A 115,343-nucleotide genomic window follows, 5' to 3' on the forward strand; every position below is an offset into this window, starting at 1 on the left:
CCAAAGAGATGCTGTTCGGCCACAGTATTTACGGCCCGATCGGCATTGCGATCGGCCTGGTATTATGGACCTTCCCTCATGCTCTGATGATCATCAGTACCTCGCTGAAGACATCCGATGCCAGACTCTACGAAGCCGCGAAAGCCCTCAATACATCCAGCGTACGCACCTTCTTTCTGGTCACTTTGCCGGGGGCAAAATACGGCCTGATCAGCGCCTTAATCGTGGTGTTTACTCTGGTTGTCTGCGATTTTGGTGTCCCGAAAGTCATTGGCGGCCAATATAATGTGTTGGCGACCGACATTTTCAAACAAGTGGTCGGCCAGCAAAACTTCGCCATGGGTGCGGTCACGTCCGTCATGCTGTTACTGCCCGCTCTGCTGGCGTTTGCCGGCGACCGCTGGGTACAGAAAAAACAACAGAACCTGTTCGATGCCCGCTCTGTGGCTTATCAGCCAGAACCCAACCGTATTCGTGACGGCATCTGCTTGCTGTTCTGTTCCCTGATTTCACTGGCGATTCTGAGTGTCATCGCCATGGCGGTGTACGGCTCTCTGGTCACATTCTGGCCATGGAACACCGCATTGAGTCTGAATAACTACAACTTTGCCGAATTCAGCACTTATGGCTGGGCTCCCTATTTCAATTCACTGAAACTGGCCGGGATGGTCGCGCTGGCAGGGACTTTGGTGATCTTTACCTGTGCCTACTGCATTGAAAAAGGACAAAGTTTCGCTCCTCTGCGTCACCTGCTGCAAATGCTGGCGATTCTGCCGATGGCTGTCCCGGGTATGGTATTAGGACTGGGCTACATCTTTTTCTTCAACCACAGTGACAATCCGCTGTCATGGATGTACGGCACACTGACCATACTGGTGGTCAATACGGTGACTCACTACTACACAGTCGGCCATATGACGGCAGTGACAGCCCTGAAGCAGTTGCCGGGCGAAATCGAAGCGATCTCTGCCTCGCTCAACATTCCTCAGTTCAAGACGTTCTTTAAAGTCACTGTTCCTGTGTGCACTCCTGCTATTCTGGAAATTGCGACCTATCTGTTTGTGAATGCGATGACCACTACATCGGCCATTGTTTTCCTGTACGCCTCAGACACCATGCCTGCATCCGTGTCTGTCCTGAATATGGATGATGCCGGTCAGACCGGACCTGCCGCCGCGATGGCGGTCATGATCCTGCTGACAGCTGCAGCCGTCAAACTCATGCATCTGGGTGCCAACCGTCTGAGTGATCAATACACCCAAGCCTGGCGTCACCGCTGATGACTCTGTGAAAACAGACTTTATAATAACGAACTCAGTGAACCCTGGTCGGTAACAGGAAGGATGAACGTGCAATATTTAAGAATCATGGAAGCCATCAATGAACAGATTGATGCCGGACTTCTGGCGGGCGGCCACAAACTGCCTGCTGAACGTAAATTGGCGGAGTCTTTCAACACCACACGCGTCACGCTGCGTGAGTCGCTGGCCTTGCTCGAAGCCGAAGGGAAATTGTACCGAGAAGATCGCCGCGGCTGGTTTGTCTCGCCAGTACCGCTCTTGTACGATCCGACCTACACCACGGATTTTCCGGCTATGGCCAAAGCGCAGGGCCGCGAAGCACGCTCAGAATTGCTGTCGGCCAAGCGGGTTCCTGCCGGTCGTCGGGCCGCTTCCTTACTGAAAGTCAAACCGCTGACCGAAGTGTACCGGATCGACCGGCTGCGATTTCTCGACAATCGTCCGGTGGTCGTTGTCACCAACTTTATCTCGCCTGCGCATTTCCCTGATTTGTTTGAGCACAATATTATCGACTCGCTCACGACGACGTACCGGGAGCAATACGGGGTGATTTATTCCAAGACCCGGTTCCGGGTTCGCTCTACCTCCCTGATGGCAGAAACCGCCCATCATCTCAGAGCAACATCCGGCACACCCGCCATGTTTGTCGAACGGGTAAACTACGACCAGAGCGGCAACCTGATTGACTGCGATTTGGAATACTGGCGTCACGATGCGATCTTAATTGAATCAACGGCGACGATTTAGCACTCGGTCCACCTGCACGATTCAGCTCAGAGTCTTTCATTGAAAAAACCGGCGCCTGAAAAGGCGCCGGTTTGTTTTTGCAGACAATCGTGAGAACAACAGATTAATGAATAATTTGCTGCAGGAAATTTTGCGTGCGATCAAACTGCGGATTACTGAAGAACGCCTCCGGGGCATTCTGCTCAATAATTTCACCGGCATCCATGAAAATCACCCGATCCGCCACTTCACGGGCAAAGCCCATTTCATGCGTCACACACAGCATGGTCATGCCGTCTTCGGCCAGCTCAACCATCACATCCAGCACCTCTCGTACCATCTCCGGATCCAGTGCTGACGTCGGCTCATCAAACAGCATGATTTGCGGCTCCATACACAGGGAGCGGGCAATCGCCACACGCTGCTGCTGACCACCGGACAGCTGGCCCGGGAACTTGTGTGCCTGCTCTGCAATCCGGACCCGCTCCAGGTACTTCATTGCCAGAGCATCAGCTTCTTTCTGCGATTTTTTCTTTACCCACATCTGTGCCAGCGTACAGTTTTCCAGCACGCTCAGGTGGGGAAATAAATTGAAGTGCTGAAAACACATGCCCACTTCGCGACGCACCAACTCGATATTTTTCAGATCGTCCTTCAGCTCGGTGCCGGCAACAACGATGTCACCGCGCTGGTGTTCTTCCAAATGGTTAATACAGCGAATCATGGTCGATTTACCCGAGCCGGAAGGCCCGCAGATCACAATTTTTTCGCCCTTTTTCACTTCCAGATTAATGTTTTTCAACACATGGAATTCACCATACCATTTGTTGACATTTTTCAGACGGATGACAGGTTCTTTATCCGAACGCTGGTTCACTTTTTCAATCATAGACATCCTAACTTCCTTGTAATTGATCAATGCCCGGTATGGAGTTTGTTTTCCAGATAAAGGCTGTAGCGCGACATTCCGAAGCACATCACCCAGAAAATGAAGGCCGCAAATAAATAACTTTCCGTTGAGAATCCGAGCCAGGCCGGATCACTGTTCGCCGACTGAGCAATCCCCAGCACATCAAACATACCGATAATCAGCACCAGACTGGTATCTTTGAGCAAAGCAATGAAGGTATTGACGATCGACGGAATGCTGACTTTCAGCGCCTGTGGCAGAATGACCAAACGCATCATTTTCCAGTAGCCTAAACCCAGCGCTTCCGCCGCTTCATACTGACCTTTCGAAATCGACTGTAGACCGCCCCTGATCGCTTCGGCCATGTACGCCGAGTTAAAGAGCACCACGCCAATCAGTGCACGCAGTAATTTGTCAATTTCCGTTCCGCCAGAGAGGAACAACGGCAACATGACAGACGCCATGAAAAGCACGGTAATTAAGGGTACACCACGCCAGAACTCGATATACACAGTGCTGATACTGCGGATAACCGGCATGTTTGAGCGGCGCCCGAGCGCGAGCAGAACACCGAAAGGCAGGGAAGCGAGGATGCCTGTCAGCGCGATGATCAGGGTGACCATCAACCCGCCCCACTGGTGCGTTTCCACAGTTTCCAAACCGAAAGTGCCGCCGTGTAACAGCATGGCTGACAAAACTGGGAATGGGATCAGGGTGATCAGTAATGCCCATTTTTTATAAGGAATACGATCCACCAACAACCACAGCACTAACCCTGCCGTCGCAGCGAAAAATACCATGGGACGCCAGATTTCCGACTCCGGATAAAAGCCAAACATGAACTGTTCGAACCGCGCCTGAATAAAGACCCAGCATGCGCCTTCCCGGGAACAGGCGTCACGGGTTGAGCCAATGAAATCTGCATCCAGTACAGCCCACTGGAAAATCTGCTCAGTCCAGGTCACCACCAGCCAGAGCAACACCAGTGTGACCACTGTATTAACCGGACCGGCAAACAGGTTTTTGCGTAACCAGCCACTCACACCCGTTAATTTTGCCGGCGGGGCTTCTGAGGGCGTAAAATTAAATGTTTTCATCATGCTACCTCTGACTACCTTTCCACCAGCGCAATTTTGCGGTTATAGAGATTCATCAACAGCGACGTCAGCAAACTCAGCGCCAGATACACTGCCATTGTCATTGCAATAATCTCAATGGCCTGTCCTGTCTGATTCAGGGTCGTACCGGCAAACACGGACACCAGATCCGGATAGCCGATTGCCATCGCCAGTGAAGAGTTTTTGACCAGGTTCAGGTACTGGCTGGTCAGAGGCGGTACGATGACGCGCAATGCCTGCGGAATCACAATCAATCTGAGCGTATGTGAATTTTTCAGCCCCAGTGAGTGTGCGGCTTCCGTCTGCCCATGACTGACAGCCATGATCCCCGAACGCACAATTTCAGCGATAAACGAAGCGGTATAAATGCTCAGTGCCACCAGTAAAGCAAACAGTTCAGGCATGACGGAAATACCGCCCCGAAAGTTAAACCCTTTCAGTTCGGGATAGTCCAGTGACACTGGCTGGCCGGACACAAAATACGTCAGCACAGGCAAGACCAACAGCATACCGAGTGAATAACGCCAGGTCGGGCGCTGCTCCCCCGTAGCCTTTTGATGCCGGCTGGCCCGGATATGAACCGCAACACCGGCGATCACACTGATCACAACAGCAGCCAGCACCATCCAGGCACCTTGCTCATAAACGGGTGCAGGCACATACAGACCACGCACATTCAGGAACGCGGCTTCACCCAATGACAATGATTGTCTTGGCGAAGGTAAAGCGCGCAGAACCACGAAATACCAGAAAAGAATTTGCAGCAATAGCGGCACATTCCGGAATACTTCGATATACACGGCAGCCAGGCGGCTTAATAACCAGTTTTTTGATAAGCGGGCGATGCCAACAACAAAACCCAGCGCAGTCGCCAGCACAATACCAAGCACACCGACCAATGCGGTGTTCAGTAACCCAACAATAAAAGTCCGGCCGTAGCTATAGGTCTCGTCATAATCAATGAGCGACATGCCAATGCCAAAGCCAGCCGTTTGATCGAGAAAATCAAAACCGGTTGCGATTCCCCTTTGCGCTAAATTATCCAGCGCATTACTGACAACGGTATATAAAAATAACCCGACGGCCAGAATTAGCAGCGACTGGAAAAAAACGGCGCGAGCGCCCGGATGATAAATGAAAGAACGAAGGTTCAAGGAAGGTGTTTCAGAAACGGCGGCATTTTTTTCGCCCGTCGTTGTATTCTTTTTGTCTTTCTTGGTGACAGCATCGAATTCAACTTCACTCAGTGCCATACAACTACCCTGTTAAGTCAATGGATTTTCATCTTTTCATGATTCATTTCAATGAAAAGCTGTTCCAATCAGACGGGGAAATATCCCCGCCGCGTATTGAGTGTTAACCGGTAATTAACGCACAGGTGGCGCGTACATGATGCCGCCGTCTTTCCAGAGGGCATTCAGACCACGGGCAATTTTCAGTGGCGAACCTGCGCCCACATTTCGCTCAAAGCTGTCGCCATAGTTACCCACTTGCTTGATCACCTGATAAGACCAATCATCAGCAAGGCTCAGACCGGCACCTTTAGGACCATCCAGACCTAAAATGCGGCGGACGTTTGGATCGGTCGATTTCAGTTTGGCATCAACGTTGCTCTGATTAATCCCGTACTCTTCGGCATTCACCATCACGCTCAGGGTCCACTTCACGATGTTAAACCACTTGTCATCACCCTGACGTACAACCGGACCTAAAGGCTCTTTGGAAATCACTTCAGGCAGCACAACCGCTGACGATGGGTTGGCTAGTTTAATCCGCAGTGAATACAGCTGAGACTGATCTGAGGTCAGCACATCACAGCGCCCGGCTTCGAAGCCTTTCACCGTCTGATCGGACGTATCAAATACGACGGGCTTAAAGCTCATGCCGTTCGTGCGAAAGTAATCCGCCAGGTTCAGCTCTGTTGTCGTGCCGGACTGAATACAGACTGACGCGCCATCCAGTTCTTTCGCAGATTTCACCCCTAAATCTTTACTGACCATAAAGCCCTGGCCGTCGTAATAGTTCACGCCAACAAAATTCAGACCCAGGGCCGTGTCACGTTGCAGTGTCCATGTTGTATTCCGGGAAAGCACATCCACTTCGCCAGATTGCAGTGCGGTAAAACGCTCTTTGGCCGTCAGCGGAATATATTGCACTTTGCTGGCATCTTTCAGAACAGCAGATGCGACGGCACGACAGAATTCAACATCAATACCTTCCCAGTTCCCTTTGGCGTCGGTATTTGAAAAGCCCGGCAGCCCGGTGCTGACACCGCACTTCAGCACTCCGGCTTGTTTAACTTTATCCAATGTTTCAGAGCCTGAGGCCATTTCGGCATGAGCGCCTGCAGAAATACCTGCCAGCATCAGCGATGAAGCAATTAAAGAAGCTGAAAAAAGGTTTCTTTTGTTTTTCATAAAGACTTCCTGTCTGTTGTGTTGACTAACCTGAATGGTTATTTGTGCTGTTTTAATATTTGTAAATCACCCTCATACATTTCAGTTGCATATGATGATGATCCCATTCTTTATGCTGTGTTATGCATAAATAACCGCACTAACTCAGCATTTTCATACGATAGATAATCCATCGCATCTTTATTTAACATTCTTATAGCATTTGACATGCCAAAACACCGACAAGATCTCATTCAACTTCATTTGGGGTTATTCTCTGAACATTTATTTAAAAGGCAGGATAAAAATCCGCAAAAGAGACAAAAACAAAGATGATAAAAATATTAATAATTTTGATATTTTCAAAGTGCACTTTAATTGTGCATGGACTGCACATTTTGCGGATAAACAATCATTTTGACTTGCACAATAATGGCGCATCCACTACTGATATTTCACCAATTATGCTCATGAATTAGCATCGTTCTCTTTTTCATTTTTTCATTAAAGCGGTCATTCAGCGTGACACACAGGTGAAACTGAACTGGTCGGGTTCTTCGCATCGTCAAACAAAGGCATAATTGATGGTGTTTTTATATTTGTCGGATACCTGTTCAATGCGTTCTTCGCCAGTTCATTCTCACTCTGATTATTTAAAGTCAGGCAGCTTCATTTTACTTTTTAGTCTGGGTTTTGGCTTCATCGCAGACTATCTGTTTAACCTGACACTCAGTCAGGCGCTGTCCAGTCATGAATACGGCGATTACAAAGTCGCTTATGCCTTCGCAACCTTAACCAGTGTCATCATCTTATTGGGTGGTGACCGGGTTGCCCCACGGGTGCTGTCCGGTGCCATAGAGAACAAAGACCGCGGCTATATCGTCTCTTTTCTGCTTTTTTATGGCGGTATCGCCTTGCTGCTTTCTGCCTTGGTTATACTGACAACTTACTTAGGTGGAGTACTGCATCTGGGGAAAACGGATGTGCTGGGCCATCACCCGCTGATGATCATCACATTTGTTATCCCTCTGATTGCCATTGGCGCATTGTTGAGTCGTGTCCTGCAATCTGCAAAATTACTGGCAGCTTCAAACCTGCCCTGGCGGATTGTACTGCCTGCAATGAAAACCTGCTTCCTGTTGCTGTTAATGGCGACGATCAGCGAGGTGGCATACTGGCATGTGATTGTGACAGGTGGCTTAACCGTTGCCGCTATCGTGGTCTGGCAATGGCATAAAATCCGTCAATTAGACTTGATCAATGCAGACCTCTCTCGTGCTCATACGCTTGAAAAACACAAGCTGTTAAGTCTGTCCATTCCCATGATGCTCGCCATGATGGTCACCATGGCTTTAAATCAAATTGATCTTTTCATGCTGGAAATGCTGGCCAATGAACAAGATGTCGGACACTTTGCAGCGGCGGCCACCACAGCTCACTTATTACCTGTGGCCCAAGTGACGATTGCAGGATTATTTCTGCCACTGATTGGCCCGGCACTAGATAACCACCCTGACAGCGCCAAAACTCTCTTCCGGCAGGCACAACGCCTCATTGTTATCGTGACTATGATACTGACTGCCCTTGTATTCGCTGGCGGGCCATGGCTATTAGCCTTCTTTGGTGAAGGTTTCGTAAAGGCAGAGCTCTCGCTCAATGTGCTGACAGCCGCCTACAGTATCTGGGCCATGAGTGCCTTCGCCTCTACCTGGCTGCAATACAACGGGAAAGGCCGGCAAGTGATGGTGATTGGCGTCATCACCTTGCTGACAGACACGCTGGCGAATCTGTGGCTCATCCCTGAAATGGGCATGACGGGAGCAGCACTGGCAACGTGCCTGGCAATGTTTGTTGCCTCTGTTCTGACCTGGTATCAACTGATCATCATGAATACCGGAAAATCTCCGCTTCAGATATCACACTGACTCAGGGCCAAAAAAAGAGCGCAACCAGAAGGCTGCGCTCAAAGCTGCAGGAGCTAAATGGGACTGTCGTTACAGGTTAACGGTTATGGCTTTCGTCGTGATACCACCGTCATTATCGATAATCCTGATCTTGACTTCATGCTGGCCGTAGCTCGGGAAAATCGACGTGAACACACGACCTCGTTTCACCTTACCATTTGGCAATGTCCATTCGGTATCCACAATACGGCCATCACTGTCTGTACTGGTTGACCACATGGTGACCCAACGGCCCAGGTGAATATATTCCGCGCTTGCTTCAGGCAAGGCATTCGGCGCTTCAACAGTGACGGTGTAACTGAAGGTATCTGTCGCCCCTTTGTCATCGGTGACCGTCAGGCTGACAATATAGCTGCCGGCTTGCTGATATTGCCAGACTGGCGCTGCTTCACTGCTGGTTTGGCCATTGCCAAAATCCCATTGATAGGCCGTAATCTGACCATCAGGATCAACACTCAGATTGTTTGCCGACACGGTCAGGCCATTAACATTCAGCTCGAAACTCGCAGTTGGCAATTCATTCTGCGATGCGGCTTTCGATAAGCGCACCACGCCAAACTCGTTGTTCGGACCTTGCTCAACAACATCAATCATCAGACCAAATTCAGTCAGCTTACGACCCGAATCCGGCGCCATCGGAGCGCTGTAATCTTCCGCATCAGAGAAGTAGGCGTTACCAATCAGGCTGCTGTCTTCCAGCACATCTCCGCTGCTGTTGACCAGACGCAATGGCGCCTGATCCTGCAATGAGAATGCCGCGTCGCGTACCTGGAACCGAGTCTGTGCGGCCTGGCCAGAGTTATTCCAGACCAGCGCATTCTGATCCGCATCAACGACGCCTAACCAACCCTCACCCGGGTGTTTACCCACCCAGTTGTCCGTCATCGATTCATCGACATACCAAACAATCAAGCCAGGCTCAAAGCTCATGATCTGACCCATACGCTTGATGTTTGCCAGACCTTCATCAACACCCGTATGGCTACGCCACTGCAGCAAATAGTAATGCGCTGCATCGTGGTAGCCATCAGACAGTTTGTAACCGTTGAACGCAAACGTGGAACCACTTTCACCATTATCAATTGCAGTGACTGCGCCATCCACGTCCAGCACCAGATTGTCCAGATACAGACCATCCATCGCCAGACCGCCATCGGTCACATAGTCAAAGCCCAGTGTGACCTGCTGACCTGCCCACTGGCTCAGATCAAACTCAGCGTCAATCCAGCCGTTTGAATCACCACCGATCCCCGGAACCAGACCTGTGTTATACGGGTCATCCATCGAGGTGATATTGCCGCTAATTGCCTTGCCATTGATCAGCACACGCGCGAAATCATAGTCTTTCTCAATCTGATACCAGACTTTGAATTTCAGCGTTGCTTTCGTTCCTGCCGGAATTGTCAGCGTACGACTCATGCCGTTCCGCAGATCATCGCCTTTGCCCGAATGGAAGGAATACTGACCTTCGAACGGCTTCAAGGTCTCAATGCGTTTACTCGGCAGTGAAACTTTCACCATGTTTGGTTTTTTGGTGTCTGTCGTCTGGAACAGGGTGAATTCACGTGGGGCATTTTCCAGTTCACTAATAGCAACCTGCTGATCATTCACCCAATGTCCGCCAATAGACTGCTGCAGGAATTGCTTGGCCCAGGAACTGAACGCAGTCGGCTGCGTGCCGCCAATTTTACCCGCCCAGCTACCAGAGGACATGATGGACCAATAAGAGACAGGTTCGCCCTGCCCGGTATATTGGGTGTCATACTCATCCGGCAGTCCAAGATCGTGGCCGTATTCGTGGGCACACACACCTGCTGCGGCATCAATCGGCTGAACCGTATAATCAAAGGCTGCATATTGGCCGTTAAAGCGTCCCGGCACAGTACTCTTGGTACCAGCCAGCACGTGATACTGGCCCAGGTTGAAACGGTGCGACCAGATGGCGTCAGCGCCCAACACACCGCCGCCAGCTTCTTCGCCAACGGACGAGTGGAATATCATCAGGTGATCGATCACGCCATCGGGTTCGCGATAGTTCCCGTCACCATCGTAATCGTAGCGATCTTCGACGTCGTAGTCGGCCAGATTAATCGAAGGATCCTGCGCCAGTTGGTTCAGCGCTTCACGCACCAGTTCCTGTGCATTCAGATCGTTATCCGTTGTAGGTGAATTACCACCATAGAATGCTGCATTTTTCGATGCGCGATACCAACCGGCTGCCTGTCCCATCACCGAGTAGGAATCCCCGGACTCAGCCTCGTAAAACTGACGCATTGAAATCAGGTTTTCACCGTTTGGCCCGGTATATCCTGCCCCTGAAAACAGCAGATCCTGATAATGACCCAGTTCATAACTGTCATACAGCATCTCTGTGTGGTCTTTCGTCAGACGGTTGTCATTCCATGGTAAATCAGGGAAATCAATTAACAGTGCCAGCACTTTATCTGTTCGCTTCTGGCCAACATCCAGTGCAAAAATATTGGCACGCTGGTTTCCTTTATTTTTCTGAATCGCTTTCAGCACTTTGGCTCTTTTTTCTAAAGCCTGTTTACCAAACTGCGCATCCCCTTTAAAACCTGAACGTATTTTATTATCCAGATATTTATCCAGCGCGTGACGTTTCTGCTCCTCTGAAGCATCCGCATCAACAACGCCATTTCTGACCAGCATTTCAATGAGTTTGTCTTCATTAACAACGCCCATATCAACAGGTGTATGCGCATAGCCACTACCACTAAATAAAGTGAACATTGCTGAAGCCAGCAATGTTTTCTTCATATGTTTCATTTACTGTCCTTATTGATTATTTCCATCGTGAAGCTGTCAAAACCCCGGCTTTGCACATAGTGCTCAGCGGTTAACAACATTTTTTAATGCGTTATTATTCTGGTGAAATACACGTTTTTTTGGTGTCGTCCAAATTGGACGGTTGCCCGGTTGTGTCATTGTCTTTTTGTTTTTGATCTTTCATCGTGGCTTTACGCTGTAAGTAAATTCGCAACGCTTCCTGTTTTTCTTCGTATGAGAGTCCTTTGCAAATAATGCCCCGCTCTTCCAATGCACGAAGTAATCTCTCATCGTCCGGCTGAACCTGAGCGAGAGATAGCAGCGGACAAACCAATAAGAGGATGAATAAGCATGCACGTTTCACGACTGGCCTCAACGCATGTAAACAATGTGTAACAAACTATATGCAACGATATTGCCCATCAATATGCCAAAACGGTCCGCTTGGCTGAGCATCACAACTTAAACATAAACAGTAAACTATCTATAATAAGTCAATCACTTAAATATCAACTATTTAGTCAAAACAATAGCATAGATAACCAACAGATCTATCATTAATTTAAGCTCATTTTGAACAATAGATCCTTTCGTTCGAGCAATAATCACCTTCATTCTTATATCGTTATAATAAAAACCACCGATACAGGTCGGATCAGTATGAATTTATATTCCGAAACATTATGTAACTGTTTTGATAGGTTTATTTGACGCGCGTCGAATAAATGCTTCTATCACTATCAATCAACGAAAAATGAATGAATACCAGTGAATTGCGCTGCCATTTTAATTGAGTTCTTGACCAACAAAGAATATTTAAGGCCTGCAATAAGCATTGACGCAACATGAGTAAAAAAGCAACGGCGATCAAATGTGTATAGCCGCAAAAGAAAAGATTAGAGAAAGTCTATGATTTGAACGAAAAAGAATCAGCCTCACTCTGAATAAGTAAGGCGATTAAAAGAAGGGTTTAGCGATCGGCGGGATGGTTCACACCGTCATTTACGGGGACATTATCCAATTCAAAGGGATTTACCCCTTCAAGACAGGCAACATTAAAGCCATATTGTTCCGGATGAGATCGGCGTTGATGATGCGTGTAAATACCGCAGACCGAACAAAAATAATGTTTCGCAGTATGGGTATTAAACTGATAAAGGCTGAGTTTGTCTTCACCTTTTATGATAGTGATGCCATCGAGCGGAACAGAAGCCACAATCGCCCCGCGTCGGCGACACATAGAGCAGTCGCAACGCCTGGGATCAACCAACCCTTGCGGTAAAGACAGTTCCAGTACCACACTGCCACAGTGGCAGCTTGCTCTGTGCACAGGTTTGATAACCATTCAAACACTCCCTTGTGATGTTTCGAACGCTGTGTCCATCAGCCACAACACACAATAAAAACATCAGCGTGAACCGATCGGCAGGACAAATTTATAGGAATCATGATGAAAACCGGCATTGACGTAAAAAGCATGGGTGTCCTTTCGTGTCACTGAACTGGTGACTTCAATACAGGCACAATCACGTTCCGCCGCGTTGATTCTGGCATATTCAAGCAGCTCTGAGCCGATTCCTTTCGCTCTGTGCTGAGCATCAACCACCATAGCCGTGATACGGGCATACCGCGCAGCCGCGGGAAAATAATCAAAAAAGATCAGTGACATCACCGCCACTAACTGATCGTTAATTTCAGCGACCGTGATCAGTTCAGAATCAGAATCTGCAAGATAAATCATCTTCTCGATGCGTGCCGGATCGGTGTCATAACCCAGCTGGGCCAGTAGCAATGACAGCTGACGTGCATCGCCCGATCTGGCTGGTCTGAAATTGACTTGAGTATCTTGCATATCACCACCCTTACTGCAAAGTGAGAAATAAAAGTAAGCTATCGAGTAACTTACCTTATTTCTCACTTTATCGTCATGACCTGATTCATGAAATCACGGCTTCCAGCGAGTGTAACCGAAAAAACGGCTTGAGAGACAGACTCAGGTGATCACTGCCATTTATCGTATAGGGCTCTCGCTAACACTTTGTTTTGTGTCATGAGTACAGATTGCGAAAGGCCTTCTACAAAGAGTAAAGTTACCCCGCCCTTCGATTCTTCAGTGCCCAGAATCATTGCATTCTCATTTCCGAAATGAACCGTAAGGGTCTGGTTGCCTTCAGGGTTGGCTGTAAAGCTCCAGTCCGCTTCATAGGCTGCTGAATTCACCGGATTGATCATCACTCGTGTTTCTGAAATAAAGGTCAGCTCATGGAGCTCAGGTACATGGGGTTCATTGGGTTTCGCACCCGGCCCGGCCGCGTCTTGCAGGAAATACCAGGTTTGACCGACAAAGTCGTCCAGCGTTAAATCTGTCGTCTGATCAAAAAAGTCTGTCTCGTTATACCAGAAAATCAGGTACTTTCTTGACTCATAGACATACAGATAAGCGAGAGCAATATCAGGCGTCACATAAATAAATTCTATCTCGTTCTCAAGATCAGCAGCAATTTTCATTGAGGTACCTGAGACCTCATAAGGTGCATCCGGACTGATAAAGTTCAGCGAGCTTTCAGTGACCTTGCCATCACGAAACACCAAGCGATGAGGAATCGCTTCTGAGACGTTCAGGAAATCGAGGAAAATGGCGTTCTGTCCTTCAAGAAAGGTCTGGATACCTTTGACACGGTCGGACTGAGTGAACTGCCCGTTATCCTTATCCAGCGATAACGTGACGGCATCAAAATCAACCTGATTGTTTTCCAGTTCCTGAATTTTGTTTTTCAGGTTCTGAATCCAGATTTTCTGCCCTTCCAGATCGTTATCAGACAAGGTTTCACCGAGCATCGCGTGCATCGTCCGTGCATACAAATGGACTTTCTTCGCATCAGGATTCGACGACTTTAAAGCCACATAATCCTGACTGAGCAGATTAGCATCCAGATTCAGACTGGCCGCATAATCAGTAAGGCTTTGATCATTTAAATAAGCCAGGGTCGAAAAAGGGGTCAGGATTGTCTGGCCGGCTGGCGCATAGAGTTCAGCATCCTGCCAGACAAAACCTGGGTGATCGCTGTCTGAAGATTCACCGGCAATCACTCTGGCAATTAACGGGTACTGGCTGTCGCTTTCAGAAATGGTGATTTGACCGTTACTATTGGTTTTTTCAGTGAGCAGTTCGCCTGTATTACAGTGCGCATTGCGATCTCGGTCGACACACAGTTGCGCATTTGACAAATAACCGTCGATCACTTGAACAGTAACCTTGCCGTCGAGATTCTTCCCATCGTCATCATTCCTATCTGAGTCCGACCCCCCGCACCCCGATAAAATGGTTGCTGCCACCGCAACCGATAAAAGCGACTTCCTCATGCGCGCCCCTCAAAAATAAAAACTGAACAAATATCAAACAATATTCACATAGGTTATGAGTTTTCGGTGTGATATGTCCACTTGCGCATAATGACAACGTGCGTGTAATCGAATACACAGCTTGTGACGTGAATCGCAAGATCAGGAAAATTAGCGGGGAAATTCAGATATAAAAAACGGGAGCCGCTTGGCTCCCGCAATATTATTCACTTTGGATCTTTACATTAAGCCTGCGCCGGTTTTGCGTTGGCTGGCACGTCGGTCGTGTCAGCAACCGCTTTCCCTTCAGCACCATGCATCCAGCGAATCAGCTGATTGGAGAACACCACCAGAATCAGACCCGAGACAGCTGCAGTGATCGCAATGCCACCAAAAATAGCCATTGGACCGGCTTCGCCTACATGGGCACCAATCATACCGGCAACATAGTTAGCAACTGCATTGAAACCAAACCATACACCCATCATCAGAGATGCCAGACGTAACGGTGCCAGCTTAGTCATCATGGACAAGCCAATTGGCGACAGGCACAGCTCACCCATGGTATGGAAGAAGTACGCCGCAACAATCCACAGCATCGAGGTCTTGGCGGTCAAATCGCCCCCCTGCTCCATCACAGCACCAACCATGCACACAAAGCCCATCGCCAGTAAGAAGAGTGCAATGGCAAACTTGATTGGAGAGCTTGGCTCTTTCGGGCCCATCTTCACCCACAGTGCAGCCAGCAGCGGTGCCATTGTGATGATAAAGAACGGGTTTAAAGACTGGAACCAGGCTGTAGGGACTTCAAAGCTGCCAATCATACGATCGGCATATTCCTGAGTATAAATACTCATCAGCCCGCCGGCCTGCTCGAAACCAGCCCAGAAGACAACCACGAACAGTCCCATGATCATCACCACTTTCAGGCGATCGATTTCCTTTTTCGTCAGAGGCTGTTTCTTTCCGTTGTCCGACATAGCGGCCGCACGTTTGGCAGCAGGCACTTTACCAATATTGCCCAGCAGCTTTTCAGCAAACAGCATCTGGATAACAAGGCTGAATAACATACCAATACCTGCAGCCAGGAAGCCGGCCTTCCAGCCATAAGCCGTGGACGCTGAACCCGCGATAATACCTGCCAGCAGCGCGCCGAGGTTAATGCCCATGTAGAAAATGGTGAAGGCACCGTCACGACGGTGATCGCCTTCGGCGTACAGATCACCCACCATGGTTGAAATGTTTGGCTTAAACAGACCATTACCAACAATCAACAGTGCCAGGCCGAGATAAAAGGCTGTTGTGGCATTCGGGTCAACCAGAGAATGTGGCAGTGCAAGCGTGAACTGACCTAAAGCCATCAGAACACCACCGATGATAATCGAGCGGCGCTGTCCTAAGAAATTGTCGGCGACCCAACCACCGATCAAGGGCGTGATATAAACCAGACCGGTATAGATACCATAGAGACTGAGCGCGTCTTCCGTTGACCAACCAAGACCACCGCTCACTGTTTTATCGGTAAGATACAGCACCAGAATGGCGCGCATTGCATAATACGAAAAACGCTCCCAAAGCTCGGTACCAAACAGCAGGAACAAGCCTTTAGGGTGTCCCATCAGGGTCCCATTTCCTTTGTTGCTCATAATTATTCTCTTCGTTGAGGTAGTTATGTATCCATAAATGCGGCTTAATTTATAAATTACAAACTTAATCACTGCAAATCTTAACAAAATCAGAACAAAATCAGAACAATGCAAGTTATTGATTTATATGACAACAAAATATCCAACCAAAAATGGAAATTTACTTTTTACTGACGCGCAAGATTATAAAACCAACAAATAAAATAAATTAAGATTTAAGCACCGTTAAAATCAAAGTTAATAGAATTTAAATCCAAATTAAGAGGGTATTAATGATTATTACATTTAGAGCTGACCGAATGGTCAAAAACCAGCCACGTTAATACCCATGCCGTGGACACATTTTTGCAACAGGGTGAATAAAAAAAGCAGGCTTATTCACCTGCTTAGTGCTTCATTCTGAAATGATGTCGTTCTTTAGACCTTATCAGCTTTACCGGCGAAGTTAGCCAATTTTGAGAGTTGTTTATCCAGCCAGTTCGGTGTTCGGTTCTCATCTTCCGCGCTTTCTTTTCGTCGTATCGCGTTTCTGACCAGAATGGCCCCCAGCCAGCGAATCGGCTCAGGTGGAAAAGAGCCTTTAGGTCCTGACGCTAATCCAGAGCGTGTCCAGTCATTGTCTTCTTCGAGCACCAGAGAAGAGAGGATTTGTCCACCGATCCAGCTCTGCACTACCCCATTACCGGAATACCCCAAGCCATACACAACAGAAGGGGTGTCCGTTAAACGGCCAAAAAAAGGCATCCCTGTGGCGGAGCGATCAGACGCACCAGTCCAGGTCGTCGCCACTGGAACTGAGTGCATCGCAGGAAAAAATCGCCGAAAAGCGGCATCAAGGATGGTTTGATAACGGCTTGGCTGATCAAAAACGGCGCTCATTCTGTTACCAAAAGAAAAATAGTTGCCACCTTTGCCGAGCATCAATCGGCCATCGGGCGTTGTGCGGTAATAATGAACAAAGGTCCGGCCATCAATCACCGACTTGCCGTCACGAAAACCCAGGTTTTTCAGAAGATCTGGGGCAGGTTCAGTGATCAACATGTCAGACGAGACCAACACCACACTGTTTTTAAATTCGGGAAGTAAAGCTGGTGTCCAGGCATTTAATGCCAGCACTACTTTATTGGCCTGTATATTCGCGCAGGGCGTCGTGATTCGGATTGGCGTATTCTGGCGATGGAGTTCAGTCATTGGTGTGTGTTCGAAAATGCTCACTCCCATTTGCTCTGCAACCCGTTTGAGGCCTCTGACCAGAAATCCTGGTTGCACCGTCCCAGCGGCTGATGAAAAATGGCCCTCCAGATGTAAATCTGATCCCGATTCTGATTTCACCTTTTCCGTCGTCCAAGGCTGCCAGGCATTGATCGACTGCTTGTCCAGCGCCGCCAAAACTGGCGCCATTGCCCCTAATTGCGCCTTGTTTGACGCAGTATACAAGGTGCCATCTAACCGGATCTGCGCCTCAATGCCATGCGTTTTACAAAACGCCTCGATGTCATAGACAGCCGCTTCAGAGGCTTTCACCAATCGAATGGCTTCTGCTTCACCATACAGTTTTTTTAAGCTCAGATACTTGGTTGACCAGGTCAGCATGCAGCCGCCGTTTCGACCCGATGCCCCGCTGCCGCAGAGATCTTTTTCAATCACCAGGATATCCAGAGACGGCTGTTTCACTTTCAGCTGGATGGCCGTCCACAATCCGGTGAACCCGCCACCTACGATGCAGACATCGGCTGTTGTGTCTGTCTCTAGCTTCCTGGGTTGAAAATCAGGTTCGCTTTTCAGTGCTTCTTGAAACCAAAATGAGCTGTATTGTGTCGATTGCATTGCGCCACCAAGTGGTATAGACCAAAATTGCATATACTCTACGCAAGCTGCCTGCCCAGGCTCAATAGCCAGCAGCACAGTGACACAGAAAATTCATCTTAGGCTGGAAGAGAGGAAGAAGTGACACAGCCTTCAGATTTCTGCAGACGCGGAAATCTGAAGGCTGTCAATCGCAATGAGATTGCTAAAGCATATAGCCGACAAGCGCAGGGGGCTCATCGATAGTTCATCATGGCAATGTAGTCATGTTCTTGCGGGACGGTGGAATCATCATCGTAGCCATAAATATCATCACGGACCTGCAATTTACCTTGTTCATCAAGCCAGGCGGTCCGGTAAATAAAATCCACTGCCAGTGTTTTGCGCAGATTGATTGTCGCCGGGTTACGTTTTCTCAATAAATTATCATAGGTTGCACTTTGCCCGGCCCGCTGCCGCTCCAGCAGGTAATAGGCTAAATCGTGCGCCTTCTCCACCCTGACGCAGCCCGAGCTGAAATTCCTTTTACTTTTGTTAAACAGACGCTTAGCCGGCGTATCGTGCAGATAAATTGAAAAATCATTGGGCATCATGAATTTCACCTGACCCAGCGCATTATCCGGGCCCGGCCTTTGCTGAAATTCGTAAGGAAAATTGCTGGCTGACACCGTACTCCAGTCAATCTGCGCAGGATCAATAGACTGATCATCACTCCATCTCGATACCATCCGCATGTTATGCCGTGCCAGATAATCCGGCGATCGCCTCATACTGGGGATAACATCTTCTTCCTTGATGGTTTCAGGGACATTCCAGGTTGGATTGACCACCATATGATTAATCGCAGAAGAGAATAAATAGGTTGGCCGGCTGCTTCTGCCCACAATCACTTTGGATTCAAATACCACATTTTCATCATCCATAATTCGCAGCATGAATTCCGGAATATTCACCTGAAGCACCTCACCCTGCCCATGCCTCTGCAGGACACGGTTGCGCTGAAGATTCAGTGCCAGAAGCTGAGCAACCTGTTCGTAAGAACGCGCCATATTCTGCGCGGTTTCAGGACCAATGACGCCATCATCTGTCAGGCCATGTCGCTGCTGGAACTGGCGGATGGCCTGATGAAGTACACCGGTATTGGTGAATCGTTTTGCGACAGACTCACCTGTTGCCTGATCCGTCTTCATGACATTGGCATAATTCTGATCAGACAAATCACCATAGGTATTGAGCATACGCGCAAGCTTGTCACCGTTAGGTATCTCAGCGCCAAATTTAATGGCCGGACGCCCCGACAGATACACACCATGCGGCTGGGCCTGTTCAAGCATATGCATTTCAGCAACCAGTGCGTCAAAGTGCTTATCTGTCGGACGCAGTCGTTGCAGGGAAGTTATCGTCAGCGGCACAGTGAGCACAGGAGCTGAAGCAAGATGTTGTGCATCCAGAGTAAAACTGGCAGGCCGATAAAGCGAACTCGGATCATTGAGCATCTGATTGACAGTGGACTGATAGACCAAAAGGGTATCTGTCGCCAGAAGATCCAGACCGCGTTGATCATTACGCTGCGATAGTTGTTGCAGCTCCTGAACTCGCTGCAGTAACCCCGGCACCCTGCGGGTTTCAGCCAGTGCTGTTATCTGCAGCAGTAGTTCATCTAACAGCGCGGGATCACGCCAAAGGGGCATAAAATCATGACTGGCGTAGAGGTTTTGCAACGCCGTTGGAAAACACAACTGGTCAGTCTGGCTCGGACAAAGCTGGCGAGAACTCAGAATGGAAACAGATTCCAGCCCATGCCTGCCGAGTTGTGGGACAGTCAGCGTAGCAGACACAATCGAACTCTGAGCTGGAACCAGCCTGATCACGCCCTCTTCTGCCGCCAGCGACTGTGCGGACATCAAGACTGCCGCAAACAGTGCGGCTGTTCCTTTCACTAAACCAAAGACCGCAACATCCATTGCCTGTCGTGTCACTTTGCCGCTTTTGACGTTGAGCATAGCCTGACACCCCACTTTACGTTCTTCATTATGCGCACTAAAAGTCAGTCGTGGTTAACTCACTTTTATCCGGCTTTTCTTAGCCTAAGTTTATCCAAGCCACCAGCCGTAAAGTGTTCAATATTTAATAATCGCTAATATTAAGGTTAGATAAACATTAAAGTATCTGTGCAGTAATGATTGACGCTATATTCACTATTTTTAATATTAATTACGTAATTTTGTCTTGCATATATGGAATAGCCGCCATAAAAAAAGCCAATACAGACAGTTAGCTGTATTGGCTTTTTTATGACAACAGGCTGGGTAACGAAAAGCGGTTAACGCAGTCCGTGAAGAAACTCTGCCCGGGTCGCAGGTATGCGTTTAAAAATGCCGCCGAGTGCGGTCGTTGTCGTCTCACTGGTTTGATCCATCACACCGCGAGCTTTCACGCAGTAGTGCGTCGCATCAATTCTCACCGCGACATCATCACTTTCCAACAAGGTTTGTAGCGCCACTAAAATTTGTTGCGTCATACGTTCCTGCACCTGCGGACGCTGAGCAAAGAAACGTACAATACGGTTGATCTTGGACAGACCGATGATTTTACCGCGCGGAATATAAGCTACCGTAGCTTTACCATCAATAGTCACAAGGTGATGTTCACAAGTGCTGGTAAGAGTGATGTCTTTTACCCGCACCATTTCGTCACAGTTCATTTTGTTATCAATGACAGTGATTTTCGGAAAATTGGCGTAATCGAGACCAGAGAAAATTTCATCTACATACATCTTAGCGATACGTTTTGGAGTATCCATCAAGCTATCATCGGTGAGATCCAGAGATAATAATCCCAGAATTTCACGCATGTGGAATTCAATACGTTCTTTCTTCTCGGCATTGCCAACCAATTCGGTTGTCATCGGGGTTTCCAGTCCGCGATCTTCTAACGCCTGGCGGACTTTCAATGCTGATTCGCTTAATGTTGTCATTTTCTCCTCCGACTGACTGAGGCTGATGATCGAACAACACTGCCTTGCCAGTAAAACTAAGCCCGAAGGATACCCCCATTTGGCAACAATTACACCTCGTATTTGCTGGGGGAATTAGTTCCGACGCGTTTTTTTTGTCATAATAGTCAGCAATTAAGCATAACGAATGAAGGATTAACAAATGGACTCGTGTGATGCGCCGGGCTTGATGCCAGTAGACACTGCTATCGAGAAAATGCTGTCAGTGGTCAAACCCATCAGCAAAACCAATAGATTACCTTTGGCAGAAACACTCGGGCTGGTGCTGGCAGAGGATGTCATCTCACCGATTAACGTCCCGCCCTTTGCCAATTCCGCCATGGATGGCTACGCCCTTCAGCGTGCTGATTTAGACAAAACAGACACCCTGACTTTGGCGGGTCAGTCGTTTGCCGGTACTCCTTTCGACGGTACATGCCAATCAGGCCAGTGCATTCGTATTATGACCGGCGCTGAGCTTCCTGCTGGAACGGATACCGTGATCATGCAGGAAGAGATTGAAGCTATCGGTGACCAAATCCGCTTTCTGGTGAAACCCAAAGCCGGAGATAATGTCCGCCCGATTGGCGATGACATCAAACTCGGCGAGGTTGTCGTTGCCAAAGGTCACAGGCTGTCAGCACGAGAGCTCCCGCTGATCGCTTCACTGGGCATTGCCCGCTTACCTGTTTTCGAGCGCCCCAAAGTCGCTTTTTTCTCGACCGGAGATGAGCTGCGCCCGCTCGGCGAGCCGCTGGCCGCTGGTCAGATTTACGACAGTAACCGCTACGGGATTCGGGCGCTGCTAGACAAGTTCGGCTGCGAGGTACTGGATCTGGGTATTATCCCTGACGATCCTGCTCAGCTGGATGCGGCATTTGCAAAAGCCACCAGCACAGCTGATATGTTGATCACGTCAGGTGGTGTCAGTGTCGGGGAAGCCGATTACACAAAAGATATCCTGACCCAGCAAGGCGAAGTTGGTTTCTGGAAGATTGCCATGAAACCGGGTAAACCTTTTGCCTTCGGCAAGGTCAACGAGTGCTGGTTTTGCGGCCTGCCGGGCAACCCGGTTTCAGCCATGCTCACCCTGTATCAGATTGTTCAGCCTGTGCTTGCACAGTTAGCGGGCCAGAGTCAGTATCAGGCTCCCCAGCGCTTACCGGCCATTGCCAGCACCGTATTTAAAAAGCGCCCTGGACGCACTGACTTCCAGCGCGGTATTTATCAGGTGAACAGCAAAGGACAGATTGAAGTTGCCACTACAGGTAATCAGGGGTCAGGCGCATTCAGCTCCATGCATCAGGCCAACTGCCTGGTCATTCTGGAACAAGAGCGGGATAAAGTGCAGCCGGGTGAAACCGTCACGATTGAACCCTTTAATGCCAGTATGTATTAAATGACGATAACGCAGGAGTCAGTCATGGAAGAGTTATCTGATCAAGAGATGCTGCGTTACAACCGGCAGATCATTTTGCGTCAGTTCGACTTTGAGGGCCAGGAAGCCTTAAAAGCGGCGCACATCCTGATCCTGGGTGCCGGAGGGTTAGGTTGCGCTGCGAGCCAGTACCTGGCTGCGGCCGGCGCCGGCGTGCTGACCCTGATTGATGACGATAAGGTCGAGCTCTCCAATCTGCAACGCCAAGTGCTCCATCACGATGCGACCGTGGGCATGCTGAAAGTCGACTCCGCCAGACAGGCACTTGAGCGGCTGAATCCGCACTGCACTGTTAACGCCATTGGCGAGCGTCTGGATGATACCGCACTGCTCGATTTGATCAAACAGCATACGCTGGTTGTCGACTGCAGCGATAACCTGCCGACGCGAAACCAGCTGAACCGTTTGTGTTTCCAGACGAAAACCCCGCTGGTTTCCGGCGCTGCAATTCGCATGGAAGGCCAGGTCAGCGTTTTCACCTATCAGGACGAGCAACCTTGCTATGCCTGTCTGAGCAGCCTGTTCGGCGAACAAAACCTGAGCTGTGTTGAAGCCGGCGTTATGTCACCTCTGGTTGGGATTATTGGAGCGGTTCAGGCGATGGAAGCCATTAAAGTGGTTGCTGCGATGGGCAACCCCCTGGCAGGCAAAATCCTGTTGCTGGACGCCATGACCATGCACTGGCGGGAAATGAAGCTGATGAAACAGGCAAACTGCCCGGTTTGCGGAAGTGATCAATAACACGAGTAAAAAAGAGCCTGACTGACATCAGGCTCTTTGTTCAATAGTACAGCATGTTTCGTCACATCACTTCATGATGTACAGATCACGGGTGTAACGGTTTGACGATGCATTGGTCGTCGAATACCCGCCAACTTTTGGCGACTTGATGACGGTCTTGGTATAGAAATACACAGGGATAGCCGGCATATCTTCGGCAAAAATACGTTCCGCTTGCTGATAGAAGTGATTACGCTCTTTATCCGATTTCGCCGCTAAAGCATCTGCCATGGCTTTGTCGTAGGCTTTGTTTGCCCAGCGCGAATAGTTCATGCCCTTGCTTTCAAAGTACGACAAAAAGGTTGATGCTTCGTTGTAGTCACCGACCCAGGCATAACGCGCCAGACTGAAGTCTTTCTGAGCCAGTTTCTGCAGGAATGTTTTCCATTCCTGATTGGCCAGATCCACTTCGACCGGCAGGCTCTGTTTCCACATCGACAACATTGCCAGCGCCAGCTTTTTGTGCGCTTCATTGGTGTTATAGACCAGCTCAAATTTCAGCGGATTGTCTTTCGAATAGCCCGCTTCTTTCAACAGTTCCCGCGCTTTTTGGTTACGTTCCTTCTGAGACAGAGACGCCCAGGGCAATTCCGGCGCATCAAAACCCGCCACAGCAGGCGGTGTCACACCGTAGGCAGGAATCTGCCCCTGCCCCAGAATACGCTGAGTCACCACGTCGCGGTCAATTGCGTAAGCCAGTGCTTTGCGAACGCGCACATCATCGAAGGGCTTCTTATCTAAATTGAACAGATAGTAATAGGTTGCCAGCGAAGGCATGGTCAGCAACTCATCAGGACGCTCTTGCTTGATTTGCTGATATTGTTCGAGCGGAAATGTCGCCGTGATGTCAATTTCACCGGTACGGTAACGGTTATACTCTGCCGTCTGGTTTTCAATCGCCAGGTAGGCCGCTTTATTGATCACGGTTTTTGCATCATTCCAGTATGCCGGGTTACGCACCAGATCAATCCGCTCGTTCACCACCCAGTTGGTCAGCGTGTAAGCACCTGAGCTGACAATATGATCCGGGCTGGTCCAGCTATCGCCATACTTTTCAATCGCTTTACGGTAAACAGGGAACGTTGATGGATGGGAGAGCATTTTGACAAAGTAAGGAGTCAGCTGAGTCAGGCTAAACTGAACGGTTTTGTCGTCCAGCGCCTTGACACCCAGAGTCTCTTTGTCTTTTTTACCATCAGTGATGTCTACAGCATTCAAAATATTCGCTGTCCCCAGATACCAGGAATAAGGCGCCGCAGAGGCCGGATCGGCATTGCGCTTGAAGCTGTATTCCACATCGTGTGCGGTTAATGGCTCACCGTTCGACCACCGAAGGCCGTCACGCAGATGGAAGGTCACGGTTTTGCCATCAGCTGAGATATCCCAGTGTGTCGCCAGAGCAGGAATAATATTCCCTTCCTGATCTTCAGACACTAAACCATCGAATAAATCGCTGATCACTTTGCTGCTTGAGTCATCTGTGATCATGGTGGGATCTAAGGTAGGTACCTCACCGCCCAGACTCCAGACAATTTCCTGTTTCTCTGCCAGCGTCACGCCTGCAGGCACATCAGCGGCGTAAGCCACGCCAGAGATCAGCAGGGAAATACCTGCTGCCAACGCTTTCACTTTCATTCCTTGCATGTTTATTCCTTGTCAATTGTAGTGTGTTGTCAGGGTTGGATAAGCCTTGGATGGGACCTAACAATTTTTTACTCACAATCAATGACGATAAATGGCACAACGTAATCACCATTCATGGATATAAACATACGCGCATATTGAGCAAGAGAGAATTACAGCGGTCACAAAAAAGCCGGTGAGTTTCACCGGCTTAGGTCAGAGTTGCAGCACTTTCAATTGTCGTTGAGACGGATGCCGTCTTTTTCGATGATGATCAGGCCTTTCTTGTATAAGCTGCCAATGGTTTTCTTGAACGTTGCCTTGCTGGTTCTGAATGCTTTGAAGATATCATCAGGTGCTGACTTATCGCTCAAAGGCAAAAATCCCCCCTGCCGCTCCAGCGCTGTCAGAATTTTATCCGCCAGATCGTCCACTTTCGCTTTGCCGGCTTTTTGTAATGACAAATTGATCTTGCCATCCGGACGGATCTCTTTGATATAGGCCTTCAGTTTCTTACCAACAAACAGCTTGCCAAAGGCTTCTGTCTTGAAGAAAAGCCCCCAGTGTAAATCTTCAATCACCGCTTTGTAGCCCAGCTCAGTTGTTTCTGCGATCAAGACTTTCACTTCATCACCAACCTGATAAGGTGCCGGTGTTTTATCCAGAAAACGATTCAGTTTGGTCGAGCCGACGATGCGGCCGGACGCTTTATCGGTATAGATACGCACCAGAATATTCTGGCCGACTTCCAGTCGACGGCGCTGCTCACTGAAGGGCACCAGCAGATCTTTATCCAATCCCCAGTCAACAAAAGCGCCGACCCCAGAAATGCCAACGATCTTCAACAAGGCGAAATCGCCAACTTGTGCCAGGGGTTGTTTCGTCGTTGCAATAATGTCATCTTCAGAATCAAAATAGACGAACACCTCCAGATGATCCCCCAGAGATGTGCCTTCAGGCACAGACGATTTCGGCAGCAAAATATTGCCAAAATCCTCGCCACCATCCAGAAACACGCCAAAATCTACAATTTTTACGACTTCCAACGTGTTGTACTGACCAACTTTAATCATAAATATGTCACTCTCAGGGTAAACTATTCCAGCGGATATCCGCCTCAATCTCCGGTCAGCAGGGTTTCTGACACGAAACTAACGCTGTACGGGAGAAAGCAAGCTATTTTGAAACGCGCATTATACGTGATGTTGATTCAGGCTGCCTGACCAAAATAGGCGTATCTGACCAAAATTTCTGCTGTCGAGCCATAACTCGTTGTCTGATAGTGCTATTTCACACGAGTTTACACTAAAATTCTAACAGTACCTGAAACCAGAAAATCCATATCACAGAACCTTCAGAGAGGAATCGATTCCAAGTGATCACCGTTGAAAAGAAAGATGGCCATAACCTGAAAATGTCCCATGTCATTCATGAGGCCAAAAATCGTCAGCTTGATGTATTTCTTTTCATTCCCGGTGAGCTTGGCCTGAACGCCAATATCATGTCTGAAGACGAGTTCTACCATAATGTGATTCACGGTAAGCGGACTTACTTCAGTGATGTGCATCACCTTCCACTGGTCCACAGCAGACTCGCCAGCCGTGGCAACCTGCCATCCGGCCAATATCGCTTAAGCCTGAGCCTGTTTGCCTATCAGTACGCTGTCGCGTTAGAAGAAACCATCCACCAGTTGCTCGATGACAAAGTGGAGCGAACCACAGAAGAGCTGGAAGAAGTCGCCAGCGTCTCTTCAGGTATCCTCAAGCGGTTACGCCGGAATGTGCCCAGTGATGAAGAACTGCTCAAGTATTACCAGAACATAGATAACTATTTATCCTGGTTTACGGAACAGCGTTTCCTGTCGTTAGTCGCTCACCTGCCAAGAGCGGAAAACTACAGCGAAATTAAAACACTGTATCTGGATTTCTGTCAGGCCGAGTCTGATCACCGTTTATCCAATCACTATAACTCTGAGCGTGCAACGGCAGATCCAACACGCATGTCGAACAAAATGCGGCTGCTGCGACGCCTGATCGAATACCCGGTCACCATGAAAGAGAGTACGACTGTATTAGGCAATACCACCAAAAAAGTCGTCACGGGATTTGCGGCCGGTTTTGTGATGATCTTTGTCACCATCATGTTGATTGAGGCCCGCGGTGTGCTGGGTGACATTACCGCGTCGTTTATCCTGGTACTGTCGGTGATTTATGCCGCCCGCGAGGTGTTTAAAGACGACCTTAAACACGCGCTGTGGCGCTGGGTCCGAAAAGGCAAGCCCAAGTGGCGTAAACAATTCTTTGACAGCGACAGCAATAAACTGATTGGCCGCCAGCTGGAATGGCTGGAGTACATGCGCTACGACACCCTGGATGACGACATCAAGAAGGCACGCAAACACAAGGTGTCGGCGAAAGAAGAAGCTATTTTGCATTACAAAAGTACCACCCGAATGTCGACGACCAAGTTTCTGACCGGGTATGAGCAAACCAAAGAGTCGATTCTGTTTGATCTGCGGTTTCTGTCCACACTGATGGAAAAAGGCTCCCAGAAGATTTATGTCATGCGTGACGGACAGGTGGCGCGAGAGTCAGTTGAGAAGCGACATCTCATCAACCTGATCACCCGGGAGAGCGACGAAGATCAGGAACCCAGAATACAACGCTGGAAGATCATCATGAACCGCTCAAAGATCGTCGATATTGAGGCGATTGATTGATTTCCCCTGACTTACTGACACCTGAGTTGGCCTCTTCTATCATTATGTGATGAGGAGGCCTGCTTTCCGATACCATTAACCCTACATTTTATGCCTTGTTTACCCGCTGTAACTTGGTACGCTACCTCCTCTTTTATCTTGCTGGCGGCCATGATGCGCAAACTGACCGAATTAATTTTCAATAATACTTACAGTGAATTACCCAGTGTATTCGGGACTCGGGTAATCCCCCAGCCTCTGGATAATCCCTGCCTGGTCAGTGTCAATCCTGCCGTCTGTGACATGCTGGAGCTGGATCCTGCTGAAGCACAAACCTCTTTTTTTGCCGAACTGTTCACCGGCAACGAATCGCTGCAGGGCTTTGATCCGCTGGCCATGAAATACACAGGCCATCAGTTTGGTCAGTACAATCCAGACTTAGGGGACGGGCGCGGCCTGTTGATGGGGGAAGTGATCACCTCACAAGGCAAAAAATGGGACATCCACCTGAAAGGCTCCGGGCAGACGCCTTATTCCCGCATGGGCGACGGCCGTGCGGTGTTACGCTCCAGTATTCGTGAATATCTGGCCAGTGCAGCCATGAAGGGTTTGGGTATCCGCACCACGCATGCCCTGGCCGTGTTCACCAGCGACACCCCCGTTTACCGGGAAAAAGTGGAACCGGGTGCCACACTGATCCGGGTCGCCGAAAGCCACCTGCGGTTCGGGCACTTTGAATACTTGTTTTATACCCAGCAGCACGCAGAACTGAAACTGCTGGCGGATTATCTGATCAAGCATCATTTTTCCGATCTGCTTTCTCATGCCACACCGTATGCGGCTATGTTCCAGCGCATTGTTGATCTCACAGCCACCTTGATTGCCGACTGGCAAGCCGTTGGCTTTGCGCATGGCGTGATGAATACCGACAATATGTCCGTGCTCGGTCTGACATTTGACTATGGCCCTTACGGGTTCCTGGACGATTATCAGCCCGGCTTTATCTGTAATCATTCAGACTATTCAGGCCGCTACGCGTTCAACCAGCAACCGTCCATTGCGCTCTGGAATCTGTCTGCGCTTGGCTACGCCTTGACCCCATTACTCGACAAAGAAGAGATTGATGCCGCCTTACACAGCTATCAGTCCCGTCTTCAACAGGAATACAGTATCCGGATGCGCAATAAGCTGGGGATAGTAGAGCGCCGTGAAGAAGACAGTGCCCTGTTCAGTGAGATGTTTGAGCTGCTCGCCAATCAGGCGATAGATTACACCCTGTTCTTCAGAACACTGACGGGTATTCCTGCCGATAAACTGACAGACAGCAGTCACCTGTTTTCAGAGCTGGTGAACGATCCTGCGCCCCTGCAAGCCTGGCTGAACAGTTACGCGAAGCGACTGACACTTGAGCAAAGCAATGATGCGGAACGACTCGCATTAATGCGGCTGCATAATCCCAAATACATCCTGCGGAACTATTTAGCCCAGCAAGCCATTGAGCAGGCGGAAAGGGGCGATTATGCCATGGTTGAAACCCTGCTGACCGTGCTGGCCAACCCTTATGATGAGCATCCTGACGATGAGCATCTGGCGGTGAAACCACCACAATGGGGAAAAGCACTGGAAATCAGTTGCTCGTCTTAGCGAGCACGCTTCTCCGGCACGGTAGCAATGAGCGGCAAGTAAAAAAGAGCCTGAATACTCAGGCTCTTCGTGGTTATTTCGGGCTGCAGATAAGGCTCGACACCGAGTGCTCCGATAGCCAGCGCTGAAGCTTTGGCGGAACCGTTGCAGAGCGTGACAGAAATTCACAGGGCTTATTCACTTCCCTGCTCTTTTTCAGCGTCTGTGCCGCCAGAGATAACACTGCCTCATTATCATAAGGCTCGTCATAATCCAGTGTTTTATTGGCCGGATCGATCGCCAGCGTCAGTTGTGCCAGATGATCCAGATCGATCACCACACCATCAAAGTAATGCAGAAATTTATCCGCCATCACAGCATTGGCCGGTAAATCACACATCAGATGCACCTGCAAACCTGACTTTCCGCGAAACAAACCTTGTTCTGCCAGCAAATCATGAACGGATGCCGCATCACTGTAGGTCCGGACAAATGGAATCACGATGGCGATTGGCAGATCACCGGTCACAAGGCGCAGCTGTTTGATAATTTTACACTGCAATGTAAACATCCTGGCCCACTGCGGGTGCAGATAGCGAGCCACACCGCGCAGCCCCATCACGGGGTTTTCTTCTTTCGGCATTAAATGACCGCCAATCTGGGTACTTTCTCCGGCAATTTCCGCACCGCTGAGTCTCAGCTTCAGTACCGGTTTGGTCTGTCCTGCCGCAATACGTTTCTGAGCAAATTCAGACAAATCACTCACCAGCCGATCCACCAGAAAGCTCTCAGTCTCTTTGCCGCCTGTTATCTCTGACAGCGCAGATTTCTCATCATCACTGAGCGCATCCGGCTGACACACGGCACTGAGAAGAATTCCTGTTTCAGCGATTAACGCATCTAAGCCCACCAAGACTGTATTGCTGACTTCACCCGTTGACCTTGACACCAAATGCGAGCGCGTTAATGCAACTGCTTTACCCGCGACAACATGGGTCGCCCACTCCTCTGCGGACATCATAGCCATCTCCCTTACACTGCTGTTTATTATGCGTTCTTTCACCCAAGTCCCTCACATCTGAATGACCTGGACTGCGAGCAACATGATTATGCTTACAGGAAACATAACAATTCACTTTTATCCGGTGCAACCATTATTCCGTTTTTCTTCAGATCCCTTTAAAAACAGGCCATAAAGGCAATGGATATTCATCGTTTGGTTTATTCCTGTGCCCTTTTAGGCTATCTTTATCCGTCATCAATGTTACACCTGAAAAGCAGGCGCCCAAATGCCCCAAAAAACCGATGAACTTCGTACCATCAGTCTCGGACGTATGCCTTCTCCAGACGAGGTAGAAGCCGCCCATCCGATGACCGATCCCATCGCCGAACATATCGCTCATTCCCGCCGTGAGATCGAAAACATTCTGACCGGCAAAGATAACCGCCTTCTGGTTATCGTGGGTCCATGTTCAGTCCATGATACAGAAGCTGCCCTGGACTATGCGCGTCGCCTGCTGACACTGAAAGACAAATACCAGGAAAAACTGTGCATTGTCATGCGCACCTATTTCGAAAAACCGCGTACTGTTGTCGGCTGGAAAGGCCTGGTTTCCGATCCTCATCTTGATGGTAGTCTGGATCTCGTTGCAGGCTTGTACAAAGCCAGAAAACTGCTGCTCGACATTAACCAGTTGGGTATACCAACAGCGACCGAATTCCTGGATATGATCACAGGTCAGTACATTGCGGATTTAATCAGTTGGGGAGCGATTGGCGCACGGACCACAGAATCTCAGATACACCGTGAAATGGCCTCTGCGCTTTCCTGCCCGGTAGGATTTAAAAACGGCACCGATGGTAATGTGAAAATTGCAATCGATGCGATTCGTGCCACCCGCGCACCGCACGTTTTTTGCTCCCCGGCAAAAAATGGCGAGATGACGATCTACAAAACGGCTGGTAATCCGCATGGTCACATTATTTTGCGTGGCGGAAAAATGCCAAATTATCACGCAGAAGATATTCAGGCAGCCTGCGATGCGCTGGAAGAATTCGCGCTGCCGACTAAGCTGGTGGTCGATTTCAGCCATGGAAACTGTCAGAAGCAGCATAAACGCCAGCTTGATGTGGCTGCCGACATCTGCAAACAACTGACAGATGGCAGCCGCTACATTGCCGGCATTATGGCAGAAAGCTTTATTGTCGAAGGGAATCAGTCACTGGAAAGCGGTCAGGAAAAAGGCCTGACCTATGGGCAATCCATCACAGATCCTTGTATCAGCTGGGAAGATACTGAAGAAATGCTGGCCATGCTCGCTGCGGCAGTCCAAAAACAATAAGCCAGGCCTTCAAGCCACGAGTTACAATAATCCGGCGTTTTATGATATAAAAGCGCCCATTAACAATGATGAGCAGGAATACACCATGCCTTCTTTTGATATTATTTCTGAAGTCGATACCGTTGAATTGAAAAACGCGGTAGATAACAGTAACCGCGAGCTGGATACCCGCTTTGATTTCCGCAATGTAGAAGCAACTTTTTCTCTGGATAAAGAAATCGTGAAAATGTCTGCTGAAGCAGAATTCCAGCTGCTGCAAATGCGCGATATCCTTCGTGGGAACTTAGCCAAACGCGGCGTCGATGCCCGCGCGATGGAAACCAAAAACATCGTGCACACAGGGAAAACCTATTCGCAGGAAGCCATGTTTAAGCAAGGGATTGATACCCCAGTGGCTAAGCAGATCGTGAAGATGCTGAAAGATTCCAAGATCAAAGTACAAGCATCGATTCAGGGCGATAAAGTCCGGGTCACCGGAAAAAAACGCGATGATCTGCAAGCAGCAATGGCGCTGGTTCGAGGCTCTGAAGAACTGGATAAGCCGTTCCAGTTTGAAAATTTCCGCGACTGATTCACCCAGTATCCATTGGTTTCAGGAAGGCAAAGGATGCCTTCCTGATCATTCACAGTATCAATAGCCACACTTTTTACACCACTCCAATTAAGTTGCAGGGCGTTATCACAACTTCTCAGCAAGTCGCTGACTCCTTCACTGATTCCTGTTGCTTGCTATCACAATTTGTCATTTCACCTCACGACAAAACCGCCATAAGCGATACCTTATTTTGCAGTACATTTTTTCGGCTAACAGGCCGGTTTTTACTGCACTTAAGGAACCAACCATGAATCACAGTCACTTACTGCAAAGGACACTGAAAACCGTCCTGATCAGCAGTGCTTTGCTCTCTGCCAGTGTGATGGCTACGGCAAATTACAACCCCGATGGTGTCTACAGCACCGGCGAACAAGTCATTTATCTGGGAAATACCTATCAGGCTTTGCGCACCACAGAAAACGAGGCACCCGATACGTCTCTGGGCGATGCCTGGCAACAGGTCAATCCACTGAACGCGACCTCAGCAACCACAACAACCTACCCGGCCTATCAAAGCACTGCTGTGTATGTCGGTGGTGACCATGTTTCTTACAACAGCCAGATTTATAAAGCCAAATGGTGGACACAGGGTGAAGCACCAGACGCCACACCCGGCACAGGCGTCTGGGAATGGGTCAGTGCAGACAACACCCCTGATCCAGGCCCCGGTCCCGATCCGGATCCGACACCTGACCCTACCCCCACCAACGGCATCATTGGGCAGAACCCGGACGGCAGCTATATCATGAGCAAATCCTATCTGGATGCCCGGGAAGCCGAGCTGACCAGCTCACCTGAATTCACAGAAGTACTGGCTTCTATCAGCACACGCGACAACGCCATTGTCGAGGCCGTTGTGCCAGGTTTGTCCACCAACCCGGATAACGTCAAGCGGGTTGAAGCCTTAATCAGTGAGCAAAAATGGGAGACGCTGTTCCCGGAGCGTAACGCCGCCTATACCTACAATAACTTCCTGAAAGCCGTCGCGAAATTCAAAGGATTCTGCGCCACTTATACCGATGAACGCGCTGCGCAATCTGATGCCATCTGCGCCAAATCTCTGGCCGTCATGTTTGCGCATTTCACTCAGGAAACCGGCGCCCATAACCCTCACTCGCCTTACGAAGAATGGCGACAGGGCCTATTCTTTGTTCGCGAAGCCGGGTGTTCGGAAGAGGCCTCTTCCTGTGGTTACAACAGTGAATGTGCCGCCAGTAACTGGCAGACTGAACAGTGGCCATGCGGCACCAACCCTGACGGCAGTTATGTGAAGTATTTCGGGCGCGGCGCGAAACAGCTGTCATACCACTATAACTACGGACCATTTTCTGATTTTATCTTTAACGACGTGAACGTGTTGCTGCAGGATCCGGACCGTGTGGCTGACAGCTGGCTGAACCTGGCATCTGCGGTGTTCTTCTTTGTGTATCCCCAGCCACCGAAACCTTCCATGCTGCATGTGATTGACGGGACATGGCAGCCAACAGCAACTGATATTGCTGAGAAGCGCGTACCCGGTTTTGGTGTCACCACCATGATCATCAATGGCGGTATTGAATGTACGCTAGAGACCGAGAAACCTCAGTCAGTCAACCGTATTCAATACTACCGGGGCCACGCGGCCGCTCTGGGTGTTGATATTCCCGCTGACGAACAACTGGGTTGTGCCGGTATGAAAGCGTTCAAGAAAACCGCTGAGAGCACATTTGGCCTGTACTGGGAAAATGACTGGGGTTATTACCCGGATAACCCGGGTGGCAGCAGCTTTGCCTGCCGGATTGAATCCGGCTATCAAACCGCGCACACTACGCTGAAAAAAGGCGATTATGCCAAGTGTATTCAGAAATATTACGGCGTGACGATTGAGTAATATCACGCATTGCTGCGACATCAGATAATCATTCCGGGATAACAGCATCAGGCTCTTATCCCGGATTTTTCATGCAATCACTTGAAAATACGCAAGCTGTGATACCGATTCCCCTATCTGCTTTCTATCCCTTGATTTCTTTTTGTCTCACCGCTGAGTTTGTTAGAGTGCCACTGCAATCGTTACTGACGATTCTCAAGCAACACTTTTTTCACCACTGACGGAAAAACTGCATGACCCTGCCCGAACGCCCATCTGACGAGCAACCTGAAAATCCACTTATCTGGCCCATTCTCGGCCTGCTGGAAAAACACCCCGATGGATGGATGGTGCACACCCTGGCGGAATCGCTGAAGCAGCAAGGATTACTGAACACCTTAGATGAGGTTGCTGAGCAGGATCTTTTCAAGCGAAATTTTCTGCTGATGAATGCGTTATATCAGCTGCAGCAAATGTTGTTGCCCGGCCAGTGGCTGCAGGCGCAGGCAATGGATATCAAACTGATGCACAATCCGGGTGATCAGCAAGTCGACGAGCAAGACCCGCTCAGGGAGTATTATCTGGACTGGCAGAATTATAACTCTGATACCCACGCCATCCGTGACCTGCTATCGACGTTCTGGCAAAAGTATCAGCAACACATTGGCAACCTGAGTGTCACGACAAACGCCTCTTGGCAACAGGATCTGGCCGTGCTTGAACTTCCCGCAGACGCCAGCCCGGCACAAATACGCAAACAATGGCGAAGATTGGCGCTTCGCTGGCACCCAGACCGTCCAGAGGGCGATACAGACAAGTTCCGGCTGGCCTGTGAAGCCTGGCAGCGCATTCAAAGCCGCCTCCACAACTAACCCCCAAACATCAACTCATTCAAATTTTTCTAATAAGCTGTTCGTCAGCCTGAACTGTTCTCTTGCCTCTGCCCGGCGTACACTTTTTCAAAATACGCCGGAAGCTGATATTCGGAGGCAATCATGGCAATCAGACAAATTCAACAAATCCTGCGCTCTCACCCATCTTCTGATGGTGATGGTGTCAAAATTCAACGCGTGCATGGTTTCGACAATGCGGCATTCTCACCTTTTCTGATGGTTGATGAACTCAAGTCTGATCAGGCCGCTGACTATATTGGCGGGTTTCCACCCCATCCGCACCGAGGCATTGAAACACTGACTTATATGTTACGTGGTCACTTTCAGCATCAGGACCACATGGGCAACAAAGGCGAACTGAAAGACGGTGGCGCGCAGTGGATGTCAGCAGGTAAAGGAGTGATTCACAGTGAGATGCCCATCATGTCCGACGGGCAATTGCATGGTTTTCAGATCTGGATCAATCTGCCTGCCAGCAAGAAAATGTTGCCGGCTCAGTACCATGATTTTCAGTCTGACGTGATTACAGAGAAACAGCTCAGTGAGAAGAACTTAATTCGCGTGATTGCAGGCGATCTCACCATTGACGGCGACACCCTGACCGGCCCGCTGCAAGATACAGGTGTCCCCACCACGATTGCAGACTGGCGTGCCGCTGCCGGTGAGCAGTTGAACAGTTGTCTGAACCCGGATTTCCAGGCCATGCTGTATATTTACCAGGGTGGAGTCAGTATTGAGGGGCGCCATGCCAAAGCCGGAGAACTGGTGATGTTAACTGCCGGGGAAGGCCTGGCAATCACGGCGACAGAAGAGACCGGGCTGCTCTTGCTTTCGGGCACTCCGATTCATGAGCCAGTGGCACATTACGGCCCGTTTGTCATGAATACCATGGACGAGATCGAGCAAGCAATTCGTGATTATCAGACCGGCCAGCTGACCGACTGATAACGGACAGATAGGCATACCGCCATACGAAAACAGCCCGCAGAACTGCGGGCTGTTTTCTTTTTCTTGGACCAATCAGTATAAGCTGGCTTCACCTTCCGGGCGGGTCTTAAACCGACGATGCAGCCACATGTATTGCTCAGGTGCTTGCATAATCATCGGTTCTACCGCATGTTTGTTGATATACGCTGCCGCCGCATCCGGATCTTTATGCGGAAAATCTTCCAGCGGTTTAAATACTTTCAGCGTATACAGGCCGTCATCCGTATCACGCACCATAGCAATCGGCACAATCGCGCAGTCCGTGGCATCAACCAACAAACTGGTGCCGACTGTCGTACATGCCTTTTCAACAGCAAACAGGGGCGCAAAGGTTGAACGGCGACGACCATAATCATGATCAGGGGCATACCAGACCCGCTCCCCTTCACGCAAGGCGCGGAACATCCCTTTGACATCTTTGCGATCCAGCATATAACGGTTAGAACGTACCCGGCCCTTAAACTGGAAATAGTCAAAACAAGGGTTATTATTCGGGCGGTAGACACCAACCCCCGGAGCCCGAAGGCCGAATGCGCGGGCACCGACTTCCAGGTTCATGGAATGAACGGCAACCAGCAGAACTCCCCGTCCTTGCTTATCCAGCTCATCCAGATACTCAGCACCTTCAAACCGAATATGTCGCTTAATCCGCCATTCCGGCCAGAACCAGGCCATACCGGTTTCAAACAAAGCCAGACCGGCATTGTCGATATTTTTCTTGACCAACACATCGCGCTCTTCCTTTGGCATATCCGGAAAACAAAGTTCCAGATTACGCTCAATCGTATAGCGGCGCTTTTTAAGCAGTTTGATGGCCAGCCTGCCAACCCCTTTCCCCATCAGAAACTGAATGCGGTACGGAAGTAAGCTGATGAGTTTCATCGTGCCGATCATCAACAAGGTCGGCCAGTATCGGGGGTGAAGAAGTTCGGCCTTAAATTCCGGCGCCGTCAATTTGCTCATAACAGAGACGATTTTCCTTATTGTTTGAAGCGAAGCCTGCACTGTCATCGTCGCGGGCAGACAGGAAAAGAACAATGTATTGTATACCAGCATGATAAGCTTGCAAGAAGCACAACACCTGGTCTGTTCACCTGAGCACTCTCCCTGCAGTACGGAAAAAGAAAAGCCACCCGCAGGTGGCCAGTTGAAAATTATAATTGTAGTCTGTTGTTATTATTATTCTGAATCCCTGCACAGAATCAGCGCTTCCCCTAAGCCCTGAAGCAGTGATCTCAGATACTCCCTCTTCTTCCACATCACGACATAAACATGGTCGCTATACGCGCTTTGTTTCTGCTGTGTCTGGTTTCATTTTATGATTGCACTATTCAGGCCAACTTTTTCAATCTATGACTTTCAGTCAGTTATCGTTGTTGCAAACGGCAGAAGCCAGGCAGTTGTAAAACGTTCTGACAGTAACAAGGGCTGCCTGGCGACCTAAAACGCCGTTCATCCTGACAGTAATTGGTGGTACTCTGACTGGGCCAGTCAAGATGTTTAAACGGAGTGAACACGGCAGCTATGTCCATCAGTAAAACCAAATCCAGTTTCTACCGACGCTTGTACGTCGCTCATCTGATCGACCAGGGTATCGCGACAGTTCCCGCACTGCTGGAATACACAGGTATGCCGCGACGTACTGCGCAAGACACAATTAAAAGCCTCTCAGACCTCGACATTGTGTGTGAGTTTAAACAGGCCGAGGGAGAGCGTCACCGGAGCGGTCGGTATGAAATTCAGGAATGGGGCGCCATCAACAAACAGTGGATTGCTGACAATCTCACGGACATAAAAGCGGTACTTGATTACCCCTGATGAGCGATTTGCTATGCAGGTTATCGCAGCCTGCAACTCATATTGCATTGCATTTTGCCTGTCTGATTTTCAGACACCCCGGCACGCAATGCCGCACAGGCTCAAAAAATAGACTAAAACCTAATGAAGGGCGGCGTCAGTCATAGAAGCGAAATTACGTCTGGGCACGACCGCTTGTATCACAAGTGTTTGTAGCCTGTGACAGAAAAATGTCATATTGACTTGATTGCAAAGTAACCTAAGAGACAGTTTATCGCGAAACCAGCGCTAAAAATGGCGTGTTTACTGGCTATATTAGCAATATGTTGTGCTAATATTCGGGCCAAAATTTTTCAGCTTGTCACGGACAAAGAGAAGACAAATATGGCTTTAGACTTTTCAAAAATGACTGTGGATTTATCCGCAATGCCAACCACTCTTGATATGGCGCATGGCGTACTGGCTGCGCTGGTTGTAATTTTGTTATTGCTCTATGTGACAAAGAAAGGCAAACCGGTAGAAGTTGAGAAAGTCATCGAAAAAGAAGTCCAGGTTGAGAAAATTGTCGAAGTAGAAAAACCCGTTGAAAAAATTGTTGAAGTCGAGAAGATTGTCGAGGTGGAATCGAAACTCAAGACCGCAACGCCAGACGCAGCACTTCAGCTCCTGTCTCTGCTGCAAAAAGAAGCGCGTTTCATCGACTTTATGCAAGAAGACCTGAAAGGCTTTGCCGATGCTGAAATTGGTGCGGCAGCCCGTGTAATTCACGAAGGTGGTAAAAAAGTACTGGATGAATATTTCAGCTTTGCGCCAGTGCGCAGTGAAGAAGAAGAAACCCGCATCACCTTACCAGAAGGCTTTAATGCTTCTGAAGTCCGCCTGACAGGCAATGTGGTGGGTAATGCGCCTTTCACTGGCACACTCATCCACCGCGGATGGAAAGTCACAGAGATCAATTTACCTAAAATGTCAGACGGACACGACCCACGTATCCTGTCGGCTGCAGAGGTTGAGCTATAATGCAAGCACATCAAGAACATAAATACAGTGTGGGTATCGACCTGGGTACGACCCACTGCGTTCTGTCTTATGTTGATTTACAACAGGACGAAGCACCAGTCACCGTGATGCCAATCGCCCAACTCACCACGCCGGGCAATGTAGAAGAAAAATCGCAATTGCCTTCTTTCATGTATCAGGCACACGAATCCGAACTGGCGCCAGGGGATACTGCCCTGCCGTGGGATGCCCAGCCCAATGCGATTGTTGGTGCGATGGCACGCCATTTAGGAAGCAAAACCCCTATTCGTTTAATCGCCAGTGCCAAGAGCTGGTTGTGCCATGGTGGTATTAACCGCCGCGATTCCTTTCTGCCGCTGAATTCACCAGAAGAAGTGACAAAAGTTTCTCCACTGGCAGCAACCCGCGCTTACTTATCCCACCTTGCCAAAGCGTGGGATCATAAACACCCTGATGCGTCACTGTTCGATCAGGATGTGACCATAACCGTACCGGCCTCTTTCGATCCGGCAGCGCGCGATTTAACAGCAGAGGCGGCCCGTGAAGTGGGCTTCAAGCACCTGACACTGTTGGAAGAGCCTCAGGCAGCGGTATACAGCTGGATCAAAAATAACGATGACACATGGCGTGATCAGGTCAGCGTGGGCGATGTCATTCTGGTTGTCGATATCGGTGGTGGTACAACCGACCTGTCTCTGGTCGCCGTAACTGAAGAAGACGGCAACCTGACGTTAAATCGTGTTGCTGTCGGTGATCATATTTTGCTGGGTGGCGATAACATGGACCTGGCGCTGGCTTACCGTCTGAAAGCCAAACTGGCTCAGGAAGGCAAGCAGCTACAGCCCTGGCAGATTCAAGCCATTACCCACGCTTGTCGCGATGCTAAAGAAGCCCTGCTGACAGACAACACTCTGCAGGCTATTCCCATTGTGGTGCCAAGCCGTGGTTCAAAACTGCTGGGCGGTACACTGCAGACTGAACTGACACAAGAGGAAGTACAGCAAACGCTTGTGGAAGGCTTCTTCCCACAAACAGGCATTGAAGAGCATCCGGTTGAAATACAGCGCGGCGCCCTGACCCAAATGGGACTGCCTTACGCACAAGATGCCGCGATTACCCGCCATATTGCCGGTTTTCTGAGCCGTCAGTCATCCGCAGTGGATGAACTTTTTGATAGCTTTGAGCAAATTCATGACGGCTTCATTCGCCCGTCTGCGATTTTGTTCAATGGCGGTGTGCTGAAATCTGAGCTGCTTTCTCAACGCCTGACCTCCACCATTAATCAATGGCTGACTCAGGCCGGCAGCCCAGAAGCCAAGCGCCTGCAGGGACTGGATCTGGATCTGTCCGTTGCACACGGGGCTTCTTATTACGGTTCAGTGCGCCAGGGCAAAGGTGTTCGCATACGTGGTGGCATTGCCAGCAGCTATTATGTTGGCATTGAGAGTGCCATGCCGGCCATTCCAGGTATGGAGCCGCCTGTAGAAGCACTTTGTGTGGCACCTTTTGGTATGGAAGAAGGCAGTCATGCAGAAGTATCAGGCAGAGAATTCGGCTTGATCATTGGTCAGCCAGTGACCTTCCGTTTCTTCGGTTCAACGGTTCGCCGTGAAGATGCCCCCGGGGTCCTGCTTGACTGGTGGCAACCGGAAGAGCTGGAGGAGTTGCCAGCTATTCAAGTGACTTTACCGGTATCCGATGGTCGTTCTGCGGGACAAATCGTTCCCGTCTCACTGGCTGCACGGGTGACAGAACTGGGCACCTTATGCCTGGAAGCCATTCCAACCGATGGCGGGCAAAAATGGCAAGTAGAGTTTGACGTTCGGGAAAGCTAATGCTTTCTCAGATGATATTTCGACGGCGCATTCATTGCGCCGTTATTTTACCCAGCTTACCCAGTCTCAGCCACATGCTAGTTACAAGGTAACTTCTGAGTAAAAACAGGCACGGAGTCTTACATGTCTTCTCCCCGATATTTAGTGGGTATAGATTTAGGCACAACACATACCGTTGTCGCCTATTGCCCTATTACTTCAGATCTTCAACATGAAGCTGTAAAGATCTTTGACATCGACCAGCTCATCGCCCCTGGTGAAGTGGCGCGCAAACCCCTTTTACCCTCGTTCAGATACCATCCGACAAGCGGTGAAATCGCACCTGATCTGTGTGTTCTGCCCTGGGATAACCAACCTGTTCATGGCGACTTTCCCGAGGCAATCATCGGTGAATATGCCCGCGAATTAGGGGCCAAAGTTGAAGGCCGGCAAGTCACTAGTGCAAAAAGCTGGCTATCTCATACGGGCGTTGATCGCAATCAGCCCATTCTGCCATGGGCAGCCAGCAGCGGTGTGCAAAAAGTATCGCCGGTTATTGCCAGTGCCAGTTACCTGAACCATGTTCGTCAGTGCTGGGACTACCACCATCCGCAAGACAAACTTGCCCATCAGGATGTTGTGATTACCATACCCGCTTCTTTTGATGAAAGCGCCAGAGCGCTCACGATAGAAGCCGCCAAGCTGGCTGGACTGAGTCATATGGTGTTGCTCGAAGAGCCGCAGGCTGTGTGCTACGACTGGTATTCCCGTCATCACAATGAAGCGGAAACCCTGTTGAAAGATATACCGCTTTTGATGGTATGCGACATTGGCGGCGGTACCACAGATCTCAGCCTGATTAAAGTCAGCTACCAAAACGAAAGGCTTAAGCTTGATCGCATCGGCGTGGGTGACCACCTGATGCTGGGTGGAGATAACCTGGATTTAGCGCTCGCCCATCAGGCCGAGAGCAGCCTGCACACCGGCGGAAAACGGCTAAGCGCTGCAGGCCTCTCGAAGCTCATTCAGCAAACACGTCGTGCGAAAGAGCAACTACTGGCAGAAAATGCACCAGACCAGATGAACGTGACGCTGCTTGGCAGTGGCTCGAAGCTGATTGGCGGCAGCCGCTCTGCCGTGCTCACCAAGGATCAAGTCAACCAGATCGCACTTGACGGTTTTTTTCCGGTCAGTCCGTTTGATGAGCGTCCAAATCAACGTCAAAGTGCCGTGGTAGAATTCGGTTTACCTTACGCGTCAGATCCGGCCATCTCCAAACATCTGGCCCATTTCATCAGCGAACATCATGCTGCGTGCTGTGATGCCATGGGGTTTAGCAACACCAGCGCTGACGAAGCAAATCCAGTGATTCCTCCAGCGATACTGCTCAATGGCGGTGTATTTAACAGCCCTGTATTGTCTGAACGTATTCAGGATATTTTTACCCACTGGAAAGGAGCAAGCGTCACCTGTCTGGACAATCCGCATCCCGATCTGGCTGTCGCATACGGCGCCGTTGCCTATGCAAAAGCCAGACACGGTGCACAGCTGAAAATTGGAGGAGGATCGGCGCGCTCCTTTTTCCTCGATCTGCATACGCAACCGGCTCATTCTGGTATTTGCCTGTTACCACGAGGCACTGAAGAAGGCGTTGAAGTTGCATTGTCAGACAGAAAATTCGCGCTGACATTAGGTGAACCGGTTCGTTTTAATCTGTATGCCTCTTCAGATGATACGCCAACTTCAGCCGGTGATATTCTTCCTCTGGATAAACCACATATGACCTCGCTGCCCCCCTTTGTTATTACCCTGGACAGCGAGACCGACAGAGAATCACTGGCAGCAAACCAGAAAGACAGGGTTGATGTTACCCTTGCCTGTCAGCTCACTGAAGTGGGCACATTGCAATTGGAGTGCGTCAGCGTAGATATGCCAGACAAACGATGGCGGGTTGAGTTTTCCGTACGGAAAACCGCCGCTGTGGATAATCTTCTTGATGCAAGTGAAGATATTCCCCATCCAACCGCCTTGCAATCAGCCCGAATCGCTATTCAGAAAGCATACGGCGGCAGCAAAAAACACGCAGATGAAAAACCCGTAAAAACACTCAGAAACGATCTGGAAAAGTATCTGGGTAAGCGTGAAGACTGGGAAATGCCAGCATTAAGAGCCTTGGCCGACACCTTGCTTGACAGCAAAAAACGGCGACGCCGTTCCGCTGTCCATGAGCGAAACTGGCTGAAACTGACAGGCTATACATTAAGACCCGGTTTTGGTGATCCGGTTGATGACTGGCGCATGAATCAAGTCTGGGCGCTGTATCAGCACAATCTGCAATTTCACCAGTCTGCTCAGAGCTGGAATGACTGGTGGATATTCTGGCGCCGTGTGGCAGGTGGTCTCAATCAGGTGCAGCAAGAAATCATCTACAAAGACATCGCAAAATACATTCATCCAAGCGCGACCCGAAATCCTAAGTTAGCGAAAGAGATTCAAGAACGAGGCTATGAGCAAATGGTACGTTTAGCCGCCTCTCTTGAGCACATCGCATTTGAAAAGAAACTGCAACTGATCGAGTGGTTGTTCTCACGATTGCAAAAAACGCAATTTGCACAGGCCCATTGGTGGGCAATTGGCAGAATTGGCAGCCGCTTCCCGCTGTATGGCAGCCGGCATAACCTGTTAACGGCGCAGCATATCAGCTACTGCTTACCAGAATTATTAGATTCAGACTGGAAAGATGAACCTGATATTGCGCTTGCCGCCGTCATGATGTGCCGAAAAACTGGCGACCGAACACTGGATATTGATGATGAGTTACGTCAGCAAGTCATCACTAAACTACAGGCGAGCAAAGCGCCAGATCGCTGGATCGAGATGGTCGCAGAACACAAAGTGTTGACCCAAGAAGAGAACCAGCGTGTTTACGGCGATTCACTTCCAAGCGGCTTGATACTCCTGGAGTAAATATTCGCTTATTAAGCTTACGTTAGGGTATGACTGCTAATCTATCGGGAATCAGAACTGCCGGTCAGTCATACCCAGCAGGCCTATAAAGGAATAACAAGCGAGTAGTTTTGGCTATGACACGAGAACAATTTAAAGTAATTTCTGAGCGAATTTTCAAATCCCAAAATCAGCGTACTGCTGTTGAGGCTGTCGTCTTTGAAGGCTTATCAAGCTATGAAGCCGAGAAGCGATATGGCGTACCGAAAGGGACTCTCTCACGGAATGTCCGTAAATATAAAAATGAAGTTGACTACATCACCACAGTCACTCAAGCATAATAAAAAAGGAGAGTATGACTCTCCTTTTTTATTATCAATAGCAATCAGATAGAAGCTCAGTTATTCCTCAGCCTGAGAGTTCATCAGCTCTTCAGGATGAACGCCGTCTTTTTCCATCAATGCCAGAATCTCAATCATTCTGACCTGACGAGCTTCTTCCTTAAATTCGTTTAATACCGCGATCAAATCATTTATTTTCTGTAGCGGAATTCGCTTAATGACAGCGCGCTGTCTGCCTGGTACCTCATCTGCGAAGTCAATCAGAGCCTGACGATAGTCAGTTCTGCTCTCTTGCAGATGTTTCCCGCTTTCAACATTCTTAAGCATCGCACTGAGTGCTTTTTCCGCATCCGAAAAGTTAGCCATGAATTACCTCTAAACACTATTCTAATAAAGAGCACTTTCTTGTCATCGACTAACAGATTCATGACACCTGTTGTGCTATTTGAAATAGAGCAAAATTAATAAAATTAAACTTAGATCCCAAGACTACTCATGAGAACCGTATTCTGCCGAAAAACTAACGCTATGACTTCTGCTGGCGCGTATGTGAGAACAGTCGTTCACTCACTTAATTATAATAGAGAACTCTAACGAGGATGAAAGAGTAGCCAGCAGTAAATAAATAATACTCCCAGTCTTGGTTATTGTGAACATAATTTTTGTGTCCTTGACAATTCTCTGACCAAAAAAAATGATTTCAGCAATGAACTGGCTCATTATCTCAATTCAGATATCGCAATGTGTGTTTCGGAACCAACACGGTACTCAAGGCCACTCGCTTCTGCTGCAAATGCCCTCTCACCATCAAAATCTCCCGATCGCCAACCAAATGATGAAATATTAGCCTGTTTCTCAGCAATTTAGCTTTGCCAAAAGCAGTCAGTATTGGTATGATGCTCGCCAGTTAACAAGCCTTTTGGCGGACATTAGCGCAGTTTGGTAGCGCACTACTCTGGGGGAGTAGGGGTCGCTGGTTCAAATCCAGTATGTCCGACCAAAAGGCTTTTTTCGTTTCATTCCGCTTCGCATTATTTGTTTTCCCTCGAATTTTTTTCAAAACTTTTTTTAGCAACTGCTGCTTCAGTCTATCATTGGCTCGATTCCCTAAGGAGCATGATATGGAACAGGCACCATATTGCAAAGAATGCGGACAACACGAAGAGTTCATTGTCATCGATGAGCACCTGTTCGTTTGCATATGTGGTTACCAATTCAGTTGTATCTCAATTAGCGTAACGAAGAATGTTACGTCATCGCCTTCCCCACCTCTCGATTATCAGGTTCATTGAACAAACTGCCTGATCAACAAAAAGCCCTATTCAAAAATCACGCCAGGGCACAATTTCAACCGCATCGAGATAGTATATTAACTGGTCAATTTTGGTTAAATTTAGTTTAAAACTCTGTTAACAGCAAATTAATTACACTTTAATTACCTGCCTGAAACACAGAGAAGAAAAGCAAAGTAAATACATGTTTTTAATCAATTAAAGTCAAAGAAAGGCACAACCTCCCTTCTGTTGACCCGTGGAAATCCCATTAAAAACGTGATCTATGTCCTGAGCCATTTGCGGAATTTTGTGCTACCTTCTCGCACGAAAACGAAGTCACTATTTTACAATTGGGAACACCGACTATCTCTCGGCATAAGCCCAGAGCGCTGGATCACTCCCTTCATTTAGGACAAATTTTGTTGTCCTGCTTCTTAGTCAATATGACATCACAGGATCATTCTATGAATGCAACGATTAACAATTGGCTCGCCATTCTCAACGAACAATTAATGTCTGTCATCGGCGACATTAACGGACTGCTATGGGGCCACCTTCTTGTATACCTGCTGGTTGCTGTCGGTATCTATTTTACTTTTCGCCTCGGTTTTATTCAGATTCGACAGTTTCGTCATGCCATCAGCGTTTTGAAAAAAGGCAAGGATGTCGAATCTGGTATCAGTTCCTATCAGGTCTTCTGCACTTCAATGGCAGCCCGCGTAGGCACAGGTAATATGGCCGGTGTCGCGGTCGCATTAACTGTCGGCGGACCGGGTGCCATTTTTTGGATGTGGGTCATGGCCCTGCTGGGCATGGCGACTGCTTTTGTGGAATCCACACTGGCGCAAGTTTATAAAGTCAAAGATGTCGACGGACAATACCGTGGCGGCCCAGCCTACTATATGGAGCAGGGACTGGGTGCCCGCTGGATGGGCACACTGTTCTCCGTCTGTCTGATTATTGCTTTCGGATTAGTCTTTAATGCCGTACAGGCAAACACAATTACCGCGGCACTCAATCACTCTTTTGAGATCGACCGTAAGTATGCAGGACTGGTGATTGTTGCATGTTCTGCTTTCTTCATCATGGGCGGCTTAAAATCTGTCGCACAAGCGTCTGCGCGTATTGTGCCGGTTATGGCTGTCGGTTATCTGGCTATCGCCTGCTTGATTGTTATCATGAACATGTCTGAACTGCCTGCTGCCATTTCGCTGATTGTGAAAAGTGCTTTCGGATGGCAGGAAGCTGCTGCTGGCGGTGTGGCTTATACCATTGCGCAGGCGATGCAAAGCGGTATTGCTCGTGGTCTGTTTTCCAATGAAGCGGGTATGGGTTCAGCGGCGAATGTTGCAGCCAGCGCCACGCCGAACCCGAATCACCCTGCATCACAAGGCTTTGTGCAGATGCTCGGTGTGTTTGCAGACACCATCGTCATCTGTACTGCCTCAGCCGCGATGATCATGCTGTCAGGTGTAATGGACCAGCCAGAGCCTGCATCAGGCATTGGTCTGCTGCAACAAGCTTTGACCAGTGAATTAGGTCACTGGACAACCTATTTCATGGCTGCCGCTATCATGCTGTTCTGCTTTACTTCCATTATTGCGAATTACAGTTACGCAGAAACAAACATTATGTTCCTGAACGGTAACACCAAAAAAGGCCTGTTCACATTCAGAATCATTGTACTGGCCATGGTGTTATTTGGCTCAATCGCCTCACTGCCTGTTGTATGGAACATGGCTGATGCCTCTATGGGCATGATGGCGCTGATTAACATTGCCGCACTGGTACTCTTATCTAATCTGGCGATCAAAGTGATCAAAGATTACGAAGTACAAGTGAAAAACGGTCAAGTGCCAACCTTTGATCGCAGTAAATTTCCGGAGCTGAGTCAGCTAGACGGTGCCTGGCATCCTAAGCCTGATACAGCGAAAGAATCACGCTAAATCAACACAGTCATATCAGCAAGCCAGTATTTTTCTGGCTTGCTTTCTTTTAGCAGGCTCTTATATTCTTGTTTAGATTGAACTCAGAAATAATAAATCTGCATAGCCCCCGGTTTTTCTCGTCATACCTGAATTCAGCCACTTACTTTGCCTGCTGAAATATCATAATCCGTCCATTTCCGATTGAGCGTCTTGCTTATAACAAACTCTGCTCATAGCCATTCTATTGCACTGAACTTATTTCAACCTTTTTATAAACAAAGTTAAAACCTTAAAATTCCGCGTTTCCACATCATTGCCGCGTGTTTACTTCGGTTAAATATCCACCATAAATGCAAAAAAGATCACATTAATTAACATTTTTATCATTTATTTAACTTTCTTGCTTTGAGAAAAAAAGAAACTGTTCTATCTATTAGCTATGACAGACATGTCATTCGTTCTTATTGATTATTTCGACTCAAGGAAGACAGCAATGCGATTAAACAAGTTTAGCTTGGTTGCACTCTCTGTTGCCGCTGCAACTATGTCTAGCAGCGTGCTCGCCGCACCAGGAACCCCTCAACTCTCATGGATGGAAACAGACTATGCCATCGTTGAAGTTGATCAGGCCGCAACAGCCTATAAAGATCTTGTCACCGTGAAAACAGCAGCAGACGTTCCCGTCGCCTGGCAACGTTATTCAGGCGATACGGCTGACCGTTGGAAGGTGAAACTCAATGGCAACGTCGTATTTGAAGAAAGTATTGATCCGGCCTCCAGCGGTGCTGGATCAACAACATTGTCCATCTCTCAGGGGGGGCAATATACGCTAGCCGTCGAGCTCTGTAGTGGTTCTGGCGCTGAAGAAGCGTGTAGCAGTAGCCCTGCAACCAACATCGTCGTCGCGGATACAGACGGCAGCCACCTCGACCCGCTTCCGATGAATGTCGATCCAAACAACGGCAATTACGCTACGCCTGCCGATACCGTTGTGGGTGCCTATTTTGTTGAGTGGGGTGTTTTCGGCCGTAAGTTCACCGTCGACAAGATCCCGGCTCAAAACCTGACACATATTCTGTACGGATTCATCCCAGTTTGTGGCCCGAATGACTCTCTGGGCGAGATTGAGAACGGTAACAGCTTAGCAGCACTGGAGCGCGCCTGTGCTGGCACGCCTGATTTTGAAGTCGCCATTCACGACCCATGGGCCGCTGTCCAGATGCCACAACCTCAATCGGGCCATACCCACAGCACCCCTTACAAAGGTAACTATGGTCAGTTGATGGCACTGAAGCAACGCTACCCGGATCTGAAGGTTATCCCTTCGATTGGTGGCTGGACACTGTCTGATCCTTTCTTCTCTTTCACCGACAAATCCAAGCGTGATGTATTTGTGGCCAGTGTGAAGAAATTCCTGCAAACCTGGAAATTCTTTGATGGTGTCGACATCGACTGGGAATTCCCGGGCGGAAAAGGCGCTAATACGACGCTGGGCGATCCGGTAAACGACGGCCCGGCATATGTCGCACTGATGCGCGAACTACGTACCATGCTGGATGAACTCGAAGCCGAAACAGGCCGTCAGTTTGAACTGACTTCTGCGATTGGTGTGGGTTACGACAAAATTGATGTCGTGAACTACGCTGAAGCATCTCAGTATATGGACTACATCTTCAACATGAGTTACGACTTCTACGGTGCCTGGAGCAACGTATTAGGTCACCAGACGGCGCTGAATTGTGGCAGCCATCTGACAGCGGATCAATGTAACGGCACGGGCGTTGATGAAAACGGTGAGCCTCGCCAAGGCCCGGCATATACCACTGCCCATGGCGTCGAACGTCTGCTAGCTCAAGGCGTACCTGCCAACAAACTGGTTGTGGGTGCAGCCATGTATGGCCGCGGCTGGACTGGTGTGACCCAAGCGAGCATGACAGATCCAACGAATCCAATGACAGGTGTAGGTAATGGCCCTGTCGCAGGTTCCTGGGAAGCTGGCGTGATCGACTATAAAGATGTTGTCACCCGTTATATAAACAAAGCCGGCGTCGTACTTGGCTATGATGAGCAAGCTGAAGCACCCTGGGCGTATGATCCGAGTAACGGCGATTTAGTCACTTACGACAGCCCGCGCTCTATCATGGCCAAAGGTCAATATGCCCGGGATCTGGGACTTGCCGGTCTGTTCGCATGGGAAATTGATGCGGATAATGGCGACATCCTGAATGCGATGCAAGAGTCTCTGGCTGGCGCACCAGCAGGAAACCGTGCACCAGTTGCACGAGCAGGCGCCGACCAGCAAGTAAACACTGCGACCACTGTAACCCTGGACGGTTCTTCCTCAACAGACAGTGATGGCCAGATTGCCAGCTACCAGTGGGTACAAACCAGTGGGCCAGCATTAACGTTGTCGGGTGCGAACACTGCTTCTGCAAGCGTTGCTGTGCCAGATGTTACGGTTGATACGCAGTATGTCTTTACCCTGACAGTCACAGATAACGAAGGGGCGACGGCAACCGACAGTATCACAGTCACAGCCAAAGCACCGGGTGCACAAAACACAGCACCAGTTGCTTCACTGACAGGTCCAGCTACAGCCAATGCCGGTGATGTGGTGACCCTGGATGCCTCACAGTCCACGGATGCCGATGGCGATACTCTGACGTACGACTGGACTGTCCCTGCAGGCGTAAATGCCGTGATTAATGGCTCAAGCCTGAGCTTCACGGCTGGTAGCTATACTGCTGACACCGCATTGTCTTTCAGTGTGAGCGTCTCAGACGGAACGGCCAGCGATTCCGCTGCCCTGACAGTCACCGTGGCAAAAGACGGTAGCGGTACAGGTGGTGAGGGTGATTTCCCAGCCTATGTGGAAGGCACTGCGTATCAGGCCGGTGATCAAGTGTCCAACGGTGGTCTGAACTTTGAATGTAAACCCTACCCTTATTCAGGTTGGTGTTCAGGTGCGGCCTGGGCCTACGAACCTGGCGTAGGCGTGTACTGGCAGGATGCATGGACTCAGCTTTGATAACTCATTTCAACGCTTGGGTACGTCATCATCTTTAAAGGATTCATCTGAAGTAAAGCCACTCGTATTATCACGAGTGGCTTTTTTAATGCATTTTCACAATGCTTCATGATCATCCGGTTTGGATGACAAGCAATCGCACTCAGTTCTAAAAAGCCTGTAAAAACAGGCTTTTCAAATCACTTGGCTACAAAAAACAGGTCCTTCGCGTAAATGTTGCCCTTCGGATTGTTGTCCGGAAATCCTTTCAGATTGCTTTTGACCAATCTTGTGTGGTTATAGTGATAAATTGGCATGACCGGCGAATATTGATCAAGAATCTGCTCTGCCTGACGGTACATGCCATACCGTGCTTGTTCATCCGCCATATCAGCGGCCTGCTTGAGCAAGGCGTCAAATTCCTTGTTGCAGAATCCAGTCTCGTTACTGACGTGTCCGCAGGTGAAACTGCTGAGCACAGAGGATGGCTCTGCATAATCACCAAAGGCATAGGAGCGGGCAACGGCATAATCACCCGCCGCTTTGGCCGCCAGGTAAGCATTCCATTCCATGTTTTCCAGCTTTACAGTCACATCCAGAGACTTCCACATTGAGGCAATCGCCAGTGCCAGCTTTTTATGATTTTCACTGGTGTTGTAGGTCAGCGTAACATTCAACGGATGATTCTTGCTATAGCCGGCTTTAGCCAACAGGAGTTTGGCTTCACCAATACGCTCATCGTGAGACTGAGACTGAAATGCCGGAGTAAAATTTTGATAATTTGGAATGATATCCGGCACAACAGAGAAAGCCTCAGGCTCGCCCTGCCCCGTTACTTTTTGCACGAGCAAATCACGGTCAATTGCCATACTCAACGCGCGGCGTACATCGGCATTATCAAATGGAGGTTGCTGGGTATTAAAGGCATACACATAAGAGCCCAATAAACGCAGAGATTTGATCTCTTCCGGACTGTCCTTCAGTAGTTTCTGATAATACTCAAGCTGGACACGGTTCGTCATATGCACTTCTCCAGCCTGATAACGCATCAGCTCTGCACTTTGTGACGAGAGCGCCAGATAGGTCACATCGTTGATAACCGTAGAGGCGTTATCCCGGTAATAAGGGTTCCGTGTCACTTCAACCCTTTCGTTCGGCACCCACTCTTTCAGCACATAGGCCCCATTTGAGACAAAATGATCGGCACGAGTCCATAGATCACCGTATTGACTCACCACGTGTGCCGGTACAGGGAAGAAGGTTTTGATGCTCATCAGGCTGAGAAAATACGGCGTCGGACGGCTTAATGTCACCTGAAGCTGATGCAGGTTGAGCGCTTTTACTCCCAACTCGGATGCTGGTTTTTCACCCTTCAGTATTTCCTGAGCATGAGTAATGTTCGCTGTAACCAGGTTAAATCCGGTATTGTTGCCCGTGGATTTATCAACCGCGCGACGCCACGCGAACACAAAATCCATAGCGGTCAAAGGCCGGCCATCAGACCATTTTAAGTCCTTGCGCAGATTGAAGGTGTAAATTCGACCGTCGTCTGACACTGTCCAGCTCTCAGCTTGTCCTGCTGTGATTTCACCCTGAAGGTTTTCAATCAGCAGCCCTTCGAACAAGTCATTGATGATGACATCGCCCGGGCTGCCCGAACCCACAAAGCCCGGATCTAACGTACTTGGCTCTGCACCGTTTGCTCGTACCAGATGCTGCTCTTTGGCTAAAACAACCCCTTCAGGCACATTGGCGGCAACGGAATGGAATGAAAATGCGGAGATGGCCAGCCCGATGCTGGCAGAGATAAATTTCTGATTCAATGCAAAATCCTTTTAGGGCATGACGCTGTACACGACACTCATACTAACAAGGAAATCAGTAAAGGCTATGCGCACCGTCAAGAAGATAAAATCAGTAACAATTTATGAGAAAAGACCCGCAAAAGCTGCGGGTCTTGATTAAACATTTGGGCAAATATAAAAGATCGAATTACTTAGGAATATTGAAGTTTTTGTCGTTCATGCAGGTGAACGTGTAAAAATCTGAGCGCTCATTAAAATGGCTGAATCCCCGTCCATGACAATAGGCGCCGTTAATCTCATTCATGACCGTCAGTGTTTGCTGATTATTGACAGAAAAATAGCTGTCGTTTTCACACACCACACGGATTTTTCCGTCATCACTCTGAGAAAACGCCTTCACTTTGGCACCGCATAAGGAATAGCTGACATCGACGAAGTCATTTGCTCGTTCATCGATTGATGCACTGCATCCTGCCAAAGCCAGACCAGACAATCCCACGACTAATGTTGTTAAGGCTTTCACAATCACCTCCTTACTGAATATTATAGTTTGATTGTAGTGCGACCAGCATGAAAACGCATTAAAATCCTGCCACTAAAATACAAAATAAATCACATAGAATCATAAATTTAGTCAATTCTAATATATCGCTGTCATACGGACGTCGCTGAAGTGAATTCTGCAATTGCGCCATCAGTGACCAGAAAGCAATCCATCCCTGCGGATAATGCCGCTTGACGTCCTAAATCCGTATCTTCAAAAACAACACATTGATGAGGCGCCAGTCCAAGGCGCATCGCTGCTTCAAGGAAAGTATCCGGGTGAGGTTTGTGATTGCGGACATCATCAGCAGTGACCAGGGCGTCAAGTAAAGGCAAAATCTCGGTTATGGTCAGTAAACTTTCTGCATTCACCCTGCGGCATCCGGTACCGACGGCTACTTTTTTTTGATCTTTATACTGCAATAAAATACTCACAGTCGCAGGAATAACATCCCCTTTTTGTTCCAGTGTCTCAAAAAAGTGCCACTTGGTATCAGCCACGGCCTGGATATTCAGATCCATATGATATTTTTCATTCATCATCTGCGCAGTTTTGATCGTGGGAGATCCACCCAGACTCATCAGCCACTGCGCGTCAAAAGGAATCCTGAATTGCTCACAGGCGAAACGCCAGGCAGCAATGTGGGCTGGCATTGAGTCGATTAATGTACCGTCCATGTCGAAAATCAGTCCCTGATAGCGTGACAGATCCATATTCACCTCCAAATCAATACGTTTCATCATAGTGACCTAAGTGACCCGTGCAGATCCAGCGTGAATTGTATTCCAGCACAGCAGCAGCGTGATTATTCAATCTCCATAACAGCCAATCCCCATTTTTCGGCGATCCGGTCAAAAAATCCCTGCGTTTTCTTTAACTCTATCCATTGGTTGATGAAATTAATCCAAACTTGATCATCTCTTGGCATCAACATCGCCAAAGGTGTTGCACGCCGCATTTCCTGCACCTCAGGGATCGCCAGCTGCGGGAAGCGACTGATTAACCTCGCAGCCTCAATATTGGACGTGACAATGACATTAGCCCGATTAGCCAGCAATTCCTGATAAGACTTGCCTGTTTCAATGACCAATTGCCTGGCTCTGGGAAAAAACTCTTTAACCATAGTTTCCTCACTCGCCCCCCGACGGGAAGCCACAGTCACAGAGGAAGCGTTAAAATCAGCCCAATAGCGAAAGCGACTCTGGTTTTTTTTCTGTGTGACAGGAACAAAAGCAAGGTAATAGTACGGCTGGCTGTAACCTACAATCTTGGCCCGGCTGATATTGAGCGCGGCACTGCCGGTCAAATCATACTTTTCTGTGACAATCCCACTGACTAAGGCTTTCCAGTCTGTGGCCACGTATTCAACCGTCACACCCAGATCCTTGGCCAGCTCAGTTGTAATATCAATGTCGAACCCTTTGTAGAAATTTGTCGCAGGATCCCGCATCGTCATCGGTCCCCAATCGCCGGTCGTCCCAACCCGGAGCACTCCCCTGTCTATAACTTTCTGTAATCGGCTCGACGCAGCATGAACCTGACTGACACACACAAGAAAGAGTGTTAAAAACGCCAGTAGCAAACGAAAAGATAAGGGGAATCGCATCGGACACCTCCGGAGCAACAGAAAAGCTGACTTAGCATTGAAATAAAGATAGCAGTGTCTGTGCGATCATTTTGATCTGCGGACATAATAATTGTGTGTCAAAAATGAAAGTACCGGTATTTTTTTATGATATTGGTGAATAAACGTGCGTTGTCTTATTTATGAGAAAATGTGCATAAAAAAACTGCATTGTATCGCAATGCAGTAAAACACAATGAAGGAATTTCTACAGGAATGTTTGTATTTCCATACACAGTAGAACACTCCGGACACATATTAATTATGATTTAAATTATGCTTCCTCATCCTGAACTCACCCGGTGAACATCCCATGTGTTTTTTAAAGACACGGGAAAAATAAGAAACATCCTTGAAACCAGAAGAGTTCGCGATCTGAGAAATTTTCTCTCGATCTGAACTTAATAAGCCACACGCCAGATCCAGCCGTTTCTTAATGATGTACTGTTTCAGCGTGACACCCATAATGCTATGGAATAAACGCGAGAAATAGGTAGGCGAATAATGGCAGGCACTGGCCAGTTCTTCTTCCCGCAGTGGAGAACTCAGGTTTTCATCAATAATTTTCAGTGCCGGCCGGATTGAAAGCTCACGATTTTCAAAACCAGGCTCAGCTTCATTTTCAATATGATGTGTATGCAGTCTGCTAAAACACTCCTCCAGCTCTTGTCTGCTGGCATTGGCAGCCAGCACATCTTCACCACCGGCCCTTAATACATTAAGTGCCAGATTCCCATCCAGGTTATGGTATACGACAACAACCTTTGCGGCCGGGAAACGATTTTTCACTGCACGCAGCAGTTCAAACCCTTCCGATGTCGAATCGATCACTTCAAGAAAAATCAGCTCTTGCCCCGTCATTGATGACAATAACTCGTAAGGAGAAATCTCAATGACCTTGTGCGAAAGCTTCAAGTTTTCTTTCGCTTCAACCTGCTTGTCATGATGACTACTGCTAACCCAAATCACATATTCACCTTAAACTGCTAGTGTCATATTCCCATGCGCTTGGACCAAGTGCACAGATGGCGGTTGACACTCCTTGTCGATGAATAAAAATGTACTGATAAGAATTCGTATGAATATCAGGGCAAAAATGTATTTACTTATAATAATTAACGATCAATAAACTAAATAAATCCAGCCATAGGTGTTTGTTTCAAATATAAGCAACAATCAATAAAAACTCTGCTACCTATAAGACTTCAATAAGTTGAACAAGTTCCAGTGACGATTATGTGGGGTTTATTATTACTTAGGATTATATAGATACAATTTTTATCACAAAGAATTCTAACTTTTTGACATTCCATCATTGTCGCAAAAAAAGTCTCTATGGCAAAAAAGTCTGACATAAAGGTGTATAAACATAGCCTTTGGGTATCTAAAATACTGTTATTTCAACTGTATGTACTTCACTTTTATAGCATGAATGGCGTCAATTACTTCACGGTACCCGATAACTGCTTATAAAGCTCGAAGCTGCTATCCTCCAGCCAGCACTCAGCAATCAAGCCATTTTCTCGCCGAAACTGGATCATCCCTGTCATTTGTATCGTCTGTTTCTTACCCGGTAAATTGAACCACCCGCCATGATATTGAGCCTGGCAGCGGTATCTGACAACGGTCAGCGGTGGCTCACTGATGACATCTGAGATCGAGAAAACAACAGACTTGAATTTTTGCCGCCAGAGCAACAGATACGAAAGGTAACTTTCATGGGACAGAGGATGCCGGCGACCACCCGGCAGGTGAAAAACAAAAGGATCAGAGACATATTCAGCAAGTCTGGCGCGATTCGCATTGGCCCAGATATCCAGAAACCAGGCATCAATCCAGTCCTCACTTGCCATTAGACATCTCACCTCACAACTTCAGACACAAACAGCATCTCCCCTAAGAAACCGCTCTTTCTTTACGACAAAGATGCTGCATCATTCACTTCAGCTAATGTATCCCAGGCCCTCATCAAATCCTATACCGGACGACAAAACAAACAAATAACTTCGCTCAATATCAAATTTATCAATTAGAATTCACTTTATGAACAAAGACGAATATCAATGACTATCCGGCGACATATTTGTTGCGTTCTGCAGGGTTTCAGCCAGGCTCACGTTTATTTTTCTGGTGTCTGGGGTATCGGATAAAAAGGGTTCAGCCTGATCCAGATAGAAGCGTGATTTCTCGTTGTCTCCTGTCAGAGAATAGCTGTGCGCGAGCGCCGCCAGCAGTTCAATCAGTGCTGTTTTATCGCGATATTTACTGGCCTGTCGCAGCATTGACTGAAAAATCAGTATGCTTGTTTCAGGTGTATTTGAAGCCATGATTTGGGATAAATCTGGCCTGATCGTTTGTGCTGGGGTTGCACAGAACGTGCTGCTGCTGGCTGCGAGCACAGAGCCGGAGCCACACAGCATCAACACAATCAACACAGACTGACGGATCAAAGACATCATAACCACATCGCTCCTTATACTGAGTCAACGCCATCATTATCATGTCTTATCCAATCAGATGAAGACTGAGTTTCAGACATGGTAAAAAGCTCTCACCCTTCCGCAATCTTTTCACCGTGTTACCAGGCACTTTGTCAGCCTGGTAACATTCTTCAGCCATCAGTTGATGTCAAATTTGGACAGAGCGGCCTGATAAAACGACAAACTGGGAATGTATGTATGGTGACTCAATTTTTTACCGACAGCGACAAATTCATAGCCAAGCTCCTGAGAAGCTCTTTGATTCCACTCCCCTTCAGCAAACACAATACGTCGCTTAAAGGTCATCCCCGTATCCTGTTTTGCCCTGAATGCCGCAAGCGCCATGATTTCCGTTCTGCTGGCAGCGTCTGACGACGAGGCAAACGTGATTTTACTGGCATCAATCCCCGCCGCTCGCAACTTCAGCCGGCTGACCGCAGCCCATCCGCTACTGGTAATCGCAACATGCGTATCATCCCGGATAGCCATTTGCTCAAGAAACTCCCTGGCGCCCTTACTCAGCACAAGCTCTTGAGGCATCGAGTGCAGCCTGGCAGCGAGATTCTCCAGATATTTTTGCTCCACCTGACGGTGAACAATAGATCGGCTTGAAAGCGCAGGATACTGATGAAGAATATCATCTAACATCGCAGAATCCGTCACCACTCGCTCTTGATAGCGCGACTTATCCAAAGTGATGTGGAGAACGGCTTCGACGGCTTGCTGAAAACACATCATATCCACATCCCTGGCATTCACCAAAGCGCCATCCACATCCACTAACAACAGATTCATCCCTATACCTTCATTGATTTTTATCATCGGTGATAATGACGTACAGAATGGAGATGTAAACAAAATGTTTCAACTGGTGATTTGTTAAAATTTACTATTTTTTGCGTAATCTCAAACTCTTAGCGAGAAGTCTTATGCATCAGAATTCTTTGCTGGTCAGAAATCAATAACTAAACGCAACTGACCTCAAAAACTTAACACTGTGATTTTTTAGCGGATTTGCTGATTCTTTCCCACAATTACTCAGTTCACTGAATAAATCCGGTGAACAGCATGTGAGCATCTATGACTATAAAAGGAAAATGTGATGAAAACCTCAACTGACCGTCGGCGGTTTCTGCGCCTGACTATGGCAGGCATCATAGGCATCACGCTGGGTGATCAAATCCTGCAGCGAAAAGCGCTGGCCAGTGAAGAGCTGCCGCATCTGGCGGAAGATGATGCACAGGCATCTGCCTTGCAATACACACATAAATCACCTCATGAAGAGAATCACTGCGGTAATTGTATGTTGCTACAAGGCAATGAAGGTGATGAATGGCGACCCTGTTCAATCTTTCCCGGTAAAGCGGTAAATGTGAATGGCTGGTGTTCGGCCTGGACGGCTAAACCTGCCTAATGGATGACAAAGCCCGTAGTCACTGCGGGCTTTATACCCTCAGAAAAATACGAACATTTTACTTGCAGACAATGAGTTTCGATGTGTTTCGATAAGAATGGAGGCGCGTCCCGGAGTCGAACCGAGGTCCACGGATTTGCAATCCGCTGCATAGCCACTCTGCCAACGCGCCTTAGTGAAGCTTGTCTCAGAAGACGAAGCGCATTATCCAAATCCTGATGAGAAGTACAAGCCTTTTCTGACTGAAATCACGCAACTGGTTACTTTTCCGGCCAGCAGGAACTTTCAGCGAGAAATCAGCTAAAAAACAGCCCGATTCTTCCGTGATGATTCACTCGCTCAACCTGAGTGGCAAACGTCTGCGCAAGCTGTTCATTTGTCATCACCTCTTCTGGTTTTCCTTTCGCAACACAGCTCCCCCCTTTCAGCAAGATAACACTGTCAGCAAATTGCAACGTCCGATTCAGATCATGATTTGCCATCACGACAGCAATACCTTGTTCGGCCATAAAATGCAGCAGTCGGTATAAAGAGACTTCCTGCCCGATATCAAGTGCTGTTGCCGGTTCATCAAGCAGCAACAGGCAACCATCCGGATTCAGTCCCGGCCAGACCTGCAAGCAGGAAGCCGCTAATCTGACCCGTTGCCACTCACCACCGGACAATTGCTGAATGTGGCGATCCAGTTTGTCATCAATAGAAAGCCACCGACTCACATCCTGAATTGCCTGATTCACCTTCTCAACGTCTGCTGCCGGAATCGCGGATACCGCTAACTGTAAATAATGATAAACACCAACGGCAAAACCCGGTTTATCCTGTTGCGACAGATAACTGCGGTACCGGGCCATATCGCGAAGATCCATCTCAGACAAGCACTGACCTGCCAGTCTCACCTTGCCTGTCCCCTGAAACAGCCCGGACAGGCACTGAATAGCCGTACTTTTCCCGCTACCGTTAGGGCCTATCAGATGAACCACTTCACCGCGCTTTACCGAGAAGCTGACCGGCAGTAATCTTCTGGCTAACGCTATATTCTCAGCTTGTAATACAAGATCTGGACGGGTCTCCATCACTTTACTCCACTTGCGAACGCAACAGCATCCAGATAAACACAGGGGCGCCTAATGTCGTGGTCACGACGCCCACAGGTAATTCTGCCGCAGGCAGCAGGACCCGCGCCAATACATCAGAAACCGCCAGCAGCAGCGCCCCGAAACAGGCAGAAAGCGGTAGCAGGTATCGGTTTTCCGCGCCTAAAGCCAAACGCAGCAAGTGAGGAATCACCAGACCGATAAAGCCAATTACACCCGCCATGGCGACGGATGTTCCCACTAACAAGGCGATGATCAATATCAATCGCCAACGCAGTGCTGCCACATCCAGTCCAAGCTGTCGCGCATGAATTTCACCCAGCATTAAAATGTCCAGTTGCCGGCCACGAGTACACAGCCAGATCAATGCGGGAAACAGAATGATCAGCACACTGAGCTGAGCCCAGGTAACACCGGCCACACTGCCCATCAGCCAGTACATCAGCTGCCTTAGATTTAGATCGTCACTGAAATAAAACGCCCAGGTGACAACCGCTCCGGACAAGATCCCTAAAGCAACACCGATGAGCAGCAAACGTGCAGTCGATACCTTCCGGATACGGGCAAGGCCAACAAGCAGCAGAGTAAAAATCAGCGCACCCGCCATGGCAACCAGCATGGTCAGCCAGGGCCCCGGCACCGAGGGAAGCAAAAACAGCAAGAGAACGAGTGCCAGGCTGGCCCCGCCCGAAATACCCAGCACACCGGGCTCCGCCAGCGGATTGCCCAGTAAAACCTGCAACACGGCACCAGAGGCAGCAAGGGCAGCACCAATTGCCATGGCGGCCACTAATCTTGGCATTCTGAGCTGCCATAACAATTGCTTTTCAAGCTCACCGAAAGGCTGCCAGGGTTTCAGCCAGATCTCACCCACAGACAAGGAGAACAGACCACAACCAATAAGCAAAATCGCAGCAAGCCAGAAGCCCACTTTCCATTTATGGCGACGCTGATGAAGAATACGGTCTAAGTGCATGATGTCGTATGTTTTCGTGAGTGAGAATCAAAGTGGAAACATACAGGGTCTTTGAAAAAATGAAAAGCAAGCCAGTTCAATTGGCTTGCTTTCAGAAGTATTTACACTGTGTCTGCTGAGAATCTGTCTGTTTTCAGTTCGTCAGAGCCTGAGCACTTAGAATTTTGCAATGACCTGATCCGTCAGCTCAACCTCAGATTGTTTCACCAGCAAACAAGCCCGCTGTCCCAGGGCCACATTGGGATTAGGGAAAACAACGGACTCTCCCCCTTTGGCAGCCACGTATTCTTCACCGTTATCGCTCCCCAGAACCGCACCTTCTTCAAAGTAGGTGAAATTCGCCTGATTTGCCGGAAAGGTGAAAGCGAACTGGTCTGTGTGCTTCGTCAGGGTACGAGTCACCCGATATACACACACTTGTTTGTCGCCCTGATACGCTGGTAGTGCTTGTTTTGAAACCAGTGCAGTCATCGCCTGGTTAAAAGCGTCAAGTCGCGCTAAATCATTCTCACCCATCCGTGCCACCTTGCCCAGCTCCATCGTCAGTGCCTGCGCCCCATAGTTCTGAGCACTGTACCAACTGAATGTCGGCGCTGCTGAACCAGAGAGCATCATCGCCTCAATCTCGCCGTGGTGCAGAAAATTGAACAACGCTAAGCCTCGCGTTTTATGTTCACTAAAAGGACTGACCGCAAAGGTGTAGTGCTGCGAATCACGGATGGCACTATGCAAATCCAAATGCCAGCGCTCGGCATGCTCTGATGGCGAGTTCTGAAAGAAGGTATCAACTGAGCGCTGAAGGAGGTTCGCGCGAATACGGTCAACATTCGTCTCGTCATTGATGCTGCCAAAAAGGCGGTTCATGTTTTCATCAATAAAGCGGGTATGGGCATTAATGGCTTCAGGGTGACCAATGATCAGCAGCAGACGATGTTCAGGCATTAAATCGCCAAGAAGGATTTTTTTCACTAACTGCTGTAGCAGTTCGATCGGACCGGTTTCATCACCGTGCACCCCAGATGAAATGACGATGTCTTTACTGGCAGCGGATAAGCCAGGTGGAATAACGGTTAAAACACCTCGCGCCGTCAACTGACATACTACGCCATTTTCTAACTGCCATTCTCCCGCCTCAAACGGCAAAGATAAATCCAGGGTCGCAGAAAGAAATTCCCCGTTTTGCACTGCCTTTAACAAAGCCATTATACCTCCTCGTCCTTGTAACAGGCATGTTCTTACAGGCGATTTCATGATTGCACGAATAACAACCAATAAAGAACACTAAAAGATGAAAGAAAATCAGTGAAATAAACTGCTTTTACTATACATCTTGGCTACATAGTTTCAACACTATATTGACGACAGCAGGCAAGAATGAGACCAAGGTATACTCTTTTTAATACTGATAAAGAAAAACCCAAGTAAACAATTCGCTTACTTGGGTTTCTTGTAGGCTCAAACCACTTATTTTTCGATTTTGATATTCTCAACGCGTGCTTTAAGCTTCTGACCAGGGCGAAAGGTCACCACTCGCCGTGCCGAGATTGGAATATCTTCACCGGTTTTAGGATTTCGTCCAGGTCGCTCGTTTTTGTCGCGCAGATCAAAATTACCAAAACCTGATAACTTAACCTGTTCGCCACACTCGAGTGCCTTTCTGATCTCCTCGAAGAAGACTTCCACCGTATCCTTGGCGTCCCGTTTGCTTAGTCCGACATTCTCAAACAGGTTCTCAGCCAATTCGGCTTTTGTGAGCGCCATAGATAACTCCCTCAAGACTATGTTGAACGAATAGTAAACATATCACTTATGCTTACTGCGAATACTTCATGTGTAGCCAGGCTGCCCACCTATGCACTAAAATGCATTATAGCCTTCACAACAGTGGCTGACCTTAACTAGAGACAAGTTTATGCCAACTAGCTGATTTCCGCCAACTTTTTTAGGTAAACTTACCGTAAAATGATTGAATCTTATATTCCGGAAAAGCATGAACGCATGCACCTTGTTGTGCTTACGCTTATTAATCAGCAACAATAAAAACCAAAATTAAAGTCAGTTGCAGTCAATAAAACCACAAAAATGAATCGTACAGATAATTTTTGCTATTTATCAAAATCTTAGCTTTAACTGAAAAAAAATCAAAAAAAAACAGCCTTATCGGCTGCTTTTTCATCAATTGTCAAATAATAACAGTGAGTTAATCGCGAAGCGCTGCACCAAACTGATCGCCAAGAACCGCAACAATCGACTCGACAGCACCATTGATATCAGCTTCTTCCAACGTTCGGTCAGCAGACTGAAGGTACAAAGCAATCGCCAGACTCTTCTGGCCGTCCTCAACACCTTTACCGCGGTAAACATCGAACAGGTTTACATCAGTAAGCAGTTCACCACCATGTGCCAGACAGACCTTTAACACATCACCAGCAGCAACATCTTCAGCAACCACTACAGCGATGTCACGACGGTTCGCAGGAAACTTAGACACAGGATTTGCCTGAGGAATCGTACGACTTGCAACAGCATTCCACTCAACTTCAAACACAATAGTACGTCCGTTAAGGTCGAACTTGCGCTCCAGCTCAGGATGAACTGTACCGATAAAGCCAACTTCCTTACCGTCTACAACGATAGCCGCTGACTGTCCCGGATGCAGTGCCGGGTGTTTAGCTGGTGTAAATGTAAACTCAGCATCTTTGGCAGTCAGTTCCAGAGCCGCTTCCAAATCACCTTTCAGATCGAAGAAATCAACGGTGTTTGTCGCGATATCCCAATGCTCTTCACTGCGTGCACCGGCAATCACACCCGCCAGCATGGTTTCCTGACGGATACCATTTTCAGCTGATGCGTCAGGAACAAAACGCATGCCAGATTCGAACAGACGCACACGAGGCTGCTGACGCTTCTGGTTGAAGGCAACCGTGTTCAGCAAGCCCGGCCACAGGCTCAGACGCATTGCTGACATTTCAGCAGAAATCGGGTGCGGCAGAATGATCGCGTCCACATCCGGTACGATCAACTTCTGCTGCTCTGGCTCAACAAAGCTATAAGTAATCGCTTCGTGGTAACCACGGTCAACAAGCAGATCGCGAACACGTTTCAGTGGCAGGTTTGCTTCCTGGTGCAGATTCATGCTCAACGCAGCAACAGGCGACTGAGCCGGGATATTATTGTATCCGTAGATACGACCCACTTCCTCAACCAGATCTTCTTCAATGGCCAGATCAAAACGCCAGCTTGGTGCAACTGCACGCCAGCCGGTATCAGTAGGTTCGACCATACAGCCAAGACGGCTCAGAATTTCTACGACGTCTTCATCAGAGACAAAGTGACCCAGCAGGCTGTCTAACTTACTGCGGCGCAGTACGATGCTGTTTTGCTGAGGCAGATGCTGTTCAGATTCAGCTTCTACGATAGGCGCAACGTCGCCACCGCAAATCTCAACCAGTAAAGCCGTTGCACGCTCCATGGCTTTGGTTTGCAGACCGGCGTCAACACCACGTTCAAAGCGATGAGACGAATCAGTATGCAGACCGTAACTACGAGCACGGCCACGAATCGCATCCGGCGTGAAAAACGCACACTCCAGAAGCACATCTTTGGTGTTTTCGCTTACACCTGAGTGCTCACCGCCAAAGATTCCCGCCATTGCCAACGCTTTTGACTGATCAGCAATCACTAGCGTGTCGCTGTTCAGTTCCGCTTCAGTGCCGTCCAGCAGGGTCAGTTTCTCGCCCTGCTCTGCCATACGCACAACAATGCCGCCCTCGATCTGGTTCAGATCGAACGCATGCATCGGCTGTCCCAGTTCCAGCATCACATAGTTGGTAATATCAACAATTGGGTCAATAGAGCGAACACCGCAACGACGCAGTTTTTCCTGCAGCCACAACGGAGATTCCGCTTTCACATTCACATTGCGAACAATACGTCCCTGATAGCGTGGACACGCTGCCGGCGCTTTCACATCGATGGAAACTTGATCGTCAATGGCCGGTGCAACAGCATCAAAGGATGGCGGAGTCACTTCAGCACGGTTTAATACGCCAACTTCACGCGCCAGGCCAGCAATGCTCAAACAATCAGCACGGTTCGGTGTCAGATCCACATCAATAATGACATCGTTCAGACTCAGGAATTCGCGGAAATCTGTACCAATCACAGCATTTTCCGGCAGTTCCATGATGCCATCTGAATCAACATCAATGCCTAACTCAGTAAATGAACACAACATGCCATGGGAAGGCTGGCCGCGCAGTTTGGCTTTTTTGATTTTGAAGTCACCAGGCAGAACAGCGCCAACTGTAGCGACAGCAACTTTCAGACCCAGACGACAGTTAGACGCACCACAAACGATGTCCAGCAGTTCTTCTTCACCCACATCGACTTTGGTCACGCGCAGTTTGTCAGCATCCGGGTGCTGGTTGCACTCGACAACCTGACCGACTTTCACACCGGTAAAGCTACCTGCGACAGGTTCGATACCGTCGACTTCCAGGCCCGCCATAGTGATCTGGTGAGCTAGTTCTTCGCTGTTGTTCGCAGGATTGACCCACTCGCGTAGCCAAGATTCAGAAAATTTCATAATTTGCTAGCCCCTAATGCTTACTTGAACTGTTTCAGGAAACGAAGATCGTTTTCGAAGAATGCACGCAGGTCATTCACGCCGTAACGCAGCATGGTCAGACGCTCGACACCCATACCAAATGCGAAACCTGAATATTTCTCAGGATCGATATTCACCGCACGCAGTACATTAGGGTGGACCATCCCGCAACCCAACACTTCCAACCATTTCCCGCCTTTACGACGTACATCCACTTCAGCAGAAGGCTCAGTAAACGGGAAGTAAGAAGGACGGAAACGAATCTCCAGATCTTCTTCAAAGAAGTTGTGCAGGAATTCGTGCAGAATGCCTTTGAGCTGAGCAAAATTGACATTCTCATCAACCAGCATCCCTTCAACCTGATGGAACATTGGGGTATGAGTCTGGTCGTAATCATTTCGGTACACACGGCCAGGTGCAATAAAACGCAGTGGCGGCTGACTGGCTTCCATGGTACGAATCTGCACGCCAGAAGTGTGCGTACGCAGCATCAGCTCAGGATTAAAGAAGAAAGTATCGTGATCGGTACGAGCCGGATGATCTTTGGCAATGTTCAAAGCATCAAAGTTATGGAAACCGTCTTCGATCTCCGGGCCAGACTCAACAGTAAAGCCAAGTTCACCAAAGAAGCTTTCAATACGCTCAATAGTACGGGTCACCGGGTGCAGACCACCATTTTCAATACGACGGCCAGGCAAGGTCACATCAATGGTTTCAGCCGCCAGTTTGGCTTCCAGTTCAGCGCGCTGCAGTGCGTCTTTACGAGCGGCAATTGCCTGCTGAACAGCTTGCTTTGCCAGGTTGATCTGCTGACCGGCTTCGCGACGCTCTTCAGGTGGCAATTTACCCAGACTTTGCAGTTGAAGGGTCAGTTCACCTTTTTTACCAAGGTAATGGACACGGACTTCGTCCAGAGCAGCGACTGAACCAGCCTGCTCAATCGCTGCCGTTGCATTGGCAATAATCTCTTCTAGATGTTGCATCGTTTCCTCATCCACACACAGGTGGCGTCCTTCAGGGAGATAAATTCGCGTAACGATACATATTAATGAAAGCTGGCGCTAAATCCAAACTCAATCGCCACTTAGCTGTGCATTTGCTAAAAAAATTACCGGTGTGATGCAGGTCAGGCTTGAATTGACTGCTTACTGTAAAAGCAAATACAGCTCTGTTCAGAAATCTGTTGCTGAAGTAGCGACCTGTCAGATACACAAAATGAAAAGTGGTCATTCTGAATGAAGCAAACCTCAACAGATACTTGCCACATGAACACCGAACGCATCCGCCAAAACGATGCGTAGACACGTTGCAAAAATCTGGACTGGGTATCCAAAACAGCGAGAGTTAAGATCTCAGCCAAAGCTAAGGGATCAACATGGCGGTCTTTTACTCTTGTTAACGGCCTCGCCCGCAACGAACACCACAACGCCGAATCATTCACAGATAGTGTTTTGTTACACTGTCACGAACCTTGATACAGAGAAACAAAATTTCATAACGGCGACAAAATCAGAACACAATGAAATAACTTTACAAGTATCACCATTTCCTGTAATTACTGAACATAGCGACAACGATGATGAAATCCTAAAGACAATACCACCATCTAATAATCATTGTTAAATATCTAAGTCCGTGATTAATATTTTTTCCAGTTTATACAATCAAACTTTCCGCCCTAAACAAGACAATAAACTTTGTGTGAGTAAGAGCATACAAAAATAATTGCTGCCAACTTTTATGAAGACTTTAAAAACAATAAAACTTGCTACAGACAACACGCGTACCTGCAGTCTTTACATCTGTTTTAATCAAAAATTGAAATCATAATGAATCACCTTCTCCATGTTACCCCCAGATCCCACAACACAATCTGCTTATCAAACCCAGCCCCCCTCCCAAAAACAGTCATCACCAGTCAATTCACACAAGAAAATATGCAACAAATTGAACATTTAATGGGTTTACATCTCATGATAATGAAATTAATAACTTTAACTTTCAAACAATCATGGAACAAACCAAATAATTAATGACTAAATGATAAAAGTAACATTTTCATAAGTACTTGAAGTGAGTCGCACATAAAATCAAATGAAAATTAAACGATTGCAAATTGATCAATATCAAATAGCATCAATTATTGTTAAGTCTGACTAACTGAAATTATAACGAAAAGGTGAATGTATGCTGGAAACAATTAGGGCTTTTATTTACTCAAAAAACCTCGACGACTCTGAATTTGACAATGAATATAATCTTTTCATTCAACAGCTGGAGAGTTTACTGCAGTCGGCATTTCAAGATGTTGATGAAAAGAGCATCTTAACCGTACATCAAGTACTTTATGAAATTAATATAGCACATCTTTCTGTAGCTTGGTTTAATAAAGCACATAACATACATCATCCAAAAATTGTTTTAATCAAATATAAAATTGATCAAGCTTGGAACAAAAGTATTCAATACAATTACAAGGATCAAATTCAAGATCTACCAAGTGTTGATGATTTTCCGGATTGGATAAGAACAACAGTCGCCAATCACAAATCAAATGAACTTCACCCGGTATTTACATTTTTACGTGATGAAGCCAACCTGGAGCAATCCAAAGAGTTCTTCTTCCAGGAAACACCGCTTGAGATGTTATTTGGTGACATCATCGCTTATCTCCTGCCTGGTATCTATGGTGGTATCAAAGTCGAGTTCGTGAAGAATTACTGGGACGAAGTTGGACGTGGAATTGATGAAAAAGTCCATCGTAAACTGCGGGCAAGAATGATGAAAGCCCTGAACATTGATGAAAGTTGCTATCTTGAAAATACAGAGCTTTTCATCTGTGAAGAGTTAGAGCTCATTAATATGTACCTAAGTTTAGCACTTGATCGTACGAAGCATACAGAGCTCGTGGGGGCATTGTTAGCCACAGAATTGATGATCCCAGGACGTTTCCAGTATCTTATCGATGGATTTAGGCGTTTAGGCTTCAATGACTATGATCTCCACTATCACATTGAGCATACTTCAGTGGATGAAGTCCATGCAGATGATTTGCTAGATCATGTTGCCATGCCAATTTTGAAACACGATGCAAAACAAATGCAAGCCCTTGTACTAGGCGGTTTACGCAGATTAGATACCATTCATAAAGTTCTAGATCGTCTATATGAACGAGTTTTAAGTAATGAATCTTCGTATCATTTAGTAAAAGCTGCATAATCGTCATAGTAAATACCAGGTAAGAGCATGAATATCATTAACCTTTCATCAACTAACACGTGAATGAGATTGTCATATTTGTGCTCTTACTTCAGTTCAAGGAAATTATGATGCCTATCGTAAACATACAATATATTGATTCAATAACAGATCACCAAAAACGACAAGTTATCGAACAAGTTACAGAAGTTATGGTCAAGGTTTTAAATAAAAAACCAGAAAGTACCTATATCGTACTTCAGCAAATTGAAACAGAAAACTGGGGCGTTAATGGACAAACCGTGTCTGACAGACGAAATAACAACTAATGGACAATAAGATATATCTAGAACATGAATATTAAAAATTCAACTTTTGACCAAAGTGTCAGTAAAAAGATATCCTTGCGGAACGAGTTGCCATCAGATGTCAAAAGACAAATTTTAGATTTATATAAGCCTAACGGAATTCGTAGTGCATTCTTGTATTTACTTATATTTTCTTTAATTGTCACTTACATTTCTGTTGCGGTTCATGCTGATTCTGTCTGGATCACTCTATTGGCCATCATCCTTATTGCGTCTCAACAGCATGCACTTTACATATTGAATCATGATGCCAGCCATTTTTCATTATTTAAAGATAAGTCAAAAAACATATATACTGCGACTATTCTTTCGAATTACGCCATGTTTCATCATCCGGAAGCTTGGTCATTTACTCAATGGCGCCGTATTCACATGCTGCATCACAAGCACCTTTTCACTCAGGATGACCCCAATTATGTAGGAAGAGAAATGCGTGGAGATACAGCATCCTCCCCTAGTTTAGTTAAGATTATATTGAAAACAATGGAAGGTGTAAAAGACTGCTTCTTGGATTTATTTTTTAACAAAATATCCTACATTAATAGTAAAGGGAAAATTTACAAGAATCATCGCAAACACTTTGGTCATTTATTTTATTCGTTTGAAGATGATCAGGAAATGGAAAACGAAAGAAAACTAAGTCTTATATTTTATATCCTTTCATTTTCTATAATTACATATCTCTCACTATGGGAAGTGTTTTTGGTTTACTGGATTTTACCAATGTACACTATTTATCCTCTGATCCTGAGATTCCATGACATTACAGAACATTACTGGGAAGAGAAATCTACCCAGGTTGAAACAAATACCAGAAGTCGAAAAGATGGCTTATTAACTAAATTATTCATTTCCCCACTTCCACGTGGATACCACTGTGAACATCATATCTTTCCAAACATTCCAGTAACAAACCTGCCGCTAGTGAATCGATATATGAAAGAACATACTTCGATTCATACGGAAGAGCAAGGTATCTGGGGACTCATGAAAGAAATTAACACAAGGAAAAAAAATGAAATTACCATGTAGCATTAAAACTTTCGACTATCATGCAGAAAATTTTTCAGTACACATGGTGACTTCATCTGAAAAAACTTTCTTCACGAATGCTTTCATCGTTGAAACAGAAAACTCAGTTATTCTTATTGATTCAATGATGACAATTAGCGAAGCTGAATTTTTAAAGCAGTCAATTATAAACATAGGTAAAGAACTCTCTGCTGTTATCATCACGCATCCTCATCCGGACCACTATAATGGGTTAAGTACTATCATTGGAGAGGATCATCACATTTCAATTTATGGAACAGAAAAGTCATCCGAAGTTATTATCAATTCATTTGACGACAAAGAAAAGAAATGGCGCCCCTATTTTGGTGACGAGTGGCCAAAAGTGAAAATACCACCTAACCGATTCATTCAAGGAAGTGAAGTATTATATTTCGACAATATAAGATTCTCATTTGAAGAAATTGGTAAAGGTGAATCCAACAGTGACTTATTGATTAAGGTTGGAAATCACGATTCAGTTATCTTTGTTGGAGATCTTGTTTTCAACAATATGCACAGTTTTATGAATGATGGACACAGTTCATTATGGATCTCTAAGCTCCAAAAAATTAAAGAAAAAGCACACGAAAGTTGTATTATATTCACTGGCCATGGTGAACCAGACCAAGCGTACTTGTTGATTGAAAAGCAAATTAATTACATAAAATTCTATCAAAATGAAATCCAATCAATTTCGCAAGGGCGAAGTCAGTTAACTGATGATGAAAAATCTATTTTTGTTGAAATCATTTCAAGAAGATATCCGCATTATAAACTCTTAGACTTCATTTCAGCAGGTGCAAACTCAGTAGCAACTGAAATGGCTTTTAGTAAGAGTATTTCAATTTAGAAATTCAATGAGGCTAACATGAACAAAAATAAGTATCATCTTGCACAATTCAGTATTTCACTGGCTCGCTATTCTTTTTCTGATGAAAAAATGCAAGGATTTGTATCCCGGCTCACAGAAATAAATGAACTTGCAGATGAAAGTCAAGGGTTCATCTGGCGATTAAAATCAGATGATGGTAACTCTACATCTTTCCGTGGCTACTCAGACCCGAATATTTACCTTAATTTATCTGTCTGGGATTCTATAGAAAACCTGAGAGCGTTTGTATTCAAAAGTAATCACGTTGAGTTATTTCGTAAAGGTAAGACTTGGTTTCATAATCTAAATGGTCCTATTACTGCGCTATGGTGGATTAAAGAAGGTGAAATACCAACCATTGAGGATGGCATCAGCCGTCTTGAATCGATAAAAAATTTAGGACCAACAAGTTGGGCATTCAACTTTAAAACGAATTATTCACCCGAAGCTATAGAGAACAATAATATCCTTGCTCAATGTAAGAAAGAAGTGGATGACCTGCATGACTTTCTTCAGCAATGGTTTCAAGGGAAAATTAGCAACACATCGGAAAACAGAGAATTATTTTCGAGTCGTTTTGATCAGTTCGGTGAACTTTTATCACCCGATGGACTTATTGAGCCATTTCACTGCCTCGAAAACAGAATTAATAGCGCACATGGGAAATTTCTTAATGCCAAAATTTGGATTACTGGTTTCACGCCAGTGTTATTGAATAATAAAGATATACTCGTTAAATATACTGAATGGCGTCAAGTTGATGGCGAAACCAATGTGCGATTCACGACAGCTTTACTTTCTGAGAAAGACAAAGCACCCAATGGTATAGTATGGAAGCACATTCATGAAACCTGGTCTGATGTGAATAATCTTAAATCTCCAGCTCCCTACGCAACACCAGAATCTCCATCACTTGAGGAGGCTTAAGAGTATTTTTTATGAAACAAGAAAATCAACTTCACGGTTCATCTTTGAATTTGGCACCGGAGCAAATTAAGAAAATTTGCGCCGAAATTGTTGATTACCTATCTAATAAAGAAAACCCACGCTACACACAAAAGGTCCGTCCAAAATTAACCGATCGACAGTACAGTGATCTGTCCACTCTGGAACGCATGCCCTATCATGGAAGCGAAGCTGTCAGCACCTTTGAAAAATATATTCAATTATTAACCACACAGGCTGTATCCACCTCACATCCCGGTTTCTTAGCGTATATCATGGGTGCAGCTAGTGATGTTTCTGTTTTGGCTGATTTCCTCGCTGCTGCAATCAGCGCACCGCAAACAAGTGCTTCTACGTCTCACCTGACAACTATGATTGAAGCTCAAACAATCAAGTGGATGTGCCAATTACTCGGTTATCCCGAGACAGGGAGCGGGCTTTTTGTCAGTGGCGGCTCCGTAGCTAATTTAATCGCGCTGCAAGCTGCAATAAAAAAGAAAAGAACTCAAAATATTGTAGATTTAAATCAATATCGCGTCTACGTCAGCAAGTATTCACATAGCAGTATTTCTTCTGCTGTCAGTATTTCAGGATTGTTACCAGATCAATGTATTCAGTATATCGAAACAACTCAGGAACATACTCTCTCCATCAGTGATTTAAAAACAAAAATTAAACATGACCAAGAGCATGGTTACATACCACTTATGGTGATTGGTATTGCTGGATGTACTTCACTTGGCGTCATTGACCCATTGCTGGCTTTGTCTGATATCTGCATGAAAGAAGATATTTGGTTTCATATTGATGCAGCTTACGGTGGGTTTGCTGTTCTATCTCAAGAATATTGTGAGGCACTCAAAGGTATGCAGTTTAGTGATTCACTCACGATTGACCCACATAAATGGATGTATGCAGCCGCCGATGTTGGATGCATTTTAGTCAAAGACCCAAACATTTTGTTCAACACATTTAATCAATCAGGTGCCTATTATTCATCTGATGATTTGACCTTCTCCAACCATCTCCAGTTTCGTGATTTAGGAATACAGACAACTCGCAGTTTCAGAGCACTCAAAGTTAAATTGAGTTTAGAGATCGCTGGCCGAATTGGTTATCAACAGATGATTGAGAAAGATATCCACCTTGCGAAGTATGCCTATAAACTTGCACTTGATCATCCGAATCTAGAAGCATATAGCTGCCATTTAAGTATTGTAACACTACGATTTAACCCTAACCTTACGACAGATGAAAAATTTATATCAGAAACTAATCTGAATAAAATAAATCAGGAAATAATCGATGACTTACATCAACTCGGGGATTTTTTTCCCTCCCACACATGGGTGAATAATAAATACTTAATTCGTCTCTGTATTGTTAACCTCAATACAACTGAAGATACAATTCATGGTTTGCTAGAAGCAATAGATGAAATTGGAAAATCGAAAACTTGCAATTATTTAACCCACATGAGTACCCTATAATGACTGTTCAATTCGTTTCATTACTTAATGTTCGTTTTAATGACAAGGAAAAGTTTGAAATACATGTCGGCTGGTTAAGCCGAAAAATTGCATCTGGTTTAGGTTGGGAGCTAGCCATTTGTGGATGGCAATCCCCGTCACCATTTCCAAATGACAGCCAAGTCGTGCATGTTTGGAAAACAAATTCATCATCTGAGCTAGAGGCACGAACATCATTGAACGGCTTAATCGCAAGTCTTGACCAGGAAAAAGTCAACTTAGCACTCAGCGTAATGCATGATCCTAAATTCATATTCACTAAAGAAAAAACTTATTAACATTCAATTGAATAAAAAATTTACCAATTAACTTATAGAGACATAGAAAGGTTTATTCATGAAAAGAATTCTTATTGTCGTCGGTTCTGTTTATGGCAGTACGATACAAATGGCGAATTATATTTCCAGAAAGTTAGACAAGTATGGTTATGTGGCTGAAGTCACTGAAAGTTCTTCTTTGGAAAATGTTAAAAAATCAAATCTATTACTCATTATGACGGCAACAACCGGTCAGGGAGATATTCCTCAAAATATAACTCCTTTTGTTGATGAGATAAAAGAAAGTCAAGAAGATCTAAATGACATCAACTATGCCATCATCTCATTTGGTGACAGTGGCTATGGACCGACATTCTGCAACTCAGGCAGAACTATCCAGAGCATATTGGAAAATCGCAATGGTAATTGTGTTATTCCACCATTTGAAATTGATACTGTTGAGTATTTAGACCCAGAAGAGCCTATCAACATCTGGTGCGAAAACTATATTGATAAATTGTAAGCGCCAACTCGCCAGGCTGACTCCGTTCAGTCTGGCATTTATACAATGAAGCCCTCTTACACCCTCGGCTATCATCACAATCGTTCTCTTAACAATGGCTGATACAGCTCCCTCTGTAATTTTAACTCTGTCACTCATGCTAATGAAAAAGTAAAAATTATCATCACTAGATGCAATAAACATTCAGATTTCATCATAATTCACTCTCATATCATGATAAATACCGACTTACTCTGTCATGCTATTGATTCATATTAAATCTTTACTCTTAGGAATCGCCATGAAAAAGGACGTACGCTTTCTCTTCCCTTTACCTTTTTTAATCGCAAGTTCATTCGCTTGGTCCAACATCACGTCATATCTGCCACAACAAGCCAGTCCAATTGAAGCAAAGAACACGCCTATGTTCATCTCGTTGGGCTTCGACGACAATATAGAAGCAGATGGTTTACGCTGGATTTCGAAAGCACTGAGCAGTCATACGAATCCTCAGGGTCTCGACTCATTTGCAGGTTCACCATTAATGTCGAGCTTCTTCATGCACTGCCAGCCCGCCCGAAACCAGCCTGATATCATTGAGCTTTGGCGAAAGCTGAACAATGACGGCCATGATATTGCCAACCATACAGAAACCCACCCCGACGATAAGGTAAACTACAACCCTTTCGAATCCTGGATGACGGCTGAGCAGTGGCAGCAGGAAGTCGCACTTTGTAATGAGTTTCTGACGCAACCTGTCGAGCAAGGCGGTATCGGAGCCCCTGCCGTTGCCGGATTTCGAGCGCCCTTTTTAACATTCAACAACAACACGCTGGATGCGCTGACATCAAACGCTATCCAGTATGATGTCAGCTTCCCGGCCGGCATTACCGGAGAAGAAAATGGCAGTAACAATTACTGGCCACATACGCTCGATCAAGGCAGTCCGTCGCAATCACTTGCGCAGCAAGGCGGGTGGAAACCAGCCATGAAAAATGTGCCGGGACTTTGGGAAGTTCCGTTGCAAGCGCTGATAGTCCCAACCGATGCAGCGGCCGCTGACTACGGGCTCACCTATTCGCTCAACGACAAAATTGCCAGTCGTGTCCCTTACTATGACCCGGCAGTACGTAAGGCCGACAACTTCGACTGGAACCTCTATACCACGCCTGACTGGGGTGGATACGGACTGAACGCTGACGACGTACTTGCGATATACAAATACAATCTTGATCTGCATTTAGCTGGAAATCGTGCACCACTGGTACTGGGCCTGCACTCTGCTTTTTACGGCAAATTAAATGGGGAAGAACATTTCGGGATGCCTGAAACCAGCGTCGCCGACCGGCAGGCGGTGCTGAAGCAGTTCATTGAATACGCGTTATCGAAACAGCAGGTGCGTTTTGTATCGCATCGTCAGCTTGTTGAATGGATGCAAAACCCAGTACCAGTTCTGAGTTGTGAACAGGCCATCTGGACAGCGCACACCACCTACCGTTTAGGGGATATCGTTCAATTCAATGGGGAATACTGGAAAGCGAAATGGTGGACGGCACAAGAAATTCCCGGTCACACTCCAGACAGTCCTTGGCAACCACTCACTGGCTGCGATGAGAACTGACTCAGTTACTATAGGAAGATTTGCGTCTATTGAAACGAAAAAAGGAGAGCCTAGGCTCTCCTTATTTCATCAAACTGAACTGAAATTACAGTGCAGCTTTCGCTTTTTCAACCAGAACGGTGAAAGTCGCTTTGTCGAAAACAGCGATATCAGCCAGGATCTTACGATCGATTTCGATAGATGCTTTCTTCAGACCATTGATGAAGGTGCTGTAGGTCATGTCGTTTTGACGTGCCGCTGCATTGATACGTGCAATCCACAGTTGACGGAAAGTACGTTTCTTGTTGCGACGGTCACGGTAAGCGTATTGACCAGCTTTAGTAACTGCTTGGAAAGCTACACGATAGACACGTGAACGTGCACCGTAATAACCTTTAGCTTGTTTAAGAACTTTTTTGTGACGTGCACGTGCTTGTACACCACGTTTTACGCGAGGCATAGGAAACTCCTAACTAATGAAATACGAAAACTAAAAACGATTAAGCGAACGGAAGCATACGTGCTACTGCTGCTACTTCACATGCAGGAAGCAGAGAGTTTGGACGTAGCTGACGCTTGTTCTTAGTAGTACGCTTAGTCAGAATGTGACGCTTAGTCGCACGCTTGTACTTAAAACCACCAGCAGTTTTCTTGAAACGCTTAGCAGCACCTTTGTTGGATTTCATCTTAGGCATGATGAGACTCCGCATTGTTGATAGTTAATAACATAGTAATCAGGCGAACAAAAAGCGCTGCACTGAGCAGCGCTTTTGCTACTTGAAGGCCTGAATTACTTCTTCTTAGGGGCAAGCATCATGGTCATTTGGCGACCTTCGACACGACTAGGGAAGCTCTCGACGACAGCGATGTCGGCCAGTTCATCCTTAATACGGTTCAGAAGATCGATACCCAGACCTTGGTGGGCCATTTCACGACCGCGGAAACGCAGTGTGACTTTACCCTTGTTGCCCTCTTCTAAAAAGCGAGTCAGGTTGCGCAGTTTTACCTGATAATCGCCTTCATCTGTACCAGGACGGAATTTTACTTCCTTCACCTGGATTTGTTTTTGCTTTTTCTTTTGCTCTTTAGCAGCCTTGCTCTTTTCGAACAGGTACTTGCCATAGTCCATCACCCGACAGACTGGTGGCTCGGCATTAGGGCTGATTTCAACCAGATCGACACCAGCTTCATTCGCAGCACTAATTGCTTCGTCAATAGAAACAACACCGATAGACTCGCCATCGATACCAGTTAAACGAACTTCGCGTACGCCACGGATTTCGCCATTGATACGGTGTGCGTTTTGCTTAACTGGTGCTTGAGTTCTTTTTCCGCCTTTAATACCTTATTCCTCCAAAACATTGAGCTTACGACTGCTAATCTCTTGTTGCATGTAAGCAACAAAGTCATCAATCTTGAATTTACCCAAATCGTTACCCTTGCGAGTACGAACCGCAATCTCACCTGCTTCGACTTCTTTGTCACCACAGACCAGCATATACGGAACTCGCTTTAAAGTATGTTCGCGGATTTTAAAGCCAATTTTCTCATTTCTCAAGTCCGCGTTGACTCGGATACCACTTTTTTGCAGTTTTTCTACAACTTCACGAACATATTCTGACTGGCTGTCAGTAATATTCATAACAACTGCTTGCTGTGGCGCCAACCAGGTTGGGAAATAACCCGCGTATTCTTCAATGAGGATACCGATGAAACGTTCAAGGGAGCCTAGAATTGCGCGGTGAATCATCACAGGCGTATGACGCTCATTATCTTCACCGACATAAGTCGCACCCAGACGCTCAGGCAGAGCAAAGTCTAGCTGAACTGTACCGCACTGCCAAGCACGATCTAAGCAGTCATGCAAAGTAAATTCAATTTTAGGGCCGTAGAACGCTCCCTCACCTTCCTGAATATCGTAAGGAATGCTCATTGATTCCAGTGCAATTTTCAGGTCAGATTCGGCTTTGTCCCACATTTCATCGGAACCAACACGTTTCTCAGGACGTGTCGACAGCTTCACCACAATATTGTTGAAACCAAAGGTTTCATAGGTGTCATAAACCATCTTGATACAAGACGTCACTTCTTCCTGCACCTGATTTTCGGTACAGAAAATGTGCGCATCATCCTGAGTGAAGCCACGAACACGCATCAGACCATGCAATGCACCTGACGGTTCGTTTCGGTGGCAGCTGCCGAACTCGGCCATACGTAATGGCAGATCACGGTATGATTTCAGACCCTGATTGAAGATCTGAACGTGACCCGGACAGTTCATGGGCTTAATCGCGTACTCACGCTTTTCCGACTCAGTCGTGAACATGTTTTCTGCGTACTTATCCCAGTGACCCGAGCGCTCCCACAGCACACGGTCCATCATCAGCGGACCTTTCACTTCCTGGTAGTCATACTCAGTCAGCTTGTCACGGACGAATACTTCCAGCTCACGGAACACGGTCCAGCCGTTGTGATGCCAGAACACCATGCCCGGTGCTTCCTGCTGCATGTGATACAGATCAAGCTGCTTACCCAATTTACGGTGGTCACGCTTAGCCGCTTCTTCCAGACGCGTCAGGTGCGCTTTCAGGGCTTTCTTATCATGGAAGGCTGTGCCGTAAATACGCTGCAACATCTTGTTATCGCTGTTACCACGCCAGTAAGCGCCAGCCACATTCAGCAGTTTGAAATGCTGACAGAAGCCCATGTTCGGCACGTGCGGGCCACGGCACATGTCGATGTATTCTTCATGATGGTACAAGCCCGGACGATCATCACGAGAAACATTCTCATCCAGGATTTCCATTTTGTAGGGTTCGCCGCGAGATTCAAAGGTATCACGCGCTTCCTGCCAGCTGACTTTCTTCTTGATCACGTCGTATTTGGTTTTCGCCAGCTCGACCATGCGCTTTTCGATCTTTTCCAGATCATCTGTCGTGAGTGGCTGCTCCAGATCGACGTCGTAATAGAAGCCGGAATCAATCGTTGGACCGATCGCCATTTTCACATCCGGGTACAATTGCTTGATAGCATGACCCAAAAGGTGAGCACAAGAGTGACGAACAATTTCCAGGCCGTCTTCATCTTTTGCGGTGATGATTTCCAGTTTTGCGTCGTTTTCAATCAAATCACAGGCATCAACACGAACACCATCAACACGGCCGGCGATACAGGCTTTCGCCAGGCCTGGGCCGATAGACAGCGCCACATCGAGAGTAGAAACCGGATTATCAAATTGACGCTGACTGCCGTCAGGAAGAGTAATTACAGGCATTCATTGATCCTTTGTTCAGTGGTGCCACATACCAAGTAGCACATGCAATTTCGTATTTTACCGCCTGCCAAGGTGCAGTACGGTGATGAGAGAGTGTCTGTTTCGGTGTGAATTTTGGTACAAATCAAAATTGCTGACCCCAGACAGAAGGCGAATTGTAATGGATTGACTCACAAAACTAAAGATAGAAAAGCCAGTTACCTGTGAGCCACTTGCAAAATAAGGGAAAAGTTGCTTTCATTTGTATAGGCAATTTAGAGTCGATAATGACGCAGAGACAACACCATGACAAGCGCACCGCGTTATCAGCAAATCAAAGAGTATCTCGACCAGAAAATCCAGAGTCGTGAATGGCCACCCGGATATAAGATCCCCACCGAAATTGAGCTGTCTGAGCAGTTTGAAGTCAGTCGGATGACAGCCAATAAAGCGATCAAAGAGCTGGTGAATGAAGGGTTTCTGGAACGCACTCCCCGTTTAGGTACTTTTGTCTGTAATAAAAAAGCTGAATCTCCCTTGATGGAAATTCGAAACATCGCAACGGAAGTCAAGAGCCGGGGTCATCAGTATTCCAGCAAAGTGATCACGCAGCAGCAGGTCAAAGCCCGCGATGAAATTGCATTACGCTTAGGCGTGCGGCATGACACGACTGTGTATTTTACTCAAATCGTCCATTACGAAAACAAGGTGCCGATTCAGCTGGAAGAACGCTGGGTGAATCCACACTTTGCCCCGGATTATATCCAGCAGGATTTCACGACTCAGACACCCAATGAGTATCTGATGCAGACCTGCCCGCTCAGCGATATTGAGCATACTGTTGAAGCCATTCTGCCCCCGTCGCATATCAGTGAGTTACTCGAAATGGCGGTCGAGTCGCCATGCCTGCTGCTCAATCGCCGTACCTGGAGTAACACCAATCTCATCAGTACCGCACTGCTGTATCACCCCGGCGATAAATACAAGCTCAGTTCCAGGACCCGCGTTATTTAACTCGGGGTCGTCTTCAGGCGCTGTAAGCCTCGTTATTTTCTTACCTGTCCTATTGATACAAAAGTCTGTTCACGCTATGGGCAGGCTTTTGTATCACGCATCATTTCCGCGTGATACTTCCCGCTCCCGCTGCCAGATACGCTAGGGTTAATAGAATCCTTCAACATTGGTCACACTTTCATTACATCACATCTTGAGTTTTATCCGAATTCGGACTTTAATTTGTATATACATATTAAGCAAACAGAGAGACGCCACTTGCTATGGAACGTATTCTGACCAACCTCAAACTCGTCACCATGGAGCCGGAACACGGTTATCAGATCATTGATAATGCCATGGTGATTATCCGTCAGGGTAAGATCAGCTACGCCGGTCCGCAGCAGTCAGACTGGCAAGATACCGTCGACAGCCAGGCTGACATTGTCGATTGCAATCAGGCTCTGGTTACTCCGGGTCTGATCGACTGCCATACCCACCTGGTGTTTGCGGGTAATCGTGCTAACGAATTTGAACAGCGTCTGAACGGTGTGCCTTACGAAGAGATCGCCAAGGCAGGTGGCGGCATTTTGTCGACGGTCCGTGCAACCCGTGCAGCAACAGAAGATGAATTATTCACCCTCGCAATGGAACGTTTGGCTGGCCTGAAGCGTGACGGCGTGACTACTGTCGAAATTAAATCCGGCTATGGGCTGACGACCGAAGATGAACTGAAAATGCTGCGCGTGGCCCGCCGGATTGGCGAACAGGCAGACATCAAAGTCTCGACCACACTGCTGGCCGCGCATGCTCTGCCGCCTGAATATGCCGGTCGCAGTGACGATTACATCGCCCTGGTGTGCGACGAAATGATTCCTGCAGCAGCAAAAGAGAACCTTGCAGATTCAGTCGACGTTTTCTGCGAAGGCATCGGTTTTTCAACCGAACAGAGTGCACGGGTTTTTGCCGCGGCCAAAGCCCACGGCCTGATGATTAAAGGCCATACAGAGCAGCTTTCAAATTTAGGCGGCAGTGCGCTGGCGGCCAGTATGGGTGCAACATCTGTCGACCATATTGAATACCTGGACGAAGCCGGTGTTGATGCACTGGCCGCCCATCACACAGTCGCAACCCTGCTGCCGGGCGCTTTCTATTTCCTGCGTGAAACGCAGCAGCCGCCGATCGCCCTGCTTCGTGAAAAAGGGGTGCCAATGGCAATTTCCACCGACTTTAACCCCGGCACCTCGCCGATTGCCTCGCTGCGTACCATGATGAACATGGCGTGTACCCTCTTCCGCCTGACACCGGAAGAATGCCTGCGAGGTGTGACCGTGCATGCCGCACAGGCGCTGGGCCTGAGTGAACAATGCGGACAGATCCGCACCGGTATGGCCGCGGATCTGGCGCTGTGGAATCTCGACTCGCCAGCAGAGCTGTCCTATCGCATGGGTGTGCCCGATTTAATCGCCCGGATTGTAGATGGCAACGTATTTTATCAACCCAAGAATCAGTAAACAGGAGGCTGTATGCCTATCGATATGAGTGTCTGGCAAGGACGCAGTGATCCTGAAGACGGCAACAAAGGTCTGCGCTGGCACCAGAAAGTGCAGCCAGCCGACAATGCCAATGAAAGTGGCATCATGTTGCTCGGCTTCGCCTGTGATGAAGGTGTCTCGCGTAATAAAGGCCGCACCGGCGCTTATGATGCGCCAGTTGCGATTCGTCGCGCACTGGCCAATCTGGCCTGGCACCACGAAGAGCCCGTTTATGACGGCGGGAACATCAGCTGCGACGACAGTAATCTGGAACTGGCGCAATACCGGCTGGCAGAAGACGTGAGTCGCGCCCTGCGTCAGCGCCATAAAGTGATCGTCTTTGGTGGCGGACACGAAGTCGCCTGGGGTTCATTTCAGGGCATTGGCAATTATCTGGTGCAAAAGCAGCATGTTGCCGGCAATGCGAATGAAGCACAGCAGCCGCCGCGGGTTGGCATCATCAACTTTGATGCACACTTTGACCTGCGTAATCCGCCGGGTGGCAAACAGTCTGAAAAAGGCAGCTCAGGTACGCCTTTCCATCAGGCCGCCCGTTTTTGTGAATTACACAACTGGCCATTCAAATATGCCTGTCTGGGATTGGCACGGACCAGTAACACCCAGGCGCTGTATGAAAAAGCCGACCGGTTAGGCGTGCTTTACAAAGATGACCATGAACTGGTTCATCACAAAATGGAGCAGGCTCTGACAGAGCTTCAGCGATTTATTGATCAGTGTGACTACCTCTATCTGACCATTGATCTGGATGTTTTCCCGGCCTCTGTGGCTCCGGGAGTCAGTGCCCCGGCGGCGCGCGGTGTGCCATTCGATATCGTTGAAATGCTGCTGGAGCCGATATTAAAAGCCAGAACGCCAAAAGGGGAATCAAAGATCCTGGTCGCGGATCTGGCTGAATACAACCCACGATTCGACATTGATAATCAAACTGCACGGTTAGCTGCACGGCTGGCCTGGACAATCGCCCGCGCGATTCGTTAACCCAAAAGCGGCAAGGAGAGCATAATGACGCAACAGCAAAACCCACGTCTGGACACGACACGCACGATTAAAGCCCCCACAGGCACCGCGCTGAATGCCAAATCATGGCTGACAGAAGCCCCGCTGCGTATGCTGATGAATAATCTGCACCCTGATGTGGCAGAACATCCGCACTCACTGGTGGTTTATGGAGGGATTGGCCGTGCAGCCCGTAACTGGGAGTGTTATGACAAGATCGTGGAAGTGCTGAAGCGTCTGGAAGACGATGAGACACTGCTGGTTCAGTCCGGTAAGCCTGTCGGCGTATTCAAAACGCACAGCAATGCACCGCGGGTCCTGATTGCCAACTCCAATATCGTGCCACACTGGGCGAATTGGGAGCACTTCAACGAGCTGGATAAGAAAGGCCTGATGATGTATGGCCAGATGACCGCAGGCAGCTGGATCTACATCGGCTCGCAAGGCATCGTTCAGGGCACCTACGAAACCTTCGTTGCCATGGCGCGTCAGCACTTCAACGGTGATGCATCCGGTCGCTGGGTTCTGACCGGCGGTCTGGGTGGCATGGGTGGCGCTCAGCCTCTGGCGGCCACCATGGCGGGTTTCTCTATGATTGCGGTTGAGTGTGATGAATCGCGCATTGATTACCGTCTGCGGACCGGTTATGTCGATTGCAAAGCCACGACGCTGGATGAAGCCCTGGCGATCATTGAAGAATCCAAACAAACCGGTAAGCCGGTTTCAGTTGGCCTGCTGGGTAATGCTGCTGATGTCTTCCCTGAACTGGTGAAGCGCGGCATCGTGCCAGACTGTACTACTGACCAGACGTCAGCCCACGATCCGCTCAATGGCTACCTGCCGCAGGGCTGGACCATGGAGCACGCGGCAGAAATGCGTCTGAAAGACGAAGCTGCCGTTGTCAAAGCGGCAAAAGCGTCGATGGCGGTACAGGTACAGGCGATGCTGGATCTGCAAAAAGCAGGTTCTGCAACCGTCGATTACGGCAACAACATACGCCAGATGGCGCTGGAAGAAGGTGTTGAAAACGCGTTCGATTTCCCAGGGTTCGTACCGGCTTATATTCGTCCCCTGTTCTGTGAAGGTGTCGGTCCGTTCCGCTGGGCTGCTCTGTCTGGCGACCCGGAAGACATCTACAAAACCGATCAGAAAGTCAAAGAGCTGATCCCGGATAACCCGCACCTGCATAACTGGCTGGACATGGCGCGCGAGCGTATCCAGTTTCAGGGACTACCGGCACGGATTTGCTGGGTGGGACTGAAAGACCGCGCACGTTTAGGTCTGGCATTCAACGAAATGGTGCGGAACGGTGAGCTGAAAGCACCGCTCGTAATTGGCCGCGATCACCTGGATTCAGGCTCTGTCTCCAGCCCTAACCGCGAAACAGAAGGCATGATGGACGGCTCAGACACTGTCTCCGACTGGCCACTGCTCAATGCCTTGCTCAACACAGCATCGGGCGCGACCTGGGTTTCCCTTCACCACGGTGGTGGCGTCGGGATGGGCTTCTCTCAGCATTCGGGTATGGTGATCGTCTGTGACGGTACCGATGAAGCCGAAGAACGCATCCGCCGCGTCCTGCGTAACGACCCTGCGACTGGTGTGATGCGTCACGCTGATGCTGGCTACGACATTGCGATCAACTGCGCCAAAGAACAGGGCCTTGATCTGCCAATGATCACAGACAAATAACGCCAGCACGCATGCTCGCGAATGAATCTGGCCGTAAACAGCGGAATCTATTGTGCCAAGTATCTGATTCAGCGCCATCAAGGTGCAGCTGAACAACCAAGCCGGGAACCCTCCCGGCTTTTTTATCTGAATCCGTTATTAAAACGGCTTTGATATGAATTTTACTGCCCTGCACTTTTTAATTGACTGTTTTTGTTGTTTAAGTCAGCTAAGCGGCAAACATATAGTCTATGCTGTGATGAGGTAAGCACGGGGCGACTGACAAAAACACCAGAACAACGTCAGTCAGGGTTGCGATGAGCACGGCTCGTTCAGGTTCGCTGAACCAGAAACGATTTACACCCGACACAATTGCCCCAACAGATTTGGCGTCACTGTCTTTATATAATTCAGCCCAGTTGCTGTTTTATTGTTTATCATGATTTGTACCCAAACTGGTTTGTGCCCGGAGGATGCTATGTGGCAAGCGATTTCCCATCAGCTTTCAGACGTACTTGATCAACCCTTTACCATTCGCGAGCGGGATACCCTCGCAGGCGGGGACGTGAACGAATGCTATTGCATCAGTGATGGCGATCAAAGGTACTTCATCAAGCTGAATGAGAAAGAGCAGCTTCCCGTTTTTGAAGCCGAAGCGGAAAACCTGCGGGTTCTGCAGGAAACAAACTCAGTCACAGTACCGACAAGCCGGCATATGGGCATCAGCCGGGATAAAGCCTTTCTCGTTCTCGATTTCATGCCGATGAAGAACCTGGACACAGAATCGGCCCACACCCTTGGCCAGCAACTGGCACATCTTCATCAATGGGGCGAACAGCCGGAATATGGCTTTGACATGGACAACTTTATTGGTCTGACGCCTCAGCCCAATCAATGGCGTCGCAAATGGTGCCGTTTTTTCGCTGAACAGCGGATTGCCTGGCAGCTTCAGTTGTGTGAAGAGAAAGGTATCGACTTTGGCAGCATTGATATCATCACTGGCAGGGTCATTGATATCTTGTCGGCACATCAGCCCAAACCTTCCCTGCTGCACGGCGATTTATGGCATGGAAACACGGCACTCAGTGTCGATGGCCCGGTGATTTATGATCCCGCCTGCTACTGGGGTGACAGAGAATGCGACATTGCCATGACTGAGCTGTTCGGCGGATTTCCCGACAGCTTTTACAACGGCTATCAGTCGGTCTTTCCGCTGGATGATGGCTACAGTCAACGGCGCGACCTGTACAACCTCTACCATCTGCTGAACCACTGTAATCTCTTTGGCGGAGAGTATCTGGAACAGGCAGAACGCTGCATTCGCAAGCTCAATCTGGCGAAACCTGAGTAACAATTAAACGGAGATCCGGGCTACCGTCTGCAGAGTTGAAGTGATAAAGTTCACATTCTTTATCCTTTCAGCTCAAGACGGGAACCGTATGTTAAAAGCCGCAATCTTCGATATGGATGGCCTTCTGGTCGACTCAGAACCTTTCTGGCAACGTGCTCAGGTCGAGGTATTCTCTTCGCTGGGTGTGACAATTTCACAGCAGGAAACACTGGAAACCATGGGGTTGCGAATCGATCATATTGTTGATCTCTGGTTCGAGCGCCAGCCATGGCAAGGCCCGACATGCCAGGACGTCAACACCATGATCACGAAACGTGTGGAAGAACTGGTTCAGGAGCACAAACCGATGTTGCCTGGTGTGCGTGAAGCGATACAGACATGTCAGGAGATGGGCTTAACGGTTGCGCTGGCGTCATCATCTCCAATGAGTCTCATCAATGCCACCTTAGATGCCCTGTCGCTGACGGAGCATTTCAGTGCCCTGTTCTCTGCCGAGCACCTGCGCTACGGCAAGCCTCATCCTGAAGTGTACCTGAATGCCGCGGATCAACTGGGCGTGGATCCTCATCACTGCGTCGCATTTGAAGACTCACTGAACGGCTTGCTGGCTGTCAAAGCAGCCCGGATGAAAAGCATTGTCGTACCGGAGCAGCAACACAGTGCCGATCTGCGTTGGTCTATCGCGGACAAAAAACTTAACTCGCTGCTCGAAGTAAATAAAGCATTAATCAGCAGCCTTTAATCAGGCTGGAGAATGATTAGCCTGATGAGCGCAATTCGCAAACAGGCTGATCATTCTGCTTCACAAATCATTCATCCATATTGATATCAAAGGCGTCACTATAGACCCATTTCCGGTCCATCGATTTCACATTACGCTTAACTTGTCCACTCTCTTTTGATCAACTTTCCAGCCAGCAAAGCCTCTGTAGCTAAAACTTCTCAGCAATTCAAAGTTTGCAGTTAATTCACGGCAAAAACTAATCCGTATCGCTAGGATTAACTTAACGGTGAGCAAACCGATACCCATCGCTTGGGCTGCGATCGTCAGGTAAGAAACACTTGTGTTCCACCTGTCGTCGTTCCAAAGGCGAGAGAGTCATGACTCTCCAGTATGGACACTGGCAGCGGTATGAATGTGCCAATCAGTATCAGGTGCATAGAGTTAAGGAGTAGAAAATGAAGAACTACAGTGAGCAGAGTGTCACTTGTCCGCATTGCGGCCACAATATCCGGATTACCCTGGACAGTAGTGCCGGTAGTCAGGAATTTTACGATGATTGCCCCGCATGTTGCCATGCGATTCACTTAAACATGCAGGTTGATGAATTACACAAAACCATTCACCTGTTTGTCGATGCTGACGACGAGCAAATTTTTTAACGATTAGAATCAACACGCCGATCATCAGAGGGCGTGTTGATTGAACCAAACCCAGTGTTTAACCTCTCGCTGCCATCACCCTTTCCACCGTATCCACCACAGCCTGCGTTTGGGGATCAATCTCAATATTGATCACATCGCCTTTTTGGCGCGCAGACAGATTGGTTCGGTTCAGAGTTTCCGGGATCAAATTGACGTTAAATCGCTGACCTTCCACATCGCCAATCGTCAGGCTGGCCCCGTCAATACCGATATACCCTTTCGTGAACACATATTTCATCAGGCCGGCCGGCAAAGAAAACCAAATCTGATGGTTGTTTTCTGTTTCAATGACCTCATCCACCACCGCAGTGGTCATGATATGGCCTGACATACTATGTCCGCCTATCTCATCACCGAACTTCGCCGCTCGCTCGATATTCACTCTGTCACCAGGACTGAGCAAACCCAGGTTGGTGACACGCAGTGTTTCCTGCATCAGATCGAAAGAAATATGGTTCCCGCTGATGTGTGTCACCGTCAGGCAACAACCGTTATGCGCCACGGAGGCACCGATTTCCAGTCCCGCCAGCAGATCATCGGGCAAGTGAACTACATGCGTCTGAAAATCTTTTTTCTTTTTAATGTCAATAACTTCAGCCGTGCACTGAACAATACCTGTAAACATGTCTCCTCCAGAGAACAAAATCTGAAAGCGATGGTCACTCGCCGAATCGAATCGCAACAACATGCTGCGCTGCGCAATGAATCTCTGCCCAGCATCCTAACATTGACCCGTTTTACTTCGCCAGTGCTGTGATCCGACGGTATTGTGATAACCTCAAACTATACGGCGGCACAGAAGAAAGCAGAAAAACGCTGAATTGTGATACAGATTGAATAAATCATTGTCAGTATTAGTGAAGCCGATATAATCCACTGTGAACATTATTCCAATAATAGATTACCTGCCCTCTGGAGCATTTCGTGCATCTTTATCGTCTAGAAACTAAGCGATTGTTGAAACTCGCTATTCCTGTTCTGATCGCCTCCGTCGCGCAGACAGCAATGAGCTTTATTGATACCGTGATGGCTGGCGGTGTCAGTGCCACCGATATGGCCGCTGTCTCGGTCGCCTCCAGCGTCTGGATGCCTGCCATTCTGTTTGGCATTGGTGTGCTGTTTGCTATGGTACCCATTGTGGCCCAGCTCAACGGCTCCGGCCAGAAAGACAAAATTCCGTTTCAGGTACAGCAAAGCTTTGTCTTGTCTTTACTCTTATCCGTTCCAATCATACTGGTGCTTTATAATGCAGGCATCTTAATTGATTACATGTCTGTCGAAGCCGTGCTGGCAGAAAAAACCATCGGCTATTTACACGCTGTGCTCTATGCTGTGCCAGCCTTATTGCTATTTCAGGCGCTGCGCAGCTTTTCTGAGGGCCTGTCGCTGACTGTTCCCGGGATGGTGATTGGTTTTATCGGCCTGCTGGCGAATATCCCGCTGAACTGGATTTTTGTCTACGGTAAATTCGGTGCACCGGCGCTGGGCGGGATCGGCTGCGGTGTCGCCACTGCCATTGTGTACTGGCTGATGTTTTTTGCCATGCTGGTTTATGTGCTGGTAAACCGTAAACTCAGCAAGGTGGGCCTGTTTGTGACCTGGTACAACCCGGAACTGAAAGCGATTCTGCGCCAGTTTAAAATGGGCTTTCCGATTGCAGCGGCTTTATTTTTTGAAGTCTCGATTTTTGCGGCAATCGCCCTGCTGATTGCACCTCTGGGTTCGATTGTTGTCGCCGCGCACCAGATAGCGATTAATTTCTCCTCACTGGTGTTCATGTTACCGATGAGTTTAGGTGCCGCTGTCAGTATCCGGGTAGGCCATCAACTGGGTGAACAAAACTTTGATGGTGCCAGAATATCCAGCCATTGTGGCATTTGGGTGGGTGTTGCGATTTCTGCTGTCACAGCAATTTTGACCATCATCTTCCGCGAGCAGATTGGACTGCTGTACACCGACAACTCAGAAGTGATCGTACTGGCAACACAACTGCTTTTCCTGGCGGCGGTTTATCAGTGCAGTGACGCTGTTCAGGTCGTTGCTGCCGGGGCGCTACGGGGTTACAAAGACATGCGTGCCATCTTCATTCGCACCTTCATTGCCTATTGGGTGTTTGGTCTGCCAATCGGTTATGTGCTGGGTATGACCCACCTGATCACAGAACCCATGGGGCCACACGGCTTCTGGATTGGTACGATTGTTGGCTTAACTGCTGCGGCGTTAATGCTGACAGTGCGGCTGCTTTGGCTGCAACGTCAAGACCATGATTTCCAGCTGGCGATGTCGGTCCAATAATCCAACGCCCCCTCCTAAGTTAAGGCAGCAGACGCTGCCTTTTCTTTGTCTGAAAACTCAATCTGTTAGCTTATACTGTTATAAAAACTCCAGAATCACGACCATGCACCGACACTTTGCTTCAAATCTGCTGAACACAAGCAAGCTACTGATTCGGCTCACAATATGCGGCCTGCTCATTCTATTGGTCGGTTGTGATCGGCAATCCTCAGACAATCAGTTTGCAAACTATGCTGATCGTCTTGCTTCAGTGCTGGAAGTGAGCTCACCGAAAGCGCCTGATACCCGGCTCCCCTCCCTTCCCGAAGTCAGTGATACGCTGCAGCGCACTGAAGATGTCCGAATGGGCCTGATTGATGCTTATGAACTCAGGAAATGCGGCTTGTTTCATCTGATTGCTGAGCGCAACTCTGTGCTGGGAAAAGTGCAGGACAGAACCCGTCAGCTCCGCTACGAGCTGCTTTTATTAGACGGTCTCGGCCACTGTATCGCGACATTACCCGAGGACGATAATGTCAGAGCGCAACTATTACAGGTTCAGGCCACGAAAGAAGATGACCTGCCTAAATACTTATGGAACATGCTGCTCACGGGTGAAGAATGGCAAAAACAATTTAAGCCGGCACACGCCGCCTTTTCGCTGAGTAACATTCCAGATGCCACTGAAACCATGCAGGCGATGAGTGGTTTAGCGCACATTGCCAGCCAGATTTCAGCGCAGCACAGCGTCTCCGCTCAATCCGCTGAACGCCTGCTCAGCTACGAAGAAAACATCCACACCTCGCGTTATCTCGGTCAACTATTTTACTCCATGGTCCGAGCCACTGACTGGTTGAACACCACAACCACCCTACTGAACCAAAACGACGCCACCGTCATGTGCGGACCTAACCGAAATCAGCAGAAAGCCAACTTTCTGGAGAACGTCTTCTATAAATTTTTCGTGACGGATATTCAGCCATACCTGGCTAAGCTTGATGCTCGCTACCAGGACATTCAGCCGGATCTGCAAACCCTGTTTGCGACCCCCAGACGCCCTGCTGCAGTCGCTGACTATCACAGCTTCTATGTAAATGGTGATATGTACCGCCAATTTCGTGACGCTACGCTCAACCACGTCTCCTACTGGCAGACCTTGTTCAAGCGTTGTGGGATAAAGGTCGGACAACCATAGACACGGCTGGTTTTGGCTGTTCGGCATGCATCACACCTTACTGATGAATATACGGCTCCAAGACCAACAGCCCCGACTATGCTGTACATAAAAGAAAAATCAGGGAGCGGAATGTGATGAAGAAGATCAAGAACGAGCAAAAACTGATTAAGAAAGCCATGGAACTCGGTATCGCCTTTGCCAAAAAACAGGGTTATGACGATTTCGACAAAGGCATTTCAGATAAAGAAAAAGTGGAATGTATTTACCGGTTACTGGTCGACGTGAAACAAATCACCCCGCTCTCACCTGATCAGGAAGACGGCCCCAATATGAAACATAAGCTGGCGATCTGGATCTCCCGCTTATTGCCACCGGATCACGAACTTTTGCAATAATTTTTGCCCTGAAAACAACCACTCAATGCCTGATTCAGCGTCAGGAAGTACAAGTAACAATCAAACAGTCACGAAAAATAAAAAAAGCCAACTCAAACACTTGCGCCAGTGGGTCTGAGTCGCTAATATTCACCCCGTTCTCAAGCAGGACGATTCAATGATACGACCGTAGCTCAGCTGGTTAGAGCACCACCTTGACATGGTGGGGGTCGGTGGTTCGAGTCCACTCGGTCGTACCAAATCCTGCATTAGAAAATATTGTTGCTAAACAATCAAAACATAGCATTTGCGTCTGTAGCTCAGCTGGTTAGAGTATCGCCTTGACATGGCGGGGGTCGGTGGTTCGAGTCCACTCAGACGCACCAAATTTTTTCAATATGCTAAAGCGTGTTGAAGCAAAAACTGAATAAAGCGTCTGTAGCTCAGCTGGTTAGAGTACTACCTTGACATGGTAGGGGTCGGTGGTTCGAGTCCACTCAGACGCACCATACAGAAAAGCCCGTTCGAAAGAACGGGCTTTTTCTTTATCTGCAGATGACCTTTACGCGTTGTTCCAGTTCACGGTAAAAGTGAAATCCCACAGTTCATTCGAAGCCCCTATGCCTGGATAGGCCGCATAAAACGTATTGTTCAATGCTGCTAAGGCTGGGCCGCACTGAGATCCTGCTTCATTGATTTCTGTAAAGTCGATCTGATTGGTACTCCAGGAATTGCCATTAAAAGCACAGCCATATAGCTGTGCGGTGTGGGCCCCATGGTAAAACGCAAATAAAGTATCACTGGTTGCCGCCAGCGACACACCGTCATAGGCTTCTGCACCGTTTGCATCTTCCAGATTGGTTTGCGGTCCCCACTCTGAGCCGTCAGAAGTGGAACATACATAAATAGCAGAGCCATTAATCGGGGTTCCGCCAATGCCTTCCCAGCCTAAAAACAGTTTCCCGTTGAAAGCGGCTAACGCGGGTCCGGCTGTCGTTGTACTTGAGGCGCCATTCTGGTCGCTGACATTGACCTGTGAATCCCAGTCGGTGCCGTTTGCCGATGAGCAAACATAAAGATTGCTCGATAAGTCTTCACCCCGGTAGGCCATATAAAGCCGCCCGTTAAATGCAGCAAGGGCCGGCGGGGAATCAGTTTCGGCATCATTCTGTGAGGTGATTTTTGTTTGATCACCAAAATTGACGCCATCTGCACTTGAGCAGATATAAATGCTATCGGAGCCTGAGCCCTGATAAGCCAGATACAACCTGCCATTGAATGCTGCCAACGCAGGGCTGTTCTGAGTTTTCGCGCCATTCTCATCGGTAATATCCGTTTGCTGAGACCAGCTCACCCCATCGGCAGTGGAGCAGATGTACATGCTTTTAGAACTGCCCCAGCCACGGTAAGCCATGTATATCCGGCCATTGAACGCCGCAAGTGCGACCTTGCTGCTGGACTCTGCATCATTCTTGAGTGTGACTTCGGTTTGACTCGATGCGTTTACGCTGATGGTCGTCATGTCTCGTTTTCTCCTGAACTGAAATGAATGTGGCAGAGCAATGTCACTGCCTGTCCTGTTCCTGTCGCGCCTGTTCCATCGCCCTTCACCCTCCATGACTCGACAGCTTTAAACACACAACAGTCACATTGGGCCTGGAAAAACACTTTCCAGCTTAGACCAGAAACACACACCAGCAGGACAAGAAAGACAGACATGGGGTCCATGTCATTCCTTCATTGATAAATTTCACATTCATTTCACCCTCAGCTTGCCATTCCTAACTTGGTTCGCAAAATGCGAATATGACCCGTTCCGCAACCGTCCCCCCACAAACGTAACAGTCGCCACCCGCCACATTATGACTGGTATAACTCTTGCTTCAGCCTGTACAGGCAGGTGTTGTAAGGCGGTCGCGATGAATACTGTGATTCAGGTTGTAAAGCACTTAACGCCGGGCATGGTGGGTATGGCAGCGCTGAATATTCAGCAGTTCTCTGCCTTACGGCAAAAGCGTTTTATCGTCTGCCTGGAAGGCACGATGAGTGAATCATTGGAAAGGTGGCCTTACCTGAAACAGGTCATCGATAAACTGATCTTCCTTGATGCAGCATCTGAAACCACCGCAAGCGTGATTCGCACTCTGGTCAGACTGTTTCGCACATACCACGCAGGTGTTGTGCATACCCATCAAAGTACGGCTTTATATCAGGCGGGTATTGCAGCCCGACTGGCTGGCGTCAGCACCTTAATACACAGCGAGCATGACAACTGGCTTGAAGAAGAACCCAAACATCCGCGATTGATGAAAATGGCTCTGAGTTGTATTCACCCTGTGATGGTGACCAGTGGCAGCAGAATGAATGACAGGTTACAAACCTCTCTTCACCGCCGCGATATCACCACGATTCCGTACGGTGTTGATACTCAGCGATTCCAGCCAGGCAACCAAAGCATGGCCCGGCTCCGGCTGGGATTACCCACAGGGGCGAAAATCATCGGCACAGCAGGCAGGCTAATCCCGGAAAAGCGGCATCACTTATTGATCCATGCCCTGAGTCACTTGCCGGAGAATGTGCATCTAACCCTGGCCGGTGAAGGCGCTCTGGCGCAAACGCTGCATATGCTGGCAATCAAACTGTCGCTGAGCCACCGTGTCCATTTCATGGGGCACGTCGGGAACATGCCGGAATTTTATCAGGCACTGGACCTGTTCTGTATTACCTCGGACGCGGAGGACTATCCGGTTTCTCCGCTTGAGGCACAGGCCTGCGGAATACCCGCGGCATTAACTGATATGGGGGCCTGCAGCGATGTCCTTTGTCCGTTCAATGGTATCCCGCTCAATACTGGCGATGAGCGGACGCTGATTTACCAAATCCATACAGCGCTGCTGAAGAAGCCCGGCATCAGCCCTCGTCGTCACATTTTGCAGCACCACGATGTTCGTACCATGGCCGAGGCTTACGATGCGCTGTGTTATTCAGAAAACCCACCCGCTGTTGATAACCATCAACATGCTGCCAACCCTGCCCCTCGACCAAAATGTCACTATACTTTGCCGAATAAACCCAGATAAAAGCAGAGGATAACTATGATTCTGATCACAGGCGCCAGTAGTGGACTGGGTGCGGCGCTGGCTGCTTCTTATGCCGCCGATGGCCACACGCTGACACTGACAGGCCGAAACGACGAGCGCTTACATCACATCGCCCGTCAATGTCAGCCGGCCAATATCTGTACCCTGACTGCCGATCTTTCTGATGCCAGCTCGGTGTCATCTCTGTTCGATAAACTGCCATCCGCACCTGAAACCATGATTTTCTGTACCGGCAGTGGCTATTTCGGCTCGCTGGAGAAACAAGAGCCTGATGCGATTGCGCAACTGTTCAGTGATAACTTGCTGTCTGCGACCTATTTTCTGCGGGAAGCGGTTCAACGCTACCGTAATACTCCCCTGACCTGCGCGATTGTGATGTCGACGGCGGCTCAGGTTGCGAAAGCCGGCGAATCAACCTATTGCGCGGCCAAATGGGGCGTCAGGGGACTGGTGGAATCAACCCGGTTGGAATTGAAAGGCAAGCCAATGAAACTGGTCGGGGTGTATCCTGGCGGCATGGCAACCGAATTCTGGGCCAGCAGTGGTAAAGAGATGGATATCAGCAGTTTCATGACACCTGAAGAAACCGCTACCATGCTCAAGAAAGCGCTGCAACATGCAGAGCACGGCTATGTTTCTGATGTTACGATCAATCGTTATTGATCCCGCCCGCACTGCTCACCCCCCACTCTCTTTCGCAAGCTGACCGGACTGGTGGCTTGCGATCGATTCCGGCCAACTCCCCCGGCAAGAAAGTAAACGGTTACACCAGATAAATACTATTTTATTCATGAAGTTATGCCATGGTCACAGTTGATCGGCATTCTTTGATTGAAACTATTACACCTGCGTTGTTTAATAGGCTGGAATATTGAATGAGGTCACCATGGCAACGATCAAAGATGTCGCAAAACACGCAGGTGTGTCTGTTGCGACCGTTTCCCGCGTTATCAATAAATCGCCCAAAGCCAGTCAGACGGCGGTTGATGCTGTCACTCAGGCCATGCGAACTCTGGGTTACCGGCCCAATGCCAACGCCAGAGCGTTGGTGAACCAGAGCACCAACACTTTGGGTGTTCTCGCCGGTGATGTTTCTGACCCCTTCTTTGGCGCGATGGTCAAAGCGATTGATGGGATTGCCCGTCAGGAGAAAAAACATCTGCTGATCGGTAACGGATACCACAATGCCGATCAGGAGCGCGAAGCCATAGAGTTGCTGCTCAACAGCCGGTGTGAATCCTACGTCATCCACAGTAAAGCACTCAGCAATGACGAATTAATCGAATTTGCGCGTGAAGTTCCCAGCATGGTGCTTATCAACCGATTTATTCCTGAGATCGCTAACCGATGCATCGCCCTTGATAACGAACGCGGCACGTATCTGGCCACCAAATTTCTGATTTCGCACGGCCACCAGCATATTGGTTATGTCAGTTCAAACCATGATATCGAAGACAGAGAGCAGCGCAGAAACGGATACGAAAAAGCACTGGAAGAACACGGTCTTCCATTTCGTGAAAGTTATATTGAGTTCGGTTCACCGGATGGTGAAGGCGGTGAAAGCGCAGCCATTAACCTGCTGGCGAAAAACCTGCCAATTACAGCGATTGTCACCTATAACGACTTTATGGCCGCGGGTGTGCTCTCCGTGCTGGATGAAAATGGCATCCGCACACCGGAGGAAATGTCGCTGGTTGGTTTTGACGATGGCGCGCTGGCAAGATACCTGCACCCGAAATTGACAACCGTCCGCTACCCCATTCAAATCATGGCCGAACAAGCTGCCATTTTGTCGATGAAATTAGCCAAAAATGAAGCCATCAGCCCTGACAGCCGTTTATATGCCCCCACCCTGGTGCGCCGCTTATCCGTACGCGCATTGTCGGACTAAAAAAGGACGGACTGAAAAAGGACGGTCTGAAACAGAGACGGAATGAAAATGAAAAAAAGCGAGTGGCAATCTGCACACTCGCTGATGTGATTTCATCTCCCTCCGGATAAATCACCAACCGGCATTAAAGCCGGACATACCTCTACTCGAAATCAAACTGATAACAGGTCGTGTGCTGATAACTCTCCCCCGCAGTCAGCCAGGCATCACTGAAGTGCCATTCCGGGTGATTGGGAGAGTCCGGCAAATACTGGGTTTCAATCGCAATGCCCTGATGCTGTTGATAACACCCATCACGCCCGGGTGTGCCTGCCAGTGCATTGCCGGTATAAATCTGAACCGCAGGCTTAGTGGTCCTCACTGTCATGGATACCTGTTCGTCTTCTGATACCAGTTCAACGGCTGTCCCTGTGCCGATAACGTCATCATCGAGGACAAAGGCATGGTCATAACCGCCCGCCTGTTGCTGATCCGCATCCAGCAGCAAATCCTGACGAACAGGCTTGCCCTTGCCAAAATCGAATCCGGTTCCGGCAACCGCCCGCAGTTCACCGGTCGGAATCCTATCCGAATCGGTTACGACATAGCGTTGTGCATGGACGGTTAAACGGTGATCCAGGCAGTCAGAACCGGACTCAGCCCCAGACAGATTGAAATAGGCATGATTGGTGAGATTCACCGGCGTGTCTTCATCCGTGTGTGCCTGGTAGTCGAAAATCACCTGATTCGATGCATTGAGTGACACAGTCACAGAAACCGTCAAGTGGCCGGGGAAGCCCTGATCGCCCGCCGGTGATGACCCACTGAAACGGATCATGGCGTCTGAACATTCTTCTACCTGCCAGCGCTGCCTGTCAAATCCGTGCGGGCCGCCGTGCAGGCAATGGGCATTTTCATTCGCCAGCAGACTGAAGACTTTGCCATTGCGGCTGAAGCGGCTGTTGCCAATCCGGTTCGCAAAGCGTCCCACCGTCGCGCCGAGATACGCTGTCTGACGCTGGTAATCAGCCAGAGTACGGCAGCCCAGCAGCACTTCACGGCGACCGCAGCGCAACGGTAAAGTGCAGCTGACCCAAGTCGCCCCAATATCCATGAAGGTGGCTGTCATGCCATTGGCATTGGATAAAGTGAACACCCGAGCCGGTTGACCGTCTTCTGCTGCACCGGCTGTCAGGTCGGCAGTCAATTGCTGCACAAAGTCATCACTGAGCATTAAGTACGTCCTGTTGCAGCAAAACGCTTTTCAGCACACCGGCACCTGCCATTGGCTGACAGACATAGATGCTGGCCTGCAGCCCGGTTGCGTTTTCGTACTGCGCTTCAACAGCCCGCTGGACAGCGTCGACCAGTTCCGCAGGCACCAGCGCGACCACGCATCCGCCAAAACCGCCGCCTGTCATGCGCACACCGCCCCGCTCGCCAATTGCTGCTTTCACTATGTCTACCAGGGTGTCGATTTCCGGTACTGTGATTTCAAAATCATCCCGCATCGACTGATGAGAGTCCGCCATCAGCTGGCCAAGCGTTGCCAGATCCCCCTGCTCTAATGCTTCAGCCGCACGCAGGGTACGCGCATTTTCAGTGATAATGTGTTTGGCCCGGCGGGCAACCACCTCATCCAGTTGCTCCGCCTGAGCCTGAAACCTGGAGATATCCACATCCCTGAGCGCTTTTACGCCAAAGGCCTGCGCAGCGGCTTCGCATTGCTGACGACGGGTGTTGTATTCACTGCCGACTAATCCGCGTTTTTTGTTGCTGTTGATGATCACCACCGACAACTCAGGCGGCAGAGAGACAGCCTTGGTCTCTAATGAACGGCAGTCGATTAACAGCGCATGTCCCGCTTCGCCTTCAGCAGAAATCAGCTGATCCATAATGCCGCAATTGCATCCGACAAACTGGTTTTCAGCCTGCTGACCGATTAAAGCAATTTCCTGCTGTGTCAGTGACAGATCGAACATAGCGTTAAACGTCTGCCCGATCACCACTTCCAGCGCCGCGGATGAGCTCAGCCCCGCGCCCTGGGGCACATTACCGCTGACCGCAATATCAATCCCGCCCAATTCACAACCACGCGACTGCAGACAGTCAATCACACCGCGAATGTAGTTGACCCACAGGCAATCTTTGTCAAACACCAGGGGCTGAGAAAGATCGAACGTATTGATCTCCCCCTGATAGTCGAGAGCCATCACCCGCACACACTGATCGTCACGTCGGCTTGCGGCCACCATGGTTTGATAATCAATGGCGCACGGCAGAACAAAACCATCATTGTAATCTGTGTGCTCACCAATCAGATTCACGCGTCCCGGCGCCTGGATCAGGTGGGAAGGTGAATAGCCAAACCCCTCAACAAAGGCGGTTTCAAGGCGATTGACGAGCTGTTCTTCCCGGCTGTATGTCGTCATGACTGCTTTTCCTTACTCATATTTGCTTCGCGATAGTGGACATCGCTGACAGCCCGCAGTCTTTCTGCGGCCTGTTCTGGCGTTAAATCACGCTGGCTTTCTGCCAGCATTTCGTAGCCAACCATGAATTTCTTGACACTCGCTGAGCGTAACAATGGCGGGTAAAACAAGGCGTGCAATTGCCAATGGTCCAGATCATGACTGTCCGTGTCGCTGTGCTCAAAGAAAGGGGCGAAATGCCATCCCATTGAATATGGGAATGGACACTGAAACAGATTGTCATAACGACTGGTGAGCTTTTTCAGCGCCAGTGCCAGATCTTCACGCTGCACAACAGACAACTCGCTCATTCTGCGAATCTGTGTTTTCGGCAGCAGCAAGGTTTCAAACGGCCAGGCTGCCCAATAAGGAACGACCGCCAGCCAGTGCTCGGTCTCCACTACCGTTCTGCTGCCATCGGCCAGTTCCGAGTTGACATAATCCAGCAGCAACGGCCTGCCGTGCCGCTGGAAATAGTCGCGCTGATACTGATCTTTCACCGCCACTTCGTTGGGCAGAAAGCTGTTGGCCCAGATTTGCCCGTGCGGATGCGGTTGCGAGCAGCCCATGATGGCGCCTTTGTTTTCAAAGGCCTGTACCCAAAGAAAGCGCTGACCTAGTTCTTCAATCTGGCTGTCCCAGGTATTGACGATCTCGGTAATGGCCGACAGGGGCAATTCAGGCAGCGTTTTACTGTGATCCGGTGAGAAACACACCACCCGGCTCAGCCCCTGAACGGATTGAAACTGAAACAGGCTGGTTCCTTCGCTGCTGGCAGACGGCGTGTCTGGCATTAACGCAGCATGATCGTTGTTGAAGACATAAGTCCCGGTATAAGCCGGGTTCACATCACCCGACACCCGGGTATTGCCTGCACACAAGAAGCACTCGCTGTCGTAAGGCTGATCCGGTGCCACCGCTTGCGATTCATCTGCACCTTGCCAGGGCCTTTTCGCCCGGTGGGGCGACACCAGTACCCACTGACCGGTCAGCGGGTTCAAACGCCGGTGCGGATGTTCGCTTGCATCAAATACGTCTGTAAACATAGTGACTGAATGCCTTCTTATCGTGGTGACTTACAATGAGCAGCAGTGTAGCAATCCGCCGCTCAGGGAGACTGTTACCTTTCTCACACAGTGGAAACGTTTACAAATTAATTGAAAAAACACAATCCATGTTCGGAATTAATCTTTCCAAGATACGTAACATTTGAAATAAACCCAATGTAAACGTTTATCAATATACACTCTGGCCAGGCGAATCTCCCTGAGAAGAAAAATGCAGCTGGTAGCGGTATTCTGGCTGTGTGAGCAGATCATCCGGCTTCACACTCGGGCTCCAGGAGTCGTCGCCCCCCACGCCCATATGTTGGTGATCAAGCTGTACATACCACTGCCCATCGGCTTTGAGGTGATGATCATGCTTCGCATCAGCCAGCATCTGCGCCGGATAACGGCTGACGCTGAAGTGAAAGTCGCCACGGATGACTAACTCTCCGACAGACAGCATTCGCGTCTGACAGCGCAGACCATTTTCTGACGGAAAGATATAAGGCGTATGCAGATCGTCGATACCAGCCTGATATTCGCCAAACCGCGCCGCTTCCGATCGGTCCGGATAATTTTCAAACGGCCCCAGTCCTTGCCAGACAATGGCAGCACTCAGGCCTGTCTGCTCAACCACAAAACCATCGATCGTGAACGCCACTCCCACCCGGGGTAACGGGGGCAAATGCGGCGCCGGTTTGACATGAATATCAACCGACAGGTTGCCTTCGGCATCCAGGGTGTATTGCCAGTGCGTCACGGCCACTCGCTTTTCGCCGTAAACGTATTCAAAATCCGCTTCGACTTTGATGGCTGCGGACGTCTGGCTATTGAGGGGGAATGTCTGGCTGGCCTCGCAGCGCACACATCGCCTTTCCCAGTGGCCTATCCCTGCGTTTGCCCAGCGGCTGACATAGGCCCGGGGATCCACATTGTCGGCTTCACTGGTACCAATATCGTTATCTAACGGAGCCCGGAAAAAGTTGTCTGTCATCGGGGCGGATAGTTTTGCCCTGCCCTTTGCTAACCAGTGAGTGAGCAAACCTGTCCGGCGATCCCAGCTCAGGCTAAAGTCCTGTCCGGAGACTGAAATGACGCTGTCAGACTGGAGAACCGTTCGGAATGTGCCCAGTGAGCGTTCGGCAGGGATCGCAGATAACAGCGAAAGCGGGTTAGGCACACAAAACTGTTCGGTTGCAATGACTGTCCCTGCTTCCGCCCAGCCGCAATCTTGTGTCAGCACCAGATCCAGATCGAGATGATACAACTTGCCAGGCTGACAACTGACGTCAAAATGCACCTCAAAAGTGGCCGTCTCACCCGGCCCCAGCAGCAAAGCCTGCCTCTGGCTGGCCACCGGCTTTCCGTCTTCTTTCAGCGTCCACAAACAGGTTTCGTTGTCTGTGGCACGGAACAGCCATTCACTGGTGATTGACACCTGGCAGCGAATACCGCGCTCGCTGTGTGCTGTATCGGTGAGTTGCGCCTGAATAGACTGCTGGCAGTATCTGGCTTCGTAAAAAGCCGGGTGCGGTGTCCGGTCCGGAAACATCAGGCCGTTGATGCAGAACTGACGATCATTGGGCTGATCACCGAAATCGCCGCCATAGGCCCAGAAATGACGGTCATTGTCATCAAACTGGCTGATCCCCTGATCAACCCAGTCCCAGACAAAACCGCCCTGAAGGCGCGGGTACTGCCGGAACGCCTGCCAGTAGTCGGCAAACCCGCCGAGACTGTTTCCCATAGCATGGGCATATTCACACAGGATTAACGGGCGTTGTTCACCCGGTAACGACAGCCATTTTTTTATCGCCCATTTAGGTACAGCCTCAAACGGCTGATCCTCATCCACTCTGGCATACATAGGACAAATAATATCGGTCGCGGCGGTATCGGCCCCGCCCCCTTCATACTGAACCGGACGAGAGGGATCCCTGTCTTTTGACCAGGCATACATCGCAGTATGCGTGCTGCCATAACCGGACTCATTACCCAGAGACCACACAATAATGCAGGGGTGATTTTTATCCCGCTCAACCATGCCTGTATAGCGAGCCATCATTGCGGACTGCCAGTCAGTGTCGCTGGCCAGCCGTCCCATCGGAAACATGCCGTGCGTTTCGATATTGGCTTCATCGCACACGTACAGCCCGTATTCATCGCACAGTTCATACCAGCGCGGGTGATTGGGATAATGCGCCGTCCGGACCGCATTGAAATTCCCCTGTTTGAGCAGGCGGATATCTTCAATCATGTCCACTTCGGTCACGGCATGTCCGCGTTCCGGATGGTGCTCATGACGGTTCACGCCGCGGATCAGCAAAGGTTTGCCGTTCAGACAAAGCTGACCTTGCAGCATTTCAATTTGCCGGAACCCGACCGCATAGGCTTCAACATCCAGTACCTGCCCATGGTTATCGAGCAGCGTAATCACGCAGCGGTACAGATTCGGTGACTCTGCACTCCACTGCAGCGGCGCTGCCACAGACAACTGGTGGTAGACCCTGTCGTTCCACCCCCCTTTTTCATCAATCACGCGCTCGTTCGGCCTGGCGAAGACACGGTCTGTGACAGGCTCACCACGGTAAAACAGCTGCGCAGCGACCTGATAGTCGCTCGGTTTCGACAAGCGGGTGACAATATCCAGCCGACCGTCCCGGTAACAGGCGTCCAGCGCGGGGGTCATGAACACATCTTCAATCCCCAATTCTGGTTTTGTCAGCAGATAGACATCGCGAAAAATTCCGCTCAGCCACCACATGTCCTGATCTTCAAGATAACTGCCGTCGCTCCAGCGCATCACCATCACCGCAAGCACATTCTCACCGAGCTTCAGATACGGGCTCAGATCAAACTCAGCAGGCAACCGACTGTCCTGGGAATATCCCACCCAATGGCCGTTACACCACAGATGAAAAGCTGAGTTCACGCCATCAAACACAATCCGGGTCCGCTGGGATAACTGGACATCATCAATGTGAAACTCACGGCGATAACAGCCTGTTGGATTCTCTGACGGGACAAAAGGCGGATTCAGCGCAAAAGGGTATTTGATATTGGTGTAGATGGGCCTGTCATGCCCTTCCAATTGCCAGTTGGACGGCACATAAATCGTCGTCCAGCCAGACGGGTCGAAAGCCGACTCGGGAAAATCAGCAGGGACTGACTCGGGTTTATCGTACAGGCAGAACGCCCAGTCACCATTGAGAGTGCGGCGATTACTGTCGCCCTGGTGCAAAGCGTCGGTTTCAGACGCATAGCTGAATAATGGGCTGTGCGCCTGAATCCGGTTTCTCTGAACCGAATGCGGGTTTTCCCAGTCGCGGCGCGCCAGAATCTCAGAAAAAGACAGCATGGAGTGTCCTCGGCATTTTCCGATTCGTTAACAATGCACACAGACAGCGACACCAGGATGAAAAAACGGGTGCGCTGTCTGCATCGGGTTCGCTTATTTCTTGTTCGCGTACTTCATCGAGTCGAGGGCGACCGCAAAAATGATGATGCCGCCTTTAATGATGTACTGCCAGTAAGGGCTGACACCAATATAGGTCATCCCGTAATTGATGATGGTAAAAATCAGCACCCCGGTTACCACACCGATCACACTCCCCACGCCACCGGCGAAGGACACGCCGCCAACCACACAGGCCGCGATGGCATCCAGCTCATACATGAAACCCAGGTTGTTGGTTGCCGAGCCGATACGCCCCGCTTCCAGCATGCCGCCGAAGGCGTAAAACACACCAGACAGCGCGTAAATTTTCAGGAGTGTCACCGGTACATTCACACCCGAGACTTTCGCCGCTTCCGGGTTACCGCCAATCGCAAAGATATTTTTGCCAAATACCGTTTTATTCCACAGTACCCACACCACGCCAATGGCAATCACGGCGTAGAAGGTCAGGTAAGACAGCCTGAAACTGCCCAACCGGATGAATCCCTGTGCAAACTCTGAAAAGCGCGGATCAAACCCGGCGATTGGTGAAGCCCCCACTGAATCAAAATACAGCGAGTTGACCCCGTAGACGATGATCATGGTCCCCAGCGTGGCAATAAACGGCGTCACCCGCATGTAGGCGACAATAAAGCCATTCACTAAACCTATCAGGGCACCGACAGCACAAACCGCAATAATGACAGCCACAATCGGGATCTGACCCAGATCCGGGAAGACTTTGTTGACGTTGTCTGATGCCTGCAGCAAAGTTGCAGACAGCACTGCTGCAAGCCCCACCTGACGACCGGCGGACAAGTCTGTGCCCTGAGTAATAATCAGGCCAGCCACACCCAGTGCAATGATGATACGAACGGAAGACTGGGTCAGAATATTACTTAAATTTCTCAAACTTAAAAAAGACGGTTCCTGAATCACGATAATCGCGAGCAGAATAAAAAGCACTGCATAAATACCGCCGGCTTTCAGGTAGCGCATCATGCTTAATTTTTTTAATGTTTCCATGTTCATAACCCTTACAGATAGCGGGAAGCAAGGCTGAGAATTTCACTTTGTGTCGTATTTCTGGTCTCGACAATACCTGCTGCACGACCGTTACTCATCACCAGAATACGATCGGTTATTCCTAGCAACTCAGGCATTTCAGACGAAATAATAATGATACCTTTATCTTTTTTAGCCAGCTCTAATATCAGCTGATAAATTTCAAATTTCGCGCCAACATCAATGCCGCGAGTGGGTTCATCCAGCATCAGTATTTCAGGTCCGGTTAATAACCAACGCCCGATAATGACTTTTTGCTGATTACCTCCTGATAAGGAACCAATCGTGGTTTTATGTGAAGGCGTTTTTACCCGCATGGAGTCAATCACCCACTGAGTATCACTCGACATTTTTTTATTGCTGAGTAAACCTGTGCCTTGTTTATAGTCGTCCAGGTTGGCGATCAAAGCATTAAAACGAATATCGAGGTTGGCGTAGATCCCGGTCGAACGACGCTCTTCTGTCACCAGCGCGAAGCCGTTTTTAATGGCTTCATGCGCGTCACGGTTCGCCACAGCGCTGCCGTGCAGCAGGATTTCACCTTTGCTGCGCTCACGAATACCAAACAAGGTTTCAACGACATCGGTTCGCTTAGACCCGACAAGACCTGCGATGCCAAGCACTTCGCCTTTGCGTAACTCAAAACTGACGTCTTTAATCGAAGGCTGATTCAGTGCGGTCAGGTTTTTCACTTCCAGAATCGGTTCTTTCGGAATGTTATCTTTTTCAGGAAAGCGCTGGGTCAGTTCACGGCCGACCATCATGCTGATAATGTCATCCATGCTCAGGCCTTCCAGCGGCCGGGTATCAATCCATTGCCCGTCCCGCAATATCGTAATTTCGTCACAAATCGAAAAGATCTCTTCCATTTTATGCGAAATATAAATAATGCCGCAGCCTTTGTTTTTCAGCTTATTAATAATGGTAAACAGATGGTTCACTTCTTTTTCAGTCAGAGAAGAAGTCGGTTCATCCATAATCACGATCTTGGCGTTATATGAAAACGCTTTGGCTATCTCAACCATTTGCATTTGAGAAACAGAAAGTGTCGAAACTTTTACTTTTGGATCGATATCAATATCTAATTCTTCAAAAACACGCTTGGTTTCTTCATACATTTTATTCTGGTCAACAAACAGCCCTTTCTTGGGGTATCTGCCTAACCAGATATTATCCATGACTGTGCGCTGCAGTACCTGGTTTAATTCCTGATGAACCATAGACACGCCAGATTCCAGCGCTTCTTTCGATGACTGGAAATTGACCGGTTTACCCAGAAAGACAATCTCACCCTCATCTTTCTCGTAAATACCAAACAAGCACTTTAATAAAGTCGATTTCCCGGCCCCGTTCTCCCCCATTAAGGCATGAATAGAATGAGGACGGACTTTGAGATTGACATTATCCAGGGCTTTTACGCCGGGAAATTCCTTGCTGATCCCTGACATCTCCAGCAGGAATTCATCATTTTGTATTGTCATACAGTCTTACCAATGTGCGGCTGGAAGCCCGGAGAAGCGGTAGCATGCCCCTCCAGGCCTGGATGGAACAAGGCGTGGTTATTTCAGGGTGCTGGCATCAACACCGACGTAAGGAACGCGAACCACTTTGTTCACCACTTTCCAGTGGGTGCCTTCCGTCGCTGAACGGCCGTTGGCAAGGTTACGTGCCAGCTCAAACGTCGCTTTTGCCTGGTTCTGGGCATCGTTCAAGACCGTACCCGCCAGCTCGCCTTTTTTGATCATGCTCAGTGCTTCGTCCAGGGCATCTACACCAAAGACAGGGAGCTGACTTTTACCCACCGCTTTGAGTGATTCCACCGCACCCATCGCCATTCCATCATTATTGGCAATCACAACTTCGATCTTGTTACCGTTTGGACCGGAGATCCAGGCGTCCATTTTGTCTTTCGCCATCGCGGTATCCCACATGCCTGTATCCATGTGCAATTGCTGGGTTTCGATACCGTTGTCGTTAATCGTCTTCACCGAATAAGTGGTACGGGCTTCTGCATCAGGATGGCCCGGTTCACCTTTCAGCATCACAAACTGCAGCTTGCCGTCTTTGTTCAGATCCCATTCCGGATGCGCTTTCCATTGCTTCGCAATCAGATTGCCCTGAATGACGCCCGACTCTTTTGAATCTGTGCCGACGTAATAGGCTTTGTCATAGCTTGCCAGAACGGCGGCACTCGGTTCTTTGTTGTAGAACACAACCGGCACATCATCCATTTTCGCTTTACTGATCACAACCGGTGCTGCCGCCGGGTCAACCAGGTTGATCGCCAGCGCCTGAACGCCCCTTGCCAGCATGATGTCGATCTGATCGTTCTGCATTGACTGACTGTTTTGTGAGTCATTCATCATGATGCGGGTATCACCGTCCTGATTGGCTTCTTTTTCAATCGCCTGGCGCACAACCGACATAAAGTTGTCGTCATATTTATACACAGTCACGCCGACTGTGGTGCCTGCTGTAGCTGATGAAGCGAGTGTAACGCCCGCGCAAAGGGTTGCTAGCAAGGTTAATTTTTTCATCAAACTCGTCCTGTATTCATTATTGGTATACGACTGGGTGTAGGGTTGAGGCCATGCGATTCATGTCGCTTATCCGACCTAACAGCAGCGAGTCTACCCCGACAAAAGTTAATAAAAAGTGATCAACACCAAAAATGTAAACGTTTCCCCTGCACAATAAAAACCTCAGTTATGTAACAAAGCTCTCAGGCAGGTATCAAAACAGCAGCGTTCGGCGGCTGGCATAACACTGAGATAACACTGCAGTTAAATACCTTAAAATCAGATACTTATCGTTTTATCATCTTAATTTATGAGCGATAGGAAGGAATAAATCAGGATACGGCCACCCTCTTCATCGTATTTTTGTAACAAAAAACACGTCGATGAGCCTCACAAAACATGCAGAAACGTCCCCACAGCCTCAGGTTAGCCAAGAGAAGAAAGATTGACCAGATTGATCATGTGAGCAGGAATTCACCCAAAAGTGTAAACGATACCAAAACATCACTAACCATATATCCCGTCACTCATCGCCGGCAAGAATCGGCTTTGAATCAACGCGGTTTGACAGCTCAGCTATACTAAGCTCGTAATCGGCACGATGGATCGGCATTAGTTTTCCAGATGTGATGTTCTGTGAATGAACTATACGACTCATACTCAACCCAGCTCACGGACGAATCACACACCCATTTTTGTGCGGAGGCCGCGATGTCGTCCACCAAATTCAATGACATCATCGATAAACCTACCTTTTTCGGTTCTCTCTTTTTGCTATTTGCTGTGACCTTACCTTTAGTCTTCTTTCCCGAAGCTGGTGCGGCCTGGGTACTGAGCGCCAAAGATTTTGTAACCGATCAGCTTGGCGTGCTCTACCTGATACTCGGCCTGGGTGCGTTTCTGTTTATGGTGTACATCACCTTCAGTGATATCGGCCAGATCAAACTGGGCACCCCGGAGGAAAACCCTGAGTTTTCCACTTTCTCCTGGGCTGCGATGCTGTTTTGCTCAGGGATTGGCGCGTCGATTCTTTACTGGTCAATGATTGAATGGGCTTACTATTATCAGACCCCGCCTTTCGACATTCCCGGCGGTACGCATGAAGCCGCCAAATGGGCCGTCACCTATGGCATTTTTCACTGGGGCCCGCTGGCCTGGTCGATTTACCTGATCCCTGCGCTCCCGATTGCTTATTTCTATTACGTTCGTAACCACAGTGTCCTGAAAATCAGTGAAGCCTTGATGCCGGTACTGGGGGAAGAGCGAGCACGCGGCTGGCTGGGTAAGCTCATCGATGTGTTCTTTATCTTTGGGATGCTCGGCGGCGGGGCAACCACGCTCGGCCTTGCCGCGCCTTTGATCAATCAGGGCGTGCATGAGCTTTTTGGCGTGCCCAATAACCTCTATACCCGCATCGCGGTGCTGATTGTGTGTACCGCCATTTTCGGTTACAGCGCTTACGCCGGCCTGAAAAAAGGCATCCAGTTACTGTCTAATATCAACATGTGGCTGGCCGTCGGCATCTTGCTGTTTATTTTTGTAACCGGGCCCACGCTCTTCATGCTGAACACCGGTCTGGACTCGCTGGGACGGATGATCAATAACCTGTTTGAAATGGCCACCTGGACCGAACCCTTTGCCCAGTTCCGCCAGTTCCCGGACACGCATTTCCCTCAGGACTGGACCATTTTCTATTGGGCCTGGTGGCTGGTATTCGCGCCCAGTGTGGGGCTGTTTATCGCCCGTATCTCCAAAGGGCGAACCATCAAAGCCATGGTGGTCGGCTCGATTTTTTTCGGTACTCTGGGCTGTTTTCTGTTTTTCATGATCATGGGGAATTACGGCATTTACCTGCAACTTTCCGGGCAGTTAGATGTCATTTCCATACTGAACAATCAGGGCGCCACTGCTGCGATTTTCGCCATGCTGCACACCCTGGCCCTCAGTAAACTGGTGGTGCTCGCCTTTACCATCCTGGCGGTGATCTTCACCGCCACCACCTTTGATTCTATTTCCTATATTCTGGCCGCCGTGGTGCAGAAAGAGATCGATGAAGAGCCGGCGCGCTGGAATCGTCTGTTCTGGGCATTTGCGCTGTCTGTCATGCCCATCACTCTGATGTTCATCGGGGGGTTAGATACCCTGCAAACCGCCAGTGTGATCGGGGGTGTTCCTTTGCTGGTTGTTGCCTTGCTGCTGTGTATTTCCATTATTCGTGCAGCGCACTTTGACCTTCGCTATCAACCCGATTATGAGGACAAAGAAATCTATATCGAAGAATTGCCGGATGACGATCCATGGACCGAAGATGGTTCCTGGGATCAGGAAGGACCGGAGGAGCATGGGGTGTCACATGACGATAAACCTCATATTGAGGGGGATCCGGACAGCCACCCTTCAAGGTTGTAATCCTTTATTTCTGAACAGGGCCAACACAGGCTCTGACTGAGTTTTCTCCCATCACAGGAGAGCAAATATGAAATTACTGATTGGCCTGATAGGCGTCGCCGTCGCCTTTTCAGGCTTGGTGATAGCCGCTGAGCCCAGACTGATTCTGGACTTTATCGACCGCCACAAAAAACAACTGTGGCTGCATTTTGCGGCAGTTGCTGTGCGACTGCTGATTGGCTATTTACTGATTGAGTATGCTGACAGTACCACGATTCCTCTCGTGGTATCCGCCATCGGCTGGATATCCATTATTGCGGCGATTTTTCTGTTAATACTGGGACGAGTAAATTTTAAAAAGCTCATCAGTTGGGCGGTTGGTCTGAACGACACTCAGGGACGACTGGCCGGTATATTCGCCACCCTGTTCGGTGCTTTTATGGTGTATATCATTTTGTAAAAAATGCATGTGATTTTATGGTTATCATGCTTCGCCAGGCTATTGTTTCAATGTGCAGTCCAGCACTGGCGCACCATATCCCCAGGTGATTTTCGCTTCGCCCTGATGCTCCCACAGGCTTTCATTGCGTCCGACATATTTGGTGCCGCTGGCGCTTTGCTGCTGATACATCAGCGAGACACTGTCACCGCGTTCGGCAATCAGCGTCGACGGATCGGTCGGATAGTAAGTCGCGATCACTTCACTGCCCGGTTGGTCCGTACAGCGGTAAGTCACAGTCGCTGTGGCCTGAATCAAAGCATATCTGGCCTGCAGCTCAGCAATACGCCGCTGATATTCCGACTCAGTACATGACTTTTTATCATCGGCTTTCCAGCATTCATTGCGGCCTTTCACCCAGCCTCTTTGCTCTGCTTTCAAGGTCGGGGGATGCTCATTCGTCGCTTTATCAGCAGCCTGTTGATAGACCTCAGACAGCTTGTTATCTAACGCGGCTAATGCTTCGTCCTGACAAACCATCGCCTCAATACTGCCATCTGCCACGCCGGTGCACTCAAACGATGGCTGTGCTGCTTTCACCTGATGATAAACCAGCACAGCTGCAGCACTGAGACTGAACACCACCCAGCCAACTCTGAATTTTCTGATTTTCATCCCGACTCCTGAACGGTTCAGCCTGCTCCCCATCAACTATAGGCAATCAGAGGCTTTCCGTCAGGTATAAGGTTGCTACGCCCGCTCCGGACTGAGTTAATTCAGCTTACCAATGAGCGTCAGCAGTTGTGTGAGTTGTGCCGATGTCAGTCTGTCTGTCATCGCCTCAGTACCATGATTAAAACTCACCAGCGCATCCTGATAAATCTCCACACCGGTTTGAGTCAGTTTCACCAGGCTGACCCGGGCATCCCGGCTATTCTTTTCTTTTTCAACCAGATGATTTTTTTCCATCGGATTCAGAAGCCGCGTCACGCCAGATGCTGTCAGCCCGACAGTCTCCGCGAGTGCGACCCGACTCATAGATTGCTCTGCCGCTGCATAAAGCTGATGAAGGACCAGAAACTCCGACATACTGATGCCATGTGCACTCAGCTTTCTGTCAATGGATTTCAACATTCCTGAATACCTGACTGCCAGCTCAATCATCAGCTGACCATTGATCGTCATTACAGACATAAACACCTCGATATTTAGTTGACTAGTCAAGCATTGATCAATGATTGGTGTTGCATCAAGTGTTTTTTTGTTGTGCCTGAATCAATCCGTTTCCGGTGGCTTATTCGTACCCTGCCTCATCAATAAAAAAGCCGGGGCATACCATGCACCCGGCTTTTTTCCACGTTACAGACGTGGAAATCTTATCCCATCACACCGATGGCATTCAGAAAGACCGCCAGAATGCCGACTGGCGTAATGTAGCGAATCAGGAACCGCCACAGCGTATGTGTCATCCCATTGGGCAGTTCTTCCTGCGTTGAGGTTTTCTTCATCACCCAGCCGGTAAATACTGCCATCGCCAGACCGCTCAGCGGCATGATCCAGCTACTGGTCAGATAATCCAGCACGTCGAAGAAAGTTTTTCCGTACAGGGTATGATCCTGCCAGATATTGAATGAGAACACAGAGCCAAGACTCAGCACCCAGATACCGGCTGCTGTCATCGACCCCGCTTTCAGGCGCGAATAACCTTTCTTTTCCGTCAGAAACGAAACAGCAGGTTCCATCAGCGAGATGGCCGATGTCAGCGCTGCAAACGACAACATAATGAAGAACAGCAAACCAACCACCTGCCCCATTGGCATCTGACCAAAAGCAATAGGCAAAGTCACAAAAATCAGGCCCGGCCCCGCACCCGGTTCAAGGTTGTTGGCAAACACAATCGGAAAAATCGCCAGACCGGCGATCAGGGCGACCAGAGTATCCAGCACACCAATCGTCAGTACGGTTTTACCCAGTGAGACATCTTTACCCAGATACGAGCCATACGTCATCATGCCGCCGCCAGCCAGGCTGAGTGAGAAGAACGCATGACCCAGCGCCACCAGCACACTGGTGCCGGTCAGTTTGCTGAAGTCTGGGTTAAACATAAAATTCACCCCTTCGGCAAAATGTCCGGTTGTCATCGCATAACCGACTAAGACCAGTAAAAGCACCAGTAGTCCCGGCATCATAGTAGTGACAGCGCGCTCCAGCCCTTGCTTGACGCCTTTAATAACAATGGCCGATGTGATCAGCAGTACAACACTGCCCCAGACTGTTGTGGCAACCGGATCGCCGACAAGCCCGCCAAACATGGCACCGATGTCATCACCCGAAGCACCGTGAAAAGCGCCGGTACCTGCGGTAAAGATATAAGACACCGCCCAGCCAGCGACGACGAGGTAAAAACTGAGGAGCAAAAAGCCGGTGATCACCCCCACCCAGCCGACCAGACTCCAGTGTCGACTGACGCCGGCTTCTTTTGCCAGTGCCTTCATCGCGTCTGGCGGACTGTGTTTACCGCGCCGACCAATCATGACTTCGGCAATCAGCAGAGGGATACCAATTAACGCAATACAGAACAGGTACAAGAGTACGAAAGCACCGCCTCCGTTTTCACCTGTGATGTAGGGAAATTTCCAGATATTACCCAAGCCGACAGCCGAGCCGGTCGCCGCCAGGATAAATGCCATGCGGGTTGACCAGTTAAGTCGGCCCGTTGCGGGCATGCCACCCGCATTAGCCGCTGTATTGATTGATACGGTCGCGTTTTTTTGCATCTCAGTTCGTCCTTTAACTTTTATAATTATCATTCTGAACCCTGCACCGGTTTGAACACCGACGCAGCTTGCCCTGCCGGTTTACCCTCTCCGGCAAGACAGGCTCAGTGCTTCTTGTGTACGGGTTTTAATGTTATTGGTTTTGGTAAAACTGCTTTTGGTGAAACTGCTTTTGGTGGTACAGCTGACTATACACATAGCCAATGCTGCCGCTGGTATCAGGTTACTGCGGTCAGCTTTTTGAACGCCGCCTGATCCCAGAGATCGTTAGCCATGATATCGACCAGCGCATCTACGCAATCCCACAGATCGACATAGCGAACGTATAACGGTGTGAAGCCGAAACGAAGAATGTTCGGTGCACGAAAATCGCCGATGACATTGCGTGCAATCAAGGCCTGCATGATGGCAAAGCCCTGCTCATGCGTCAGGGAGACCTGACTGCCCCGTACCGCCGGGTCTTTTGATGACGCCACCCCGAAGCCGTACTGACTGCAGCGCTGTTCAACAAGTTCAATAAACAACTGACCCATGTGAAGGGATTTTTCACGAATCTGATGCATATCGGCCGAGGCCATGATATCTACCCCCACTTCCAGCAGGCTGGCACCAACGACGGGCGTGGTACCGCACAAGGTACGTGCAATACCCGGTGCCGCTTCATAGTCATCGCGCATCGCAAAAGGATTGGCGTGACCAAACCAGCCACTGAGCGGTTGCTGCAACTGTGCCTGATGGCGCTTGGCAACAAACAGGAAACCCGGTGCACCAGGGCCACCGTTGAGATATTTGTAACCACAGCCAATGGCAAAATCAGCACCCACCCTGTTCAGTTCAACCGGCACAGCGCCTGTGCTGTGGCTGAGATCCCAGATCACCAGGGCGCCTTTTTCATGAGCACGGGCTGTAATGGCCGCCATATCAAACATGGCGCCACTCTTGTAGTGCACATGGGTCAGCACCACGACAGCCGTATCTTCATCGATGGCATCCAGAATGTTCTCGCGATGCTCAGTCACCAGACGCACTTTGCCGTCCAGAAACTGTTCCAGTCCTTGCAAGATATAAAGATCCGTCGGGAAATTACCTGGTTCAGACAGTATCTTATGGCGACCTGCATTCAGTTTTACCGCTGCCGCCGCCATCTTGAACAGATTGACAGAGGTGGAGTCCGCCACGATCACTTCACCTTCGTCAGCCCCAATCAGACCGGCAATTTTATCTCCCACCCGCTGCGGTATGCGGATCCAATCGTGGGTGTTCCAGCTGCGGATCAATCCCTGCCCCCACTGCTCTTCCACCACTTGCCGTGCTTTTTCTTTTGCTGCCTTAGGTAACACGCCCAGGGAATTACCGTTGAGATAAATGTGCCCGGCGGGCAAATCAAACTGATCTCGATACGCTGCCAGAGGATCATCGCGATCCAGTGCTTCAAAGTAGGCTCTGTTGAGTGTTTGCATGTTCAATGACTCCTGATTTATCCGATGACTAGACAACACTGCGCAACAGTGCGCGTACCGGGGACGCATCTAGTGAATCCAGTTTTAACGGCGGTGCGATCAGCTCATACGCTCCGGCGGGAACATCATCCAAGACCAGACCTTCGAGTATCGCCATGCGATGACGTTTAATCGCATTGTGGGCACGCATGGTTTTCGAAGTCTGCGGGTCCAGTGACGGGCTGTCGATGCCAATCAGACAAGCGCCACGCTCTGCAAGTAAGTCGATGGTCTCTGAGGCTACCGCCGTAAAATCAGACCGCCACTCATGGTGCGGGAACTGCCGGTAGGTTCTGAAAATCACCCGTTCGACCTGATCCGGCAGTTGATCGATAATGTCCTGCGGTTTGACCCAGCCGACGGCCTGGGTGGCATCAATCACCACACACGGGCCGATGTAATAATCCAGGCTGACCGCTTCCATGGTTTTCCCCTGAGCATCGTAATGCGCAGGCGCATCGGCATGCGTGCCTGAGTGACACGACAGAGAAAACTGACCCACATTGACCGGGCATTCCTCGCTCATTTCCCAGTGGAAGTGTGAAGAAAATGCTGTATCGCCCGGCCAGACCGGCAAGCCCGGCCGCAGTGTTTGCGAAATATCCCAGATTTTAGCCATGCTTCGGCCCCTCAATTGAGGTACGCACCGACCACAATTCAGGGAAGAATTGCAGCTCAAGCGCTTTATTGAGGTATTTCACCCCCGACGTACCGCCAGTACCGCGACGATAGCCAATAATGCGCTCAACCGTTTTCATGTGGCTGAAACGCCATTTCTGGAAATTGAATTCCATGTCGACCAGCTTTTCGGCCAGCTCATAAAGATCCCAGTATTCATTGCTGTTGTTGTAGATTTCCGCCCAGATACGTTCAATGGCTTCGCTGGCCTGATAAGGCTGGGAGAAGTCCCGGTCAAGGTGAGACTGAGGCACATCAAATCCACGTGCTTTCAGCAACTGCAGCGTGATGTCATAAATGCTGGGTGCATGAAGAACAGACTTCAGGTGATCGTAATATTTCGGGTGGGCGCGGTGCGCCTGAATCATGGCCTCATTTTTATTACCCAGCAGAAATTCCAGTTCGCGGTACTGATAAGACTGGAAACCCGAACTCTGGCCCAGTTCATCGCGGAAGCTGGCATAATCAGCCGGCGTCATGGTTGCCAGCACCTCCCAGGCATTCAGCATCTGAGACTGAATGCGTGCCATCCGGCTCATCATTTTAAAGGCTGGACGCAGCTTATCCTGGCGAATATTCTCCACCGCCCCATATGCTTCATGCAGACAAAGCTTCATCCACAGTTCAGACACTTGATGGATGACCACAAATAACATTTCGTCGTGCTGTTGGGTCACCGGATGCTGGCAGGAGAGTAATGGCCCCAGAGCGAGATACTGCCCGTAGCTCATGTCCTGATCCCAATGCACTTTTTCATTGTCCAGGTCCACTTTCAGCGTGGGCGCAGTCTGATTTTTATCCATTTTGTTCATCAAGTATTTCCTTGCCTGTCAGAGGCTATTGACCATTCATTTATTAGTTTACGAAAGGCCTTTTTAACTGTAAATTTCATAAAATATTCAAAACTCATTAACTTTTTTCATACATCATGGCTACAAAAATCAGTACAAGACACTTGCAAATGATCATGGCTGTGGCAAAGGCAGGGAATGTGTCGGAAGCGGCCAGTCAGATTGGTCTGACGCAATCTGCGCTCAGCCACCGCATTCGTGAAGCAGAGCGATTGTTAAATACTGAGCTGTTTTACCGGCAGCATAAGAAACTGATTCCGACCAGTGCCGGCAAACGGCTGCTGCTCTCAGCCACCGTGGTTCTCAGCGAGCTGGAAAGGGCTGAAAACGACATCGACAAACTGTCGGTAGGGATAGAGCATGTGATTCGGGTGGGGAATGAAGCCTACGGTGGTTACCATTGGCTACCGCCTTTCATCAAGCTGTTTAATCAGGACTTTCCCAGCTATTCAGTTGAGATTATTCCCGATGTCTCTCTCGACCCGTTTACGGCTTTACGCAACGGGACGATCGACATTTCGATTGTCTCCGGCACGGTGACCCAGACGGGCTTCCGGGTGCTGAAACTGTTTCGGGATGAAATGATCGCTGTGATGCACAAAGACCATCCCAATGCCGACAAAGCCTGGCTGACGCCGCAGGAAATCGCCGCCGACACTTACATTACTTATCACACCACACCCGGTCCCGGGCGCGAGTACGAACAACTGTTCAGCCCGAATCACCTGTTGCCGCCGAAAGTCATCCGGGCTGGCGTGACCGAAGCGGTCGTGGAATTTGTCAGAGCGGGTATGGGGATAACCATCATGCCGAGTTGGGTGATCAAACCCTACCTGAAATGTGGCGAGTTGCGGACTGCCCGGGTTACAGAGCAAGGGCTCTACCTGAACTGGCAAGCCCTGATTCGAAAGGATGAACGCTCAGATTCGCCCATCGTGACCTTTGCTAAAGCGCTGAAGCGGACGGATCTGCCGGCGCTTTAACTGTTCTGGTCATTGTCAGTGACATGGGCTGGTATCGCAGGCCGGCAAGCTCGGCCGCCGCCCCCGTTTTCTGAAAACCCTGCGCCTGATAATAAGAGACGGAATTCAGCGAAGCACGCACGGTCAGCTCAGCATGACGCACTTGTGGCAGTAAAGCCTGCAGCAGCATGGTGGCAATACCCTTTCCCTGCCAGTCCGGTAACACAAATAACATTGCCAGGTGTGCCCCTTGCTTGAGTTCCGCCATGCCAAGAATGTTACCCTGCAGCGCATACACCAGCATCAGGTTGTCTTCCTGCAGGCGAAGCAAGAGCGCTTCTTTTGAGGCGACTTTA

General features: G+C 48.7%; 97 protein-coding genes and 5 tRNA genes (2 of these 102 cut by a window edge). 49 read left to right on the plus strand and 53 right to left on the minus strand.

Annotation, left to right across the window (positions count from 1 at the left end; translation table 11 throughout):
* Both LN341_RS08030 and phnR read left to right on the plus strand, forming a co-directional pair.
* Nucleotides 1–1,280, plus strand: partial view of a putative 2-aminoethylphosphonate ABC transporter permease subunit gene (locus LN341_RS08030; protein WP_234204975.1) — the 3' portion only. It extends 397 nt beyond the left edge of the window; only the last 1,280 of its 1,677 coding nucleotides appear in the window; the start codon falls outside the window, past its left edge; it ends in the stop codon at nt 1,278–1,280.
* 69 nt (nt 1,281–1,349) lie between these two features.
* Complete coding sequence (gene phnR, locus LN341_RS08035; protein ID WP_046221337.1) at nt 1,350–2,048, plus strand: phosphonate utilization transcriptional regulator PhnR; 699 nt, start codon at nt 1,350–1,352, stop codon at nt 2,046–2,048.
* 103 nt (nt 2,049–2,151) lie between these two features.
* Here the strand turns inward: phnR and LN341_RS08040 are convergent, their stop codons facing one another.
* The 4 genes from LN341_RS08040 to LN341_RS08055 form a co-directional block, all read right to left on the minus strand.
* Nucleotides 2,152–2,916, minus strand: coding sequence for an amino acid ABC transporter ATP-binding protein (locus LN341_RS08040; protein ID WP_046221338.1), 765 nt, complete (start codon nt 2,914–2,916; stop codon nt 2,152–2,154).
* A gap of 26 nt (nt 2,917–2,942) precedes the next feature.
* On the minus strand, nt 2,943–4,034 hold the full coding sequence (locus tag LN341_RS08045) for an amino acid ABC transporter permease (RefSeq protein ID WP_234204976.1): 1,092 nt from the start codon (nt 4,032–4,034) through the stop codon (nt 2,943–2,945).
* A gap of 14 nt (nt 4,035–4,048) precedes the next feature.
* A complete protein-coding gene (locus LN341_RS08050) occupies nt 4,049–5,308 on the minus strand; it encodes an amino acid ABC transporter permease (protein ID WP_082095788.1) in 1,260 nt (419 codons plus the stop codon).
* A gap of 114 nt (nt 5,309–5,422) precedes the next feature.
* Nucleotides 5,423–6,472 (minus strand): amino acid ABC transporter substrate-binding protein, encoded by a 1,050-nt coding sequence (locus LN341_RS08055; RefSeq protein WP_046221251.1) that lies wholly within the window; start codon nt 6,470–6,472, stop codon nt 5,423–5,425.
* Between the two features lie 596 nt (nt 6,473–7,068).
* On the opposite strand from LN341_RS08055, the gene LN341_RS08060 reads away from it, so the two are divergent.
* On the plus strand, nt 7,069–8,376 hold the full coding sequence (locus LN341_RS08060; RefSeq protein ID WP_234204768.1) for an oligosaccharide flippase family protein: 1,308 nt from the start codon (nt 7,069–7,071) through the stop codon (nt 8,374–8,376).
* A 69-nt stretch (nt 8,377–8,445) separates the two neighbouring features.
* On the opposite strand, the gene LN341_RS08065 is transcribed toward LN341_RS08060, so the two are convergent.
* The 9 genes from LN341_RS08065 to folE form a co-directional block, all read right to left on the minus strand.
* Nucleotides 8,446–11,202: an immune inhibitor A domain-containing protein gene (locus LN341_RS08065; protein ID WP_234204778.1), complete on the minus strand. Its 2,757-nt coding sequence runs from the start codon at nt 11,200–11,202 to the stop codon at nt 8,446–8,448.
* A 94-nt stretch (nt 11,203–11,296) separates the two neighbouring features.
* Nucleotides 11,297–11,566 carry a hypothetical protein gene (locus LN341_RS08070; RefSeq protein WP_370643719.1) on the minus strand — a complete coding sequence of 90 codons (270 nt, stop codon included), beginning with the start codon at nt 11,564–11,566 and terminating at the stop codon, nt 11,297–11,299.
* Between the two features lie 606 nt (nt 11,567–12,172).
* A complete protein-coding gene (locus tag LN341_RS08075) occupies nt 12,173–12,547 on the minus strand; it encodes a GFA family protein (RefSeq protein WP_234204780.1) in 375 nt (124 codons plus the stop codon).
* A gap of 63 nt (nt 12,548–12,610) precedes the next feature.
* Nucleotides 12,611–13,054 (minus strand): GNAT family N-acetyltransferase, encoded by a 444-nt coding sequence (locus LN341_RS08080; RefSeq protein WP_234204781.1) that lies wholly within the window; start codon nt 13,052–13,054, stop codon nt 12,611–12,613.
* A gap of 149 nt (nt 13,055–13,203) precedes the next feature.
* Nucleotides 13,204–14,565, minus strand: a complete 1,362-nt coding sequence (locus LN341_RS08085) for a hypothetical protein (RefSeq protein ID WP_234204783.1) — start codon at nt 14,563–14,565, stop codon at nt 13,204–13,206.
* Between the two features lie 224 nt (nt 14,566–14,789).
* Complete coding sequence (locus tag LN341_RS08090; protein WP_234204785.1) at nt 14,790–16,190, minus strand: peptide MFS transporter; 1,401 nt, start codon at nt 16,188–16,190, stop codon at nt 14,790–14,792.
* Nucleotides 16,191–16,607: 417 nt separating this feature from the next.
* Nucleotides 16,608–18,017: an FAD-dependent oxidoreductase gene (locus tag LN341_RS08095; RefSeq protein WP_234204787.1), complete on the minus strand. Its 1,410-nt coding sequence runs from the start codon at nt 18,015–18,017 to the stop codon at nt 16,608–16,610.
* A gap of 215 nt (nt 18,018–18,232) precedes the next feature.
* Nucleotides 18,233–19,999, minus strand: a complete 1,767-nt coding sequence (locus tag LN341_RS08100; RefSeq protein ID WP_234202986.1) for a murein L,D-transpeptidase — start codon at nt 19,997–19,999, stop codon at nt 18,233–18,235.
* A 320-nt stretch (nt 20,000–20,319) separates the two neighbouring features.
* Entirely contained in the window at nt 20,320–20,973 is a 654-nt protein-coding gene (folE, locus tag LN341_RS08105) for a GTP cyclohydrolase I FolE (RefSeq protein ID WP_120510884.1), read from the minus strand.
* 181 nt (nt 20,974–21,154) lie between these two features.
* Between folE and moeA the strand changes: the two genes are divergently transcribed.
* Nucleotides 21,155–22,390 (plus strand): molybdopterin molybdotransferase MoeA, encoded by a 1,236-nt coding sequence (moeA, locus tag LN341_RS08110; RefSeq protein WP_234202987.1) that lies wholly within the window; start codon nt 21,155–21,157, stop codon nt 22,388–22,390.
* Between the two features lie 24 nt (nt 22,391–22,414).
* Nucleotides 22,415–23,170 (plus strand): molybdopterin-synthase adenylyltransferase MoeB, encoded by a 756-nt coding sequence (gene moeB, locus LN341_RS08115; protein WP_234202988.1) that lies wholly within the window; start codon nt 22,415–22,417, stop codon nt 23,168–23,170.
* Between the two features lie 66 nt (nt 23,171–23,236).
* On the opposite strand, the gene LN341_RS08120 is transcribed toward moeB, so the two are convergent.
* The gene (locus LN341_RS08120) at nt 23,237–24,853 is read right to left on the minus strand and encodes an ABC transporter substrate-binding protein (RefSeq protein ID WP_234202989.1); all 1,617 of its coding nucleotides are present in this window, start codon (nt 24,851–24,853) and stop codon (nt 23,237–23,239) included.
* Nucleotides 24,854–25,065: 212 nt separating this feature from the next.
* Nucleotides 25,066–25,905 carry a S1 RNA-binding domain-containing protein gene (locus tag LN341_RS08125; protein WP_046221263.1) on the minus strand — a complete coding sequence of 280 codons (840 nt, stop codon included), beginning with the start codon at nt 25,903–25,905 and terminating at the stop codon, nt 25,066–25,068.
* A 302-nt stretch (nt 25,906–26,207) separates the two neighbouring features.
* Between LN341_RS08125 and LN341_RS08130 the strand changes: the two genes are divergently transcribed.
* Both LN341_RS08130 and LN341_RS08135 read left to right on the plus strand, forming a co-directional pair.
* Nucleotides 26,208–27,551, plus strand: coding sequence for a hypothetical protein (locus LN341_RS08130; RefSeq protein ID WP_234202990.1), 1,344 nt, complete (start codon nt 26,208–26,210; stop codon nt 27,549–27,551).
* 153 nt (nt 27,552–27,704) lie between these two features.
* Nucleotides 27,705–29,174: a YdiU family protein gene (locus LN341_RS08135; RefSeq protein ID WP_234204980.1), complete on the plus strand. Its 1,470-nt coding sequence runs from the start codon at nt 27,705–27,707 to the stop codon at nt 29,172–29,174.
* A gap of 73 nt (nt 29,175–29,247) precedes the next feature.
* On the opposite strand, the gene LN341_RS08140 is transcribed toward LN341_RS08135, so the two are convergent.
* Nucleotides 29,248–30,174 carry a putative PEP-binding protein gene (locus tag LN341_RS08140; RefSeq protein WP_234202991.1) on the minus strand — a complete coding sequence of 309 codons (927 nt, stop codon included), beginning with the start codon at nt 30,172–30,174 and terminating at the stop codon, nt 29,248–29,250.
* 268 nt (nt 30,175–30,442) lie between these two features.
* On the opposite strand from LN341_RS08140, the gene LN341_RS08145 reads away from it, so the two are divergent.
* The 5 genes from LN341_RS08145 to LN341_RS08165 all read left to right on the plus strand — a co-directional run bounded on the left by LN341_RS08145 (nt 30,443) and on the right by LN341_RS08165 (nt 35,777).
* Nucleotides 30,443–31,495, plus strand: coding sequence for a 3-deoxy-7-phosphoheptulonate synthase (locus LN341_RS08145; protein ID WP_304622686.1), 1,053 nt, complete (start codon nt 30,443–30,445; stop codon nt 31,493–31,495).
* An 85-nt stretch (nt 31,496–31,580) separates the two neighbouring features.
* Entirely contained in the window at nt 31,581–32,066 is a 486-nt protein-coding gene (locus LN341_RS08150; RefSeq protein WP_046221267.1) for a YajQ family cyclic di-GMP-binding protein, read from the plus strand.
* Between the two features lie 271 nt (nt 32,067–32,337).
* A complete protein-coding gene (locus LN341_RS08155) occupies nt 32,338–33,960 on the plus strand; it encodes a glycoside hydrolase family 19 protein (protein ID WP_234202992.1) in 1,623 nt (540 codons plus the stop codon).
* A gap of 233 nt (nt 33,961–34,193) precedes the next feature.
* On the plus strand, nt 34,194–34,811 hold the full coding sequence (locus LN341_RS08160) for a DNA-J related domain-containing protein (protein WP_234202993.1): 618 nt from the start codon (nt 34,194–34,196) through the stop codon (nt 34,809–34,811).
* 123 nt (nt 34,812–34,934) lie between these two features.
* Nucleotides 34,935–35,777, plus strand: coding sequence for a pirin family protein (locus tag LN341_RS08165; RefSeq protein WP_234202994.1), 843 nt, complete (start codon nt 34,935–34,937; stop codon nt 35,775–35,777).
* Between the two features lie 75 nt (nt 35,778–35,852).
* Here the strand turns inward: LN341_RS08165 and lpxL are convergent, their stop codons facing one another.
* Nucleotides 35,853–36,782: an LpxL/LpxP family Kdo(2)-lipid IV(A) lauroyl/palmitoleoyl acyltransferase gene (gene lpxL, locus LN341_RS08170; protein WP_046221270.1), complete on the minus strand. Its 930-nt coding sequence runs from the start codon at nt 36,780–36,782 to the stop codon at nt 35,853–35,855.
* Nucleotides 36,783–37,343: 561 nt separating this feature from the next.
* Between lpxL and LN341_RS08175 the strand changes: the two genes are divergently transcribed.
* The 5 genes from LN341_RS08175 (at nt 37,344) to LN341_RS08195 (ending at nt 43,737) form a co-directional block, all read left to right on the plus strand.
* Entirely contained in the window at nt 37,344–37,637 is a 294-nt protein-coding gene (locus LN341_RS08175) for a helix-turn-helix domain-containing protein (protein ID WP_027252143.1), read from the plus strand.
* A 384-nt stretch (nt 37,638–38,021) separates the two neighbouring features.
* The gene (locus tag LN341_RS08180; protein ID WP_046221343.1) at nt 38,022–38,636 is read left to right on the plus strand and encodes a DUF2760 domain-containing protein; all 615 of its coding nucleotides are present in this window, start codon (nt 38,022–38,024) and stop codon (nt 38,634–38,636) included.
* Nucleotides 38,636–40,471, plus strand: coding sequence for an Hsp70 family protein (locus LN341_RS08185; RefSeq protein ID WP_234202995.1), 1,836 nt, complete (start codon nt 38,636–38,638; stop codon nt 40,469–40,471). The genes LN341_RS08180 and LN341_RS08185 overlap by 1 nt, the downstream gene beginning before the upstream one ends.
* A gap of 123 nt (nt 40,472–40,594) precedes the next feature.
* Nucleotides 40,595–43,417, plus strand: a complete 2,823-nt coding sequence (locus LN341_RS08190) for an Hsp70 family protein (protein WP_234202996.1) — start codon at nt 40,595–40,597, stop codon at nt 43,415–43,417.
* 116 nt (nt 43,418–43,533) lie between these two features.
* Nucleotides 43,534–43,737, plus strand: coding sequence for a helix-turn-helix domain-containing protein (locus LN341_RS08195; protein ID WP_046221273.1), 204 nt, complete (start codon nt 43,534–43,536; stop codon nt 43,735–43,737).
* A 60-nt stretch (nt 43,738–43,797) separates the two neighbouring features.
* Here the strand turns inward: LN341_RS08195 and LN341_RS08200 are convergent, their stop codons facing one another.
* Nucleotides 43,798–44,103, minus strand: coding sequence for a hypothetical protein (locus LN341_RS08200; RefSeq protein WP_046221274.1), 306 nt, complete (start codon nt 44,101–44,103; stop codon nt 43,798–43,800).
* Between the two features lie 557 nt (nt 44,104–44,660).
* Here LN341_RS08200 and LN341_RS08205 point away from each other — a divergent pair.
* The 3 genes from LN341_RS08205 to LN341_RS08215 all read left to right on the plus strand — a co-directional run bounded on the left by LN341_RS08205 (nt 44,661) and on the right by LN341_RS08215 (nt 49,967).
* Nucleotides 44,661–44,737: transfer RNA gene (locus LN341_RS08205), tRNA-Pro, on the plus strand.
* Between the two features lie 738 nt (nt 44,738–45,475).
* Nucleotides 45,476–46,957 carry a sodium:alanine symporter family protein gene (locus LN341_RS08210; RefSeq protein ID WP_046221275.1) on the plus strand — a complete coding sequence of 494 codons (1,482 nt, stop codon included), beginning with the start codon at nt 45,476–45,478 and terminating at the stop codon, nt 46,955–46,957.
* Nucleotides 46,958–47,432: 475 nt separating this feature from the next.
* A complete protein-coding gene (locus tag LN341_RS08215) occupies nt 47,433–49,967 on the plus strand; it encodes a glycosyl hydrolase family 18 protein (RefSeq protein WP_370643618.1) in 2,535 nt (844 codons plus the stop codon).
* Nucleotides 49,968–50,146: 179 nt separating this feature from the next.
* On the opposite strand, the gene LN341_RS08220 is transcribed toward LN341_RS08215, so the two are convergent.
* The 8 genes from LN341_RS08220 to LN341_RS08255 form a co-directional block, all read right to left on the minus strand.
* Nucleotides 50,147–51,769, minus strand: coding sequence for a peptide ABC transporter substrate-binding protein (locus LN341_RS08220; RefSeq protein WP_052730026.1), 1,623 nt, complete (start codon nt 51,767–51,769; stop codon nt 50,147–50,149).
* A gap of 169 nt (nt 51,770–51,938) precedes the next feature.
* Nucleotides 51,939–52,274, minus strand: coding sequence for a hypothetical protein (locus tag LN341_RS08225; RefSeq protein ID WP_046221276.1), 336 nt, complete (start codon nt 52,272–52,274; stop codon nt 51,939–51,941).
* A 131-nt stretch (nt 52,275–52,405) separates the two neighbouring features.
* Nucleotides 52,406–53,014, minus strand: a complete 609-nt coding sequence (locus tag LN341_RS08230) for an HAD family phosphatase (protein ID WP_046221346.1) — start codon at nt 53,012–53,014, stop codon at nt 52,406–52,408.
* An 86-nt stretch (nt 53,015–53,100) separates the two neighbouring features.
* Nucleotides 53,101–53,901, minus strand: coding sequence for a transporter substrate-binding domain-containing protein (locus LN341_RS08235; RefSeq protein WP_046221277.1), 801 nt, complete (start codon nt 53,899–53,901; stop codon nt 53,101–53,103).
* Nucleotides 53,902–54,177: 276 nt separating this feature from the next.
* Nucleotides 54,178–54,888, minus strand: coding sequence for a helix-turn-helix transcriptional regulator (locus tag LN341_RS08240; protein WP_046221278.1), 711 nt, complete (start codon nt 54,886–54,888; stop codon nt 54,178–54,180).
* Nucleotides 54,889–55,361: 473 nt separating this feature from the next.
* Nucleotides 55,362–55,772 (minus strand): ester cyclase, encoded by a 411-nt coding sequence (locus LN341_RS08245; RefSeq protein WP_046221279.1) that lies wholly within the window; start codon nt 55,770–55,772, stop codon nt 55,362–55,364.
* 207 nt (nt 55,773–55,979) lie between these two features.
* Nucleotides 55,980–56,378, minus strand: coding sequence for a hypothetical protein (locus LN341_RS08250; protein WP_234202997.1), 399 nt, complete (start codon nt 56,376–56,378; stop codon nt 55,980–55,982).
* A gap of 159 nt (nt 56,379–56,537) precedes the next feature.
* Nucleotides 56,538–57,194: a haloacid dehalogenase gene (locus tag LN341_RS08255; protein WP_046221281.1), complete on the minus strand. Its 657-nt coding sequence runs from the start codon at nt 57,192–57,194 to the stop codon at nt 56,538–56,540.
* 307 nt (nt 57,195–57,501) lie between these two features.
* On the opposite strand from LN341_RS08255, the gene LN341_RS08260 reads away from it, so the two are divergent.
* The gene (locus LN341_RS08260; RefSeq protein WP_046221282.1) at nt 57,502–57,813 is read left to right on the plus strand and encodes a high-potential iron-sulfur protein; all 312 of its coding nucleotides are present in this window, start codon (nt 57,502–57,504) and stop codon (nt 57,811–57,813) included.
* 98 nt (nt 57,814–57,911) lie between these two features.
* Here LN341_RS08260 and LN341_RS08265 read toward each other — a convergent pair.
* The 7 genes from LN341_RS08265 to pheS form a co-directional block, all read right to left on the minus strand.
* Nucleotides 57,912–57,985, minus strand: a tRNA-Cys gene (locus LN341_RS08265).
* Nucleotides 57,986–58,109: 124 nt separating this feature from the next.
* A complete protein-coding gene (btuD, locus tag LN341_RS08270; RefSeq protein ID WP_046221283.1) occupies nt 58,110–58,886 on the minus strand; it encodes a vitamin B12 ABC transporter ATP-binding protein BtuD in 777 nt (258 codons plus the stop codon).
* Nucleotides 58,887–58,890: 4 nt separating this feature from the next.
* Nucleotides 58,891–59,883: a vitamin B12 ABC transporter permease BtuC gene (btuC, locus tag LN341_RS08275; RefSeq protein ID WP_234202998.1), complete on the minus strand. Its 993-nt coding sequence runs from the start codon at nt 59,881–59,883 to the stop codon at nt 58,891–58,893.
* Between the two features lie 156 nt (nt 59,884–60,039).
* Nucleotides 60,040–61,086: a succinylglutamate desuccinylase gene (locus LN341_RS08280; RefSeq protein ID WP_234202999.1), complete on the minus strand. Its 1,047-nt coding sequence runs from the start codon at nt 61,084–61,086 to the stop codon at nt 60,040–60,042.
* Nucleotides 61,087–61,347: 261 nt separating this feature from the next.
* Nucleotides 61,348–61,644 (minus strand): integration host factor subunit alpha, encoded by a 297-nt coding sequence (ihfA, locus tag LN341_RS08285; RefSeq protein ID WP_027252117.1) that lies wholly within the window; start codon nt 61,642–61,644, stop codon nt 61,348–61,350.
* Between the two features lie 439 nt (nt 61,645–62,083).
* On the minus strand, nt 62,084–64,471 hold the full coding sequence (pheT, locus tag LN341_RS08290) for a phenylalanine--tRNA ligase subunit beta (protein WP_234203000.1): 2,388 nt from the start codon (nt 64,469–64,471) through the stop codon (nt 62,084–62,086).
* Between the two features lie 20 nt (nt 64,472–64,491).
* Nucleotides 64,492–65,475, minus strand: coding sequence for a phenylalanine--tRNA ligase subunit alpha (pheS, locus tag LN341_RS08295; protein ID WP_046221287.1), 984 nt, complete (start codon nt 65,473–65,475; stop codon nt 64,492–64,494).
* 1,204 nt (nt 65,476–66,679) lie between these two features.
* Between pheS and LN341_RS08300 the strand changes: the two genes are divergently transcribed.
* The 9 genes from LN341_RS08300 to LN341_RS08340 all read left to right on the plus strand — a co-directional run bounded on the left by LN341_RS08300 (nt 66,680) and on the right by LN341_RS08340 (nt 74,836).
* On the plus strand, nt 66,680–67,711 hold the full coding sequence (locus LN341_RS08300; RefSeq protein ID WP_234203001.1) for an iron-containing redox enzyme family protein: 1,032 nt from the start codon (nt 66,680–66,682) through the stop codon (nt 67,709–67,711).
* Nucleotides 67,712–67,818: 107 nt separating this feature from the next.
* Complete coding sequence (locus LN341_RS08305) at nt 67,819–68,019, plus strand: 4-oxalocrotonate tautomerase family protein (RefSeq protein WP_234203002.1); 201 nt, start codon at nt 67,819–67,821, stop codon at nt 68,017–68,019.
* A 24-nt stretch (nt 68,020–68,043) separates the two neighbouring features.
* Nucleotides 68,044–69,090: a fatty acid desaturase gene (locus tag LN341_RS08310; RefSeq protein WP_234203003.1), complete on the plus strand. Its 1,047-nt coding sequence runs from the start codon at nt 68,044–68,046 to the stop codon at nt 69,088–69,090.
* Nucleotides 69,074–69,961: an MBL fold metallo-hydrolase gene (locus tag LN341_RS08315; protein WP_234203004.1), complete on the plus strand. Its 888-nt coding sequence runs from the start codon at nt 69,074–69,076 to the stop codon at nt 69,959–69,961. Before LN341_RS08310 ends, LN341_RS08315 begins: the two co-directional genes overlap by 17 nt.
* Nucleotides 69,962–69,979: 18 nt before the next feature.
* Nucleotides 69,980–70,909, plus strand: coding sequence for a DUF3291 domain-containing protein (locus LN341_RS08320; RefSeq protein ID WP_234203005.1), 930 nt, complete (start codon nt 69,980–69,982; stop codon nt 70,907–70,909).
* Nucleotides 70,910–70,920: 11 nt separating this feature from the next.
* Nucleotides 70,921–72,417 (plus strand): aminotransferase class V-fold PLP-dependent enzyme, encoded by a 1,497-nt coding sequence (locus LN341_RS08325; RefSeq protein WP_234203006.1) that lies wholly within the window; start codon nt 70,921–70,923, stop codon nt 72,415–72,417.
* Nucleotides 72,417–72,734 carry a hypothetical protein gene (locus LN341_RS08330; RefSeq protein ID WP_144409072.1) on the plus strand — a complete coding sequence of 106 codons (318 nt, stop codon included), beginning with the start codon at nt 72,417–72,419 and terminating at the stop codon, nt 72,732–72,734. Before LN341_RS08325 ends, LN341_RS08330 begins: the two co-directional genes overlap by 1 nt.
* Before the next feature lie 58 nt (nt 72,735–72,792).
* The gene (locus LN341_RS08335) at nt 72,793–73,236 is read left to right on the plus strand and encodes a flavodoxin domain-containing protein (RefSeq protein ID WP_234203007.1); all 444 of its coding nucleotides are present in this window, start codon (nt 72,793–72,795) and stop codon (nt 73,234–73,236) included.
* A gap of 280 nt (nt 73,237–73,516) precedes the next feature.
* Nucleotides 73,517–74,836 carry a polysaccharide deacetylase family protein gene (locus LN341_RS08340; protein ID WP_234203008.1) on the plus strand — a complete coding sequence of 440 codons (1,320 nt, stop codon included), beginning with the start codon at nt 73,517–73,519 and terminating at the stop codon, nt 74,834–74,836.
* 85 nt (nt 74,837–74,921) lie between these two features.
* On the opposite strand, the gene rplT is transcribed toward LN341_RS08340, so the two are convergent.
* The 4 genes from rplT to thrS all read right to left on the minus strand — a co-directional run bounded on the left by rplT (nt 74,922) and on the right by thrS (nt 78,089).
* A complete protein-coding gene (gene rplT, locus LN341_RS08345) occupies nt 74,922–75,275 on the minus strand; it encodes a 50S ribosomal protein L20 (protein ID WP_027252114.1) in 354 nt (117 codons plus the stop codon).
* A 40-nt stretch (nt 75,276–75,315) separates the two neighbouring features.
* Nucleotides 75,316–75,510, minus strand: coding sequence for a 50S ribosomal protein L35 (gene rpmI / locus LN341_RS08350; RefSeq protein WP_027252113.1), 195 nt, complete (start codon nt 75,508–75,510; stop codon nt 75,316–75,318).
* 95 nt (nt 75,511–75,605) lie between these two features.
* The gene (infC, locus tag LN341_RS08355) at nt 75,606–76,157 is read right to left on the minus strand and encodes a translation initiation factor IF-3 (RefSeq protein ID WP_082095794.1); all 552 of its coding nucleotides are present in this window, start codon (nt 76,155–76,157) and stop codon (nt 75,606–75,608) included.
* A gap of 3 nt (nt 76,158–76,160) precedes the next feature.
* Complete coding sequence (gene thrS / locus LN341_RS08360; protein ID WP_234203009.1) at nt 76,161–78,089, minus strand: threonine--tRNA ligase; 1,929 nt, start codon at nt 78,087–78,089, stop codon at nt 76,161–76,163.
* A 285-nt stretch (nt 78,090–78,374) separates the two neighbouring features.
* On the opposite strand from thrS, the gene hutC reads away from it, so the two are divergent.
* The 7 genes from hutC (at nt 78,375) to LN341_RS08395 (ending at nt 86,018) form a co-directional block, all read left to right on the plus strand.
* Nucleotides 78,375–79,082, plus strand: a complete 708-nt coding sequence (gene hutC, locus LN341_RS08365; RefSeq protein WP_234203010.1) for a histidine utilization repressor — start codon at nt 78,375–78,377, stop codon at nt 79,080–79,082.
* Between the two features lie 263 nt (nt 79,083–79,345).
* Nucleotides 79,346–80,575, plus strand: coding sequence for an imidazolonepropionase (gene hutI, locus LN341_RS08370; RefSeq protein ID WP_046221297.1), 1,230 nt, complete (start codon nt 79,346–79,348; stop codon nt 80,573–80,575).
* Between the two features lie 12 nt (nt 80,576–80,587).
* Nucleotides 80,588–81,595, plus strand: a complete 1,008-nt coding sequence (hutG, locus tag LN341_RS08375) for a formimidoylglutamase (protein WP_234203011.1) — start codon at nt 80,588–80,590, stop codon at nt 81,593–81,595.
* 24 nt (nt 81,596–81,619) lie between these two features.
* Nucleotides 81,620–83,305, plus strand: coding sequence for a urocanate hydratase (hutU, locus tag LN341_RS08380; RefSeq protein WP_234203012.1), 1,686 nt, complete (start codon nt 81,620–81,622; stop codon nt 83,303–83,305).
* A 457-nt stretch (nt 83,306–83,762) separates the two neighbouring features.
* A complete protein-coding gene (locus LN341_RS08385) occupies nt 83,763–84,635 on the plus strand; it encodes a fructosamine kinase family protein (protein WP_046221300.1) in 873 nt (290 codons plus the stop codon).
* Nucleotides 84,636–84,723: 88 nt separating this feature from the next.
* A complete protein-coding gene (gene hxpB / locus LN341_RS08390) occupies nt 84,724–85,377 on the plus strand; it encodes a hexitol phosphatase HxpB (protein ID WP_046221301.1) in 654 nt (217 codons plus the stop codon).
* Nucleotides 85,378–85,814: 437 nt separating this feature from the next.
* Nucleotides 85,815–86,018 carry a CPXCG motif-containing cysteine-rich protein gene (locus tag LN341_RS08395; RefSeq protein ID WP_046221302.1) on the plus strand — a complete coding sequence of 68 codons (204 nt, stop codon included), beginning with the start codon at nt 85,815–85,817 and terminating at the stop codon, nt 86,016–86,018.
* A 58-nt stretch (nt 86,019–86,076) separates the two neighbouring features.
* Here the strand turns inward: LN341_RS08395 and LN341_RS08400 are convergent, their stop codons facing one another.
* Nucleotides 86,077–86,685 carry a riboflavin synthase gene (locus tag LN341_RS08400; RefSeq protein WP_046221303.1) on the minus strand — a complete coding sequence of 203 codons (609 nt, stop codon included), beginning with the start codon at nt 86,683–86,685 and terminating at the stop codon, nt 86,077–86,079.
* 299 nt (nt 86,686–86,984) lie between these two features.
* Here LN341_RS08400 and LN341_RS08405 point away from each other — a divergent pair, with 299 nt between their 5' ends.
* The 6 genes from LN341_RS08405 to LN341_RS08430 all read left to right on the plus strand — a co-directional run bounded on the left by LN341_RS08405 (nt 86,985) and on the right by LN341_RS08430 (nt 90,394).
* Nucleotides 86,985–88,355, plus strand: a complete 1,371-nt coding sequence (locus LN341_RS08405) for an MATE family efflux transporter (RefSeq protein WP_234203013.1) — start codon at nt 86,985–86,987, stop codon at nt 88,353–88,355.
* A 103-nt stretch (nt 88,356–88,458) separates the two neighbouring features.
* On the plus strand, nt 88,459–89,529 hold the full coding sequence (locus tag LN341_RS08410; protein WP_234203014.1) for a DUF3080 domain-containing protein: 1,071 nt from the start codon (nt 88,459–88,461) through the stop codon (nt 89,527–89,529).
* Nucleotides 89,530–89,645: 116 nt separating this feature from the next.
* On the plus strand, nt 89,646–89,906 hold the full coding sequence (locus tag LN341_RS08415; protein WP_046221305.1) for a DUF5062 family protein: 261 nt from the start codon (nt 89,646–89,648) through the stop codon (nt 89,904–89,906).
* A 162-nt stretch (nt 89,907–90,068) separates the two neighbouring features.
* Nucleotides 90,069–90,145, plus strand: a tRNA-Val gene (locus LN341_RS08420).
* Between the two features lie 49 nt (nt 90,146–90,194).
* Nucleotides 90,195–90,271 (plus strand) — tRNA-Val (locus LN341_RS08425).
* A gap of 46 nt (nt 90,272–90,317) precedes the next feature.
* Nucleotides 90,318–90,394: transfer RNA gene (locus LN341_RS08430), tRNA-Val, on the plus strand.
* Between the two features lie 53 nt (nt 90,395–90,447).
* Here the strand turns inward: LN341_RS08430 and LN341_RS08435 are convergent.
* Nucleotides 90,448–91,407 carry a hypothetical protein gene (locus tag LN341_RS08435; RefSeq protein WP_234203015.1) on the minus strand — a complete coding sequence of 320 codons (960 nt, stop codon included), beginning with the start codon at nt 91,405–91,407 and terminating at the stop codon, nt 90,448–90,450.
* Nucleotides 91,408–91,804: 397 nt separating this feature from the next.
* Between LN341_RS08435 and LN341_RS08440 the strand changes: the two genes are divergently transcribed.
* From LN341_RS08440 to LN341_RS08450, 3 genes are all read left to right on the plus strand, one after another.
* Complete coding sequence (locus tag LN341_RS08440) at nt 91,805–92,965, plus strand: glycosyltransferase (RefSeq protein ID WP_234203016.1); 1,161 nt, start codon at nt 91,805–91,807, stop codon at nt 92,963–92,965.
* A gap of 15 nt (nt 92,966–92,980) precedes the next feature.
* A complete protein-coding gene (locus LN341_RS08445; RefSeq protein WP_234203017.1) occupies nt 92,981–93,649 on the plus strand; it encodes an SDR family NAD(P)-dependent oxidoreductase in 669 nt (222 codons plus the stop codon).
* A 223-nt stretch (nt 93,650–93,872) separates the two neighbouring features.
* On the plus strand, nt 93,873–94,877 hold the full coding sequence (locus LN341_RS08450; protein WP_046221309.1) for a substrate-binding domain-containing protein: 1,005 nt from the start codon (nt 93,873–93,875) through the stop codon (nt 94,875–94,877).
* Nucleotides 94,878–95,019: 142 nt separating this feature from the next.
* On the opposite strand, the gene galM is transcribed toward LN341_RS08450, so the two are convergent.
* The 7 genes from galM to mglB all read right to left on the minus strand — a co-directional run bounded on the left by galM (nt 95,020) and on the right by mglB (nt 105,411).
* Entirely contained in the window at nt 95,020–96,090 is a 1,071-nt protein-coding gene (galM, locus tag LN341_RS08455) for a galactose-1-epimerase (protein WP_234203018.1), read from the minus strand.
* Nucleotides 96,080–97,288, minus strand: coding sequence for a galactokinase (gene galK / locus LN341_RS08460; RefSeq protein ID WP_234203019.1), 1,209 nt, complete (start codon nt 97,286–97,288; stop codon nt 96,080–96,082). The genes galM and galK overlap by 11 nt, the downstream gene beginning before the upstream one ends.
* Entirely contained in the window at nt 97,285–98,373 is a 1,089-nt protein-coding gene (locus LN341_RS08465; RefSeq protein WP_234203020.1) for a UDP-glucose--hexose-1-phosphate uridylyltransferase, read from the minus strand. Before LN341_RS08465 ends, galK begins: the two co-directional genes overlap by 4 nt.
* Before the next feature lie 190 nt (nt 98,374–98,563).
* The gene (locus LN341_RS08470; protein ID WP_234203021.1) at nt 98,564–101,731 is read right to left on the minus strand and encodes a beta-galactosidase; all 3,168 of its coding nucleotides are present in this window, start codon (nt 101,729–101,731) and stop codon (nt 98,564–98,566) included.
* Between the two features lie 93 nt (nt 101,732–101,824).
* Nucleotides 101,825–102,835: a galactose/methyl galactoside ABC transporter permease MglC gene (gene mglC, locus LN341_RS08475; protein WP_046221314.1), complete on the minus strand. Its 1,011-nt coding sequence runs from the start codon at nt 102,833–102,835 to the stop codon at nt 101,825–101,827.
* Nucleotides 102,836–102,846: 11 nt separating this feature from the next.
* Nucleotides 102,847–104,355, minus strand: coding sequence for a galactose/methyl galactoside ABC transporter ATP-binding protein MglA (gene mglA / locus LN341_RS08480; RefSeq protein WP_234203022.1), 1,509 nt, complete (start codon nt 104,353–104,355; stop codon nt 102,847–102,849).
* Nucleotides 104,356–104,433: 78 nt separating this feature from the next.
* Nucleotides 104,434–105,411, minus strand: coding sequence for a galactose/glucose ABC transporter substrate-binding protein MglB (gene mglB, locus LN341_RS08485; protein WP_234203023.1), 978 nt, complete (start codon nt 105,409–105,411; stop codon nt 104,434–104,436).
* 693 nt (nt 105,412–106,104) lie between these two features.
* Between mglB and LN341_RS08490 the strand changes: the two genes are divergently transcribed.
* On the plus strand, nt 106,105–107,802 hold the full coding sequence (locus LN341_RS08490; RefSeq protein ID WP_234203024.1) for a BCCT family transporter: 1,698 nt from the start codon (nt 106,105–106,107) through the stop codon (nt 107,800–107,802).
* Between the two features lie 67 nt (nt 107,803–107,869).
* A complete protein-coding gene (locus LN341_RS08495; RefSeq protein WP_046221318.1) occupies nt 107,870–108,241 on the plus strand; it encodes a hypothetical protein in 372 nt (123 codons plus the stop codon).
* Between the two features lie 39 nt (nt 108,242–108,280).
* Here the strand turns inward: LN341_RS08495 and LN341_RS08500 are convergent, their stop codons facing one another.
* The 6 genes from LN341_RS08500 to kynA form a co-directional block, all read right to left on the minus strand.
* Entirely contained in the window at nt 108,281–108,895 is a 615-nt protein-coding gene (locus LN341_RS08500; protein ID WP_234203025.1) for an MliC family protein, read from the minus strand.
* A 96-nt stretch (nt 108,896–108,991) separates the two neighbouring features.
* Nucleotides 108,992–109,414 (minus strand): MarR family winged helix-turn-helix transcriptional regulator, encoded by a 423-nt coding sequence (locus LN341_RS08505; protein ID WP_046221351.1) that lies wholly within the window; start codon nt 109,412–109,414, stop codon nt 108,992–108,994.
* Between the two features lie 182 nt (nt 109,415–109,596).
* Nucleotides 109,597–110,997, minus strand: a complete 1,401-nt coding sequence (locus LN341_RS08510) for a sodium-dependent transporter (protein WP_234203026.1) — start codon at nt 110,995–110,997, stop codon at nt 109,597–109,599.
* Nucleotides 110,998–111,215: 218 nt separating this feature from the next.
* Nucleotides 111,216–112,457: a kynureninase gene (gene kynU / locus LN341_RS08515; protein ID WP_234203027.1), complete on the minus strand. Its 1,242-nt coding sequence runs from the start codon at nt 112,455–112,457 to the stop codon at nt 111,216–111,218.
* Between the two features lie 28 nt (nt 112,458–112,485).
* The gene (kynB, locus tag LN341_RS08520) at nt 112,486–113,115 is read right to left on the minus strand and encodes an arylformamidase (RefSeq protein WP_234203028.1); all 630 of its coding nucleotides are present in this window, start codon (nt 113,113–113,115) and stop codon (nt 112,486–112,488) included.
* The gene (gene kynA, locus LN341_RS08525; RefSeq protein WP_046221323.1) at nt 113,108–113,986 is read right to left on the minus strand and encodes a tryptophan 2,3-dioxygenase; all 879 of its coding nucleotides are present in this window, start codon (nt 113,984–113,986) and stop codon (nt 113,108–113,110) included. Before kynA ends, kynB begins: the two co-directional genes overlap by 8 nt.
* A gap of 155 nt (nt 113,987–114,141) precedes the next feature.
* On the opposite strand from kynA, the gene LN341_RS08530 reads away from it, so the two are divergent.
* The gene (locus LN341_RS08530; protein WP_234203029.1) at nt 114,142–115,008 is read left to right on the plus strand and encodes a LysR family transcriptional regulator; all 867 of its coding nucleotides are present in this window, start codon (nt 114,142–114,144) and stop codon (nt 115,006–115,008) included.
* On the opposite strand, the gene LN341_RS08535 is transcribed toward LN341_RS08530, so the two are convergent.
* Nucleotides 114,971–115,343, minus strand: the 3' portion of a protein-coding gene (locus LN341_RS08535; protein WP_234203030.1) for a GNAT family N-acetyltransferase. It continues 116 nt past the right edge of the window; only the last 373 of its 489 coding nucleotides appear in the window; its start codon lies off the right edge, out of view — the gene reads right to left on this strand; its stop codon occupies nt 114,971–114,973. The two genes, LN341_RS08530 and LN341_RS08535, sit on opposite strands and share 38 nt — an antisense overlap.

This window comes from Photobacterium sp. TLY01, from assembly GCF_021432065.1.
Classification (GTDB): Bacteria; Pseudomonadota; Gammaproteobacteria; order Enterobacterales; family Vibrionaceae; genus Photobacterium; species Photobacterium halotolerans_A.

Bases quoted from the DNA above. Each gene is read 5' to 3' on its own strand.
- LN341_RS08445 (WP_234203017.1), top strand. From the start codon at position 92,981: ATGATTCTGATCACAGGCGCCAGTAGTGGACTGGGTGCGGCGCTGGCT.
- lpxL (WP_046221270.1), bottom strand. From the start codon at position 36,782: ATGAGCAAATTGACGGCGCCGGAATTTAAGGCCGAACTTCTTCACCCC.
- LN341_RS08210 (WP_046221275.1), top strand. From the start codon at position 45,476: ATGAATGCAACGATTAACAATTGGCTCGCCATTCTCAACGAACAATTA.
- kynA (WP_046221323.1), bottom strand. From the start codon at position 113,986: ATGAACAAAATGGATAAAAATCAGACTGCGCCCACGCTGAAAGTGGAC.
- LN341_RS08400 (WP_046221303.1), bottom strand. From the start codon at position 86,685: ATGTTTACAGGTATTGTTCAGTGCACGGCTGAAGTTATTGACATTAAA.
- LN341_RS08315 (WP_234203004.1), top strand. From the start codon at position 69,074: ATGAAATTACCATGTAGCATTAAAACTTTCGACTATCATGCAGAAAAT.
- LN341_RS08450 (WP_046221309.1), top strand. From the start codon at position 93,873: ATGGCAACGATCAAAGATGTCGCAAAACACGCAGGTGTGTCTGTTGCG.
- LN341_RS08095 (WP_234204787.1), bottom strand. From the start codon at position 18,017: ATGCAATCGACACAATACAGCTCATTTTGGTTTCAAGAAGCACTGAAA.
- LN341_RS08165 (WP_234202994.1), top strand. From the start codon at position 34,935: ATGGCAATCAGACAAATTCAACAAATCCTGCGCTCTCACCCATCTTCT.
- rplT (WP_027252114.1), bottom strand. From the start codon at position 75,275: ATGCCTCGCGTAAAACGTGGTGTACAAGCACGTGCACGTCACAAAAAA.
- LN341_RS08280 (WP_234202999.1), bottom strand. From the start codon at position 61,086: ATGGCTTTGTTAAAGGCAGTGCAAAACGGGGAATTTCTTTCTGCGACC.
- LN341_RS08415 (WP_046221305.1), top strand. From the start codon at position 89,646: ATGAAGAAGATCAAGAACGAGCAAAAACTGATTAAGAAAGCCATGGAA.
- LN341_RS08085 (WP_234204783.1), bottom strand. From the start codon at position 14,565: ATGAGGAAGTCGCTTTTATCGGTTGCGGTGGCAGCAACCATTTTATCG.
- LN341_RS08335 (WP_234203007.1), top strand. From the start codon at position 72,793: ATGAAAAGAATTCTTATTGTCGTCGGTTCTGTTTATGGCAGTACGATA.
- LN341_RS08040 (WP_046221338.1), bottom strand. From the start codon at position 2,916: ATGATTGAAAAAGTGAACCAGCGTTCGGATAAAGAACCTGTCATCCGT.
- hutU (WP_234203012.1), top strand. From the start codon at position 81,620: ATGACGCAACAGCAAAACCCACGTCTGGACACGACACGCACGATTAAA.
- LN341_RS08320 (WP_234203005.1), top strand. From the start codon at position 69,980: ATGAACAAAAATAAGTATCATCTTGCACAATTCAGTATTTCACTGGCT.
- LN341_RS08150 (WP_046221267.1), top strand. From the start codon at position 31,581: ATGCCTTCTTTTGATATTATTTCTGAAGTCGATACCGTTGAATTGAAA.
- LN341_RS08300 (WP_234203001.1), top strand. From the start codon at position 66,680: ATGCTGGAAACAATTAGGGCTTTTATTTACTCAAAAAACCTCGACGAC.
- LN341_RS08065 (WP_234204778.1), bottom strand. From the start codon at position 11,202: ATGAAACATATGAAGAAAACATTGCTGGCTTCAGCAATGTTCACTTTA.
- LN341_RS08495 (WP_046221318.1), top strand. From the start codon at position 107,870: ATGAAATTACTGATTGGCCTGATAGGCGTCGCCGTCGCCTTTTCAGGC.
- LN341_RS08260 (WP_046221282.1), top strand. From the start codon at position 57,502: ATGAAAACCTCAACTGACCGTCGGCGGTTTCTGCGCCTGACTATGGCA.
- LN341_RS08255 (WP_046221281.1), bottom strand. From the start codon at position 57,194: ATGAATCTGTTGTTAGTGGATGTGGATGGCGCTTTGGTGAATGCCAGG.
- LN341_RS08340 (WP_234203008.1), top strand. From the start codon at position 73,517: ATGAAAAAGGACGTACGCTTTCTCTTCCCTTTACCTTTTTTAATCGCA.
- LN341_RS08510 (WP_234203026.1), bottom strand. From the start codon at position 110,997: ATGCAAAAAAACGCGACCGTATCAATCAATACAGCGGCTAATGCGGGT.
- LN341_RS08050 (WP_082095788.1), bottom strand. From the start codon at position 5,308: ATGGCACTGAGTGAAGTTGAATTCGATGCTGTCACCAAGAAAGACAAA.
- mglC (WP_046221314.1), bottom strand. From the start codon at position 102,835: ATGGAAACATTAAAAAAATTAAGCATGATGCGCTACCTGAAAGCCGGC.
- LN341_RS08505 (WP_046221351.1), bottom strand. From the start codon at position 109,414: ATGTCTGTAATGACGATCAATGGTCAGCTGATGATTGAGCTGGCAGTC.
- LN341_RS08310 (WP_234203003.1), top strand. From the start codon at position 68,044: ATGAATATTAAAAATTCAACTTTTGACCAAAGTGTCAGTAAAAAGATA.
- kynU (WP_234203027.1), bottom strand. From the start codon at position 112,457: ATGCAAACACTCAACAGAGCCTACTTTGAAGCACTGGATCGCGATGAT.
- LN341_RS08140 (WP_234202991.1), bottom strand. From the start codon at position 30,174: ATGATGTCCGCAGAGGAGTGGGCGACCCATGTTGTCGCGGGTAAAGCA.
- mglA (WP_234203022.1), bottom strand. From the start codon at position 104,355: ATGACAATACAAAATGATGAATTCCTGCTGGAGATGTCAGGGATCAGC.
- thrS (WP_234203009.1), bottom strand. From the start codon at position 78,089: ATGCCTGTAATTACTCTTCCTGACGGCAGTCAGCGTCAATTTGATAAT.
- LN341_RS08305 (WP_234203002.1), top strand. From the start codon at position 67,819: ATGATGCCTATCGTAAACATACAATATATTGATTCAATAACAGATCAC.
- LN341_RS08045 (WP_234204976.1), bottom strand. From the start codon at position 4,034: ATGAAAACATTTAATTTTACGCCCTCAGAAGCCCCGCCGGCAAAATTA.
- LN341_RS08185 (WP_234202995.1), top strand. From the start codon at position 38,636: ATGCAAGCACATCAAGAACATAAATACAGTGTGGGTATCGACCTGGGT.
- LN341_RS08060 (WP_234204768.1), top strand. From the start codon at position 7,069: ATGCGTTCTTCGCCAGTTCATTCTCACTCTGATTATTTAAAGTCAGGC.
- LN341_RS08385 (WP_046221300.1), top strand. From the start codon at position 83,763: ATGTGGCAAGCGATTTCCCATCAGCTTTCAGACGTACTTGATCAACCC.
- LN341_RS08410 (WP_234203014.1), top strand. From the start codon at position 88,459: ATGCACCGACACTTTGCTTCAAATCTGCTGAACACAAGCAAGCTACTG.
- LN341_RS08470 (WP_234203021.1), bottom strand. From the start codon at position 101,731: ATGCTGTCTTTTTCTGAGATTCTGGCGCGCCGCGACTGGGAAAACCCG.
- LN341_RS08500 (WP_234203025.1), bottom strand. From the start codon at position 108,895: ATGAAAATCAGAAAATTCAGAGTTGGCTGGGTGGTGTTCAGTCTCAGT.
- hutI (WP_046221297.1), top strand. From the start codon at position 79,346: ATGGAACGTATTCTGACCAACCTCAAACTCGTCACCATGGAGCCGGAA.
- ihfA (WP_027252117.1), bottom strand. From the start codon at position 61,644: ATGGCGCTCACAAAAGCCGAATTGGCTGAGAACCTGTTTGAGAATGTC.
- pheS (WP_046221287.1), bottom strand. From the start codon at position 65,475: ATGCAACATCTAGAAGAGATTATTGCCAATGCAACGGCAGCGATTGAG.
- LN341_RS08245 (WP_046221279.1), bottom strand. From the start codon at position 55,772: ATGGCAAGTGAGGACTGGATTGATGCCTGGTTTCTGGATATCTGGGCC.
- btuD (WP_046221283.1), bottom strand. From the start codon at position 58,886: ATGGAGACCCGTCCAGATCTTGTATTACAAGCTGAGAATATAGCGTTA.
- LN341_RS08175 (WP_027252143.1), top strand. From the start codon at position 37,344: ATGTCCATCAGTAAAACCAAATCCAGTTTCTACCGACGCTTGTACGTC.
- LN341_RS08120 (WP_234202989.1), bottom strand. From the start codon at position 24,853: ATGCAAGGAATGAAAGTGAAAGCGTTGGCAGCAGGTATTTCCCTGCTG.
- LN341_RS08395 (WP_046221302.1), top strand. From the start codon at position 85,815: ATGAAGAACTACAGTGAGCAGAGTGTCACTTGTCCGCATTGCGGCCAC.
- moeB (WP_234202988.1), top strand. From the start codon at position 22,415: ATGGAAGAGTTATCTGATCAAGAGATGCTGCGTTACAACCGGCAGATC.
- kynB (WP_234203028.1), bottom strand. From the start codon at position 113,115: ATGGCTAAAATCTGGGATATTTCGCAAACACTGCGGCCGGGCTTGCCG.
- galK (WP_234203019.1), bottom strand. From the start codon at position 97,288: ATGACGACATACAGCCGGGAAGAACAGCTCGTCAATCGCCTTGAAACC.
- pheT (WP_234203000.1), bottom strand. From the start codon at position 64,471: ATGAAATTTTCTGAATCTTGGCTACGCGAGTGGGTCAATCCTGCGAAC.
- LN341_RS08160 (WP_234202993.1), top strand. From the start codon at position 34,194: ATGACCCTGCCCGAACGCCCATCTGACGAGCAACCTGAAAATCCACTT.
- LN341_RS08190 (WP_234202996.1), top strand. From the start codon at position 40,595: ATGTCTTCTCCCCGATATTTAGTGGGTATAGATTTAGGCACAACACAT.
- hutG (WP_234203011.1), top strand. From the start codon at position 80,588: ATGCCTATCGATATGAGTGTCTGGCAAGGACGCAGTGATCCTGAAGAC.
- galM (WP_234203018.1), bottom strand. From the start codon at position 96,090: ATGCTCAGTGATGACTTTGTGCAGCAATTGACTGCCGACCTGACAGCC.
- LN341_RS08155 (WP_234202992.1), top strand. From the start codon at position 32,338: ATGAATCACAGTCACTTACTGCAAAGGACACTGAAAACCGTCCTGATC.
- btuC (WP_234202998.1), bottom strand. From the start codon at position 59,883: ATGCACTTAGACCGTATTCTTCATCAGCGTCGCCATAAATGGAAAGTG.
- LN341_RS08200 (WP_046221274.1), bottom strand. From the start codon at position 44,103: ATGGCTAACTTTTCGGATGCGGAAAAAGCACTCAGTGCGATGCTTAAG.
- folE (WP_120510884.1), bottom strand. From the start codon at position 20,973: ATGACAACATTAAGCGAATCAGCATTGAAAGTCCGCCAGGCGTTAGAA.
- LN341_RS08195 (WP_046221273.1), top strand. From the start codon at position 43,534: ATGACACGAGAACAATTTAAAGTAATTTCTGAGCGAATTTTCAAATCC.
- LN341_RS08235 (WP_046221277.1), bottom strand. From the start codon at position 53,901: ATGCGATTCCCCTTATCTTTTCGTTTGCTACTGGCGTTTTTAACACTC.
- hutC (WP_234203010.1), top strand. From the start codon at position 78,375: ATGACAAGCGCACCGCGTTATCAGCAAATCAAAGAGTATCTCGACCAG.
- LN341_RS08135 (WP_234204980.1), top strand. From the start codon at position 27,705: ATGCGCAAACTGACCGAATTAATTTTCAATAATACTTACAGTGAATTA.
- mglB (WP_234203023.1), bottom strand. From the start codon at position 105,411: ATGAAAAAATTAACCTTGCTAGCAACCCTTTGCGCGGGCGTTACACTC.
- LN341_RS08125 (WP_046221263.1), bottom strand. From the start codon at position 25,905: ATGATTAAAGTTGGTCAGTACAACACGTTGGAAGTCGTAAAAATTGTA.
- LN341_RS08440 (WP_234203016.1), top strand. From the start codon at position 91,805: ATGAATACTGTGATTCAGGTTGTAAAGCACTTAACGCCGGGCATGGTG.
- LN341_RS08330 (WP_144409072.1), top strand. From the start codon at position 72,417: ATGACTGTTCAATTCGTTTCATTACTTAATGTTCGTTTTAATGACAAG.
- hxpB (WP_046221301.1), top strand. From the start codon at position 84,724: ATGTTAAAAGCCGCAATCTTCGATATGGATGGCCTTCTGGTCGACTCA.
- LN341_RS08180 (WP_046221343.1), top strand. From the start codon at position 38,022: ATGACTGTGGATTTATCCGCAATGCCAACCACTCTTGATATGGCGCAT.
- LN341_RS08080 (WP_234204781.1), bottom strand. From the start codon at position 13,054: ATGCAAGATACTCAAGTCAATTTCAGACCAGCCAGATCGGGCGATGCA.
- LN341_RS08055 (WP_046221251.1), bottom strand. From the start codon at position 6,472: ATGAAAAACAAAAGAAACCTTTTTTCAGCTTCTTTAATTGCTTCATCG.
- LN341_RS08465 (WP_234203020.1), bottom strand. From the start codon at position 98,373: ATGTTTACAGACGTATTTGATGCAAGCGAACATCCGCACCGGCGTTTG.
- LN341_RS08215 (WP_370643618.1), top strand. From the start codon at position 47,433: ATGCGATTAAACAAGTTTAGCTTGGTTGCACTCTCTGTTGCCGCTGCA.
- LN341_RS08325 (WP_234203006.1), top strand. From the start codon at position 70,921: ATGAAACAAGAAAATCAACTTCACGGTTCATCTTTGAATTTGGCACCG.
- rpmI (WP_027252113.1), bottom strand. From the start codon at position 75,510: ATGCCTAAGATGAAATCCAACAAAGGTGCTGCTAAGCGTTTCAAGAAA.
- LN341_RS08490 (WP_234203024.1), top strand. From the start codon at position 106,105: ATGTCGTCCACCAAATTCAATGACATCATCGATAAACCTACCTTTTTC.
- LN341_RS08530 (WP_234203029.1), top strand. From the start codon at position 114,142: ATGGCTGTGGCAAAGGCAGGGAATGTGTCGGAAGCGGCCAGTCAGATT.
- LN341_RS08090 (WP_234204785.1), bottom strand. From the start codon at position 16,190: ATGAGCAACAAAGGAAATGGGACCCTGATGGGACACCCTAAAGGCTTG.
- LN341_RS08075 (WP_234204780.1), bottom strand. From the start codon at position 12,547: ATGGTTATCAAACCTGTGCACAGAGCAAGCTGCCACTGTGGCAGTGTG.
- moeA (WP_234202987.1), top strand. From the start codon at position 21,155: ATGGACTCGTGTGATGCGCCGGGCTTGATGCCAGTAGACACTGCTATC.
- LN341_RS08100 (WP_234202986.1), bottom strand. From the start codon at position 19,999: ATGCTCAACGTCAAAAGCGGCAAAGTGACACGACAGGCAATGGATGTT.
- LN341_RS08435 (WP_234203015.1), bottom strand. From the start codon at position 91,407: ATGACGACCATCAGCGTAAACGCATCGAGTCAAACCGAAGTCACACTC.
- LN341_RS08145 (WP_304622686.1), top strand. From the start codon at position 30,443: ATGCCCCAAAAAACCGATGAACTTCGTACCATCAGTCTCGGACGTATG.
- LN341_RS08250 (WP_234202997.1), bottom strand. From the start codon at position 56,378: ATGATGTCTTTGATCCGTCAGTCTGTGTTGATTGTGTTGATGCTGTGT.